This window comes from Micromonospora sp. 067-2, assembly GCF_046549295.1.
Taxonomy (GTDB): domain Bacteria; phylum Actinomycetota; class Actinomycetes; order Mycobacteriales; family Micromonosporaceae; genus Micromonospora.
The window spans coordinates 620,967-733,652 of the sequence record NZ_JAJPWB010000001.1 but is presented as its reverse complement, the minus strand read 5'-3'; the positions used below and the strand labels follow the sequence as shown (position 1 = coordinate 733,652).

Sequence of the window (112,686 nt, the reverse complement as noted above, 5' to 3'; positions counted from 1 at the left end):
CGTTGCGCGACGCGGGGTGGGACAGCGCCGCCCGGCTGGCCCGGTCCCTGCACGAGGATCGGGTTCGGGTGCTGCGCGACAGTGGCCAGCGCGGCGACGTGGAGGCGCTGGCCGACGTGCTCGGCGACCTTTCTCGCACGGTCGTCGAGTGGTACCGGGGTGATCTGCGGCGGTTGCGCGCGGTGGCGAAGCACGAGCCGGCCAGGGAGCGGGCGCTGCTCGCCGAACTGCCGGGGGTGGACGGACAGGTGGTCGACCTGTTCCTGCGCGAGGCGCAGGCGCTGTGGCGGGAGGTGGCCCCGGTGGCCGACCGGCGGGCGTTGGCGGCGGCGCGCCGGCTCGGGCTGGGCCGGTCCGCGGAGGATCTGGCCGGATTGGCCGGCGGTGGGGAGTCGGAGCGGCTGGCCTGGCTGGTGGGGGCGTTGGCGCGGGTGGACCTGGAGCACCGGTACGCGGAGTTGACGGGCAGACCCTGACGTGCGCTGGCCCACAGTTCGCCAAATTCTAACCGTACGGGGGATGTTCTGTCGTATGGTTGTACCCGGCAGTGCTGGCCGCTCGGTTCGAGCGGGCTCCACCGCCTGGTGATCGCACCCGGTTCGGGGGTGATTCACCGCCTGGGCAGGTTTGCGTGGCGCCCTCGGTCGCGGTTCGTGACTCCGGGGCGCCCGCCTGTCCCGGCGACCAGCCCGCCGCCCGTGTCGCTTCCGGGTCAGGTCGGGCGCTCAGCGGGCCAGACCGGCCAGCAGGTTCACCGTCACGGCGATGATGAACGCGCCGAACAGGTACGACACCATCGAGTGCCGCAGCGCCGTACGACGCATCTCGTTGCTGGTCAGGTTGGTGTCGGAGACCTGGAACGTCGTGCCGATGGTGAACGCCACGTACGCGAAGTCGGAGTAGCACGGCGGCTCGGGCTGGTTGAAGTTGATCCCGCCGTCCGGGCCGGTGTAGTAGATCCTGGCGTACCGGGCGGCGAACACGGTGTGCACCACCAGCCACGAGAGCAGCACGCTGACCACGCCCAGCCCACCATCCAGTTCACGGCGCGGCCCGGGCGGTGCGGCGTGTGCGCTGGCCAGCACGAGCCCGACCGCCAGCAGGCTGGCCAGGCAGGCGACCAGCAGCACCACGTCCCGGACGGCACGGTTGGGGTCCTGGTAGACGGCGACCCGGGCGGTCCGGATGGCGTCCAGCGGCCAGAGCTTGCGCCAGACCAGCCCCAGCCAACTCAGCGCGGCCGCGTCCCACCCGACCAGCGGAGCGAGCGAGGGCGACAGCAGCGCGGCGAAGACGCTGCCGACGACGACACCGACCACCGCCACCAGGACGATCTGGAAGGCGGCCGGGGTGTGCCCGTGCGGCGGTCGGGACAGCGGGCCGGTCCTGGTCATTCGCGCCGTGTCGGAGTCGGGGCCGCCACCGCCGGGTCAGATGCCGCGTAGGTGCTGCGAGACCCGGTTGTGTCTGGTGTCGCGGGCCTGCGCGGCCCGCTGGGCGGGGCCGACCTCGGGGGCCGCCTCGATGCCGGCGGACCGGGCCACCTCGGTGCCGTTGGCGTAGTCGACCGGCGGCAGGGCGCGCAGCGCCTTCAGCACGTCCGGCGGGGCGCCCTCCCGTTCGGCCTCGCGGACCACGTCTGCCTTCTCGGCCGGGTAGTCCAGGCTCGACAGGTACTGCAGGACCTCGGTGTAGCTCGCCATGGCAGGAGCTCCCTCGGGGCATCGATGCGGTCACGACCGGCGGCGGTTACCCGTACTCCGCCTGGTCACGCCCGCCGGGGCGCAGGAATCGCCGCCGTTTCCACCCCGCGCCCGCGGGTACCCGCAGGCGCCGAGGAGAGCACAGCCCGAGGGAGTACGCGATGAACTACGACACCTTCGTCGACCAGGTTTGCCAGCGGACCGGTGCCTCGTCCGAGCGGTCCGTCGAGCTGACCCGGGCCGTGTTGGAGACGCTCGCCGAGCGGTTGACCGGTGGCGAGGTGTTGGACCTGGCCGTGCAACTGCCCCAGCCGTTGCAGCTGGTGCTCAAACCGAGCCCGAGCATCGAGCAGGCGGAACGGATGGGGGCGGCGGAGTTCGTGGCCCGGGTCGCGCTGCGCGCCGGTGTGGACGAGCCGGCCGCGCGGGACGCTGTGCGGGCGGTCTTCACGACGCTGCGGGAGGCGATCACCGGAGGCGAGTTCGACGACGTGGCGACCCAGCTGCCGCGCGACTACCGGGGCCTGGTGGAGCAGTCGATGGCGCCGGGCGCGACGCTGCGTCGTGGTTGACGACGGCACTCGGTGCTGGGCCCGCACAGCGGTTGACCAGGGCAACCATCGATGTCCCGCTTGGCGCTCCGGCTGAGCCTGGCCTAACCTTGTCGTGCGAGGGGAGTACTTCCCACGAACCATTCCGGTCAGTACGGCGCGCCCGGCGCGCCTCGGGTGGTTGCCCACGTTGGTGGGTGAAGGAGACCTCGAACATGACACGGTGTTCGAGGAGGGCCCATGACCGAAGTGTCGTACCTGTCTGCCGCCGGTGACCTGTCGACGGTGGGGACGCCCACGCTGTGGGCGTTGACCATCGTCGGCGTGCTGCTGCTGTTGGTGTTGGACTTCCTGGTGACCCGCCGCCCGCACGAGGTGTCCATGCGGGAGGCGATCGGCTGGTCGGCGTTCTACATCGCCCTGCCGTTGGCGTTCGGTGGCTGGCTCTGGGCCCGCTACGGCTCCGAGTTGGGCGTGCAGTACCTCACCGGCTACCTGGTGGAGAAGTCGCTCTCCGTCGACAACCTCTTCGTCTTCATGTTGCTGCTGGCCGCGTTCGCGGTGCCGGCCGTGCTCGCCCAGCGGGTGCTGCTCTACGGCATCGCCGGCGCGCTGGTGCTGCGGGCGGTCTTCATCGCCCTCGGCGCGGCCGCGTTGCAGACCCTCGACTTCGCCTTCCTGCTCTTCGCGATCATCCTCATCGCCACCGCGGTGAAGCTGCTGCGGGACGCCCTCTCCGGGCATCAGCAGGAAGTCGACATCAACAAGATGCGCTCGGTGAAGGTGCTGCGCAGGTTCATGCCCGTGGTCGACGAGTACCACGGCACCCGGATGACCGTCCGGCAGGGTGCCAGGCGGGCGCTCACCCCGTTCGCCCTGGTGGTGGTCGCGGTGCTGGCCACCGACGTGGTCTTCGCCGTCGACTCGGTGCCGGCGGTCTACGGGATCACCGAGGACCCGTACCTCGTCTTCGCCACCAACGCGTTCGCCCTGCTCGGTCTGCGAGCGCTCTACTTCGTCCTGCACGCGGCGCTGAGCCGACTGGTGCACCTCAGCTACGGACTGGCCATCATTCTGGCGTTCATCGGTCTCAAGCTGGGTCTGCACTGGGCGCACGGCATCTGGGCCAGCGTGCCGCAGATCCCCACTCTGGCTTCCCTCGGCGTCATCATCGGGGTGCTGGTGGTGGTCACGCTGACCAGCCTGCGCGCCACCCGGGGCGACCAGCCCGGGGAGCGCGAGGTGGTCGCGGAGCGGCACTGACCACGCCGGGCCGGGGCGACGAGGGGGTACGCGGGAAAGCTCCCGCCTCAACCCGCGCGGGTGGTACGACTGTGCAATGGGAATCGTGTCACCGGGCTTTCAGGGTCGGCCCCGATCACAGGAGCCGGCCCTGCCGCCCGGGCAGTACCTGACCGAGGACTTCCCGGTGCTCTCGGCCGGCCCGACGCCCCGCGTGTCACTGGACACCTGGGAGTTCGTTCTCGCCGCCGAGAACGGCACCGAGCGCCGGTGGTCGTGGCAGGAGCTGATGGCACTGCCGCAGGAGACACCGACGGTGGACATCCACTGCGTCACCCGCTGGTCCAAGCTCGGCACCACCTGGCAGGGCGTCTCGCTGGACGTCCTGCTCGACGGTGTGGACACCGGCGCGCACTTCGCGCTCGCGCACTCCTACGGCGGGTACAGCACGAATCTGCCACTGGACGATCTGCGCGGCGGCCGGGCCTGGGTGGCGCACACCTTCGACGGCGCGCCTCTGCCCGCCGAGCACGGTGGGCCGGCGCGGCTGCTGGTGCCGCACCTGTATTTCTGGAAGTCCGCCAAGTGGGTGCGCGGCATCAAGCTCAAGACGATGGACGAGCCGGGGTTCTGGGAAACGGCCGGGTACCACGACTACGGCGATCCGTGGCGCGAACAGCGGTACCAGGGTGACTGAGCGCGCGGTGGCGACCGGAACCCCGGCACGCGCCCCGATCCGCTGGCAGGTGGGCCGGCTCGTGGACCGCCGGGTCGAGACACCGAGCGCGCACACCCTGGTGCTGGAGGTTCCGGACTGGCCGGGGCACCTGCCCGGGCAGCACGTCGACGTGCGGCTGACCGCGCCGGACGGCTACCAGGCGGCCCGGTCGTACTCGATCGCCGGGCCGGTCGTCGACGGCCCCGGCGGCCCGCGCATCGAGGTGACCGTGCAGCGGGTACCCGACGGCGAGGTGTCGCCGTACCTGATCGACGTCTACGGCGCGGGCGACCCGGTGGAGGTGCGCGGGCCGCTGGGCGGCTGGTTCATCTGGCGACCGGACGACACCGCGCCGGTGCAGCTGCTCGCCGGCGGCTCCGGCATCGTGCCGCTGATGGCGATGATCCGCTCCCGCCGGGCCGCCGGCAGCAGGGTGCCGTTCCGGCTGCTCTACTCCGTGCGGACCCCGGGCGACATCATCTACGCCGACGAGCTGCGCCGCCGGGGCCGCGACGACTTCGGGCTGGACGTGGCGTACGTCTACACCCGCGCGGCGCCCGACGGGTGGCGCGGCGAGCCGCACCGGGTCGGCCTCGCCGACGTGAACACCCACGGCTGGCCGCCGGACCTGGAACCCCTTACCTACGTCTGCGGCCCGACCGGGTTCGTGGAGGCCGTGGCCGACGTGCTGGTGGGACTGGGCCACCCGTCGCGGCGGGTCAAGACCGAACGCTTCGGCCCGACCGGCTGACCGTCCCGCCCCCGCAAGGTCGAGGAGATCTGATGACCGAGATGTCGTACCTGGACGGCAACATGCTCGACGGCCCGCTGCGCGAGGTGTTCGCCGTCGACCTGAGCACCGCGACGGGTCGCTGCGAGAACTGCGGGATGACCGGCTCGATGGCCAGTCTGCACGTCTTCTCGCACGGCCCGGGTCTGGTCGCGCGCTGCCCGTCCTGCGAGGGCGTGATGCTGCGGTTGGTCCGGGGACCGGACCGGGCGTGGCTGGACCTGCGCGGCACCACCTTCCTCCAGGTGCCGATGCCGATGGAGCAGACGTTCTCCGGCCCACTCTGACGAGGCCGACCTCCAGCGGTCAGCGAACCCGGTCGATCTCCTGCCGCAGCAGCGTCGCCTCGCTGTCCTGGTCGCAGAGCAGCAGCACCCGGAACGGGGGCTGGCCGAACGGGTTCACCCGGTGCCGGACGGCTTCGGTCAGGACCTCGAACAGCGTGTGCCGCTCCCCGGCGCTGCTCGACAGCAACGCGGACGGGTTCTCGACGACGATCAGGTACCCGTCCGCCGGTAGCCAGCTCAGATCGCGCAGACAGTCGGACAACGCGTTCCAGTTCCAGCCGAAGTAGCCGGGAAAGAGCAGCGCGTCGGAGAACTCGTAGAAGGTGTGGCCTGCATCCGTCATCCTCGTACCGTCGAGCCGGGCGACAACGAACCGGCCGCTTGCCGGCAGCATCGCCACCAGCTTCACCTGGTCATCTCGCGAGCAGACCACGAGTCGATCATTGCGACCCTGCCACCAGTTGTCTGTCATCCAGCCCACCCGATTCGACGAGGCCCTTCTCCACGCCTCTCCAGACGCGGAGCAGATCGTAGGTCAGCGCGAGATCATCCGCCCAGGCCGAATCGTGGTCGCGCTCGAACACGCGGCGCGTCGTGGCCGGTCGTGGCCGGTCGTGGCCCGTCGTGGCCGCGAGCTTCCATGATCGCCCTCGATCGAGGAAGTAGTGGCATCGCGCGCCGCCGGACGCCACTCGATCAGCGATCGAGCACGATCACGGCGCGGCGCCGTTGGACAACGCCCGGGTAGCTCGGCGAGAGTGGTCCGCCGTGAGATACCTGCGCGCCGGCGGTCCCGCTGCGATCCGGCGACCCCGACCCTCCGACTCCGACGAGTTCGTAGCCGCCGCTCGGCGCCGCCGGGAGTTGCACCGTCCGTGGCTGGTCGCCCCGGACGGTCCCGAGGAGTACGGCCGCTACCTGAGCCGGATCCGCCGCCGGGACAGCTCCGGCTACCTGATCTGCGACCGGGCCAGCGGGGCGATAGCCGGCTACGTGAACATCAGCGGGATCGTGTTGGGCGCGCTGCACGGCGGATACCTGGGGTATGCGGTGTTCGAGCCGTACAGCGGCACCGGGCACGCCTCGGCGGGCGTCGCCCTGGTCATCGACCATGCGTTCGGCGCAGTCGGGTTGCACCGGCTGGAGGCGAACATCCAGCCGGGCAACGAGCCGTCCCGGCGGCTGGCCCAGAAGTTGGGCTTCCGGTTGGAGGGCTTCTCCCCGGACTACCTGTTCATCGACGGCGCGTGGCGGGACCACGAGCGGTGGGCGATCACCGCGCCGGCGGCGACCTGACCGGCCGCGCCCCGCGGCCCGGCGCGGCCCGGCGCGGCCCGGCGCGGCCCGGCGCGGCCCGGCGCGGCCCGGCGCGGCCCGGCGCGGCCCGGCGCGGCCCGGCGCGGCCCGGCGCCGCCAGTGGCCCGGCGGAGCCGTCAGCTGCCCGGGCGGGGGAACGCCACCGGGCTACGCAGACCGTCTCGGCCCACCGCGCGGATGCCGAAGAAGACGTTGTCCTTGGACAGGTCGATGCTCACCTCGGTGACGTCGCCGACCGGGATAACCCGCTGCCACTCGGCGGCCGTGGTCTCCCGCCACAGCACCTCGTAGCCGGCCAGGTCCGGCTCGTCGCCGCGCTGCCAGCGCAGGGTCGTGTTGTTGGTCAGGTCGGTGGTCACGATGATCGCGCTCTTGGGCGTGCCGGGTGCCTGGGCCAGCGACCAGAGTGCCGCGCCGTTGACCCGGGCCACCCGGGCGATGTACGGGAAGTCGCAGAATTCAGGAAGGTCACCGAACTGCTGCCCGTCCTGCACCCGGACGTCCTGGTGCTGGTGGGCGAAGTCCTCGTTCGGCTCGGTAAACCGCGCCGCCGGCCAGCCCTCCCGCAGGAACGAGATGTGGTCGCTGCCGCGCAGGTAGCGGTCCCGTCGGTAGATCACCCGTACGCGCATGCCGGTTGCGTCGTTCTCGGCGACGTCCCGGACGAAACGGGCGAGCTGCCGCGAGGGCGAGTCGTTCTCGCCGCCGACGGACTGCCGGGTGGTCGCCTCCGCCGGTGTCTCCGCGGTCGGCACCCCCTCGGCGAAGAGTCGCACCGCGTACGGGTCGCGGGTGCCGTCGTCGGCGGTGCTGCTGCCCACGATGTCGTCACTGAACATGCCCTGCACATCCGCACCGGCCGCCTTGAGCTGCTGGGCCAGATAGGTCGAGCCGTACAGCCCCTGCTCCTCGGCGGCGACGGCGGCGAAGACGACGGTGGCGTCGGTGGGTCGGGTGGCCATCAGCCGGGCCAGTTCCAGCACCACGGCCACCCCGGAGGCGTCGTCGTCGGCGCCGGGCGCGTCGCTGACGGCGTCCAGCACGTCGGTGGCCCGGGAGTCGTAGTGGCCGGTCACCACGTAGGTGCGGTTCGGCGAGGTCTGGCCGCGCAGGGTCGCCACCACATTGGTGATCCGGGTCGCGGTGGGGATCCGCGACGCGGGCTGCTGGACGTACGACTGGAGTTCGACGGTCATCCGGCCGCCGGAGGTGGCCGCGTGCTCCTGGAGGCGGGCGAAGATCCAGTCCCGGGCGGCGCCGATGCCCCGCTGCGGGTCGTCCTGGCTGGAGAGGGTGTGTCGGGTGCCGAACGCGGCCAGTCGGCGCACGGTCGCCTCGATCCGCCGGGGGTCGACCTGGCGCAGCAGCGCGCGTAGCTCGCGGTCGGGCCGTTGCGGTCGGGCAGAGCGGCCGGGGCCGGCGGGCGGGGTGTCAGCGGCGGCCGGCGCGGCGAGCGCGGGCATCGCCACGGTGGCGGCCGTCGCCGCGGTCGCGGCAGCCGAGGCGGACAGGAAGGTGCGGCGGGTGGACCTCGTGGGTCGGTGGCCGGTGTCGTCAGATCCCATTCCGGCATCCTGCCCATCGATTGCGGTGTCTGTCCATATCGCCGGGCGTGGATGTTCTGTAGCTTTCACCCGGACCGGGTGATGACGAGCGGTATCTGCCGTTCCTACGGTGGGTGGCATGGCCGCCGTGCGCGCGACTCCCGCGAACCCCATGCCCGGAATCGTCGGCGCGACGTCATCGGAGAGCGGTGATCAACGATCCATGCCGCCGGAGTTGGGGCCCGACTCGCTCGCCGTCCTCAGTGGGCCCACCTTCATGTACTCCGATTCGCGGGGCGACGTGCCGCCGGGCGGCATCGGCGGTCTCGTGCACCTGGACACCAGGCTGATCAGTGGCTGGAAGTTGACCATCAATGGCGGCAAGCTGCTGGTGTTGCGGGCCGAGACCATCGAGCACTATTCCGCGCAGTACGTGCTCACCAATCCCGAGCTGCCCGGCCTGCCTCTGAACAGCCTGGGCATCCGGCGACTTCGGTACGTCGGTGACGGTTTCCACGAGCGTCTGGAGCTGGTGTCGTTCGGGTCCGAAGAGGTCCGTGTGGAGGTGCGGCTGGCCGTCGACGTCGACTTCGCCGACCTGTTCGAGGTCAAGTCCGTGGTCCGGGACCGGTCCAGGGAGATCACCCGCAACCATGCCGCCGACGGGAGCGAGCTGTGCTTCTCCTACCGGCACGAGGACTTCTTCGCCCAGACCCGGGTCTGCTGCCGTACTCCGGCGGACCGGATCGAGGGCGACGAGCTGGTCTGGGAGTTGGACCTGCACCCGCGCGAAGGGTGGAAGGTGGACCTGCACGTGCCGCTGCCGCCCGGAATGGGGGTGGTTGAGCCGGTTCGAGGGGACATCGCCGACGTCATCCACGGACGTGTCGACGACCCGCTGCGCCGGTGGACCGAGGATCGCGCGGTGCTGCGCAGCGACAACCAGCCGCTGGAGCGTACCTTCTTCCAGTCCCGTATCGACATCTCCGCGCTACGGCTCGACCTGGAGGTGAAGGGTCAGCGGATCATGCTGCCCGGGGCGGGGCTGCCCTGGTTCCTCACCGTTTTCGGCCGGGACACCCTGATCACCGCATACCAGACGCTGGTTGCCGGGCCGGCGCTGGCGAAGGGGGCGCTGCTCGGCCTTGCCAAGCTGCAGGGCGACCAGGTCGACGACTTCACCGACGAGGAGCCCGGCAAGATCCTGCACGAGGTGCGCGCCGGCGAGCTGACCCGGACCGGAGTCAAGCCGTACGGCCCGTACTACGGCACCGCCGACGCGACCCAGCTCTGGCTGATCCTGCTCTCCGAGTACTGGCGGTGGACCCACGACGACGAGACCGTCCGCCATCTCCGCGACAACGCCCTGGCGGCGCTGAACTGGATCGACGAGTACGGCGACCGGGACGGCGACGGCTACGTCGAGTACGCCACCCGCTCCCCGGAGGGGCTGGGCAACCAGTGCTGGCGGGACTCCCCGGACGGCGTCTGCTTCGCCGACGGCCGGATCCCCGTGCTCCCGCTGGCCACCTGCGACCTGCAGGGCTACACCTACGACGCCAAGCTGCGGATGGCCGAGTTGTTCGACGGGCCGTTGGACAACCCGGTCCTGGCGCAACGGCTGCGCGACGAGGCCGGCACCCTGCGCGAGCGGTTCAACCGGGACTTCTGGATCGAGGAGCGGGGCGGCTACTACGCGGTCGCCCTGGACGGCGACAAGAACCAGGTCGACTCCAAGACCTCCAACATGGGTCACCTGCTGTGGAGCGGCATCGTCCCGCCGGAGCGAGCCGACGCGGTGGTGCGCCAACTCATGTCACCGGACATGTTCTCCGGTTGGGGCATCCGCACGCTGTCCCGGGAGGAACGGCCCTACAACGCCCTCGGCTACCACCTCGGCACGGTCTGGCCGCACGACAACTCCATCGCGGTGCTCGGTCTGGCGCGCTACGGCTACCGGGCCGAGGCCAACCGGGTCAGCCTTGCGATGTTCGAGGCGGCCGAGCAGTTCGGTCACCGGCTGCCGGAGGCACTCAGCGGGTACGCGCGGGAACGGCTGATTTTCGCCGTGCCGTACCCGACCGCGTGCAGCCCGCAGGCGTGGGCGGCCGGCACGCCGCTGGCCCTGATCCGCGCCATGCTCGGCATCAACCCGGTCGACGGGCGGCTGGTCCTCGACCCGGACATCCCGGAGGAGCTGGGTCGGATCACCGCCGAGCGGGTGCGGGCGTTCGGCCACGAGTGGGAACTGGAGGCGGTGCGCACCACCGGGCACGTCCGGCTGCAGGCAAGCTGAGACCTGCGCTCCCGATGTGCCGCTTGTTCGACGTTTGTCCCGCGCTTCGGCGGGAAACGGGCCGCAATGACGAAACCTCGTGTGGTGATCGTGGGGGCCGGGTTTGCCGGTTACCACGCGGCGAAGGCGTTGAGCCGGATCGCCCGGGACCGGGCCGAGATCGTGGTGCTGAACTCCACCGACTACTTCCTGTATCTGCCGCTGCTGCCCGAGGTGGCGGCCGGGGTGGTCGAGCCGAAACGGATCGCGGTGCCGTTGACCGGGACGCTGAAGGGCGTACGGGTGGTGATCGGCGAGGCGGACCACGTCGACCTGCAGAACCGCTGGGTCGGTTTCACCCAGCCGGAGGGGGACAAGAACCGGCTGGCGTACGACCGGCTGGTGCTCGCCGTGGGCAGCGTCAACAAGTTGCTGCCGATCCCGGGGGTGACCGAGTACGCGCACGGCTTCCGCGGCCTGCCCGAGGCGGTCTACCTGCACGACCACGTGATCCGTCAGATCGAGCTGGCCGAGCAGGCCGAGGACCCGGCCGAGCAGCGGGCCCGGTCCACGTTCGTGGTGGTCGGCGCGGGCTACACCGGCACCGAGGTCGCGGCCCACGGGCAGTTGTTCACCGACCGACTGCACGCCCAGCGGCCCCGGCTCACCGTCCGCCCCCGCTGGATGCTGCTCGACGTCGCCCCCCGGGTGCTGCCGGAGATGAGCAAGCGGATGTCGGACACCTCGCACAAGGTGCTCAACCGGCGCGGTGTGGACGTCCGGATGGGCACGTCGGTGGCCGAGGCGACCTGCGACGGGGTGAAGCTCACCGACGGCGACTACGTGCCGACCTGCACGCTCGTGTGGTGTGTGGGGGTGCGCCCCGACCCGTTCGTCAACGAGTTGGGCCTGCGCACCGACCGGGGCCGGCTGGTCGTCGACGAGTTCCTCACCGTCCCCGGCTACCCGGAGGTGTACGCCTGCGGCGATGCCGCCGCGGTGCCCGACCTGGTCAATCCGGGACAGATCTGTGGGATGACGGCCCAGCACGCGCAGCGGCAGGGCAAGCGCGCGGCGCACAACATCGCCGCGTCGTACGGCTTCGGCCGGCGCAAGCCGTACAAGCACCACGACCTGGGCTGGGTCGTCGACCTGGGTGGCAGGGACGCGGCGGCGAACCCGTTGCAGGTCAACCTCGGCGGGCTGCCCGCCAAGGCGGTCACCCGGGCCTACCACCTGATGGCGATGCCGGGAAACCGCACGCGGGTCAGTGCCGACTGGGCGCTGGACGCCGCGCTGACCCGGTCGGCGGTCCAGCTGGGGCTGGTTCCGGCGAACGCCGTTCCGCTGGAGAGCACCACACCCGAGGTGGCGGCCCGGTCCCGCTGAGCGAGCCCCGCGCTGTTCCGGCCGGTTTCAGCCCTGCTGGGCGGGACCGGCCGGTCGCTGGTGGACCGGCGGGGTCGGCGGGGTGGCGCGCAGGCGGCTCGGGCCGTACTCGCGCAGCAGGGTCTGGACGATGCCGGCGGCGGGAATGGCCAGCAGAGCGCCCAGCAGGCCGGCCAGCTCCGCCGCGAGCAGCACGCTGACCAGCACGGTCAGCGGGTTGAGCCGGACGGCGCGGGACAGGATGAGCGGCTGCAGCAGATGGTTCTCCACCTGCTGGTAGACCACGAAGAAGACGAGCACTACCACGCCCGCGGTGGGGGAGTGCACGAAGCCGGCCCCGGCCGCGATCACCGCGCCGAGCGTCGCGCCGACCAGCGGAACCAGGTCGGCCACCGCCACGAGCAGGGCGATCACGGCCGCGAACGGCACCCCCGTGACGGTCAGCACCACGAAGGTCAACAGTCCGCAGATCACGCTGATCAGCAGGTTGCCGGTCAGGTAGCCGGTGACGCTGCGCGAGACCTCGCGGCCCACCCGACGCAGCCTCTCGGCCTGCCCGTCCCCGGCCGCCGCGAGCACGCCGCGGGTGATCCGCGGCGCCTCCAACACCATGAGGTACGCCAGCACGATGACCGTGACCAGCCCGGCGATCGTCTCCACGACACCCCGCAGCACGCCGACCGCGGGTTGTCGCAGCCGGTCGCCGAAGTCCCGCAGCTGGTCGGCGTGCTCGGAGACGTACCGCCGGGCATTGGTGCGTTCCAGCAGTTGCCCCACCGGGCCGCGACCGGCGCGCGCGTCGCGCAGCAGCTCCGGCGCCCGGTCGGCGAACCGCCCCAGCTCGCCGATCAGCGGCACCAGGATGACGGCGATCAGGATCGCCAGCGCCACGAACGCGGCGAGGAAGACGAGCAGCGTGGCCAGCGCCCGTCGACGCACGACGCGGCGTTGCAGCCGGTCCACCAGCGGCTTGAGCGCGACGGCGAAGAAGGCGGCCACCACGGCCCAGACCAGCACGCGGCGGGTGGCGTACACGAACGCCAACGCGAACACGGTCGCCAGCACCAGACCGATCACGGTCAGGGTGCGGCGGGCGGTCAACCGGGTGTCGGCGTCGCTCACCCGCCGCGCCTTCCCCGCGCCCACCTCCGGAAACCCGGGTCCCGCGCTCATCACCTCCGGCGGGCCGCCCGTCCTCGACGATCAGGCGGTCATCGCGGGTCGGCGTCGCTGTCCGGGTGCGCGCCGGCGACGAAGGCGTCGAGTGCGGCGGCGTGCAGCAGGCCGCCGGGCACCGGGTCGCGCAGGGCGGCCACCGCCAGCCGCCCGACGGGCAGCCCACCGGGCCGGGGCGTCGCGGCGAGCACGAGGTTGCCGTATCGCCGGCCGCGCAGCATCCGCCGGTCGCCGAGCACGCACACGTCGCCGAACACCGCCCGCAGTGTCGCCACCTGCACCCGGGTGCCGACCAGCGGCGGCAGGTCCGTGACGTTGACCAGGTACAGACCGTCCGGGCGCAGAATCCGGGCCACCTCGGCGACGAACTCCACGGTCCGCACGTGCCGGGGCATCCGGGCCGCCCGGTAGATGTCGGCGATCACCAGGTCGTACCGGCCGGCCGGGCTGGCGGCCACCGCGTCCCGTGCGTCGGCCACCTCCACCTGCACCTCGGGCGGCAACGGCGGCAGCTCCCGGGCCACCAGCTCGACCACCGCCGGGTCCCGTTCGACGACGCGCTGCGTGGAGCCGGGCCGGGTGGCGGCCAGCCAGCGGGGCAGCGTCAGCGCGCCGCCGCCCAGGTGCAACACACCCAGCGGGGCGTCTGCCGGTGCCGCCAGCCGCACCGCCGAGGCGATCCGCCGCACGTACTCGAATTGCAGGTGTCGGGGATCCTCGACGTCCACGTACGACTGCTCGACGCCGCCGGACAGCAGCATCCGTCCGGTCCGGCGGACCGGATCGACGGCCAGCTCCAGCCGCTCGGCGGCGCGGTTCATGACCGGCACGCTAGCCGAGCCGCCGGCCGGCGCCGATCGTGGCCCGTCCGGGCACGGCCGACGGGCCGGCGGAGCGCGGGAGACCCGCGTCCGCCGGCCCGCGTGGGCGGGTGCATCCGGTCAGCCGTTGGCCATCCCGGCGCCGACCTCGTCGATCGCGTCGTCGATCCGGTGCGCGAGATCCACGTCCAGCGCGGTCACCCCGTTGGCCTGGCCGGTCCGCACGCTCACCACGGCGGCCGTGTCCCCGGGGCGTCCGATGCTCGGGCCGCGCCCGGTCTCCTGGCTCAGCCGGTCGAGCCGGGCGAGCACCCGGTCCAGGTTGTCCGGCGGCAGTGCCACCACCCGGTGCAGGGCGTCAGCGTCGCCGGCCCAGTACGGCAGGTCGTCCAGGGCCGCCCGCAACTGGTCCGGGTCCAGGGTGGGCGTCGTGGTGGATGCGCCGACGATGCCGCCGCCGGCAGCCGGCGGGTTCAGCAACTCGCGCAATCCGTCGGGGACGTGCAGCGACTCGACCAGGTCGCCGTCGTGGTCGGCGAGCGCCGCGAGGGTTGCCTCCGCCTGGTAGCGGGCCTGCTCCGGCGTACGGCCGCTGATCCGCCCCACCTCGGCGAGGAAGCCGGGCAGGTCGCGGTGTCGCTCGATGCCGTCGACGGGCAGAACGTCGTGCAGCGAGTTCGGCACCGCGGTGAGCAGCCGCTGCCGCTCCGCCGAGTCCAGGGCGAACGCCAGGACCAGAACGGTCGCCTCGGCACCCACCTTGGCCGTCTTGAAGTCCACTCCGGCCCGGCGCCCGACCTCGTCGACGAGATCGTGGTAGCCCAGGCTGCTCATCCCGGCCACGCCGGGGGACGGGTACGGCCAGGGATTGTCGGCTGTTCCGACAGCCGGCGGTGCCGGCCCGCCACGAGTGCTGTCCGGCTTGTGTCGTCCGGCCGGCGCCGGCCCGTTCCGCCTGCCCTGGTCGAGGCTCGTGAGCTGCTTGGAGGCGCTCAGGCTGGCGCCGAACTCGCTGGGCTGACGGCCCTGTTCGCGGGCCTGTCGGGCGAGCGCCCGGCGCCGCTGGTTGTCGCCCTCCATCTGCTTGCGCATGGGAACACCCCTTCCGCTGGGGATCGTGCGTGCGCCCGTCGCCTTCCCGTCGTCCCGGTGGCCGAAACGGACGCCGCCGGGCCGCTCGGCCGGACCCCGGTGGGCTTCATCCGGCGAGGGTGAGGGGCGCTCACCCGTGCGGCCGGCAGGATCGGGTCAGGACCGTAGTTCTTCCGAGGTACGCGGAAGGAAGGTCGTCATGAAACGGATCGTCGAGATCGTCCCCGCCAGACCCGGCTGGTACGCCCGCTGGCAGCTCACGCCCGATGCCACCCGGTGCTACGCGGTGAGCCTGTGGGCGCTGCTGGAGGAGCCCGACGGGACCGGCCGCGAGGTGGTCGGCATGGACTGCATCGGCCAGTGGCCGGGCGCGGACGACAACGAGGTGGGTGGGGACTTCGTCCGCTATCTGTACCAGACGCCCGATTCAGGGACGCCCGAGGACATCGACACCGCGCCCACCGGCGAGCTGCGGAACAGCGGACCCCGGCTGCAGCCGATGACCGCACCCTAGACATTCCTCCGGCCCCCGACCCCAGGTCCCAGGGTCGGGGGCCACCCCGGCCCCGAGGTGGCCGCGCAACGTGGATCAGCCGGTGGCACGCACGTCGTCGGCGGGCTCCGCTGTCAGCACCTCGGTCAGCCCGGTGCGGTCCAGCATCTGCTGGAGCTGGCGGTTGACTCCGCTCAGCCGCATCGACCCCGCGACGCGGTGCAGGACCAGCAGCGCGCTGAGCCCCGAGGAGTCGCAGAGGCTCACGCCGGCCAGGTCGACCACCACCTGCTGGTGGCCGTCGCCGTGCAGCTCGCCGGCGGCCGCGACCAGCTCGGGGGCGGTGTCGTAGTCGAGGTCGCCGCTCAGGCGCAGCCGGACGCGACCGGCGTCGAGCCGGGTCATCTCGATGGTCAACAGCTGGGGCGGCATCGGTCCATGTTCCCAGTCCGCTGACCGAACGCAAACCCGGGGTCGCGGAAGACGCGCCGGAAGATCGTCGACGACGGCGTCCGCCGGACCCGAAGCCCGCCGTGAGGTGCCATGACCGGCGTACCGGCGTAGGGTGGTCCGACGAGTTCTGACCACAAACGCCGGTTCTGGCGCGGGTCCGGGTGGACGACAAGGAGTGAGGCTCAGCTGGTGACTGCTGCCGACGTCAGGGACTGGGACCCGGGCGACGGACGGATCTCCACGCCGAGTACCGCACGGGCTGCGGCGTGGTCCGCCGCCGAGGTGTCCCCGTCCACCGCCGCCCTGCCGCCGTTGGCTCCCGACGGCCTGGCCGCGTCCGACTACTGGCCCGAGGTCGTCGAGTACTTCCGCGAGGGCCTGGTGGTCTGCGACGCCGACGGCGTGGTGCGCCACGTCAGCCCGGTGGCCGCGCGGCTGCTGCCCGAGGTGGTGCCCGGGGTGCTGCTGAGCGCGACCGGCGTACCGGGACTGAGCGATGGCAGGCCGGGAGGCTTCAGGTGTCGGGGGCGCCGGCTCACCGCCCGCCAGGTGTCGCTCTCCGGCGGCCGCTGCGGCTGGTATGTCGAGGACGTCACCGAGAGGGTCAGCCGCGCCGACGCGTTGCTCGCCGAGCGGGCCCGCTCGGACTTCCTGGCCGCGGTGGGCGACAAGCTGGGCAACCCGCTGCACCCCAACCGGGCCGCCGCCGCGGCGGTGCGGCTGGCCGTGCCGACCCTGGCCGAGGTGGCCGTGCTGGTGCTCGCACCGCGGCTGGGACGTGCCCGCTGGTGGCGGGCGACCCGGGAGGACGACGCGGCGCCGCTGGTGGACAGTGGCGTCCTGGGCAGCGGCGACCTGCCGGCGGCTATCGCCGACGGGCTGACCGGGGCCGAGCCGCACGCCGTGGACTGGCTGGTGGAGCAGGCGGTCGACGCCGGCTGGCTGCCCAGCCTGACCGGTGCCGAGAGCGCGGCCCGGGTCGTCGCGCTGCCCGGCCGCGACGCCCCGGTCGGAGTCCTGCTGGTCGCCCGTCGTGCCACCCGGTGGTACGACGAGGACGACGTGGAGCTGATCCGTGGCTTCGCGGCCCGGGCCGGCGCGGCGCTGACCACCGCGCTGCTCTACTGGGAACAGGCGGAGGTGGTCGACACCCTCCAGGCCAGCCTGCTGCCGGTGGAACCGGCCGAGACGCCGGGTGTGCAGTGGGGCACCGCGTACCGACCCGCGCAGGCGGGGCTGCGGATCGGTGGAGACTTCTACGGTTCGCACACGCTCCCCGACGGTGGTTCGGTGTTCTTCCTCGGTGACGTGTCGGGCAAGGGCGTCGAGGCGGCCGTCTTCACCGGCCAGCTACGGCAGTGCCTGCAGGCGCTGCACCGGGTCGAGTCGCGTCCCGGCCCGCTGCTGCGGCTGCTCAACGACTCGCTGCTGGAGACGACCCTCGCGCACGGCCAGGGTCGGTTCGCCACCATGGTGCTCGGTGTGGCCCGCCCGCACCGCGATGGCGGTCTCACCCTCACCATGGCCGGCGGCGGGCACCTGCCACCGTTGGTCCTGCGCACCAACGGTGAGGTGGAGGTGGTGCCGCTGCGCGGCATGCTGATCGGCGTGGTGCCCGACCCACGCGTGGGCGAGGTGACCGTCCGGCTGGCGCCGGGCGAGACGTGCCTGCTGTACAGCGACGGGGTGACCGAGGCCCGCGGCGGTCGCCGCGGCGACGAGCAGTTCGGGCCGGACCGGCTGTTCGCCGCGGTGACCGGGTGTGCGCGCATGCCGGCGCCCGCGCTGGCCGAGCGTGTCGAGCAGGTCACCTGCGACTGGCTCGCACACGGCGACCACGACGACATCGCGGTGCTGGCGCTGCGCGCGGTCGGGCCGGGCGGACGACTGCCGCGGCACCTGCACGCGGTTCCCGCATCGGAGGGCACCGACCAACGGAGGGACTTCCCAGCGTGACCGCCCCGGCCACCGCGACCGACCCGGTCGACGCCTACCCCAGCTATCTGGGCTGCCTCGCCGACGCCGACGAGTACGCCGCGATCGACGTGGCGCTCGGCCTGCTCGACGCGGGCGTGCCGGCCGAGCGGGTGCTGCTCGACCTGGTCGCGCCGGCTCAGGCCGAGGTGGGCGAGCGGTGGGCGCGCAACGAGTGGAGCGTGGCGCAGGAGCACGCGGCCACCCACATCAGTGAGCAGGTGGTGGCGGCGGTGTCCCTGCACGCCAACCCGCGTCCGACCGGAGGACGTGTCGTGGTGGCCTGCATGGACGGCGAGTGGCACGCGTTGCCGCCCCGACTGGTCGCCGAGGTGCTGCGGCTGCGCGGCTGGCAGGTGACCTTCCTGGGCGCCAGCGTGCCGGCGGCGCACCTGGTGTCGTACCTGCACCGGCACGACGCGCACGCGGTCGCGCTGGCCTGCGCGCTGCCGATGCGGCTGCCGCACGCGCACCGGATGATCGAGGCCTGTCGCCGCTCGGACGTACCGGTGGTGGTCGGCGGGCGCGGGTTCGGCGTGGACGGCCGCTGGGCCCGTCGGCTCGGGGTGGCCTGGGCGCCGGACGCGCCGACGGCTGCGGGGCTGGTCGCCGACGAGCGGGCGCTGCGTCGGGTCCCGCCTGCGCAGTTGTCCCACCTGGCCGACGACGAGTACGCCAGCCTGGCCCGACGTCGGGGTGAGCTGATCGACAGCGCGTTGGCCGATCTGCGGGAGCGTGTGCCGGCCGTACGGGCCTATACGGCCGCCCAACTGGACTCGACCGTGAGCGACCTGAGCCACGTCGTGGATTTCCTGGCCGCCGCGCTCTTCGTCGACGACGCCTCGCTGTTCACGGAATTCGTGCAGTGGTTGACGGGGGTCCTGGCCAGTCGGCGGGTACCCGCTGCCGTGGTGGACCTTCCTCTGGCGCACTACGCCGCCGCGCTCCGTGACTTCCCCCGAGCGGTGCGCACGCTGACCCTGGGTCGGGCCGCGCTGACCGCCGCCGCGGGCCGCTGACCGTCCACCGGGCGGCTCTCCCGCGCGATCAACGCGCCGTTCGGTCGGTGGCGTGGTGCTGCTTATACTTGCCGCACTGCAAACGTCCCACCCATCGGTGGAGCGAGGGGGAGCACGGTGACGTTCAGCGTCAGGCCGGCCGGGCGCGACGACGGTGTCGCCTGCCTGCGACTCGCCGGTGAACTGGACCTCGGCACCGCCCCCGAGTTGGCCGCCGCGATCGACCGGCTCGCCGAGGCGGGTGAGCGTCACGTGCTGCTCGACCTCACCGACCTCACGTTCTGCGACTCCACGGGGATGTCGGTGTTCGTCCGGGGGGACAATCGCGCGTCGGCCGACGGGGGCTGGTTACGGCTCACCGGCGCTGTCGGCCGGGTCGAGCGGGTGTTGCGGGTCACCGGTCTGGCAGACGTGTTGCGCTACCAACCGGGCACGGCCGACCCGGCGCCCCAGAGCGCCTCCTGATGGGCTAGATTTCCCCGCCAACGCGGTGATCGTCAGGTCCCGTCTTCGTCAATCTGAGGCAGGTAGTGATGGGCGCAGAGAGCCCGCAGCCAGTACGCATCCTGGTGGTCGACGACGACCCGGGTGACGTGCTGATGATTGAGGAAGCATTGGCGGACTCGGACGTCGAGAAGGTCATCGACGTGGTCAGCGACGGCGAGGAGGCGATGGAGTTCCTCCGCGCCGAGGGCCGGCACCTGGAGGCCCGACGGCCCGACGTCATCCTGCTGGACCTGAACATGCCACGGATGGACGGGCGACAGGTGCTCAGCGAGGTGAAGCAGGACGAGGATCTGCGGACCATTCCGATTGTGGTCCTGACCACCTCCAACGCGGACACCGACATCGTGGGCAGCTACACGCTGCAGGCCAACGCGTACGTGACCAAGCCGATCGATCTGGACGACTTCAACGACGTGGTACGCCGGATCGACGAGTTCTTCGGCCGGGTGGTCGTCCTGCCCAAGCGCTCCTGACCCTCCCGGGCGCTGCCCGCATGCTGAACATTTTTCCCGAACGCCCTCGGTCGGTCCCGTCGCGGCCGAGGATCCAGGTGGGGAAGTAACAGCAGCTGCCTGGGGGGCGACAGTATGAGGTTCTCCGTCGTTGAGATCGGCTATGACCAGCGGCAGGTCGATTCGTGCCTGGACGAGCTGGGGGTCCGGTTGGCCCGGCTCGCGTCACGGGCGGAGGGCACCGCCGGGGCCGGCCGGGAGTGGGACGAGATCCGCGAGGAGGCGACCTGGCTCAGCGGGCTGCTCCAGCGGTTGGACCTGGGCGGCGCCGGGATCACCCGGCGGGCCGTGGACCCGGTGCGCCGGGAGGCCTCGGAGATCCTGGCCGAGGCCCGGTGCGAGCTGGACGCGGCCCGCGAGGAGGCTCGGCGGGTGCGGGAGCGGGCGTACGCCGACGCCCTGCAGGCCCGACGCGACTTCGAGGCGGCGCTGTGCGCCCGCCGGCGACGTGAGGCGCGGGTGGACGAGATCCTCAGCGATGTGACGGTCGAGCCGGTTGCCGCCGACACCCCGACCGCGGCGGCCGGTACGGGCGTCCCAGCGACCCGGGTGGCCGCCGGTGGCCCGGAGACGGGGGCGGAGCCGCCGACCGGGTGGGACGGAGCGCGGAGCCGCTGACGGCTCAGGCGGTGAGTGCCGCCGCGACGGTGGTCGCCCGCTCCTCGTGCTGGGCGTACGCGTCGGGGAAGGCGGAGATCTGGACGGCCTGGGCGGCGGCGGTGACGCTCATGTCCTGCCAGCCCGGGATCTCGTTGAGCGCGGTGTAGAACGCCTGCGCGGCGTACGAGGGGCGCATCAGGTCGGCCACGGTGCCCCAGCCGCTGCTGGGTCGCTGCTGGAACAGCCCGACCGAGTCGTGGTCGGAGCCGCTGCCCTGGTTCGGGTACTGCGCCGACTCCGGCAGCACGTCGCTGGCCAGGTTGTAGAGGTTGCTCTCCTGCATGGCGGTGGCCAGCGCCACCACCAGTGCGCGGCGGGGCATCTTCAGGTCCAGGCCGACGTCGACGATGATCTTGGCGTTGTCCATCTGCGCCTGGTCCAGCCCGGCGACCGGCACAGGGCGGCGTGGCTTGACCGGCTTCCTGGGCGCCTTGCGCACGGCCGTGGGCGTGGGCTTCGCCGTCGGGCTGGGGCTGGCGGTGGGGCTGGGGCTGACCCGCGGGGGAGCGACCTCGCGGTCCAGGGACCGGGAGGCGCGTTCGTCGACGATGGAGCGGTCGGCCACGGCCTCGGCCAGCGGCTCCGCGGAGGGGGTGCTGTCCTCGCTGCCCCGGGCGGTGGCGACCGCCGCCAGACCGAGGCAGCAGGTGATGCCGGTGGCCACGGCCACCCGCATCGATGTCGAGCCCAGGAGGGCACGGCGGGGCGGTTCGGAGGCCCGGTGACGGCCGATCGTCCGTTCGGTTGATGCGGCGTCGCCCGATCCGGTGGTCGGGGACGTGTCGGTCAGCTTCTGCTCGGCGGGGGCGTCGGGATGCACCCGCCGAGGCTAGATAGCTCGTGGCCCGTTGCGACAGGCCCGATCAGTGGCATGCGCCACAATTTGCCCGGATCTTGATCGCCATAAGGGAAAAAAGACCTGTAAGAACCCTCAACCTCGCTGATCGGGCCAGACGGTTATTCCCGATTCGACGGGAGCAGGCGGTCACACCGCCAGCCCACCGGCACGGTGCTGGCCGCCCGCCACCCATCCACCGTACGGCGGGCACCCGCTCGGCCGAACGGTGGAGGACCCGGCGCGCCCGTTCGGTGGACGGGCGGGCCGGGGCAGTGATCCGATCAGTGCCGGCCGTTCTCCGCTGGAGTCACGGTGAGCCGGTGCCGGCTGTTGTCACCGCTGGAGAACGGCCAGAGCCGGTCGGCGTGCTCGACCAGGTCGGCCAGTTGTTGCCGACTCAGGCCGGCGGACGAGATGGAGGCGTGCACGTCGGCCCGGTACCGGCCGTCGTCGTCGCGCTTCAACTTCGCCTCGGCCCGCACCTGGACGGTGTGCGCCTCATTGGTTATCTCTCCCGCCGCCTCCACCGCCGCGTGGTGCAGGCAGGACGCGAAGGCGGCGGCCAGCAACTGCTCCGGCCGCAACCCGGTGCAGTGCGCTGCCAGTGGCGAGGCCAGCGCGGTGGAGAGACCGCCGTCCTCGGTGCGTACGTGACCACCCTCGGCGGTCGCGGTGGCCTGATGAAGCCAGGAACTCGGGTCCGGCATCGCGTTCCTCCCGTCGCTCACCCGCGGCTACCCGGCCGTCGCCCGGCGAAACGCCGCAGGCGTCGCGGTCAGCGCCGGTCGGAGGAGCCCGGGATCACCGCCACCGCCTCGGTGACCTCCGTGGCGGCCTGGGCGGTCCACGGCGACGTCGGCGCCGCCTCACGTGCCGTGGGCAGGCCCATCGGCACGTACACCCGGGCGTCCACGGCCTCGGCCAGCACCAGCGCGGCGACCAGGCTGGTCGGGCGCTCCGCCGGATCCTCGGCCAGGCAGGACCGGCACAGCTCGGCCACCTCCGGCGGAAGACCCTCGATCTCGGGCAGCGGGGCCGGTGGCAGATGGCGGCGCGTCACCAGCAGCTCGGCGGTGCTGGCCGCCCGGTACGGTAGGCGGCCGGCGAGGCTGTAGTAGAGCAGGACGCCGAGGGCGTACATGTCGGCCGCCGCGGTGGCCTGCGCCCCGTCCAGTTGCTCCGGCGCCAGGTACGCCGGAGTGCCCAGCAGCAGCCCGTCCTGCGCCGGCTCCGGTGCGCCCTCCAGGGTGGCGATGCCGAAGTCGAGCACCTTCACGCCGGCGGGAGTGAGCATGACGTTGGCCGGCTTGACGTCGCGGTGCACGATGCCCTCCGCGTGCGCGGCGGCGAGCGCCGCACTGACCTCCGCGCAGACCCGCACCGAGATCCGCCAGTCCAGTGGACCGGCCCGCAGGTGCGCGGCGAGGGTCTCCCCCTCGGCCAGCTCCATGACGATGTAGGGCATCCGGCGGCCGGGCAGGGTCGAGGAGGTGCCGAAGTCGTGCACGCTGGCCACGTTCGGGTGCACCAGGCGGGCCGCCGAGCGCGCCTCCGCGCGGGTCCGTTCCACCGGGCCGGACTGACCCTCCCGGCCGGGCGAGATCAGCTTCACGGCGACCGGCCGGTCCAGCACCTGGTCATGGGCCCGCCACACCTCGGACATCCCACCGACGCCGATGCGCTCTTCGAGCTGGTACCGCCCGTCCAGCGTGCGCATCGACTGCTCCTCGTTCCCGTCCCACCACCGGCGGGTGCCTCGGGAGACCCGGTACCCGAGGGCCGAGCTGGGCAAACCGGTTGGGGCACCGTGCCCCGTCGCGCCCGCTCACGCTGCGGTGCGACGATGGGGTGCGGTAGCTTGCGAGCCAGGGCCGGTGTCACCGAAAGTGCCGGCATGGTCACCCGAGGGGGCGCCGCAATGAGCGAGGTCACCGTGCGCTTCGTCGGTGGGCCGGCCAACGGCCTGGTCCGGCGGTTGCCGGCCGGCCCGGACGGCGCGCCGCCACCACGCTGGATCATGCGGCACCCGGATGGCACCGGGCCGGTGCAGGCCGGCCCCGACCACCTCTACGAACGGGACCAGCCGGACGGCGCGGGCGGCTGGAGCATGCGGTTCGTGCGTACCGACCCGCTCGGGGTGTCCGAGTGACCCTCGGTCGGGACTGAGCGGTGGTGCCGCCAGTCCACCGTCGAGCCGGCCGCACAGCTGGCACACAGCCGACGCAGAGGCATGGCACAGACGTCGCGGCCACGATGGGGAGCATGGTCAACGACGGGCAGATCGCGCCGGGCCGGATCGAGTTGCGCCGCCCCGACGGCGAACCGGTCCGGGTGCTGGTGGTCGACGACGAGCCGACGCTCACCGATCTGCTGTCGATGGCGTTGCGCTACGAGGGCTGGCGGGTGCGCAGCGCCGGCAGTGGCATGGCGGCCCTGAGCACCGCGCGGCAGTTCCAGCCGGACGCGGTGGTGCTCGACGTGATGCTGCCCGACCTGGACGGCTTCCAGGTGCTGCGGCGGCTGCGTGAGCAGGCACCCACCGTGCCGGTGCTCTTCCTGACGGCCCGCGACGCGGTCGAGGAACGCATCGCCGGCCTGACCGTCGGCGGCGACGACTACGTCACCAAGCCGTTCAGCCTCGAGGAGGTGATCGCCCGGCTGCGCGCGCTGCTGCGCCGCTCCGGCTTCGCGATCGCCGCCCGGGAGGAGGCCGTGCTCACCGTCGGTGACCTCAGCCTGGACGAGGACAGCCACGAGGTACGCCGCGACGGCCAGCTGATCACGCTCACCGCCACCGAGTTCGAGCTGCTGCGCTTCCTGATGCGCAATCCACGTCGGGTGCTCAGCAAGGCGCAGATCCTCGACCGGGTGTGGAACTACGACTTCGGCGGCCAGGCCAACGTGGTCGAGCTGTACATCTCGTACCTGCGCAAGAAGATCGACGCCGGCCGGTCGCCGATGATCCACACGTTGCGTGGCGCGGGCTATGTCCTCAAGCCCGCCGAGTGACCCCGGCGACCGCCCGCGCCGCCACCCGGTGCGCGGCGCTCGCCGGTGGCTGGCCGGCCGGTCCCTGCGTACCCGACTGGTGTTCGCTCTCGTCGCGCTGCTCGCGCTGGTCAGCGTCGCCATCGGCGGGCTCACCACGGTGGCTCTGCGGCAGTTCCTGATCGACCGCCTGGACGCCCAGCTGGATCCCGCGATCGTCCTGCGCGGCGACCGCCCCGGTCGGCCGGCCTGGCCGCGCACCGGACCTGCGGTTCCGCCCGGCCTGCCCGACGGCACGGTGGTAGCCGACATCAGCGGCGGTCAGGTGACGGCCGCCTCCACCCTGACCCGCGGCCCGTCCAGCGACGAGCCCTTCCCCGACGAGGAGGCCGTCCCGGTCGACGAGGTCAGCGCGCTGGCCGACCTGCCGGTCGGCGCCCGGCCGCGCACCGTCGACCTCGGCGCGCGCGGGGACTACCGGGCCGTGGCCCAGCAGTTCCGCGACGGCCGGGTACGCGTCATCGCGCTGCCGCTGGCCGGTGTGCAGGAGACCGTCTGGTGGATGGTCGCCGCGCAGGCCGGGGTGGCCGCCGTCGGGCTGGTCCTCGCCGGCGGCGCCGGCGCGTTGATCGTCCGGGCCACCCTGCGGCCGCTGAACCGGGTGGCCGCCACCGCCACCCGGGTCACCGAACTACCCCTGGACCGCGGGGAGGTGGCGCTCGCCGTGCGGGTGCCCGCCGCGGACACCGATCCGCGGACCGAGGTCGGTCGGGTCGGCGCGGCGCTGAACCGGATGCTCGGCCACGTGGCCGACGCGCTCGCCGCCCGGCAGGCCAGCGAGACCCGGGTACGCCAGTTCGTCGCCGACGCCAGCCACGAGCTGCGCACCCCCCTCGCGGCGATCCGCGGGTACGCCGAGGTGGCCCGGCGGGGTCGCGACGAGGTCCCGGCCGACGTGGCGCACGCGCTGCGTCGGGTGGAGTCGGAGAGCACCCGGATGACCAGCCTCGTCGACGACCTGCTGCTGCTGGCCCGGCTGGACACCGGCCGTCCGCTCGCGGTCCAACCGGTCGACCTCACCGCCCTGGTGGTCGACGCGGTCAGCGACGCGCACGTGGCCGGCCCCGAGCAGCGCTGGCAGCTCGACCTGCCCGAGGTGGTGATCCGGGTTACCGGCGACGCCGCCCGGCTGCACCAGGTGCTGGCGAACCTGCTCGCCAACGCCCGGGTGCACACCCCGCCGGGAACCGTGGTGACCACCACCCTGGCCGTCGAGGGCAACGCCGTCGAGGGCAACGCCGCCGTGCTCACCGTCGCCGACGACGGGCCCGGGGTGCCGGCGGAGCTGCAACCGGAGATGTTCGAGCGGTTCGCGCGCGGCGACAGCTCCCGCTCCCGGGCGCACGGCAGCACCGGCCTCGGTCTGGCGATCGTGGCGGCGGTCGTGGAGGCCCACCACGGCACGGTCGCGGTGGACAGCCGGCCGGGCCGGACCGTGTTCACCGTCCGGTTGCCGAATCCCACAGCTGACGCATAGTCGGCGCACGGCGGCGGGCCAGGCCAGCCGCCGAGGCTTGCCGCATGGACAGAACCGAGACCCTGCCGACCGCGCCCGCCGATCCCGACCCGGACGCCCCGCCACCACCACCGGCCACGCGCCCGCACGACGAGCATCCGCCGCCGGCAGCGCGCGAGTCCCCGACCTGGGCCCGGCCCGCGCTGGTGGTCCTGTTACTGGCCACCGGCCTCCTCTACCTGTGGGGGCTCGGCGCCTCCGGCTGGGCCAACTCGTTCTACTCGGCGGCCGTGCAGGCCGGTTCGGTGAGTTGGAAGGCCTTCTTCTACGGCTCGTCGGACGCCGCCAACTCGATCACCGTCGACAAGACCCCCGCGTCGCTGTGGCTGATGGCCCTGTCCGTACGCGTCTTCGGCCTGAACAGCTGGGCGATGCTCATTCCACAGGCGCTCTGCGGGGTCGCCTCGGTCGGCGTGCTGCACGCCACCGTCAGGCGGTGGTACGGGCCGGCGGCCGGCCTGATCGCCGGTGCGGTGCTCGCCCTCACTCCGGTGGCGACGCTGATGTTCCGGTTCAACAACCCCGACGCGCTGCTGGTCCTGCTGCTGGTTGCCGGGGCGTACGCCACCGTCCGGGCCGTGGAGTCGGCCAGCACCCGGTGGATCGTGCTGGTCGGCGTGCTGGTCGGCTTCGGCTTCCTGACTAAGATGCTGCAGGCGTTCCTGCTGGTGCCGGTCTTCGCCGGGGTCTACCTGGTGGCCGCGCCGACCGGGCTGTGGCGGCGGATCCGGCAGCTGCTGCTGGCCGGCCTGGCCGTGGTGGTCTCCGCCGGCTGGTGGGTCGCGGTCGTCGAGCTGGTGCCCGCAGACGCACGCCCCTACATCGGCGGGTCGCAGGGAAACAGCATCCTGGAGCTCACCCTCGGCTACAACGGCCTCGGCCGGATCACCGGTGACGAGGTGGGCAGCGTCGGTGGTGGCGGCCGGATGGGCGGTGGTGGTGGCGGCCCGTTCGAGGGGCAGGCCGGTCTGCTGCGGATGTTCGGCGGCGATGCCGGCGCTCAGATCTCCTGGTTGCTGCCGGCCGCGCTGATCCTGCTCGTCGCCGGCCTGCTGGTGGCCGGGCGGGCGGCCCGCACCGACCGCACCCGGGCCGGGCTGCTCCTGTGGGGCGGCTGGCTGCTGGTCACCGGTCTGATCTTCAGTTTCATGTCCGGGATCTTCCACGCCTACTACACGGTGGCGCTCGCCCCGGCGGTCGGCGCGCTGGTCGGCATCGGTGCGACGCTGCTGTGGCGGGCCCGCACCGTGGAGCCCGGCACCGCGACCGACCGGGGAGGCACGCCGGGTCTGGCCCGGTGGCGGCCGCTGGCCGCCACGCTGACCCTGGCCGGTGCGTTGGTGGTCACCGTCTGGTGGTCCTGGGTGCTGCTCGGTCGCAGCGCCGACTGGTACCCCTGGCTCCGGACCGTCGTGCTGGTGGCCGGCCTGGTCGCCGCGGCGCTGATCGTGCTGGTCGGTCAACTGCCCCGCCGGTTGGCGGCGGTGGCGCTCGGCCTGGGTGCCGCGGCGGCGCTGGCCGGCCCGGCGGCCTACGCGGCGCAGACGGCGGGGACCCCGCACACCGGGTCGATCCCCAGCGCCGGCCCCACCGTGCAGGGCGCCTTCGGCGGTCGGGGCGGCTTCCCCGGTGGCCGCCTGCCCAACGGCATGGAGCTGCCGGCCAACGGCCAGTTCCCCGGCGGCGGCCAGTTCCCCCGGGGCGGCCAGTTTCCCGGCGGGCAACTGCCCGGCGGGGGCCGCGACGGCACCCCGAACGGACAGTTCCCCGGTTTCCCCGGCGCAGGGCAGAACGGTCAGCTTCCGCTGACGCCGGGCCGCGCCGGCGGCGGCATGGGCGGGCTGCTGGACACCCGCGAGCCCAGCGCCGCGCTGCGTGAGCTGCTGCAGCGCGACAGCGGCGACTACACCTGGGCAGCGGCCACCATCGGCTCCAACAACGCCTCCGGCTACCAGCTCGCCACCGGGCGGCCGGTCATGCCGATCGGCGGGTTCAACGGCAGCGACCCGTCACCGACCCTCGCGCAGTTCCAGCGTCACGTCGCCGACGGAGACATCCACTACTTCGTCGGTGGCGGCGGTTTCCGGGCCAACGGTGGCAGCTCCGCCTCGCAGGAGATCAGCGCCTGGGTCGCGGAGACCTTTCCGGCGCAGACCGTGGACGGGGTCACCGTCTACGACCTGAGCAGCGGCAAGGAAACACCATGAGCGCGGTAGGCGGCACCCGGGCCGCTGTCCGGGCCGTGCCCACGACGGCCGGCGCGGTGCTGGACGTGGTGATCCCGGTCTACAACGAGCAGACCGACCTGGAGCCGTGTGTACGACGGCTGCACGCGCACCTGAGCGAGCACTTTCCGTACCCGTTCCAGATCACCATCGCCGACAACGCCAGCGTCGACGACACCCTGAAGGTGGCCGACGGGCTCGCCGGTGAGCTGCCCGGCGTCGAGGTGCTGCACCTGGACGCCAAGGGGCGGGGGAGGGCACTGTCGGCCGCCTGGTCCGCGTCGTCCGCGCCGGTGCTGGCGTACATGGACGTGGACCTGTCCACCGACCTGGCGGCGTTGCTGCCGCTGGTCGCGCCGCTTCTCTCCGGGCACTCCGACCTGGCGATCGGCACCCGGCTGGCGCGTACCTCCCGGGTGGTGCGTGGTGCCCGGCGGGAGGTGATCTCGCGCGCCTACAACCTGCTGCTGCGCGGCGCGTTGGCGGCGCGGTTCTCCGACGCGCAGTGCGGGTTCAAGGCGATCCGCGCGGACGTGGCCGGGAGACTGCTCCCGCTGGTGCGCGACACCGGCTGGTTCTTCGACACCGAGTTGCTGGTGCTGGCCCAGCGGGCCGGGTTGCGCATCCACGAGGTGCCGGTGGACTGGGTCGACGACCCGGACAGCCGCGTCGACCTCGTCGCCACCGCGCTGGCCGACCTGCGCGGCGTGGGTCGGGTGGGTCGTGCGCTGCTGACCGGCGCGCTGCCGCTGGCCGAGTTGCGCGCGCAGGTGGGCCGGGCGCCGCTGGCCGCGCCGCCGGCACAGGTGCCGGTCGGGCTGCCCCGGCAGCTGGTCCGGTTCGCCGCGGTCGGGGTGGCCAGCACGCTGGCGTACCTGCTGATCTTCGTGGCGACCCGGGGCGCGCTGGGGCCGCAGCCGGCGAACCTGCTGGCGCTGCTGCTGACGGCGGTGGCGAACACGGCCGCGAACCGGCGGCTGACGTTCGGCATCAGCGGGCGCCGGCACGCCGGCCGTCACCACGTGCAGGGCCTGCTGGCGTTCGCGCTCGGCCTGGCGCTGACCAGCGGCGCGTTGGCCGCACTGCACGCGGTCGTCGGCGTGCCCACCCGACCGGTCGAGCTGGCCGTGCTGGTCGCCGCGAACCTGGCCGCCACCGTGCTGCGCTTCGTGCTGCTGCGCCTCGGCATGCACCACCGGCACGACTGAGCGCTCAGCCGGCCGCGCCCAGCACCTCCACGAGGACCTCGACGACGCGTCGCGTGAAACGCCCGTCGGGGTCCTCGTCGGCGTTCAGGTCGGTCACGCTCATCCCGAGCAGCCGGTCCGCGCGGGCCAGCGGGGTGACCAGCGCGACCAGGTCCGGCCAGCGCAGCCCGTCCGGCTCGGGATAGGTCACCGCCGGCAGGTCGCGGGGGTCCACCGCGTCCAGGTCGAGGTGCAGCCAGGCTGGCCCGTCCCCGCCGGCGGCCAGGCCGGCACCGACCGTTGCGGCGCCCCGGCGTAGCAGCTCCGCGGCGGGCACCTGGTGGATCGCGGGGTCGATCCGGGCCGTCTCGACCCGGCTGCTGTCGTCGGTCGGTGGGCGGTGCCCGAGCAGGTGGACCCGGGCGGGGTCGAGCAGCGCGCCGTCTCGCCCGAGGGCGGCGTCCGGGCCGTGCCCGGTGATCACCGAGAGGTCCGTGTCGGCGGCCTCACCGGTCGGCGAGGTCGCGCCGTCGGAGAAATCCGGGTGGCCGTCGACGAACCACAGCTCCGTCGCCGGGGGCAACGCCCGGCAGATGCCGGGCAGGATCGCACAGTCCCCGCCGAGCACCAGTGGTCGGCGACCGTCGGCGAGGAGGCTCGCGACCCGGTCGGCGATGGCGGCGCCGGCCCGGCGGAGACCGGGGGGGCCGATCAGGCCGCTCGCCTGGTCGCGGACCGGATCGCGCAACAGCGCCTCGTCGATCCGGCCGCCGTCGTCGGCGGCCAGGGCGTCCAGTAGGCCCGCACGGCGCAGGGCGGCCGGCGCCCGTTGCTCACCGCGCCCGGTGCCGGAGGAATCCAGCGGTACGTCCACCACGACCCAGCGCACGTCCGCAGCGTACCGGCGGGACCGGTACCTCGTCGGCTGTCCCGAGCACTCGCTCGCCGCCGGAGGCGGGTACCTGTGGCGTGCCTGGGAGTCCGCCGATGTGTCCGGTACGACCTGGGCGATCGGCGTACGGTGGCAGACAAGTCCGGCTTTCTGGGTCAAAAGCCTCACCGCTGTACGCCCGGGACGCCGCTGTCGAGACGGGCGAGGGGAAGGAGCGATCGGTGATCCATCTGGCCTACCTGGACGCGGGATCCGGCAGCCTGATCGTGCAGGCGGTGGTCGGCGGGGTGGCCGGTGCCGCGGTCGCCGCCAAGCTCTACTGGCGGCGTCTGGTCGACCGGTTCCGTCGGCAGCCCACCGACCAGCGGTGAGCGGTCACCGACGATGACGACCTCACCCCCGGAGGTACGGCCCGAGCCCGGGTCCTTCCGCGACCCGGCCAACCGGGTCTTCCACGTCGGCGACGACGTGCTGCGCGGGCTGGACGCGCGGGCCGCCGAGACCTGGCGGGCGTTGGGGGCCAGCACGTTCTTCCCGGCGCTGGTGACCGCCGGCAAGGTCTGCGCCACCGAGGACGCACCGGCGGCACTGGTACCCGCCTCGGCCGGCGCGCCGTGGGCGGCCGTGCTGCGCCACGAACGCATCCCGTTCGTCTCCCACCCGTACGAGTGGTCCTTCGGCATGCTGCGCGACGCCGCGCTGCTGCACCTGGAGATCCTGCGCGACGCGCTCGCCGACGGCTTCACCACCAAGGACGGCTCGGCCTACAACGTGCAGTGGCGGGGCGTCGAGGCGGTCTTCATCGATGTCGGCTCCTTCGAGCCGGTGCGCGACGGCGAGGCGTGGGCCGGCTACCGGCAGTTCTGCCAGACCGTGCTCTACCCGCTGCTGCTCACCGCCCACCTCGGCGTCGACTTCCAGCCGTGGCTGCGCGCGCAGGTCGACGGCATCGAGGCCGAGCAGCTCCGACCGCTGTTCGGCGGCGCCCGCCGGCTGCGCCCCGGCGTGCTCACCCACCTGCACCTGCACGGCGCCATGCAGCAGCGCAACGCCGCCGCCAGCACCACCGACGTACGCGCCCAGCTGCGGGCCGCCGGCTTCTCCCGGGAGCTGCTGCTGGCCACCGTGCGCGGCATCGAGAAACTCGTCTGCAAGCTGGATCGTCGCCCCTCGGTCAGCCACTGGTCGGACTACCAGCGCACCTGCGGCTACTCGGCGCAGGACCGGGCGGCCAAGGAACGCTTCGTGACCGCCGCCCTGACCGGCGGCGCCCGGCCCCGCCTCGTGCTCGACCTCGGCGCCAACGACGGCCGGTACGCCCGGCTGGCCGCCGAGCACGCCGACTACGTGGTCGCCGTCGAGCAGGCCCCGGCCGTGGTCGACGAGCTGTACCGGGCACTGCGGGCCGAGGGCCAGCGGAGGATCCTGCCGCTGGTGCTGGACCTGGCCGACCCGTCGCCCGGTGGTGGCTGGCGTGGCGTCGAGCGGGCCGGTTTCGCCGAGCGGGCGTCGGCCGACGCGGTGCTCGCCCTGGCCGTGGTGCACCACCTGGCCATCGGGCGCAACGTCCCGCTGCCAGAGGTGATCACCTGGCTGGTCGGGCTGGCCCTGCCCGGCGGGACGGTGGTGGTGGAGTTCGTCCACCCAGAGGACCCGATGGCCCGCCGGCTGCTGGCCAACAAGCCCGACGGACTCTTTCCGGACTACCGGCGCGACACCTTCGAGCGGTTGCTCGCGGCACGGAGCCGGATCACCGACCGGCTGGAGCTGCCCTCGGGCACCCGCACCCTGTACCGGGCGGTGGTGGGTGGCTGAACCGACGTCGGTGAACCCGGCGGCACCACCGCCGGCACCGGACGCCGCGGAACCGGACACCGACCGGTGGGACCGCGGTTGGCGCGGTGAGCTGGGCCGGCTGCTGGAGATCGTCGCGCTGGTCGGGTTGGTGGTCACCCAGCCGCTGCTGGACGTGCTCGGCCGCAGCCCCGACTTCTTCCTCTTCCACCGCGCCGACACCCGCCAGATCCTGCTGCTGGTCGCTCTCGTGGCGGTGGCGCCCACCACCGGAGTGGCGTTGTTCGGAGCGCTCAGCCGGCTGGCCGGCCGGACCGCCCGCGCGGTCACCCACACCGGGCTGGTCGGGCTGCTGCTGGCCGCGCTGGCCGTGCAGGTGGGCCGGCACGCGACGCCACTGCGGGGCGTACCGCTGCTGCTGGTCGCCGGGCTGGCCGGGGCCGCCGGTGCGGCCGCGCACCGACGGTGGCGGGCACCGGGCCGGGTGCTGCGACTGGCCGCCGCCGGGCCGGTGGCCTTCGTGGCGCTCTTCCTGCTCGTCTCACCCACCTCGGCGGTGGTGCTGCCGCGCGGCGAGGGCGGCGCGGCCGGCGCCGCGCAGGGCACGGGCGTGCACCCGCCGGTGGTCATGCTGATCCTCGACGAGCTGCCGCTGGTCAGCCTGCTCGGCGCCGACGGCCGGATCGACGCGGCCCGCTTCCCGAACTTCGCCGAGCTGGCCGGGGACTCGACCTGGTACCGCAACGCCACCGGCGTGAGCGGCTGGACCCCCAACGCGCTGCCAGCGATGCTCACCGGCCGCTACCCGGCGCGGCCGGTCGCGCCGCACTACTCGCAGTACCCGGACAACCTCTTCACCGCCTTCGGCGGCCTGTACGACATCCACGCCCAGGAGACCGTCACCCGGCTCTGCCCGCCCAGCCGCTGCGAGCAGCCGGTAGCCCCGGAACAGGGGCTCGGCGTGCTGGTCCGGGAGACCCGCACGCTCCTCGGCCAGGTCGCCGGGCCGACGCCGACCCGGGTCGATCCGGAGGACTCCTACCGGGAACAGACCCGCGCCGAGGCCGGCCTGGACGGCGCCGAACCGGTGCCGGCCGACCCGAAGTTCCGCTGGGACAGCCTGGACGACAACCAGCCGGCCCGGTTCACCAGCTTCCTGGCGGGGTTGAAGCCGGCGCCCCGGCCCGCCCTGCACTTCCTGCACCTGCTGATGCCGCACACGCCGTGGGTGTTCCTGCCGTCCGGTGCGCGCTACGACGCCCCCGAGGACCTGCCCAACGACGGAGCCGGTTGGGTCGAGCTGGCCCGGCAGCGCCACCTCGCCCAGCTCGGCTACACCGATCGGCTGATCGGGCAGACGCTGCGGACGCTGCGCGCGAGCGGTCTCTACGACCAGGCCCTGTTCGTGGTCACCGCCGACCACGGGGTCAGCTTCCACCCGGGCGCCCAGGGCCGGGGCCTGGACTCGATCAGGGCCGCCGCCGGGGAGGTGGCGTGGGTGCCGATGTTCGTCAAGGAGCCCCGGCAGCAGACCGGCCGGGTGGACGACCGCAACTGGGAGCACGTCGACCTGCTGCCGACCGTGGCCGACGAGGCCGGCATCCGGCTGCCCTGGCGGGTGGACGGCCGCTCCGCCCGGCAGGCACCCCGCACCGACGGTACGAAGCACTTCTACGACCGTCCCGGCGAACCGATCACCTTTCCCGGCGGGGTGCCCACGCCGCCGCCGCTGCCCCGGCCACATCCACTGGTGGGCACCGAGGTCCGCGACGGCCCGGCCGTAGGCAGCGCCACGGTCGCCGACCTCGCCGCGTTCCGGGCCCTGGATCCGGACACCGGCACCATTCCGGCGCTGGTCTGGGGTGACGTGCCGGACCAGATACCGGACGGCACGCTGCTGGCGGTGGCGGTCAACGGTCGGGTCGGCGCGGTGGTCCCGGTGGTCCCGGCCGATCCTGGTGGACGCCGTTTCGCCGCGCTGCTGTCCGACGACCGGCTGTTTCGGGCCGGCACCAACCAGCTCGACGTCTACCAGGTCGCGTCGGACGGTACGCTGCGACGCCTTGCCCTGTCGTGAAAGCTGTTGCGGCCCTGCTCCCAGACAGCGGGACGCCGGGTTTCCCGTCTGCCCGGTTGGGAATCGGGTGACGCATACCTCACCGTCGAGCCACGGCGGGCGGTGTCCCCCGAGCCGCAATTACGGTAGAAGCGAAGGCAATTCAACGTAGATCTGCCGGCGAAGCGAGGAACCACATGACGGAAGTCAAGCTCGATCACCCCGGTGGGCAGCTGTCGATGCCGGTGCACCCCGCGGTCGAGGGCCCCGCCGGTATCGGGGTGAGCAAGCTGCTGAAGGAAACCGGGATGACGACGTACGACCCCGGTTTCGTCAACACCGCGGCTGCCTCATCCGCGATCACCTACATCGACGGCGACGCGGGGATCCTGCGTTACCGGGGATACCCGATCGAGCAGCTGGCCGGGAAGTCCTCCTTCCTGGAGGTTTCCTACCTGCTCATCTACGGCGAGCTGCCGACCGAGCAGCAGCTGACCGAGTTCACCGAGTGGATCCGGCGGCACTCGCTGCTGCACGAGGAGATGCGCCGCTTCTTCGACGGCTTCCCCCGGGACGCCCACCCGATGGCCGTGCTCTCCTCGGCGGTGAGCGCCCTCTCCACCTTCTACCAGGACAGCCTGGACCCGTTCGACTCCGAGCACGTGGAGATCTCCACGGTGCGGTTGATGGCGAAGGTCCCCACCATCGCCTCGTACGCGTACAAGAAGTCGATCGGGCAGCCGCTGCTCTACCCGGACAACTCCCTCGGGTACGTCGACAACCTGCTGCGGATGACCTTCGGTGTGCCGGCGGAGCAGTACGAGGTCGACCCGGTGATGTCGAAGGTGCTGGACATGCTCTTCGTCCTGCACGCCGACCACGAGCAGAACTGCTCCACCTCGACCGTCCGGCTGGTCGGCTCCAGCAACGCCAACCTGTTCGCCTCGGTCTCGGCCGGTGTGAACGCGCTGTTCGGCCCGTTGCACGGCGGCGCCAACCAGGCCGTGCTGGAGATGCTCCAGAAGATCAAGGCCGATGGTGGTGACGTCCGGTCCTTCGTCCGCAAGGTCAAGGACAAGGAGGACGGCGTCAAGCTGATGGGCTTCGGCCACCGGGTCTACAAGAACTACGACCCGCGGGCGGCGATCGTCAAGAAGGCCGCGCAGGACGTGCTGGGCCGGATGGCCAAGCCGGACCCGCTGCTGGACATCGCCATGGAGCTGGAGGAGATCGCCCTCGCCGACGACTTCTTCGTCTCCCGCCGGCTCTACCCGAACGTGGATTTCTACACCGGCCTGATCTACAAGGCCATGGGCTTCCCGACGAAAATGTTCACGGTGCTCTTCGCCCTCGGCCGGCTGCCCGGCTGGATCGCCCAGTGGCGCGAGATGATCTCCGACCCGGAGACCAAGATCGGCCGCCCGCGGCAGGTCTACGTCGGTGCCCCGGAACGGGACTACGTCCCCTTCAACGAGCGCTGACCCCCGCACCGCACCACCGACAGGCCTCGACCCATCAGGGTCGGCGGCCTGCCGGCTTCTGTTATCGAGTGGAGGGACTGGGCAGGCGGCCGAAGGTCAGAAGGCGGTGATGTCCCGCGCCCGCTCGCTGCGGCTCAGCGCGCTGATCAGCGCAGACTGGCCGTGGCGGCGCACGGCCAGCCGGACCAGCAGGTCGCGCACGGGGTCGAAGACCTCCGTCGGGAACACCGGCATCGGCACGCCCACGCTCGCCGCGAGGTCGTCGGAGTGCACGACGATCTCCAGCTGACGCGTGAGCAGGAAGTCACCGCGCCGCAGGGACCAGCCCTGCCACGGGATCGGCACGACGTCGCGGGCGGCCCCTCGGGAGAGGAGGTCGTCGACCTCCTGCAACGCGAGGGCGGAGCGGGCGTGCAGGTCCTCCGCCCCCCGTACCGCGTCGGCCTCATCCGGGCCGGCGGCGACCGAGGCCTCGTCCGGGGTTCCCTCGGTGACCCAGGCAGCCCGCTCGTAGTGCCCGTCCGCCGATTCGAGCGTGGGCAGGTCGGTCGGCATCGGCAGCAGCTCCGCCACCCGCACGGCCTGACGTCCCAGGTGGCAGGCCAGGCCCCCCACGGACAGGTGCGGCAGCGCGCTCGGGCTCGACCACCGCGCGGACACCTCGGGGCGTCGGATCAGCTCCAGTGCGATCGAGGCGGCAATCGGGAAGGCGGCATCCAGGGCGTCGACAGGGCGAGGCATCCGCACATTCTGACAGGGTGGGCGGGCAGTCGCTGATCAGCGCAGGCCGGCGGCGGCGAGCAGGTTGCCCTCCGGCAGCGCCGGAAGAGCGCGGCCGTGTGACATGCGCTGCTCGGCCCGCTGGGCGGTGAACGCGGCGTCGGCCGCGATGGCGGCGGCGTAGCTGGCGGCGGTGCGCTGGGCGATGGCCGACCAGCCGTACTGCTCGTGCACCGTCCGTCGGGCGCGGCGGGCCAGGGCGCGGGCCCGCTCCCGGTCCGACAGCAGCGCGTCGACGGCGTCGGCCAGCCCGTCGGGGTCGTGCGGTGCGAAGGTCATGCCCGTCACGCCCGGCTCGACGATCTCGGCGAGGCCACCGGTGGCGGCCACCGCCAGCGGTGCGCCGGCAGCGGCGCCCTCCAGGGCCACCATCCCGAACGGCTCGTAGATGCTCGGCACCGCGAAGCAGTCCGAGGCGGCCAGCAGCGCCGGCAGGTCCGTGCCGCCCAGGAAGCCCGGCATCGTGACCATGTCGCCCAGACCGTGGCGGTGCACCTCGGCCTCCAGCTCCGCGCGGTACGGGCCGTCGCCGGCGATCACCGCCCGCAGCCCGGGGTGCCGCTCGCGCAGCCGGGGCAGGGCGGCGATCAGGTGCTGCACACCCTTCTCGTAGACCAGTCGTCCGGCGAAGGTGACCAGCGGGCCGTCCCCGGCGAACCGGGCCCGGGCGGCGGTCACCGCGCGCGCCGGCACCTGCCAGCGGTGCGGCTCCACGCCGTTGGCCACCACGTCGACACGGCCGGCCGGCACCCCGAACAGCGCGGTCACCTCGTCGCGCATGTAGCCGGAGCAGACGATCACCCGGCCGGATTCGGTGCTCAGCCACTGTTCCACGCCGTGGATGGTCCGGTTCATCTCCTCGGGCAGCCAGCCCTGGTGCCGGCCGGCCTCGGTGGCGTGGATGGTGCTGACCAGTGGGATGTCCAGGTGGTCGCGCAGGGTCATGGCGGTGTGCGCGACGAGCCAGTCGTGGGCGTGGATGACGTCGTACGAGCCGGACTCGGTGGCCCGCAGCGCCGCCCGGGTGAGCGTGTGGTTGAACGCCATCGTCCACGCCAGCAGCGAGCCGGTGGCCAGCGGGAAGGTGACCGGGTCCTCGGCGGCGCGGACGATGCGGACGCCGTCGGCGTACTCCTCGAGGGGTGCGCCCTCGGCGTGCCGGGTGATGACGGTGACCTCGTGGCCGGCGGCGGCCAGCGCCACGGACAGCGCGTGGACGTGGCGGCCGAGGCCGCCGACGAGCACCGGCGGGTACTCCCAGGAGAGCATCAGGATGCGGCGGGTCTGCGGCGGGACCCCCGGGCCGGACTGTGCCGGGAGCTGGGGCCGGGAGGTCAGGGTGGGTCGGCGCACCCGGTCCGCGGCGGTGGCGGGCTGCTCGGCGACCTGCAGGGTCGTCACATCGATCTCCGTCCAGGCATGGGGAAACGCGCCGGCAGCGGTGACGGCGAAGTGGGAGGTGGTGGGGTGGCCGAGGGCCGAGGGGGTACGCGTGGGCGCGTCCGCGAAAAAGCAAACGGGAACGTCCCCGAACAAGCAAAGGCCATCGGGCGCTCTGGCGCATCCTCAAAGAGGCCAAGGTGACGGAAGACACCCGAAGGTTTGGCACGCATCAGACAGGTGGATTCCGGGCATCGCCTGGAAGGATGGATTGGCGCATCGGGGCGTGGGGCAATACCGGCGGGCGCGCGGGCGACCCCTGCCGGCGCGCTCGTGGCGCAGTGCGCACATGACCATGGCTTGAAGGAGCGACATGCAGGTCTGGCCGGGCGAGCGGTACCCCCTGGGCGCCACCTACGACGGGATGGGCACCAACTTCGCCATCTTCTCCGAGGTGGCCGAGCGGGTCGAGCTGTGCCTCTTCGACGAGTGGGACACCGGCACCGAACGGCGGGTCGAGCTACGTGAGGTGGACGCCTACGTCTGGCACGCGTACCTGCCGGGCATCGAGCCGGGGCAGCGCTACGGCTACCGGGTGCACGGCCCGTACGACCAGGGGAACGGGCTGCGCTGCAACCCGCACAAGCTGCTGCTCGACCCGTACGCCAAGGCGGTCGACGGTGACGTGGAGTGGGACCCGGCGGTCTACGACTACGACCTGGAGCACCCGGAGCGGATGAGCGAGACCGACTCGGCGCCGTTCATGCCGAAGTCGGTGGTGGTCAACCCGTACTTCGACTGGGGCAACGACAAGCCGCCGCGCACCCCGTACCACCACTCGGTGATCTACGAGGCGCACGTACGCGGGCTGACCATGCGGCACCCGGACATTCCGGAGGAGCTGCGCGGCACGTACGCGGGCATCGCCTCCCCGCCGATGATCGAGCACCTGACCCGGCTCGGGGTGACCGCGATCGAGCTGATGCCGGTGCACCAGTTCATCCACGACAACCGGCTGGTCGACCTGGGGTTGCGCAACTACTGGGGCTACAACACGATCGGGTTCTTCGCCCCGCACCACGGCTACTCGGCGCTGGGCCGCCTCGGCCAGCAGGTGCAGGAGTTCCGGGGCATGGTCAAGGCGCTGCACAAGGCCGGCATCGAGGTCATCCTCGACGTGGTCTACAACCACACCGCCGAGGGCAACCACCTCGGGCCGACGCTGAGCTTCAAGGGCGTGGACGCGCCCAGCTACTACCGGCTCAGCGAGGAGGACCGTCGTTACTTCGTCGACTACACCGGCACCGGCAACAGCCTCAACGTCCGCAGCCCGCACTCGCTGCAACTGATCATGGATTCGCTGCGCTACTGGGTGACCGAGATGCACGTCGACGGGTTCCGCTTCGACCTGGCCGCCACCCTGGCCCGGGAGTTCTACGAGGTCGACCGGCTGTCCACCTTCTTCGAGGTCGTCCAGCAGGACCCGGTGGTCAGCCAGGTCAAGCTGATCGCCGAGCCGTGGGACGTCGGCCCCGGCGGCTACCAGGTGGGCAACTTTCCGCCGTTGTGGACCGAGTGGAACGGCAAGTACCGCGACACCGTGCGGGACTTCTGGCGCGGCGAGCCGGCCACCCTGGCCGAGTTCGCGTCGCGGATCACCGGCTCCGCCGACCTCTACCAGGACGACGGCCGTCGACCGTTCCACAGCATCAACTTCGTCACCGTCCACGACGGGTTCACGCTCAACGACCTGGTGTCGTACAACGACAAGCACAACGAGGCCAACGGCGAGGAGAACCGGGACGGGGAGAGCCACAACCGGTCCTGGAACTGCGGCGTCGAGGGTGACACCGACGACGAGGCGGTGCTCGCGCTGCGCGCCAAGCAGCGGCGCAACTTCCTGGCCACGCTGGTGCTGTCCCAGGGCGTGCCGATGATCGGCCACGGCGACGAGCTGGGCCGCACGCAGCGCGGCAACAACAACGTCTACTGCCAGGACAGCGAGCTGGCCTGGGTCGACTGGGACAACGTCGACACCCACCTGTTGGAGTTCGTCCGGACGCTCATCGCGTTCCGGACCAGGCACCAGGTGTTCCAACGGCGTCGGTTCTTCACCGGCCTTCCGGTCGGCGGCCGGGGGATCGACGAGCCGCTGGCCGACCTGGCCTGGTACACGCCGGACGGTCGGGAGATGACCGGCGACGACTGGGGCAACGACTTCGGCCGCTCGGTGGCGCTCTTCGTCAACGGCGAGGGCATCCCGGAGCGCGGCCAGTACGGTCAGCGCCACCACGACGCCTCGTTCCTGCTCTGCTTCAACGCCCACGACGCGCCGCTGGACTTCACCCTGCCCGGCAGTGAGTACGGCCAGAAGTGGGAACGGGTCATCAGCACCGCCGAACCCGAACCGGACGACGTCACGGTGGTCAGCGCGGGCGGCACCATCCGGGTGTCGGACCGCTCCCTGGTGGTGCTGGAGAGGACGATCTGACATGGCGGTGCCCCCTCACCCCGACCGGAAGCTGACATCCACCTACCGCGTCCAGGTCCGCCCCGGCTTCGACCTGGACGCCACCGCCGCCCTCACCGACTACCTGGCCGGCCTGGGCGTCAGCCACCTCTACACCGCCCCGCTGCTGACCGCCACGCCCGGCTCCGCGCACGGCTACGACGTGGTCGACCACCGGGCGGTCAACCCGGAGCTGGGCGGCGAGGCGGGCCGGCAGCGGCTGCTGCGCGCGTTGCGCGACACGAAGCTCGGCCTGGTCGTCGACATCGTCCCCAACCACGCCGGGGTGGCGGTGCCGCCGGCCAACCCCGCCTGGTGGGACGTGCTGCGCCGGGGCCGCGCCTCGTCGTACGCCGACTGGTTCGACATCGACTGGGACCGGGGCCGGTTGCTGCTGCCGGTGCTGGCCGACGACCCGGCCGCCGTGGACGACCTCAAGGTGGTCGACGGTGAGCTGCGCTACCACGAGCACCGCTTCCCGGTCGCCGACGGCACCGGCGACGGCAGCGCCCGCGAGGTGCACGACCGGCAGCACTACGAGCTGGTGTCCTGGCGGCGCGGCGACGCGGAGCTGACGTACCGCCGGTTCTTCGCCATCGCGGGCCTGGCCGGTCTGCGCGTGGAGGACCCGGCGGTGTTCGCCGCCACCCACGAGCTGATCCTGGCCTGGGCCGCCGCCGGGGAGGTCGACGGCATCCGCGTCGACCACCCGGACGGCCTGCGCGACCCCGGCGGCTACCTGGCCCGGCTGCGCGAGGCCGCGCCGGCCGCCTGGCTCGTGGTGGAGAAGATCCTGGAGTACGGCGAGGAGCTGCCGGACTGGCCGGTCGACGGCACCACCGGCTACGAGGCCCTCGCCGCGGTCAACGGGCTCTTCGTCGACCCCGACACCGAGGGCGACTTCACCGCGCTGGACACCCGACTGGTCGGGCAGCACACGAGCTGGGAGAACCTCACCCACGACACCAAGCTGGCCGCCGCGACCCGGCTGCTCGCGGCCGAGCTGACCCGGCTGGCCGCGCTCGCCCCCGAGGTGCCGGGCGAGCAGGCGCGCGCCGCCCTGGCCGAGCTGGCCGCCGCGTTCGCCGTCTACCGGGGCTACCCGCCGCACGGCGCCCGGCACCTCGCCGCCGCCCGCTCCGAGGCGGGCCGGCGCCGTCCCGACCTGGTCACGGCCCTGGACGGGATCACCCGCCGGCTACGCGACGCCGACGACGAGCTGGCGCAGCGCTTTCCGCAGCTCAGCGGCGCGGTGATGGCCAAGGGCGTGGAGGACACCGCGTTCTACCGGTGGACCCGTTTCGTGGGGCTCAACGAGGTCGGCGGCAGCCCCGCGCACTTCGGGGTGCCGCCGGCGGAGTTCCACCGCTTCGCCACCGCCCTCCAGGTGCGCTGGCCGGCCAGCATGACCACCGTCTCCACCCACGACACGAAGCGCGGTGAGGACGTCCGCGCCCGGCTCGCCGTGCTCAGCGAGCTGCCGCGACGCTGGGGCGAGCAGGTCACCGCCTGGATGGGGTACGCCCCGCTGCCCGACCCAGCGTTCGCGCACCTGCTGTGGCAGACCGCCGTCGGCGTTTGGCCCATCGAGCGGGAGCGACTGCACGCGTACGTGGAGAAGGCCGCCCGGGAGGCCGGGGCCTCGACCAGCTGGGGTGACCCCGACGCGGCCTTCGAGCAGGCGCTGCACGGCGTGGTCGACACGATGTACGACGACCCGCGGCTGCACGCCGAGCTGACCGAGTTCGCCGCGGCGCTCACCCCGGCGGGCTGGTGCAACTCGCTGGGCCAGAAACTGGTGCAGCTCGCCATGCCCGGCATTCCGGACACCTACCAGGGCACCGAGCTGTGGGACAACTCGCTCGTCGACCCCGACAACCGCCGCCCGGTCGACTTCGACGTACGCCGAGAGGTGCTGGCGCGTCTCGACGGCGGCTGGCGTCCCCCGGTCGACGACAGCGGCGCCGCGAAGCTGCTGGTGGTGTCGCGGACCCTGCGGCTGCGACGGGCGCACCCGGAGCTGTTCTCCGGCTACCGGCCGGTGCCGGCGCACGGGCCGGCGGGCCGGCACGTCGTGGCGTTCGACCGGGGCGGCGCGATCGCCGTGGCGACCCGGCTGCCGCTGGGCCTGGCCCGCGCCGGTGGTTGGCGTGACACAGTCCTGTCGCTTGGTGTTAACGAGGTGAAGGACCTGTTCACCGGCCGGGTCTACAGTGGCGGAGAGACCTCTCTGGCCGACCTGCTGGCCGACTATCCCGTCGCACTGCTGGCTCCTCCCACCGCTTCCGTGGAGGCCGCTTCATGACCGAGTTCTCCGTGTGGGCGCCGGACGCCACCCGGGTCCGGCTGCACCTGCCCGATGCCGCCGACCACGAGATGCGCGCCGCCGCCGACGGCTGGTGGCGGGTCGAGGTGCCCGACGCCGGCCCCGACTACTCCTTTCTGCTGAACGACGACGAAACTCCACTGCCCGACCCCCGGTCACCGTGGCAGCCTGCGGGAGTGCACGGGCCCAGCCGACGCTACGACCACGCCGCCTTCGAGTGGTCCGACAGCTCGTGGACCGGCCGGCAACTGCCCGGCAGCATCCTCTACGAGCTGCACATCGGCACCTTCACCCCGGAGGGCACCTTCGACGCGGCCATCGACCGCCTCGACCACCTGGTGTCGTTGGGCGTCGACCTGGTCGAGCTGCTCCCCGTCAACGCCTTCAACGGCGAACACAACTGGGGGTACGACGGTGTCTGCTGGTTTGCCCCGCACCAGCCCTACGGAGGCCCGGACGGCCTGAAACGGTTCGTCGACGCCGCCCACGCTCGCGGGTTGGGGGTGATCCTCGACGTCGTCTACAACCATTTCGGGCCCTCCGGGGCCTACGCGCCACGGTTCGGGCCCTACCTGGCCGAGCAGTCGAACAGTTGGGGGCGTTCGGTCAACCTGGACGGCCCGCACTCCGACGAGGTCCGCCGCTTCATTCTCGACAGCGTGACGATGTGGCTGCGGGACTATCACGTCGACGGGCTGCGGCTAGACGCCGTGCACGCGCTGCCGGACTCGCGGGCTGTTCCGATTTTGGAAGAGCTGGCCGTTTCCGTGGAGTCCCTGTCGACGCACCTGGGTCGGCCTTTGTCGCTGATCGCCGAGTCTGACCTCAACGATCCACGGCTGATCACGCCGCGCGAAGCTGGTGGCTTTGGGCTGCACGCGCAGTGGAACGACGACGCGCACCACGCGCTGCACACGTTGCTGACGGGGGAGCGGCAGGGGTACTACGGGGACTTTGGCTCGCTGGAGACGCTGTCGGACGTGTTGACCGGCGGGTTCTTCCACGCCGGGACGTGGTCGAGCTTCCGGAACCGGCACCATGGGCGGGCTCTGGATCCGCGCGTCCCTGGGCATCGGTTGGTGGCCTATCTGCAGAACCACGACCAGATCGGGAACCGGGCTACCGGGGACCGGATCTCGGCTTCGCTGTCGCCTTCGCTGCTCCGGGTTGGGGCTACGTTGCTGCTGACCGCGCCGTTTACTCCCATGCTGTTCATGGGGGAGGAGTGGGCGGCCTCGACGCCGTGGCAGTTCTTCACCTCGCACCCGGAGCCGGAGTTGGCTGCTGCGGTGGCGCGTGGGCGGCGGCGGGAGTTCGCCTCGCACGGGTGGGCTGAGGGGGACGTGCCTGATCCGCAGGATCCGCAGACGTTCGTGCGGTCGCGGTTGGACTGGGCTGAGCTGGACAAGCCCGAGCATCGGGAGATGTTGGGGTTCTACCAGCGGTTGATCGCCCTGCGTCGGTCTCTTCCGGATCTGTCTGATCCCCGGTTGAACGCCGTCAGCGTCCAGCATGGGGACCAGTTCTTGCTGATGCGGCGGGGGGAGACGCTTGTGGTGGCGAACTTGGCTGGGCGGGGGCAGGGGATTTCGTTGCCCGGGGTGGTGCGGCGGGTGCTGCTGGCCTCGGGGGAGGGCGTCACGGTGATGCGGGACCGGATCCAGTTGCCCGCGGAGACTGCGGCGATCGTGGCACTCTAAGTACTACTTCGCCATCTTGTGCTGGGACGGTTGATCGAGGGCGACATTGATGTCTCGATAGTCGGCACGCTCCGTGAAATGGCTGGCTAGTTCTTTAGCCGCATAAAAGTTAGTTCAGCGAAGTCGGCTGCCGATCGCCTCGGAGGCAGTACCCATACGTTTGCAGGTTCAACGAAGAATTGAAGTGTAAACATCGTAGCTCCCCGCAGGCGTGTAGCGTCGTTCCGCTGGTGTCCGGGGTAGATAGAGGGTAGGGTGTAGGCCCCGACACAGGAGCAACGATGGCAGACGCGCGCTGGGAATCAGCCGAGGAGCTACTGAAGACTTGGCTTCGGCGGGGGCGCGAAGGGCAGCACTCGCATCATGAGGCGGGGAAGGTGTTGAAACGGGCGAATTACGCCTTGGCAATCCCCGTTATTGTGATTACTGCCGGTCTAGGGACTGCCGCATTCGCGACGATTACTACTCGACTCGCCAGCGGATGGAAGGTGACATTCGGGGTGCTTAGTATCGCAGCCGCAGTTCTGTCTACTCTGCAAACGCATATGCGATATGCAGAGCGAGCAGAGAAGCATAAGACGCTGGGTGCGCAATATGGAAATATAAGGCGACGCATCGAATCTGTGCTGGCGACGCCACTCATAGAGCGGGAAGACCCTCGCTCTGTACTAGATGAGATTCGTGCGAAGTTCGACGCCCTGAGTAGTGAGGGTGATGTGGTGACTCGGCGGATCTTCGCAAAGACGCTCAGACGACTCGATGAGCGGGACCGCGATAGAGCTCAGGGGCGCTTGAAAAGCCCTTAAGCAACTCTCTGCAATTCTTCCAACAAGCCTTCCGGTAGACGTGCCTGCCAAGCGTGCTCCAGCAGCATCGAATGACCGGTGAGTCGTTCGAATATCGCGATGCTTTCCGGCTGCCCGAGGAGCACGAACAAGCCATTCTTGTAGGCTTCTGATGTAGATCCGTATCGGTCGTAAATTTCGCTAAGGCGGTACCGTTCCCGCTTCGCAAATTCCTCAAGCATCTCGGGATATCGAGCTTGCTGGTCGACGTTCATAGTCGACAGTACAACCGCTACAGATTCTCTTGTGAGCTCGCTGTTGTACGCATTAGTGCAGAAAGTGTAGTATATTCGCTCGCACTGATCGATGACAGTGTTGAGAAAGTGGTCAGACGACTCCCCGATGATGTCCATCGCCCGCTGCACCTCCCGGTCGTATACTTCGACCAATGCAAGGAGACCGTACAACGACCGTCTGACATCCTTCGGCAGACCTGAAGATGGCTTGTATAACAACTTATGGGACATGCTAGCCCAAAGGTCACTTGCGGCTGTGCGAAGTTGGACCTCGCAGTCGTACCCTTTGTGAGGTTGAGTCGGGTCTGGGTTGGTCGGCTGATAAAGTTTGATTTGGAAGTGAATTCGAGGATAGCGCAGCCTATCCTCGTCGTCTTCTTTCGGAGATTCATCGAGCGACGACCACAGGACTTGAAAATTCTCTCGGATAAGCGTTTCAGCCGTCGCCAAATCACCAGAATGACGCACAACGATTCTGACGCCAGCCTTGTCGTATATCTCGTTCCAGGGATCAGTTAGTCCACGGATGACTGCCTTCTTAACAAAACTTCCGACATCCTTGGCCCTGTGAGTTACCGTACAATCGAGCCTAGCGTCGATTGATAGCACCCGTATGCGCTGGGCGATTTCCTGTGCGAGTTGAACGAATACATGACGATCCTCCGAGAATCGGAGCCTGGCCTCCTCGCGCGGCTCAGTCATAGACTACTCAGCTTCGCCACTGTCCCCTGACGCGGGACCGTCGTCGTCGGCTGAGGTAGAGCGGCCGCCAGGAACTCCTCGGCCTTTGAAGTCGCCCATGATGTCCTGGATCACAACTCGGCTTAGCGGGCCGTCCAACCGCTCAATTTTAACTACCTCATCGAATGCGGCTCGCGGGGCGGTCACAACTACGCCACTCATGAATGCGATGCTGAACTGCTTTAGCCGAGACTCTATGAGGGATAGTTCTTTGTCGAAGGTTGTGGTCGGCACTCCATGGCGTGACAAATAGTCAAGAAATTCGTCGCGGTGAGCTGGTTGCAGGTTGCTTCCTGCGAATCCACGAGGTGATACCGTACCCCGCTCGCTGAGCAACTCAGACGCAATCGCCATTGCGTAGCGAGCCCTGACGTCGGGGTTGTGAACGCACTTATTGGTCCAATCTTGTGCGTGTTGATGGAACATTTTTGTGAGTTGCTTCGGGTCATCTAGGAGTTGACAACCTAGGTACTTGCGTAGGAAGAACGCCGCAACTTCATTGCCGGACATTTGGACGTCAGCCGCCCAGCCATGGAGTGTGTCGCTGTCGAGGTCGGCCGAATTGAAAAGCGCAACCTTGTAGACCTTGGACTTGCTGGTCAGGAAAAGATCACGGAGATATCGAACATCCTGCGCCCCTGCCTGCTCTGCCGACTCTTCGGCAAGCATGCCGCTCTCCCGTTCAATCTTGACGAGCATGATCGCGGGGGAGTTACTGACCACGCACTGTGCGACGAAAAGCATTCCAGCTGAGTTTCTTGCTGTTTGAATTTCGAGAAGGATCTGCGCAAGCTCTTTCGATTTGCCAATAAAGTCGGCATCCTCGACCGCAAGTAGGTCTTTGATTACCGCGGGAGTCTTGGATTCAACAGCCGAACTTTCGACGATCTGCCTACCATTACGTCGAAGCACCTTGCGCAGGCGCGTCTCAATCTCAGCCCGAGCTTCGGGTTCCATGTTGCAGACATCTTCCCTAGCATCTAGCGCGGCTACGTCAGCACCGTTCGCGCGGGTACGTGTCGGAATGCCATGGAATATTGATCTTACGATTTCGATCTGGCCGATTGAGGACTTCACCTGCAACCCATCCTTTCGTTACCGACAGTCACCGAGGGGGTCCACGCTGCATCGAGCTATCCCTCGATGCAGCTCCTGGCCACCGGCGGCACCATCGAACGTTAGCTGAGTGTCTACAGAAGGTGAAGAGGGTGGGCCAGAGATGGACGGTTGAGATTTGCGGGATGCTCAGGTTGGAGTCCGATAACTGACAATAGTGCCCAGAGCAGAGCAAGCATCGGTCACCAGAGCGGCCAAGTTTCGACCGCAGCAGGCCATGACCGTAGATGTAGGCGGTCGAGATGAAGTCGGGCGAGCGGATAGTCGAAAATCAGCCTTCAGTCTGGACCCGATCCGACATCTGCCGACCCACATTTAGTCCCGGCCGAACCTCGAAGCAGGCAGCCTTCCATGATTACTCAAGGCATGAGTGCGGTGATGTTGGCGAGGCAGACGCCTTAGAGGCGAACGGCACCTTGGCGGCAATAGTTTTTGCCCGATGGCGGCCCGCCTGAAGTACACGACGGCGGGTGCTCGCCGAGTGGATCGCGCCGCGACAAACGCGCTTGCCGCCCTGCTTGCTGGGTACCGCCGCCTGGAGGATGCCATCGGGTCCGGCCCCATCACGGCACCAGTTCGTGCCCACCTCGACACCATGATGGGCTTGCTGCGGGATGCTCCGCTCGACGTGCGGCCCCGCATGGTCGACGAAGCTGGGCAGTGGGCGCAATTTGCGGGCTAGCTGAGCATCGCGCGGGGTGAGTAGCGCGCTGCCACACCTTGGAACGCGAGGACTTTGCAGCGGGCAACTGAGGCCGGCAATACGGATCTGATCGCCACCGTGCTGACCTTCAGGGGCACCAGGCAGAGTTGCGACACGACCTACCGACCATGATCGAGCTGTCGCGGGAGTTGGTCGGGTCGCGACCGGCGCGCAGCACCGGGCGTGGACGGAGCGGGGCCGGATGTTGGCTCAGAAGCTGTCAGAGGAAACCGGTGCGGAAGTCGTCTACCAGGGGGATCGTGTCGAAGCCGATCTCGACTGCCCGACCTGCGGTCACAACGGCTAGCCGCCGTGGCTGTCGCTAGCGGAGGACAGGTCAAGGTATGCCAGCAGCCGCAGGAGCCCGCTGACGTGTTGCGCGTCGTGCCACAGCGACGCGACGTCATCCGGGCTCCGCTGTAGGAAGCCAGCCAGCTCTGCGAGCTCGTCGCTGCTCTGCCCGCTGTCGATCGTTAGTTCCGGTCGCTGAGCCAACTCGAAGGCCGCACGAAGGTCGATGTTCCAGTAGTAGTCAACGCCGTGCTCCGACAGCTGGACCTGCGGGCCGAACCGCCTCTCCGCCGCGTCCAACAACATTGCACACGCTCGACGCAGATCCGCGATCCTCAGCACCGCTTCAGCTTCAGCCACGTCTCATGATCCCTCGAAGCGACCTGCACGAACAGATCAATTCGATCTCGGCAAAGTCGAAGAGGTGGCCGTATCGGTAGGACGCCCTACAGGTGCAGTCAGTCCGTGCTGCTGGCGGTGTTCGGTTTCACCAGCGTGGCACTCTGCCGGTGTACCGTTTAACCGTGCGGGGATAGAGGTCGCTAGCCGCTATCCCAGTCCCCTACTTGGGAGTGGGCGAAGGCATGGTGAAGAAGCCGGACACCATCGGTGCCAGGATCCGGTATTGGCGTATGCGCCGTGGCGGAATGACTCAGGCCGTCCTCGCTGGGCTAGCTGGCGTCACCCAGTCGTACGTGTCGCAGCTCGAGTCGGGCCGGAAGACCATCGACCGTCGCTCCACTCTGGTCGCTCTTGCTGCCGCCCTCCAAGTCACGGTGGCCGACCTCCTTGGCCAGGGCACGGAGTCCGGCGATCCGGCCCGCGAGAGCGCCGCCGAGTGCGTACCGGCGATCTGGTCGGCCCTGATCGAGATCGAGGACGGCGAGCGCCGACCGTCAACCTATGCAAAGGATCGCCTGACGGCCGAGATCGCTCGCGCCGATGAGCTTCGGAACTCGTGCAACTACCCAGCGATGGCTCGCCTGCTCCCCGCCCTCCTGCTCGAAGCCGCAGCCGTAGGCGGTGCTCCTCTCGCCCAGGTGGCCTATCAAGCCTCCACCTGTCTCCGGCACCTCGGATACCGGCACCTGGCGCTCAGCGCCGCACGGGTTGCCGTATCAGTGGCCGAGCAGACCGAAGACCCAGCGTGGATCGGCGCGTCCCGGTTCGCCTATGCGCAGAGCCTGCCGATCGAATCCGCGGCACTTGCTGCCCGAGCTGCCGACCGTTCGCTGGCCGAGCTACAAGCCGATGCCGCCGACGAGCGGGTACGGCAGATGCTCGGACAACTCCACCTCTCGGCAGCGTTGACCTCGACTGTCAGCGGTCGCCTGGACGTTGCTCGCGACCATCTCGCCGAGGCGGCGCGCGAGGCGGCAACCCTCGGGGATCCGTCTGACGGGGCAGGGTTCAACGGTTGTGGGTTCGGGCCGACCAACGTGGGGCTCTGGGAGATGTCCATCGCAGCGGAGCAAGGCGAGTCCGGCCGTGTCATCGAGCTGTCCCGGACGGTACGTCCACAGGTTCTCGCCGCGTCGATCCGCCAACAGTCCTACTGGCTCGACGTCGGTCGCGCCCTGGCCGACGGCGGTCGTCGGGACGCCGAGGCGCTGGCGGCCTTCGTGCAGGCCGAGCAGGCAGGCCCGGTGCCGTTCGCTCTCAACCCGCTCGCCCGCGATGCCGTGGTGGCGCTGGCCCAGCGAGCACAGCGCCGGGCGATCCCCGACGAGCTGCGACTGCTTGCTGGTCGCATCGGCATCAACCTGGCTGCATAACCGCCAGTAATCTAACCATCACTGATCCGCCCTAATGTCCGCTTCGGGATGCAACGCGTCCCGTTGGCCTGGTGTGATGGTGGTCGGCTCTCGAGCATCACCGCTGGGCCTCTGCCGGAGGAGGCGGGGATTGAGCGGTCAGCGCGACAGCGAGTCGGACGACAAGGCCGAGCAGTCGGAGGCGGCCGAGCGGGAGGCTGCCAAACAGCGCCTCCTGGCTCAGGCCGAGGCGGAGCGCGTACCTGTGGAGGACACGACCCGTGCGGTCCCAGACCGGCGGTGGCGGCGTGACCAGCGATGACCTTCCGATCGGCCGGCGGGTGGCGCGGTGGCGGGTGCGGCGGTCGATGACGCAGCAGATGCTCGCCGATCGGGTGCGTAGGTCGAAGAGCTGGGTGGACAAGGTGGAGCGGGGAGTGCGCACTCTGGACCGGTACTCGGTGATCCAGGAGCTGGCCCACGTGCTGCGCGTCGACCCGGAGGTGCTGCTCGGCCAGCAGCGCAGCACTCCGGAGGGCACGCCGGTCGGGGTGGACGACATCCGGGCCGCTCTCGCCCGCTACGACACCCCGCAGGCCCCGGCCCGAACAACGGACGAGGTACGAAGGCAGGTCGGGTACGCCTGGTTGACCTACCAGCACGCGCACTACGGGCAGTTGGTGCGGGTGTTGCCGGGTCTGCTCGACGCCGCCCAGGCCGCACAGGCACGAGAGTTGTTGGTGCAGGCGTACCGGATCTGCTCGTCGCTTCTGGTGAAGCTCGGTGAGGCCGACCTCGGCTGGCTGGCCGCCGACCGGGCGATGGCCGCCGCCGGCGACGCCCCGGTCCTCGCGGCGACGGCGGCGCTCTCGGTCGCCCAGGCGTTGCGCGCGTCGAACCGCGACCGCCTGGCCCTGACCGCGACGCTCGCCGCCGCGCACCGCGTCACGTCCGTGCCGCAGCGGCCGGCGGGGGAGTGGGCCGTGGGTGGGACGCTGCTGGTTCAGGCCGCCCTGGCCGCCGCCGGCTGCGGCGACACCCGGCGCGCCGACGAGCTGACCGAGCGGGCCGCGGGGATCGCCGCCAACCTTCGGGGGTACGACGACCAGCACCGCACCAGCTTCGGGCCGATCACTGTCGAGATGGCGCGGGTGCTGGTGGCGGCCTCGCGGTGTGACATCGACGAGGCGATGCGCCAACACGTGATCCTGATTCGGCGGGAGGCGTGGCGGCGGTTGCCGGCCGAGTATCGGGGCGCGTATCTGGTCGACGCCGCGCGGGCGTACCTCCAGGTTGGTGACCTGCGCGGCGCCGCACGCGCGCTGGTCGACGCGGACAGCATCGCGCCGGCCGAGGTTCGGTGTCGGCCGTTGGCGCGTACCGTGATCGCCGAGATCGCCCGCGCGCACCCGGCGCCGTCCGGCGTGGCGCGACTGGCGACGCTGGTCGGCCTCACCCGCTGACCAGCCCTGGGCCGAAACCCCGATCCGGCCGGGAACGACCGAGACTCCCCGGGGCAGTGACCACGACGGGCACATTGATCGGCTCCTACCCGACGGCCTCGTTTGGGACTGGCCGAGCGCTGGTGCCTCCCGATGGGCGTACCCGTGATCGCCGATGGTGCCCGCCCGCAGCCGGCGTCGGCAGAGCCGCTGTGGTGAACGGCGTCCGTCCCTTGCAGAATTGATCATCTCTCGTTCATCGTTTAGCGTGCGCGTCCGTGAATCTCTCTCGAATCGTCTCCGCCCTGTTGGTCCTTGCCGCTACGACCGCTCTCACCGCCTGCGGTGACGGAGATGGGGCGACGACCGCCGGATCTACGCCGTCTACCACCACGTCCACCGCCGCAGCCTCGGCGGCCGCCTCCCCAACCGCCGTGCCGACGGCGTCAGCCGCGACGGTCACCACGAGCGACAAGGAACTCTGCACGTCGGTGAAGAAGGCCAGCGACGGGATGAAGGCGGAACTGGTGAAGATTGCGATGGCTGGTGAGCCGTCGGCGGCGGATTTCAAGAAGGCTCTGACGGAGTTGGAGCAGAAGGTCAGTGCGTTGGCCTCGGCCGGCGGTGACAGCAAGGTGGCTGGTGCGCTTCGGCCGTTCGGTGCCGAGGCGGCCAAGGCCGCAGCGGCGGCTGACCCGGGGAGCGCTGCCGACAACCCGGCCTTCTTGAAGGCCGGCAAGGACGTCACCGCCGCGTGTAAGGCGGCCGGAGTCAGTGTGATCCTCTGATCACGAAGGTCCCAACCTCCGTGCCCACCACCCAACCATCGGTGTGCCCTCTGTGAGGGAGATGCCGAGCAGCCTGGCGGCCAGGCCGAGCCGCTCGTGACGGACGTCGGTCAGTGGCGGCAGCAGCAGCGTCGTCAGGCCGACGTCCAGGGCGGCGCCGTCGTACTCGTGCCGATCGCCGACCATCAGCGTCTCCTCCGGCAGCGCGCCGAGCTGGTCGAGGGCGTTCTCGGTGTTCTGTGGCGTGCTGGCACGTATATCTGCTGGAGGATGGTCTCGGGCCTGATCGGCCTGGTCCGGGACTACGGTTGCGCCATGAACGACACCACCCGCGGCGTTCGTATCAGACGCGGCGGCCCGGCCGACGCAGCCGCCGTCCTGAGCATGCTCGACTCCGCGGTGATCTGGATGATCGATCGAGGCAACACCGAGCAGTGGGGCACGACACTGTTCTCCGAGAAGCCCGGAGGGGCCGAGCGGGTCGATCGGTACATGACCGAGAACGTCCCGTACATCGCGGAGCTGGACGGAACACCCGCCGCAGCCCTGGTATTGGACTCCGGGCCCAGTCCGCAGGCGCCGATCGCGCGTGCGGAAGAACCCGAGCGGTACGTCCGCCTCCTGGTCTCCGACCGACGATTCGCCGGCCACAACCTCGGCTCGGCACTGTTGGCACACGCCGCCGAGGAGACCCGGCGAGCCGGTGTGCGGTTGCTACGGGTCGACTGCTGGGCGGGCGGCGGCGGCGAGTTGGTGGCGTTCTACGAGCGCCACGGGTTCACGTCCACCGAAACGTTCCTGGCTGGATCCTGGCCGGGGCAGGTGCTCGCCCAGCGGGTCGGTTGAGCGACACGTCGCCTGATCCCCGACGCCCCGGGGCGCCGGTGGGAAACTGGACGCCCACCGGTCCCGCCTGGTCACACCAATCAGCCGTACGGAAGGAGAACGAGATGACCGCCACCTACACGTTCGACGTCTTTTCGAGCCTGGACGGCTACGGCGGCGCCGGCGCCGACTGGACCGGCTATTGGGGTAAGCAGGGCCCCGAACTGCTCGACCACCGCCTCGCCCTGTACGACGCGAAGCAGCGGATGGTCTTCGGGGCCAACACCTATCGGTTGTTCGTCGACATGCTGGCCGGGAGCACCGAGGAATCCGAGGTGCGCGACCCGTGGGTCACTCGGATGTGGAACTCGCCGGCAACGGTGGTGTCGACGACGCTGGAGGAACCGCTCGACTGGCCCAACGCGACAGTCGAGCGAGGTGACGCCGTCGACGTCGTCGCCCGGCTCAAGGAGCAGTCTGAGGTGCCGTTGCGCTCCCACGGCAGCCTGTCGATGAACCGGGCGTTGATGGCCGCCGGCCTCGTCGACCGCGTGCAAGTGACGCTCTTCCCGGTCGTCACCGGTCAGAGCGGGCTGGACCCGATCTTCCAGGGTGCAGCCGACTTCGACCTGGAGCTGCTCGAGAACAGGACTCTCGACGGTGACATCCAAGAGCTGGTCTACCGGCCCACCCTGCATCGTTAGCCGTCCGGCGAGGACGGCGCGGAGCACCACGAGCACCGCCATCCGATCACCACCACGTGGGCCGTTGCCGTGCAGGCGACCCTGCACTGTCTGACCGGATGCGCCATCGGCGAGGTCCTGGGCATGGTCATCGGCACCGCACTCGTCCTGCACAACGCCGCCAGCGTCGCCCTGTCCATCGTGCTGGCGTTCGTCTTTGGCTACACCCTCACCATGCGAGGAGTTCTGCGCGCCGGCGTCGCGCTGCGCACCGCGCTGAAGGTCGCACTCGCCGCGGACACCGTGTCGATCGCCGTCATGGAGATCCTCGACAACACCGTCGTGCTCACCGTGCCCGGCGCCATGGACGCAGGTCTGACGAGCATGCTGTTCTGGGCCGCGCTCGCGGCCTCCCTGCTCGTCGCGTTCCTGCTCACCACGCCGGTCAACCGATGGATGATCTCGCGTGGTAAGGGTCACGCGGTCGTCCACGAATACCACCGTTCACACTGAACGGCTCAACCCTCCGCCATGACCCGCGACCGTCATGCCGCTCACCCACGCCGGGGTGAACGGGCTGACTGGCGTTCCACACACGTCATCGTCGGTGGCTTCCCGTCAGTGGTCACGACCGGCCGCGATCATGGCATCACGCATGTCGGCCGTGTGTTCGTCGGCGAGATCAGGTCGGCCGTGGTACTGCGCCGGCGTGTTCTGGAACGACGCGACACGCCACGTGCCATCCTGCTGCACCGCGACCAGCGTCTGTACGGCATTGACTGCCGGGTTCAGATCCGTTTGGTTCGGTGGGATCATCCCGACCCGTGCTCGCAGCAGGACAACCGCGCTGCCGAGCGGGCGTACCTCCTGCACTCTCCACACGTAGGCGGCAGTCGGGTGGTCCGTGAAAATCGGCGCCAGGTGTCCCTGCACCTCCGACGCGCTGACCTGGCTGCCATCGAAGCCAATCAACGAACCGCCGTCGGCGAACAAGGCGGCGTAGCGGCTCGCATCGCGGTCGTTCCAGGCGGTCAGCAACTCCTCGTAGAGCCGCTGTGCCGCGGCACTCTCCTCAGCCATGGCGCCCATCCTGCCACCGCGCGCCGCGGCAGCTCTTCAACCCGAGCCGGACGACATCGCCCAGTGAGTGTCGCCTACACCGCCGCGCTGTCCGTGCCACGTGCGAGGTGCCGGAGCCGACGGCGGCGCGCTGGGCGCGGGTCACGTCAGTCGTCGTGCCCGACGCCGCGATCGGGTGCGGCCATGTCGCCCGTGCCGGGCGTGCCGTCGGCGAGCCCGTAGCGCAGGTAGACGGTGCCCTTCGGGCTGGCCGCCGGTGGTTCGAGGAGTGTGAGGTTCGTGGGCACCGCGTCACCGTCGAACACCTTCTTGCCGGCGCCGAGCACGAGCGGGTGCACCCAGAGGTCGAGACGGTCGAAGAGCTTCTCGCGCAGGAGTGTCTGCACCAGGTTCAGGCTCCCGACAACCTTCACGTGCTCGTGCCGGTCACGGACCTCGCGTACCGCGTCGGCCAGATCTGGGCCGAGCTGCGTGGACCCGGCCCACGAGAGGTCGGGCCCGCCGCGGGAGGCCACGTACTTCGGGACGCGGTTGAAGAGCGTGGCGATCGCGTCGTCCTCGCCGCCCTCCTGGTGGGGCCAGTAGGCGGCGAACATGTCGTAGGTCCGGCGGCCGAGCAGAAGGGCGTCCGTGCCCTCGTACGCGGCAAGAACCTGCGCCCCGGAGACCTCATCCAGCAGGGGCGCCTGCCATCCGCCGAATGAGAACCCCGCCGGATCCTCGTCGGGGCCGCCGGGCGACTGCGCGACAAGGTCGAGGGTGGCGAACAGCTCGATGTGGATGAGGCCCATGCCCTACTCCCTGTGAGGTGGTTGTCCCGGTCCCGAGAGTAGACCTCTGGGCGCCGGCAAACTCGTCACCGCGACGACTGATGCACAAGTTCGCGCGTCCATGGTGGTGCGACGGCAGGCGTGGTGGCAGCCGCGTACGGTGATCGCCGAGGTTCCCCGCGCGCGGCCCGGCGTCGGCCGGCGTGGCGCGCCTGGCGACACTGGTCGGCCTCACCCGACGCGCCCGGCCTGACTGACGAAACGCCTCAGGTCGGGTCGGTGGACCGGAAACCCAGCTTGGCGGCGATCCGGACGAGGGCTCGCCGGTCCTCGGGGGAGAGCGGGTCCAGGACGAGGCGACGCACCGCCCGGACGTGGGTGGGGGCGGCGGCGACGACCACCTGGTAGCCGGCGTCGGTGAGGGCGGCCAGCGTGTAGCGGCCGTCGTCCGGGTCGGGTGAACGCCGCACCCAGCCCCGTTGCTCGAACCGTTTGACGACGTTGGACAGGCGGGACAGGGAGCCGTTGGCCAGGTAGGCCAGCTCGCTCATCCGCAGCCGGCGCTCCGGAGCCTCGGAGATGTGGCTGAGGGTCAGGTACTCGAAGAGGGTCAGGCCGGCCGCCCGGTGCAGTGGCGCCTCCAACTGCCCCGGCAGGAGTAGGACCAGCGAGACCAGCCCGCTCCACGCTTCCTTCTCGTCGGCGTCCAGCCAGGGTGTCTCGTCGTGGGTGTCCGCGTCGGAATCCGGCTTCGCGGTGCTGACCATGGCGGCAGCCTACCGAGCAACCGTCACTTGAAGCTTGAAGTCAAGCGAGATACGTTTACTTCATGCATGAAGTCAAGGGAAACGAGACGATCATGAACAAGCCAGAATTCTTCGCCACGCCGGGCTACGGCGACTCCATGCGAGCCAACCTGCACTACTCGCAGGCGCTCCGGATCGGAGACCGGGTCGAGATCTCGGGCCAGGGCGGGTGGGACGACGACATCACCTTCCCCGAGTCCCTCGAAGCCGAGATCATCCGGGCTTTCGACAACGTCGAACGGACCCTCGCCACGGCCGGCGCCACCTGGCGCGACGTCGTCTCGGTGCACTCGTACCACATCCCCGAGTCCGCCGAGCAGATCGGCCAGGCACAGACCCGGGTGATGGTGGAGCAGTTCCGCAAGCGGATGGGCGACCGCGCGCCGATCTGGACCCAGATCGGAGTCTCGGCCCTGGGGGCACCGAAGATGCGGATCGAGATCCGGGTCACCGCCATTGTCGGCTCGGACGCCTGACCCACCACCGCACGGCCGTGGCCGCCCGTTGTCATCGCCGAGGGCGGCCACGGTCCTTCCGTAGGTGATCATGGGTCATGGCCGAGTCATCGCCGCGACGGCTCGGGCAGATTCTGGTGCGCCCACTCTTCGAGGGACGTGAGGGGAATGCCGAGGGCTTGCGCGTACTCCGGGCGGGCAGGTTGCCCGGTCACGTTCATCTTCTCGTGGGAGACGCCGGCCCACTGCGGCATTCCTGCGGCGACCGCCTCCTCCTCGGTCATGTCCGGCGCGGTCAGCTCGGTGCCCAGGGCGTCGGAGAGGACCTTGGCGATCTCCGTCAACGTCCGGTAGTCGCTCGCCAGCTCCAGCTCGACACCGTCGAATCGATCGGGCTCGGCGATGGCCGCGGCGGCTGCCCGGCCGATGTCGTCCACCGCGACGAGGGAGAGCGACGTCTGGGGCTTCAGGACGGTCGCCAGGCCGCCCGCGACGCCGCGGGGGAACAGGTATGCCGCGGAGGGCAGGAGGTTGTCCATGAAGAAGCCCGGCTTGAGGATCGTCCAGTGCGCGAAGCCCGCATCGCGGACCCGGTCCTGGATACCGGCCTTGGTGGCGTAGTAGGGCTCGAGGGTCGCCCAGCGACCTTCCGCCCAGCTGGCGGTTTCGGTGTGCTGTCCGGCGCCGCTGACCGACGTGTGCACGAACTGCGGCACCTCTGCGGCCAGTGCGCCGTCGATCAGGTTGACCGCCTGGGCCAGCTCGCCGTCGAAGTCGATCGTGTTTCCGTTCATCGGGGGCATCTGCACCGAGAAGACGGCTCGTGCTCCTCGCGCGGCCCTGACCACCGAGTCGCGATCCGTGAGGTCGCCGGTGACCAGATCGGCGCCGAGGGCCTCGATCGTCCTCGCGCGCTCGGTCGCGGGGTCGCGGACCAGCGCCCGGACGGGAACGCCGGCCGTGAGCAGGGCGCGAGCGGTGGCACCGCCCTGCTTCCCGGTGGCGCCGGTGACCAGGACGGGTGCGGAATCAGTGGCCATGAGCTGTCTCCTGTCGCGGGACGACATTAAACGGCGGGGTCCGCCGTTTATCCTCAGCTAAGATACGGCGGACCCCGCCGTTTAGCAACCTTGGAGGTGACGCCCATGCCGGCTCAGCGAGCCGACGCCCGGCGCAACTACGCGCGGCTGCTTGCCGTGGCCGAGCAGGAGATCGCCGCGCACGGCGCCGACGCGTCCCTGGAGCAGATCGGGCGCATCGCCGGAGTCGGCTCGGCCACCGTGCGCCGGCACTTCCCCAGCCGCCACGCGCTACTCGACGCGGTCTTTCGCGGACTGATCGAGACCCTGTGCGACCAGGCCCGCGCCCTGCGGGACGCAGCAGACGCGCGGGCCGCGCTGCTGGAGTGGCTGAACTCCGTCAACGGGTACGCCGCCACGATGAGGGGACTGGCCATGACGCTCACCGGCGACTGCCCTTCTGAACCTACCGAGGCTCACGGACATTGCGCCTCCACGCAGCTCACCCATGCGGGTGAACCACTCGTACGTCGCGCCGTGACGGACGGCGCGGTGGCACCGGACGTGACCATCGACGATCTGCTCGGGCTGATCACTGGCATCGCCTTGGCCATGGAGCACCACCCGGACCCCGCCGCCGACGCGAAACGACTACTCGACCTGGCACTAGCGGGAATCAGCCCCGCACCGAGGAGGACCGTCTCCACGGGATGAGCGACCGACCACCGCGGGCCGCTGGGAAGACCAAGCTAGACGGGTACCTTGATGGCGGCGACGGTCAGAACGATGGGGAACTCCTTGTCCATCTGACCGAGCAGCAGCACGACGATCCGCCCACCGTGCCTCCACGCCGGGAACTGCTCGCCACCGGTGAACATGGCGAGGTCGTAGTCGAGCCGGGAAACCTCGTCACCGGCGATCACCCGCTCGTACTCTGCCCGGAACGAGTACGGCTCCGCCGGACCCCATCTCGCCGTCAGCGCGGCGACCGCATCCCGCCGATGCCGCTCGAAACCGCTGTAAGCCTCTTCCCACAGTCGCCATGCCGTTCCGTCATAGTCGGCAGGCGTCTCGTGCAGACTCTCGAAGACCGCGATCGGCACGAACAGGGCTCTTGCCCCACTCTGTGCAGCCCCCTCCAGCCAGTCACTGGTGTCGGCCGATGCCCCGATGAACGGCCGTTCGACCAGTTCCTCAGCCGACGCTACAACGGTGGCGATGTTCACGGCCGGATCATACTGATCAGGGCCGTCAACCCTCCCGGTCTACCCGGGGGTGACCGCCTTGGCTGCGTCAGCGTGTCAGTGCTGGCAGGTCGGCTGATCGCGCTCGCCGGCCATTGACCGACGCTGGTCGGCCCCAACCGATGAGCGGCAGAGACCGGATCCAGAGGCCGGCGGTGATCCTGACTCTGTCGCGTCAGCGCAGCCCGCTTTCAGCTCAATCGCCAGAGCGCGACCGCGAAGGTCAGGGTGGGAAGGTCGTCTGACTGCCCAGGCTTCACGCTCTTGAGCCCGAGCCAGACGACGTTGCCGTCGCTCGTTTGCAGGCAGAGGCCGATTCCGGGCCGAAGGGCGCGAGGCGCGACCACTTTACCGTTGACCGCGTGGGTTTTCGCCGCAAGCAGGCAGTCTTCGCCGGTGGCCGGCTGTGACCCGCCAGCCGTTCCAAAATAGGCTATGTCGGCCCCGCGCAGTCCACGAGCGTCACCGTAACCGCCATACATCAGCTCCGCGTCCTTCTCGCCGCACTGGTTGACCCGCGCCTCAGGGTCGTCGTCCAGGGAAACCCTCGTGTACCCGCAGAAGGGGTCGGACGGCGCGGCGACGACGAAGCGCGACAGTTGCTGCGGGGCGCCGTAGCGGCTGCTGAAGCTTGGTGGTGCTGTGCCCGTGCTGCCCGTGACGGTGGTGACTGGCAGCTGTGGGGACGGCCGAGGTGCTCCCTCCGACGAACGGAGGAAATCACTCCAGTCTGGGACCGAGGCGCAGATGGCGATCACGAGCCCGAGCAACCCGAACACGATGGTCACGGCCACGGACAAGGTGTGTGAGGACCGTGAGTCACTGGTTCGTGGGTGATCGAGCTTCTTCTGCGGATCCATGATGGTCATCGTATGGCGGATCGACATCGTCCGGAGATGCCGCTGCCTGCACTCGACGAGCGACCTGCGACATCGCTGACAGCGTGCCGACGTGACTGATCGGAGCCGTGCCGCGACACGCGATCAGGGAGGCGACTTCAGGAAGGCGTACGGGTCTGGCTGCACCGTCATGGAGCTGAGGAGATCGCGCATCCGGGGGCACTCGGTACGGCTACCTGCGTCACGTCAGCGAACGACGTGCCCTGCTTGGCTGAGGCGGTGACGTGCGGGCCGCGCTACGAAGCAAAGATGTTGGCCACGGCGACTCGCACCGGGTCGGGTCGGCCCAACTCCAGTTGGGGTGGGCGCCGTTGGTCAGGAGCACCAGGACCATCTTGCGGTCGGGGTTGACCAGCACGGAAGGGTCAGCTCCGCCGTCAGGCGCAGTTCGTGACCGGACGGTGTGGCCGTGCCGGCAGCGCCCATGGCCGCGGTGCCCCCGGCGGGCGTCGATGCCGCTGCTGCCCTTGGCGACGTGGTCGCCGCCGTCCGGACGTCGGGCGCCGCGCCAGGAGCGGTTGCCGCGGCAGGCAAGGTGGCCTGATCGCGGCAACCGGTGAGGACGGTGGCGGCGGCGAGGCCTGCGCCGAGCAGGGTGCGGCGGTGCAGGGCGTGGCGGCGCAGGAACATGCGCGAAATGATGGCAGGTGACGAGGGGCCGGATCCAGCGCTGTACGGATGGGGTGGAAGCTGTCGCGATGGGTTCCGAAAAATTCTGGGCGAGTACAGCTGTCCTCGGCGATGAGGTCACCCCCGGCGCATGCGGCCATCTTGTTGGGCTGCGAGCCGCGGCCGGGGAGGCGGAGATCGAGCAGTTCACTGACGATCCGGCGGCTGCACTGCGTTCCCCGGACACCCCCCAACACGCGGTGGCAACGATGTGGGATGTCTCAGAGCCAGGCGACTCTCATCCGATCCCCATGTCTGACGACGTCCTCCTGCACACCAGATTCGCCGTTGTCGCTGCGGGATTGGAGACCTGGCAGCGGGTGATGGCCGACCCCTGTACCTCGCCCGGGAGTTGGCAGGTGGCAAATGCTGAGGAACTTCCGGGGGTTCCGTCTCGGGCTGTGCGAAGCGCCACCGGACTGCGGTGGGATCACGAGTCCGCGCGATCATGGTGAAGTTCGGCCGCCGGAAAGCGGCGTCGCAGGTCGTCGAGAGTCATCTCCGCCGGTTTCTCGGCAAACCTTTCAGCACCCTTGATGAGGCTCTCCCTGATGGGGCTGTGATTCGTCTCCACGGATTCGCCGAGGTGCCGAATGACGGGCAGCTGACCATGGTCACGGATGGGCTGGCCAGCCTCGCCCGTCGGCGTGGCTGGGCACGCCGGGACGGTTACGCCCAGGAGTTGCTGTTCGTGTTGGACGGCCAGTTCATGGGCCCAGATATGGTGGACTTTGTGATGTCCTGCGCGGTGCGTTACGCGCAGCAGGGGCGACTCCTTTCGTGGGACGAGCCGGTTCGCCTGGATGTCGACGTGCCGCCCAACTCCGGGATGAGATTCCTGCTCCCTACCCCGGTGGCCCTCTTCGGGGAGGATTTCCAGTTCGTCGCTGGTCCTACGGGTGAAACCAACTTCTGCCTGTTGGTACCCGCCTACGAGGTGGAAGCCGACCTTCTGGCGTCCCGGGGACCCGAGCATCTTTACGATGTCCTTGAGGAGCAGGACGTCGACATTTCCGACCTTCGACGGTCAGCACTGCGCACACGTGGGCACGGTCGAGCGGACCAGCAACCAGCCGATGATGCGGGTGGCACACCCGAGCACGGCCTCACGTAAGAAGTTGCGGCCCGTTCATTCGTTCATCTGCAGGTGCCGACCCATCCCGAGCGGACACTGTTCGACCTCGTGCAACACGTCGCCATGGGCCGCCGCATAATCAGCCGCCATCGTCGCCGCAGGGCGGTGCGGTGGATGTCGGTACGCGTCCCGCGCCTGCCCCGAATGCCCGTCAGCGGTCAGACCGGTGCGTCCTCGTGACGTCGGAGCATCAGCCCGGCGATGCCGCCGGCCGGGATGATGAGCCAGCAGGAGAGCATCCGGTAGACGAGAACGGCGGCGGCCGCGCTGATCGCACTCGCGCCGGCGGCGGTGAGCCCGGCAGCGAGGGCAGTCTCGATGACGCCGATGCCTCCCGGGGTGAGGGGCACCTGTCGGACGATCTGGACACTGAGATAGATGCCGGCAAGCGTAATCAGATCGATCGGCTGGTCGAGCGCTCGAACGGCAGCGGTCAGGCACATGAGGTCCGTCAGCCACTTGGCGGTGGCGAATGCGAGGGCAGCCGCCCAGTCGCGGGCACGCAGTTCCGCGCCTGCCCGCCATCCGTCCCGGGCCGAATTCAGCACCGCTCGTAGCCAGCTGGTTGCTCGGCTCCCTGCGACGATGTCGCGCCCACCCCGGCCGCGCTCCTCTGCGTGCCGGCGGGAAAACCGACGCCCGACCACCACGGCTGCGGTGGTGAGGGCGGCCAGCCCGACGACGACGACCAACGGCTGCCAGTTCAGGAACGCCCTCGGGCTGCGGGCGACGATCACCCCGCCTCCGCCGACGTAGAGCAGGGCGAGCCCGCCAATGGAAGCCAGCCCGGACACGATCGCGGTGGCGGCGGCCACCTCGCGCGTGGCGCCCGCCTGCTGATATTTCCGGATGGTGAACGCGGTGGCGACCGCAGCCCCGGCAGGCATGGTGATGGAGAGCGCCGTGCCGGCCAGGGTGACCGCGAAGGCGTGGGAGCGTCGCAGCCGCACACCCATCCTCTGCAGCAGACGCCGCTGCTGGAACGCGAAGGCGCCAATCGAGGCGATCTGCAGCAGCGCGGCGAGGAGGACCCAGCCGTAACTGGCCTTGGCGAGCGCGTCGACGACACCCCGGGGAGCCGGGAGACGTCCGCGAAGCCCGATCACGGCAAGGCCGACCACCACGGTGACGACGAGCAGACGCACCGAGGGCCTGCGCCAGATCGAAGCTGCCCGCCTCGGGCCATCTCTGGAGTTCGTCTCCGACAGGACAGGGGGACCTGCGGTGCCCACCCCCTGTGGCCACGCCGCCGACGTCGGCGGTTGAGGCTGATGATCGAGCATGCGTCGATCCTCGCAAACGGTTCGGCGCAGCGGGGTCAGCGGTTCGTCGCGTAGAGGGTCAGCGCGGCCAGCGGGTCCACGCGTATGACCCAGTCGTGCTGAACCGTGCGGCCCGTCGCCGGAGCGTACAGCTGGGCGCGGGCACGTATCGTCTCTCGGGTCGTCGGGTCGGAAGCGTGTCACGGGGAGGTCGGATGCTCGGGTGGTTGCGACGGCGATGGGCCGTCGTCGGGTCGGTCGGGCTGGTCGTGCTGATCGGCGTGAGCCTGGTGCTGCTCTGGCCCGAGCGGACGGCGCCGCCGAGAGAGCGCGAGTACGGAGCGTTCACGGCCTGTCTGCTCACCGATGACCGTGGTCTGGCCGGTGAGGGGGCGAAGGCGGCCTGGGACGGGATGCAGAAGGCGTCGCTGTCCACCCTGGCGAAAACTCAGTACCTAGCCGTCAACGGGCCGCAGACCCCGGCGAACGCCGCCGCGTACTTCAACGCGCTCGGCCTGCAGAAATGCCAGATGATCATCGCGGTCGGCGCAGGGCCGGTCGGTGCCACCGCCGCAGGGCGGAGTCGCTTCCCGGAGGCCCGCTACCTGGTGGTCGGCGAGTCGTCGGACAGCGGGCTGCCGGGGGTGTCCGACGTTTCCGCCGCGACCATCACGTCTGCCGTGGAGAAGGAAATGACCGCCGCAGTGGACCGTCGCGACGGCTCCTGATCTCATACTTTTAGATGTCTTGTGCTTTCAGAAAACGTCCAGAAAGCTTAGCCCCGGCTTGATCACGCTACGGGGAGGGCTGCCATGGGCGGTCGGTGGATCAATGGTGCTCGCACGACGGTGAACGGGCGGCGGGCATCGCCGCGCGGTCCCGGCAGCCGACGCGTTGCCGTGGTTCTTGTCGTGGTGCTGGCGCTGTCGGTGGGAGCGCCCCGTGAGCCGCTGCCGCATCAGGGAGGCACCGGATTTCCGTTGAGCTGGCTCTGGTCCGCTCTGTCCACGCGGGTTTCCTGGGGAGCGGAACCGGCCACGCCGAAGCAGCAGACCGGCGATTCAGCCCCGAAGGGCCACTACGTCAAGGCTCCGCTCACCAGTTACCGGAGCAAGTCGGCTCCGGCCAAGGGTGAGCTGCGCCAGCACCAGGCGCACCGCCCGTCGACCGGGGTGCGCACCACGGGACCGATCCAGCACGGCTTCGCCAAGGCCACCAGCAAGCGGGTCGCGTCGGCGGCCAGTGAGAAGGCCGATGTCTATCAGAACGCGGATGGCTCGTTCACCCGCCGCGTCCACCAGCGCCCCGTCAACTATCGGGACAGCGCCGGCATCTGGCGCCCGATCGACAGCACCCTCGTCAGGAACCCCGCCGGGCGCATCACCGTCAAGGCCAACGCGCTGGGGGTGAGCTTCGCCGGTTCGCCGACGGCTGGGCAGCCCCTGGTCGACCTGTCACTCGGTGCCGGCCGCGGGCTGAGTTACGGACTTGCCGGTGCCGACCTCGACGAGCCCACCGTTGACCGTGAGATGGTCACCTACGACCAGATCTTCCCGAACGTGGACCTGACGCTGGGCGTCACAGGCACCGAGGTCAAGGAGAGCCTCATTCTCCGCTCGGCCCAGGTGCCGACCGAGTACGTCTATCCGCTCACCCTTACCGGGCTCACCGCCGACATCGACGACACCGGGGCAGCCGTCTTCCGGGCGGCGGACGGCTCGCTCGCCGCCCGGATGCCCGTCGGCTACCTCGAGGACGCGAAGATCGACAAGACCGGCGCCGGTGCCATGTCGCACGCGGTCCGGTACGAGATCGTGCCGCACCTGGCAGGTAAGGCCCTGAAGGTGACGATCGACGGCGGGTGGCTTCGTGATCCGGCCCGGAAGTTCCCCGTGGTCCTGGATCCGACGACCGGCACACTGGCGACCACGAACAGCGACACCTACGTGCAGTCCGGCGCCAACGACCCCGACCGGTCCAGCGAGACCAGCGTCGCGGCGGGTACGTTCAACAATGGCGCCGCCGACAGCAAGGCTCGGGCGCTGCTGCCGTTCCCGACGTTCGGCACCACCTACGCCGGTAAGAAACTCAGCGCCGCCGATCTCAACCTGTTCATGACCTACCAGGGCATCGGCACCGGGTGCGAGGCCAAGCGCTTCGACGTCTACCGCGTGACGGCCGCGTGGTCGTCCACCGTCAAGTACGGCACCTTCCCGGCGCTGTCCCCGACGATCGGCAACGCGTCTCCGACCAACACGGCGGCCTGCGGCAACACGGCGGGCACCCGGAACGTGGGCACGTGGGTGTCGGTGCCCATGAACGTCGCCCAGATCAACGAGTGGGTGACCGGCGGCGGCAACTACGGCCTCGCGCTGACCACCAGTGAGACCGACAGCAAGGCGTGGAAGCGATTCACCTCGGCGAACCCGAACCTGACCTGCACGAACAGCGTCTACGGCGCGATCCAGTGTGACCCCTTCATCGACGTCACCTACACCGACAACGTCGCACCGCAGGTAAACGTCCGCTACCCCGAGAACAACTTCGCCGTCAACACCCTGACTCCTGAGTTGGCGGCGTCGGGAAGTGATCCCGACTCCTGGCCCAACAAAGGCCTGCGGTACAACTTCTTCGTCTACAACGACGCCGGCAGCCAGATCAGCACCTCCAACTGGATCACCGGTGGCGTGTGGAAGGTGCCCGCGGGAGTGCTCGCCTGGGGCAAGTCGTACTACTACGGCGTCCAGGTCAACGACTGGTCCTCGACAGCGCCGTCCACCCCGGTGCGGTATCTGTTCAGCACCCAGGTGCCGCAGCAGATGATCACATCGGATCTGGCCCAGAACGGTGGCAAGGGCTTCGAGGCGAGTTCCGGCAACTACACCACCTCGGACACGGACGCACAGGTGGCCGTGGCCGGCCCGGCCCTTTCGATCACCAGGGACTACAACAGTCTCGACACCCGCACCGACGGTGCCTTCGCGCAGGGCTGGTCGTCCCTGCTGGACATGCGCGCGCAGGAGTTGACAGACGCCGGGGGCGCCCTACAGACGGTCGCGGTCCGGTATCCCAGCGGCGAGGATGTCTCCTTCGGCCGAAACCCCGACGGGACGTGGGCGCCGCCGCTGGGCCGGTACTCGGTGTTCAAGCCGGTCACCGGCGGGTATTCGCTGACCGACAAGGACACCACCACCTATGAGTTCACCCGCGCCCTCGGCGCCGGGGCGTACAGCGTGACGAAGGTCACCGACGCGTCCGGCCGGTCGATGACTCTGCGGTACGACGGCAGTGGCCGGGTCGACCAGCTGCGATCAGTCGCGTCGAATCGCAGCCTGGCGGTGGCCTGGTCGCTGCCACCGAACTCCACCAGGTGGCACGTCGCCACCATCACCACCGATCCGGTGGTCGCCGGCGACGCCGCCACGGCGCTGACCTGGAGTTACCGCTACGACAGCGACAGGTTGACCGAGGTGTGCCCGCCAGCTGCGGGCGCCAACTGCACGCGGTACGAGCACACGTCCTCGTCGCAGCACGCGAGCACGGTGTTGAACACCGGCCCGTACTCGTTCTGGCGGCTCAACGAGGCGACGGGAGCCACGGTCGCCGGCAGTTCGGTGCTGTCCAACGACGGGAACGACGCGGCCACGTACAGCAACGTCAGCCTCGGTGGCGGAGGGCCGCTCGCCGGTTCCGCATCGACGTCGACAGCCTTCAACGGCACGTCGTCGTCGGTGAAGCTGCCGGCGAAGCTGGTGACAGAGGCGTCGTACCAGTCGATCAGTATGTGGTTCCGGACCGGCAGCCCGAACGGGGTGCTCTTCAGCTACCAGCAGGACCCTGTCGCGGCAGGTGCCACCAGCACCAAGAGCTTCACCCCGGTGCTCTACGTCGACTCCGACGGCAAGCTGCGCGGCCAGTTCTGGATGGGTGCTGCCGCTTCCACCATGGCCTCTCCGGCACCGGTCACCGACAACCAGTGGCACCACGTCACCCTCGCCGGACGCGGCGGTAACCAGGCCCTGTACCTGGACGGCAACGAGGTGGCCACCCTCGCCGGCACGATCAATCTGAACCTCGGCATGACCAACGCCTACATCGGAGCCGGTTTCCTGGGCAGCGGCTGGCCCAACCAGCCGTACACCACCCCCACCGCGACCTTCTTCAACGGATCCATCGCCGACGTCGCCTTCCACAACCAAGCCGTCACGGCCACCGCGGTGACTGCCATGTACGCGAGCGGTCGAGCGGCCACGCCGCTGCTGTCGAAGGTGACCTCTCCGGGCGGACGAGTCCAGGCGACGGTCCAGTACGACCAGGTCAGCGGCCGTGTCAAGCAGGTCACCGACGAGCTCGGCGGGGCATGGAAGATCGGTGCCCCGACCGCTGGCGGCTCCAGCCAGGTGTACGTGTCCTCCGTACTCGGGTCCCGTCCGGTGCACTACTGGCGGCTTGCCGACATCAGCGCCCCCTACCAGGCCACCGACGAGGTGCGCGGCGAGTCGCAGGCGATCGACTACAACAACGTCACCTTCGACACCACCCAACCGAACACGACGAGCCCGTTCAGCGACTCGTTCGGCGGAGTCTTCAACGGCACCGACTCGTACATCCACTCCGACATCTACACCGGCATCGGCGCGGACGAGGGAGACATCTTCGCCCCGAACTCGGTCGAGCTCTGGTTCAAGACCCCGGCCAACCACGCGAAGAGCGGCGTCCTGCTGGGGTACACCGGCTATCCGAACGGCAGCGGGCCGGATGCGACGGCCCCGAACTGGACGCCCGCTCTCTACGTCGGCGCGGACGGCCTGCTGCGCGCCGAATTCTGGGCGGACACCGGTCCGCAGATCACGTCGCGAGCCAAGGTCAACGACGGCAAATGGCACCATGTCGTGCTGACCGCGACACCCACCCTGCAGAGCGTCTACCTCGACGGGGCCGAGGAGGCCAGCCGGCTCGGCAGCTTCACCTACCCGAACATCCACAACACCTACATCGGCGCAGGGGTAACCAAGAACTGGCCGAGCTCCTCCTCGGATGTGTCCTACTTCAAGGGCAACATCGCCGAGGTCTCCACCTACGATCACCCGCTGAGCGCCGCCGAGGTGGACGCCCACTATAAGGCGTCCAAGAGCGCGGTCCAGCCGGGTGCGGGCACCACCGGCTCCACCCTCACCCCGGTGTCCACCACCACGGTCACCGATCCCGACAACAAGACGTCCACGCAGATGTTCGACCTGGTCAACGGCAACCGGCTGATCGCGCAGACCGACGTGCTGGGCAACACCACCACCTACGGGTACGACATCGGCGGTTACACCTCCGTCGTCTACGATCCGCTGCACAACAAGACCGAGACCGGCCGGGACGTTCGCGGCAACACGATCCGCACGATGACCTGCCTGAGTTCCGTCCAGTGCCGCTCGGCCTACTTCACCTACTGGCCCGACGCGACGACGAAGGTCCTGACACCGGACCCGCGCAACGACCAGCTGATCGAGCACCGCAGCGCGAACTCCATCGACAAGGCGGACAACACCTACCTGACGAAGTTCGGCTACGACACCGCCGGCAACCGCACCAGCACCACGTCGCCACCTGTCGCGGGCCACCCGGCCGGCCGCACCACGACCATGACGTACACGACCGCCACGACGCCGGCCGTCGGCGGTGGCACCACGCCCGCGGGTCTCCCGCTCACCACGGTCTCGGCTGGCGGAAAGACCCAGACGAACGACTACAACGCGGCCGGTGATCCCGTGCGGGTCACCGATGCCGCCGGTCTGGTGACCGAGTTCAGCTACGACGGTCTGGGGCGGACGAGCACCCAGACCGTCAAGACCGGCGGCCCGCTGGGTGACCTGGTCACCGCCTACACCTACGACGCCGACGGCCAGGTGCTCACCCAGACCGACCCGCCGACGCTCAACCAGGTGACCGGTGCGACGCACACCGCGAAGACCAGCACCGCCTACGACGCCGACGGCAATGTCACGACCCGGACGGTGCAGGACCTGACCGGCGGCGACGCCGCCCGGACGGCGAGCACCGACTACGACGGTCACGGCCAGGCTGTCCGCTCCGTCGACCCGGCCGGCGGCGTCACCCTGATGGAGTACGACAGCTACGGCAACACCACCAGGATCGTCACCTGCGACAGCAGTCCCGCAGCGGGTGCGCCCTGCCCGTCCGGGGACACCGTGCGGGTGGTGGCGAAGACCTACGACGGTGAGAGCAACGAACTCACCACCTCCATCACCGGCGCCGACGGCACCACCACCCGGGTCAGCTCGAAGGCGTACTACCCCGACGGCGCGCTCGCCTCCGACACCGACGCAATGGACTGGGTGACGAACTACGCCTACAACGGCGACGGCACGCTGAAGCGGGTCACCCGCAGCGGCGGGGGCTTCATCTACCTCGTCGAGGAGAACAGCTACGACTTCGACGGCAGGCTGGATTATCAGCGCACCGACAACGGCGTGACGGTCACCAATTATGGCCACGATCCCGCGGACCGGGTCACCAGCGTCACCAGGGAAGGTTGGGATTCCCCCGACGGAAACTCGCCCGCCGACGTGTCCACGTTCACCTACGACGCCGACGACCATGTCCTGACGACCCAGCGCAAGAGCGACTACCGGCTCCAGACGGTACTGCAGACCGAGGAGAACACCTACGACCCGATGGGCAGGGTCACCTCGTCGAGCATCCGCGCGGACGCTGGCGGCCTGCCCAGCGGGTGGTGGAAGTTCGACGAGTCTGGCCCGGGAGACGCGGTCGACAGCTCACTGTCGCGCCGTGACATGTCCGACAGCAGCGGGGGACTGATTGCCCGCAGCGACGGCGCAGCCGTCCTCAACCGCAAGGGGGTGTTCCAGACCTATCACGAGGTGCTGGACACTGCCCAGTCGTACTCCGTGTCCGCATGGGTGAAACTGAACAACTTCTCCGACTACCAGACCGCGGTCGGTCAGGGCGGCTACAACCAGGGTGCCTTCTACCTGCAGTACAACAAGGGTCTGAACAAGTGGGTCTTCCTGTCCGCTGCCGAGGACAGCCCGACGTCCGCCCAGTACTCGGCCACGTCATCGGCCGCGCTCACCGCCAACACCTGGGTGAACCTGGTCGGCGTCTTCGACTCGGACACGAAAAAGATGTCGCTCTACGTCAACGGCGTGCCCGGCACCAGCGGCACCAATCCGACGCCGTTCGCGTCCGACGAGGCGTTGACGGTCGGTGGCATTGAGCTGGGCAGTGGCACGGGCCCGACGAACCTTCTCGACGGATCCGTCGACAACGTGCAGGTCTACCAGCGCGCGCTGTCCGCGTCCGAGGCTTCGACCCTCTTCACCGGTGGGCGTACCGGCAGCTCCATCAGCACCAACAAGATCACCACGACCTACACCGTCGACAATCTGGGCCAGACCGTCGCCGAGCGGGATCCGCGCGGCAACACCACCACCTACGAGTACGACGCCGCCGGCAACCTGGTGAAGGTCGTCGCGCCGTCGGTCTCCACGGAGGCATTCGGTGGCTCGGGCCCGATGCCGGCCGTGCCAGTCTCCCGCGTCGGATACAACACCTTCGGCGAGCAGGTGGAGACCCAGGACCCGCTGACGAACGTCATCAAGACCCAGGTCGATGCCCTCGGACGGCCGGTCAGGACGATCCTGCCCGACTACACACCGCCAGGCGGCACCCCGATCGTCGGCGCCAGCACCACCACGGCCTACGACAAGCTCGACCAGGTCGTGTCCACCACCGATCCGATGGATCGAACCACCACCTTCGGTTACGACGGGATGGGGAACCGGACCAGGGTCACCGACCCGGCCGGGAAGTCCTCCACCGCCGCCTACGACAAGGTCGGCAACCTGCTTGAGACGGTCGACCCGACCGGCGCGAAACAGACCTCGACGTACGACATGGTGGGCCGGGTCCTCACCTCGACGCAGGTGGTGCGGCAGACGGGCGACGCACACACCACCACCTACAACTACGGGTACAACGACCAGGGCGAAGCTCCCTGGCCGCACTGGATCCGCACCCCCGACGGCGTGAAGACCTCCTACCAGTACGACTACAACGGCGCGCCGATGAAGCAGACCGACGCGGCCGGCAACGTGACCAAGTTCGCCTACGATGGCATGGGCCGCCAGGTGCGTGTGACCAACCCGGACTACACCGCGCAGACCACCGCGTACGACGGCGCCAGCCGGGTGGTGCAGGTACGCGACCTCGATTCTGCCGGCGCAAGCCTGCGAAGCCGTTCGATGGGGTACGACGACGCCGGCAACCTGACCACGGCGAGGGACGCCAGGAACACCACCACCAGCTTCACCTACGACGCACTCGGTCGGCTGACCGGCGAGACCCAGCCGACGACCGCCACCACCGCCATCTCGACCTCGTTCGGGTACGACGCGGCGGGCAACCGCACCCGGTTCACCAACGGTCGGGGCAGCGAGTTCTGGACCACGTACAACGCATGGGGGCTGCCGGAATCGCAGATCGAGCCGGTCACGCCCACGTACCCGAATCTGGCCGACCGGACCTTCACCGTCTCCTACGACGCGGCAGGCAGGGTCAGCGACCAGCTCGCCCCCGGCGGCGTCAAGGTCACGAATGCCTACGACACCCGCGGTCGGTTGACCGGGCAGAGCGGCACGGGCGCCGAGGCGGCGACCGCCGCCCGCACCTTCGGCTACGACGACGCCGGCCGGATGACGTCCCTGTCCGTGCCCTCGGGCACCAACACCATCTCCTACGACGACCGCGGTCTGCCGTTGACCATCAGCGGACCGACCGACAACGTGTCCTACACGTACACGAAGGACGGTCGGGTGGCCTCGCGCGGTGACGCCGCGGGAACGACGTCTTTCACCTACGACGTCGCCGGTCGGTTCCGCACGGCGGTGAACCCGACCACCGGTGTCAACGTGTTGGCCGCCTACAACTCCATGTCCCAGGTCTCGTCGATCGCCTACGGCTCCGGCAATGTCCGAAGCCTCACCTACGACCCGTTGCAGCGGCTCAAGACCGACACCCTGAAGAACGCCGCAGGAACGACCACGCTCGGGTCGATCACCTACGGCTACGACAACAACGACAACGAGACGTCGAAGGCCACGACCGGCTTCGCCGGGTCGAAGTCCAACACCCACACCTACGATCTGGCCGACCGGCTCACCTCGTGGAACAACGGCACCACCACCATCGGGTACGCCTATGACGACGCCGGCAACCGCACCCAGGCCGGGTCGAAGACCTTCACCTACGACGCCCGCAACCAACTCTCCACGCAGAACGACGGCTCGTCGTACCTCTACACCGCGCGCGGCACCCTGAAGCAGACCAACTCCGGGGCAGGTATCCACACCACCACCGCGGACGCCTTCAACCAGGTGATCTCCCAGCAGAACGTGGGCGGCACCAGCACATACACCTACGACGCGCTGGGACGCGCCATCCGGCCGGGCTTCAAGTACAGCGGTCTCGGCAACGACCTGGCCCAGGACGTCTCCGCCATCTACACCCGGGGTCCCGGCGGGGAACTACTCGCCGAGGGCGCAGGCTCCGGAGCCGGATCGGTCTACGCCTGGACCGACCAACACGACGACGTCGTCGGCCAGTTCACCGCCACCGGTACGACGCTGAGCGGCTCGGTCACCTACGATCCGCTCGGCAGCGTGCTCAACACGTCCGGCATGGTGGGGAACCTCGGTTACCAGTCGGAGTGGACCGACTCGGTGACCGGCCGGGTCAACATGTTGGCCCGGTGGTACAACCCCCAGACCGGGCAGTTCGACACCCGGGACACCATGACGAACAACCCGGTGCCCGACTCGGTCGACGCCAACCGCTTCCAGTACGGCGACGCCAACCCGCTGACCACGACCGACCCGACCGGCCACTTCGGGTTGAGCAGCTTCAAGAGAGCGTTCAAGAGCACGGTCTCCGTGGTGACGAACCCGGTCGCCGCCATCCAGACCACCTATCGAGCGGCCACCACCGTCTACCACAAGGCCACCAGCGTGGCCAAGAAGACCTACAACTACGTCGCCTCCGGCAAGGCCTGGAAAGATGTCAAGAAGACCGCCCGCTCGGTCAAACACAAGGCCAAGAAGGCGCTTCATACCATCAAGGACACCACCGTACGGTGGGCCAAGAAAAAGATAAACAAAGTCGTCGACGCATATCACGCCACCAAGAACTGCCTGTCCAGCGGTGTGAAGAAATGCGTCAAGGAAACCGCGAAGAAAGCCGTCAAGAAAGCTGTACAGAGCGTCAAGTCCACTGTCGAGGCCATCAAGAAGGACCCGTGGAAGTTCGCCGCCACGGTAGCTGTCGGGATCGCGGCGACCCTGGCCGTCGGGGCGCTCTGCGCCACCGGGGTCGGTTGCCTGATCCTCGCCGGCGCTGCTGCCGGAGCGATGTCGGCCGGGGCCGGCTACATGGTCGACGTGTCCCGTGGTGACGAGGACTTCTCGTGGAACGGCCTGGCCAGCACCATGATCGAGGGCGGCCTGGACGGCGGTCTCTCCGCCGGCCTCAGCAGGTTGACCGGAGGCGCCACGAAGCTTGTCGGTGGTGGGGCCGCGAGCCGGATGCCCGGCCTCGGCTCCCGGGCGTCGAGCAGCAGGAGCGCGGGCGCGGGTGGGCCTGAGCGGCCGAGCGGCTACCAGGGCCGGCACCGTGCATCCGGGTGTTCGCCCCTGCACAGCTTCGATCGGGCTACGCGGGTACTGATGGCCGATGGTGGTACCAAGGCGATCAAGGACATCGCCCTGGGGGACAAGGTCGCCGCGACCGATCCGGAGGCGGGTGAGACTGCTCCCAAGCCCGTCACCGCGCTACATGTCAACCGGGACCGTGACCTGACCGACGTCACCGTCCGGGACGGGGACTCCGGCATCACGACCGTGCTGAAAACCACTCAGCACCACCCGTTCTGGGACGCCACTGACCGCAAGTGGGTGGACGCCGCGAGGTTGACCGTGGGTCACCGGCTGCTGGTGCATGACGACAAGCGGCTGGAAGGCGACGGCACCGGCGCCGGAATGGGGGGCGGCGGACCTGGAGAGCAGGTCACCGTCACCAAGGTCGACAACCGTGCCGGCGACGAGGAGATGCACGACCTCACGGTCGCCGACACTCACACCTACTATGTGGTGGCCGGCGACGAACCGGTCCTGGTCCACAACAACAACCAGGAGTGCCGCAGGGCAGCCAATGGGCGGTTCGAGGCAGATCCGAATAGGCGCCAAGCGGGGGAGCCCGACGGCGATGGGATGCTACGCGGAACAAACGAACCTGGCTACGTGACCAGCAGGCCAACCCTGAGAACAAGCGTTGAGAGAAGAGTCTGGGCAGCGGCTGAGGTCGGACCTCACGGTGGGCGAATCTGTCGTCGGAGTGGACCGAACTGTGTCGGAGAAGTTATGGTGCCACCCGGTTCGCCTCAACAGCGGGATTGGGACTACGGGCATGACCAGGGCGACGCCTGGAGCAATACACAGTTTCCTCCCGATGTTACGCGCGAAGGTGTAATTGATCGGTACCACCAAGGCGGTGGAGTAGAATGCATTCCCTGTAACCGTGGTGCTGGCGCAGACTGATTGGTGATACATGTCGTTACTTGTCGCTCACCTAGAGAGTCGACTTGGCAAGATTCAGGCGGGTTGGACTCGGGATCCAGAGGGCGTGGAACTGCCTTTTCAGGTCGCCGAGTTCAGGGGAGGGGGACAGCTTGTGGGCTCTACGTCGTACTCGACGCTGGGTCTAAGTCGTCATAGCCTTCCCTCTCCGTCGGGCGACCGAGAAATGTCGCTGGAGTTCGTCATGTCGACGCATTCTGCACTAGCCCCGGCTCGGTTCCCCCAATCACTGCAGTTTCTAGCCCAAGATCTACTGCGGCGACATGTTGCAATCCTCCGAGGCCAAACATTCACACTGCCATGGCCAGTGGCGGATGGAAGCGCCATGTCGAACATCTACGCAGCTGTTCCGGGCTACTTTGACGAGGACTTTGACTCCGTCGAACTCGAGGATGGTCGCGGCGTCGCCGTCATCTGGATGATCCCCATATCTGATGCGGAGAACACATTTGTCACGGACTGCGGGTGGGATGCGTTCGAGCGTGAGCTCGTCGAGCGGGATCCGGATCTGCTGGACCTCAATCGCCGGAGTGTCTTCTAATTGATCTTCGGAGAGAACTCACACCACTCTCTCGGCATGATCGAGCGCACCCTGATCGGCTGGAACGTGCACGAAATCGGGTCGATGAGGCGCGTCCACCGTCCGGCTACCGGCGTCCCGCGGTCTTGACGGTCAGTGTCTGGGTGCGGGCGCGCAACCCCGCCTGGGGCGAGCAGCCGAATCAGCGGCTCAATGCGTAGAGGGTCAGCGCGGCCAGCGACGGCGCGTCGACGATGTCACCTGCCAGCACCATGGCACGGATCTGCGTGTCGGTGAACGGCCGGTGCACCATGTCCTGCTCGGTCGTCTCCCGGTCCGGCTCTCCCTCGGTCAGTCCGGTGGCCAGGTAGACGTCGAAACCCTGGGTGGAGAAGCCGTACGCCTCGTACAGGTATCCCAGATGGGTCAACGCCTTCGCGCGCAGCCCGGTCTCCTCGGCCAGTTCCTGACGGGCCAGGGCGGCGGCACCGCCTCCGACCCCGTGTCCCCAACTGCCCTGCGGGAACTCCCAGGCGCGCCGGCCGACCGGGTAGCGGAACTGCTCGACGAGCCAGAAGCCCTCCGCCCAACGCGGCAGGACCAGCGCGGAATCCGGCTTCTCCACCACGCCGTAGACGCCTATCGAGCCGTCCGCATGACGAATGCGGTCCTCCCGGACTGTCATCCAGGCGTTGGTGTAGACGGTCCGGCTGTTCAAGCGCTCCATCGCACGATGCTCGCAGATCATCGCAGTCGGTCGGAAGGTCGTCGTGCGAGTAAGACAAGACCCACCCCTGCGCCCATCGAAACGATCAGTCTCCAACGAAATGAAGCTGAGGACTCCCACGCTAGGGATGCTAGCTCTCTCGGTCTGGCAACCACGATTGGTGTTCTGACCTGGCGAGATGCTGCTCTATACTCATGGCCCTGGAGGCCACCGACATTTCGGTGGAGTGTCAGAAGGAGGCGGCATCGACGGCCACGCCAACGTCGCCTGACGTCGACCGTTGCTTGCGGGCCGTCAGCTACCCGGCCTCGTGCGGGCCACGCGCTTCGAGATGCTTCTCGATCCCTCTGATCATCCGCGTGAACTCCGCAGCCAGGTCAACGCCGTACCGGTCAGCAAGAACCAGTACCGACCAGAGGCAGTCGGCCAGCTCGTGCCCGAGCCGCTCACGAGCGTCAGTGATCTCACGGCGCCCGTCGACAGCCATCACGAGCTTCGCGAGGTCTCCGACGTCACCGACGAACCCCAACGTCAGGTCGCTGGTGCTCCAAGCCCCACGACCGGCGGCGACGTTGTGACGGTCATACAGCTCAGCGATCGACACGGCTCGCATCCGCAAGCTCTCGAGATCCATGACCGAAACGTACTCGGTTCCGGCCCCCGTTCCGTTGATTCGTGCCTACCTGGACCGTCGAGTCCGTACACCCGTGTTTTTCTGGGAGGACGGCGTCCGGGCACGGTACTGCGAATGGCGGCCCCGGACGTGGTCGCCGGTCACCGAGCAGCCGTCGGAACTGTCGGACCGCCGATGAGTGGCTGAGGAGCCCAATGCTTGCAGAAGAGGATTTCTGGCGCCTGGTGGCGGTGGTGGGTGGTCAGCCCGAGGTCCAGGACGACCGGCCGTACGAGCAGTTGACCTCCGATCTGTCGGAGGGTCCGGTGGAGCGGATCATCGAGTTCGCCGAGACGCTTGCCTTCAAGCTCTGGCAACTGGACCGCCGGGAACTCGCTGTGGCTGTCCCACCGGGCGCCGATCAATTGTCTGATGACGGCTTCCTGTATGCGCGCTGCGCGGTCGTGGTGGCCGGCCCAGCGGCCTTTGATGCGGTCCTGGCCGATTCCTCGGCGTTCGAGCGGTTCACCAGTGTGGAGGCTGCCCACGCGGATTCGATCCTGGACGTCGCTTCCAACGCCTACCGGAAGGTGACCGGGAAGGAGTGGGACCACGTCGAGGAGTACGACTACGAAACGGGATCGAACGAGCGGTAGGCCTTCTCCAACCTCGGATGGGTTGCGGAGTCGTCAATCGGTCCGGGTGCGGAGGCCGCGCGCCAGGGTGGGGATCATCACGGTCGCCGGTACGAGGTGTAGCCCCAGGAGGGCGGCGGTGGTGGCGGTGTCCGCCCCGGAGAGCAGGGGCGGGACCAACGAGATCGCGGTCAGCGACACCGCCGTCCACACGAAACGCTGGGCGGGGCGGGCGCTCCACCGGAGAAGAGCGACGGCGATGACGATGCCCACGGCCGAGAAGAAGCCGGTCACCACGGCGAACCCGGGCAACGGGATCGCCTCGCCACCATCGGGGACGTCGAAGTCGACACCGACGGCCTGGGCGAGCGCAGCCGTGAGGGTGGTGGCCACCATCGTCGCGAGCGTGGCAATCAGGCCGGCGCCGACGAGCCCGCGCAGTCTGTGGGTGCTGGTCTGGCCCGGGGCCGCGACGACCCCGGTGTCATTTCTGCTGTTCATGTCGTTCCCCCTCATCGTCTGCGACTACTCCGAGCCGTCCGCAGGCAGGCGCTCGGGCAACCCGAGTCGCGGGAACTGGTCGTCGTGGAAGATGACGATCTCGGTGATCGCCCCGCCGGTGACGCGCAGGACGTCGATCGTCAGCGGCAGGTACGCGCCCTCCCGCTCGCGCCAGAGGTAGAAGGCGACGGCGGGCTGCCGGTTCACCGAGGTGGGGACCGCACGCAGGCCCTTCATGCCCTCGAATCCATCCTCGACCCAGCTGTTGACCACCGCGTCCCGGCCAACCTGCAGGCCCGGTGTGGGCGGCATCGAGCAGCGGACGTCGTCGCGCAGCATGGCGGCGAGCACCTCGATGTCCGTGGCCACGCTGGCGTCGGTGAATCGGCGTACCAGCTCCCGCGTTCCGGCGTCGTCCTCACCGCCGGTCCAGTCCTGCCGCTCGGCGGGCAGGTGCTCCCGCATGCCGGCGCGGGCCCGCTGCAGCGCGCTGTTCACCGAGTTGACGGAGTCTCCGAGGAGTTCCGCGACGTCCTTCGCCGGCCAGCCGAGCACGTCCCGCAGGATCAGCACCGCCCGCGGGCGCGGCGCGAGGTGCTGAACCGCGATGAGGTACGCCAGCTCGATCGTCTCCCGCGCGACGGCAACGGCCTCCGGCTCGTCCGCCTCGCCTGCCGGCAACTCGTCGAGCAGCCGGTCCGGGTAGGGCTGTAGCCACAGCACCTCGCCGCCGGTCGCGGGCTCCGGGCGGCGCTTGGTGAGCAGATCCAGGCAGGCGTTGGTGGCGATCCGGTACAGCCAGGCCCGGAACGTCGACCGCCCCTCGAAGGTCTCCCGTCGCCGCCAGGCACGCAGAAACGTCTCCTGCACGGTGTCCTCGGCGTCCTCGAACGACCCGAGCATCCGGTAGCAGTGCACGTGCAGCTCCCGCCGGTGCCGCTGCGCCAGCCCCGAGAAGGCCGGCTCGTCGACCTCGCCCAGGCTGCTTACGCCCACACCGCTCACGCTCAGCTCCTCCGGCCGCGTGTCCGCACTCATCACGTCATCCTTCCGTCCCGTCGTGTCCTGTCACAGGTGTGACGGGTGCGGGCGTGACAACTCATCACTCCGCGGCGGCCCGACTGCGGGCTCTCGGCGCCACCGCGGTTGCCTCCTCGCCCCGGGCTGACCCGAACCACGCGCCCGCATCCGCAGAGAGGGCATCCGCCTGGGCGAGGCCTGCTCGCCACCGCAGCCTGAATGTGAGACCGGGTCCTGTCGACGGGATTCTGTGTCTCTTAAGCCCTAGTCAACCTACCGAATTGGTAGGTATCTTGGGCGACGTCTACAGCAGTAGCCAGTTCGCGGACGAAGGGGCGACCATGACCGTCACCGATGATCTACTGGCCAACGCCGAGCGTTACGCGGCCACCTTCGAACTCGGTCACCTGCCGCTGCCACCGGCCCGCCAGGTCGCGGTGCTCGCCTGCATGGACGCCCGCCTCAACCCGTACGGCCTGCTCGGTCTTCGCGAGGGTGACGCCCACGTCATCCGCAACGCCGGCGGGGTCGTCACCGCCGACGAGTTGCGCAGTCTGGCGATCAGCCAGCGCCTGCTCGGCACGACCGAGATCATTTTGATCCACCACACCGACTGCGGGATGCTCACCTTCACCGACGACGACTTCAAGAACAGCATCGAGGACGAGGTCGGCCTCAGGCCGCCGTGGGCCGCCGAGGCGTTCAGCGACCTCGACGCGGACGTCCGCCAGTCGGTCCGCAGGATCATCGAGGACCCGTTCATTCCCGTCAAGGACTCTGTCCGGGGTTTCGTCTATGAGGTGGAAAGTGGAAAGCTCCGCGAGGTCAACTGAGCGATCGGCGGTGCGGGGGCTCTTCAGCTTCCCCAACCCGGTCGACGAGGTCTCGGCCCGACTCGTCGCCGGTGGCGTGGTCATCCTGTGCGCCGCCGCGATCATCCTGGACCAGCCGTGGCTGACGCTCGTCATCGCGTACGGCTTCGTGGCCAGGGTGCTCAGCGGGCCGACGCTCAGCCCGCTCGGTCAACTGGTCACCCGGGGGATCAGGCCACTGCTGCGGGTCGCGGCGAAGCCCGTCCCCGGGCCACCGAAACGGTTCGCGCAGGGCATCGGTGCCGTCCTGTCGGTGGTGGCGGCGGTGCTGGTGTTCGGGTTCGGGTTGCGCCTGGCCGGCTACACGGTGCTGGCCGTCCTCGCCGTCGCCGCCACCCTGGAGTCGGTCTTCGCGCTGTGCCTGGGTTGCGTCATGTTCGGCTGGTTGATGCGCGCGGGGCTCATCCCGGAGCCGATCTGCCAGGAGTGCAACGACATCTGGAACCGGAACCGGGGGTCCGCGGCGCGAGCCGGGTGATCGCAGACGTCGACCACCGTTGCTCACCGGGCGAGCGTGAGGCGCGTCCAGGTGGTCGCGTCCGTGGTGAGGACGATGTGGTCCGGCTCGCCGGTCGACCCGTCACTTCTGCCGAAGAGCCAGGCGGACCCGGGTGCGATGCTGACCGAGCCGACGATCAACCCGTACTCCCGGGCGAGCGTGAAGTGCCGCCCGTCGTCCCGGCTGACCAGGATTCGCGCGGAGCGGTCGGAACCCGTGCCGGTACCGACGCTGCTGGCCAGCAGGGATCCGTCGGAACCGACCGTGAGGTCCCAGTACGAATCCTTCGGCAGATCGGTGCCGGTGTCCGTCCAGGTCTTCGCACCGTCCGTGGTCCTGAACAGTCGCAAGCCGCCCGCTGCCGACTGCTCGGTCAGCAGGTAAGCCTCCCGGTCGTCGAGCCCGACAAGCGCCATCGCGCTCGCGCCGACCACCTCCCAGGTGTTCCAGGTCGCCCCCCGGTCGATGCTGCGGGCGACGGTCGCGGCCGAGGAGCCCAGCCTCATCTGGTACGACGCCCAGAGCGTGCCGTCCCGGCTGGGGTAGAGGCCGAAGAGTGGACGCCAGGACGGTGCCCTGCCGGCGAGCCGGTAGACGGCCCCGGACGACGGGTCCACCGCCAGCGGCTCCCGCAGCGCTCCGCAGCCGAACACGCCGAACACGCAGAAGGCCGGCCGAGCCGTCGCCGGGAACGAGGGAACAGGTGTGATCGCCTGCTCACCGTCCTGCCAGGTGCGGCCGTAGTCGGTGGAGAGACGGAGCAGTCCCGCATCGTTGACCAGGTAGGACCGGTCGCTGAGGACGGAGAATGTCAGGTTGGCCGTCGCCGGGTCGGAGCTGGCCTGGCAGCGGGTGGCCTGGATCCGGACCGCGTTCCCGTCCGACCAGCTCCGGCCGCCGTCGTCGGTGAGGAAGAAGCGCAGGAGGCAGCCTTCCCTGTGCACGTCGACTCCGGAGCCAGGACCGGTCGACGTGAAGTCGTCGTAGTGTTCGGGACGGGGCGACGGCCCGCCCGGCGGTGCCGGGTTGGCTCGCTCCGGCCCGTTCACGAGTGGTACGAGCGCCACGCCGGCCACTGCCACCACCGCTGTCACCGCCACCGCCACCAGTCGACGCCGACGGGACCTGGCAGCGGACCGCAGATCATCGAACGGTGGTTGTCGGACGGCCTCGGTGAGGCTGGCGACGTCGAATCCAGCGAACTCACGACCGGACATCGATCCCCCCGGATTCCGTAGAGGCGGTGGTCTCGGAGTCGGCGAGCAGCGCCGCCAGGGCGTGCCGGCCGCGGGAGAGCCGCGACTTCACCGTCCCGGGCGAGACGCCCAACGTGGCGGCGATCTCGTCCACCGGCAGGTCGACGAGGTAGTGCAGGGCCAGGGCCTGCCGCTGCCCCTCGGGCAGCCCGCGCAGCGCGGCGAGCAGGGCAAGGTGCTCCGGCGAGTGGTCCGCGACGGCCGGCGGCGGGCCGATCCGACGCAGCAACCCATCGAGTACGCGCCGACGTCGGTATCGGCTGCGCGCCTCGTTCACCGCGACCCGGCGCAGCCACGCCTCCGGGTTCTCCAGCTCAGCGAAGCGCCGAGGCGCCATCAGTGCCTTGGTGAACGCCTCCTGGACCGCTTCCTGCGCCTCGTTCACGTCGCCCGTCATCGCGTACAGCTGGACCACCAGACGTCGGTAACAGCCGGCGTAGAGCTCGGAGATCAGATCACCGTCGGACACCGCCACCCCCCTTCTCCATGATTCACACCGATGGGGCGGGGAGAAGGTTCCGTCGAGCGTCTGGATGTCGCGCCGGGCGACGTCCACAGTGTGGAACATGGTCGATGGCATGGGCGCGCGGCAGCGCGATCCGGCGCGGGTACTCCCGGAGGCGTCGAGGATGGTGCAATAGGGCCATCGTGGTGGCGCATCGCTGATGGAGGATCGAGTGGACGGTGCGGAGTTGCTTCTCGCAGCCCTGACGGTGGGTGCCACGACGGGGGTCACCGACGCGACCAGCGCCCTCGTCCGGGATGGCGCCCTCAACCTTCGGAATCTGGTGCGGCACAGGCTGACCGGTCGCGGTCAGGAGGCGCTGCGGTCGCTGGAGGCCGACGGGGGCGGTTCGGCCATCTGGCAGGTCCGCCTCGCCGAGGATCTCATCCGCGCCGGCGTCGACCGGGACGAGCAGGTCCTCGGCGTCGCGCGGGACCTGTTGGCGCGGGCCGAGGCCGCCGGCGGGCGGACCGAGATCGGGCAGGTCGACGCGCGGGGGGCGCAGGGCCTTCAGCTCGGCAGCGGCAACACCCAGCACAACACCTTCAACTGAGGCGGGTGGACAGATGGGCGGCAGCGGCCAGCCGGAGGACAGCCGGTCGCGAGGTGTCGACGCCCACGACGCCCGGGGCGTGCAGATCGGCGACAACAACGTCCAGCACAACACGTACGGCCCGGTGGTGCGCTCGGCGTACCTGGCGGAGGTCCGCCGGAAGGCCCCGGCCCGGCTGCTGGGCCGGGAGGCCGACCTGGCGCGGCTCGCAGCCTTCTGCGCGGGCGACGGGCTGGACGCCTACCTGCGGTGGGAGGCCGACCCCGGGTCCGGAATGACGGCACTGCTGTCCTGGTTCGTGCTGCATCCACCGCCGGGCGTACGGGTGGTGTCGTACCTCGTCGTCGCGGGCCGCAGCGAACGGGAGAACCGCGACGCGTACGTCGACGTGGTGCTGGAGCAGCTGGTCGAGCTGACCGACGCCTCGATGCCGGGCTACCTGACCGGGTCGACCCGCGAGGCGCACCTGTTGGGTCGGTACGCGGAGGCGGCCCAGGCGTGCGCACGGCGTGGCGAACGGTTGGTGCTGGTCGTCGACGGGCTGGATCAACGGCGGAACGCGTCCGGCATCGCGACGCTGTTACCGGACCACCTGGTCGGCGGGTTGCGGGTGGTGCTCGCCACCGACACCGGCTGGCGGACCCCCGCCGATCTGCCACCGCGTCACCCGCTCCGTGAGCCGAGCCGTGCCCGACTCCTGTCGCCGTTCGTCGGACCGGCGGAGGAGGCCCGGCGCAGGGCGGACCAGGCCCGGCGGGACGACGAGCGCGGCCGCTGGGAGTCCGAGCGGCACAGCGCCGCGGACGAACGCCGGAACGCGCAGCAGCGGGTGGACCAGTGGCGGTCGGCCGAGGCGGCGCGGACCACCCCAGCGGCCCGTGCGGCGGCCGTGCGGCGGGCACTGGTGTTCGTCGGCGGATGGACGAGCGCACTCGTGTTACTCGCCTGCCTGGCGAGCGCCTGGTACGACCTGCGGGTCGCGGGCATTCTGAGTGCCCAGATCGTGGCGGGCGGGATAGGTGCCACGCTCGGGCTCGCGCCGGCCGCGTTCCGGCTCGGTGCGGCGTACGCGCCGGCGCCGCGGTCGCCCGCCGCCTGGTGTGCGTCGCCCCGGGCCATGGTGATCCGCGGCGGTGCCGCGCTGGCCGCCGGCTGGTTGGCAGGGGCGGGTGCGGCCGACTACCTCGACGCCCGCGATGACAGGCTGCTGGAACGGGCCCTGGGCCTGGGCGGGGCCGTGCCCAGCTTCGAGGAGGCAGTGGCGGTCATCTTCCTGGTGCTGGTCGCGCTTGGCTGTGGGGCGGCCGGTCTGCACATCGCCAGGACGGCCATCGGTCCATGGCTCGATCGGCACCGGGCGGGGGAGCACGAGTACCGGGCAGCCACCGACGCGGTGACGGCCGCCGCCGAGTACGAAGCCCAGGCGGCGATGGCCGCCGACGCGATGTCCGCGAAACCAGCGGACCGGGCTCGGGCGTACCAGGAAGTGCTGGCCCGGCTGGCGGGCCAGGGCCGCCGCCAACCGCCGCGGTGAGGCCGGACCATCAGCACGCCTCGACCGTTGGCCAGGCGGCAGGCGGGTGGGGTGCCCTGCATGAGCTCGGCGGCGGTTGGCAGGTACATGCCTGCGGTCGTGACGCTCGGCGACCTCACCGCGATGATGGCAGCGGACGAGCACCACCGGTACGAGATCGGCCCCGAGGGAGTCGTCTCGATCATGCCGCCGCCGGCATCCCGCAGTACCCGGCAGAACACGACCTCGGCTGACTCACCGTAAACCCGTCCGCAGCCACTGCTGTCGTCAGCCACCGGCACCACCGCCCTCCGGGCAGCGCCGGAGGGCGGCAACGGAGGGCGGCAACGGAGGCACCGGTTCCCCGTGCCCTGCCCACGAGTTCTTCGGCCTGCGTTCCTCGTGCTCGGTTGCGGAGCTCACGTCCTGTCCATGTCCGGTCGAGCGCCCGTCGTGACCGGTCCAACGCGGACGTGGCTGTTCCCCGGGTACGGGGAAGCACCTCCCTCGGTGCAGGGATCTCCTCGGCATGCCGTTCGGGCAGGGTGATCCCGGGATGAGCCGATGCTCGCCACCGAGACGGAGATGCCACCATGACTCACCGAATCGCCGTCGACGCGGCGCCCCGTACGCCACCGGCACCGCCCTGGGCACGCAGAGCCGGGCACGTCGCGTGGATCGCCCCCGTACTGGGGTTCATACCGTTGCACGTTCCGTGGATTCTCGGTGTACCGATGTTCGCCAATCGCGGTCCCTTCCGCGAGTGGTACCACGGTCGCGGGCCTGGTGCCGGTGATCACCCGGTCAACGGTTTCCTGGGCATGCCGGCCGGCGCTTTCTATCTGGGACTCCTGTGCGTCCTCGCCGGGCTCGGCGGTGTCCTGGCGCTGGGACTCATCAAGGACTGGGGACTGGTCTTCCCCCGGTGGGTGCCGTGGCTACGCGGGCGCCGGGTGCCTCCGTGTCTGCCGTTGACGCCGACGGTGGCGGGATCCGCCGTGCTGATCGGCTATTCGGCGACCCTGCCCTGGCAGTTCGCGGCCGACCTGCCCCGGGCCAGCTCGCAGGACATCTTCACCCCGACCGGTGTCCTGATCGGTCTGCCGCTCCTTCTGGCATGGACGGTTGCGCTGCCCCTGGCGGGTTGGTCCTACTACCGCCGCACCCGTCCTGGCGCCACCGCGAGCCCTCGCCGACGAGAACCTCGGGCTGGATCAGCAACCGAAGCGGCACGCGCACCGAGTTGAGCGCAAGCCGGGTTCAACTGGAATCATCTGTGCGACGCCGTGGATGGGAGGAGCCCGATGGGGCAGTCAGAAGGTTCCGCTGTTCCGGCCGGGCAGGGCGGCGGTTCCCGCTGGACGCCGGTCGCTTCGATCCTCATCGCGCTGGCGGGGTTGGTCGTCTCGATCGTCGGTGCCGTCCTCCTACGCCGCGGCGATGAGCTGGGCCGGCTCGCCGGTCCGCCGCTGCTCATCGTCGGTCAGCTCGGTCTGGCGTTCGCCATGCAGAGGGCCACGACGGCCAGAGCCGAGCATTTCGCTGCAGCGGGTGTCCCGACGGAATGGACCCGCCCCGCTGTTCGCGGCGTCACCGCCGTCGATCTTCGTCGGTGGGACAACACGATCCGCGACCTGCGGGAGCCGTGGCCGGGCGACAGCAAGCTGTCGACCGCAGCCCGCGCCCGGGCCGAGGGGCTGCCCTTCATCGTGTTCCCGGCCGTCCTGTCGCTGGTCGTCGCCGTCGTCGGCGTCGCGCTCGGCAGTGCAGAGCCGACGTCCGTATCGACGGTCGCCGGGTTCCCCAACATCGCCATCGGGCTACTACTCTGTGTGGCGGCTATCCGCTATGTGGTTGACGGACGCCGCGCCCGCGCCTACCTGGCCCGGTTCCCGGCGCCCACCTCCTAGCGCCAGGTCACGTTGGCCGACCGACGCCGCAGCCACTGATCCTTCGGGCCGACCGACGCCGCAGCCACTGATCCTTCGGGCCGGGAAACTAGAGTCGGTGGCATGCGGATCCGGATCGAGGGCAGCGATCTTCCGGGGCGGCGCGTCGGTGCCGAATCCGACGCGCTGCGCCTCGGCAACGTGCACGTCGGGATCCAGCGCAAGGCCGAGGTGGTCGATCGGGTACCGGCCGACGCGGCGACGGCGACGTGGCGCTTCGACGTGTCCAGTCGGGAGATCGACGGGGTGCTGGATGTCGGCGGACCGTGGGTGCACGGGCGCCCCGGAGCGCGTTTCCTGTATCTGAGCTGGGGCGCGGTGACCGACGACAGCTTCGCGATGTTCAGACGGGCGAAGCTGATGTTCACCGACATCCCGACCGCGCTGCTTCGTGCCGCACACGACGACCGGGGGATCCTGGTCGGCCGCCTCGGGTTGACTGACACCACCGGCGGCCCGCTCTGCGCCCGGGTCCACCCTCCCGCCATCGCATGGACGCTCGGGACCGCCGGCGAGTGAGCGACGCCGATCGGCCTCCGGGGAGGCCCCGGTACGGCAGCGCCGACGTCCACTCGCAGGCGTGCCGCTACAGCAGTCGGTCGAGCTGGCGGGCCGTCGCCGACCCGATCGCCTCCGCCGTCATCGCGTCGAAGTCCGGCGAGAAGATCTCCAGACCGACGTTGTTGAGCCCGCCCGTCTGACGCAGAATGCCCACGATCTCCTCGACCGGGAAGTCGCCCTCGCCCGGCACGCGCCGGTTGTTGAGCCCGTCCTCGATCATCGACTTGTCCGGCGGCAGCTCCGCGGTGGCGTCGCAGAGCTGAACCCCGGTGATCTTCGCCCCGGGAATCGTCCGCAGCAGGTCGTCGTCGGGCCGGCCGCGCAGATAGTGCCACAGATCGAGGACGATGCCGCTGTTGGTCGCACCGGCGCCCTCCACGATCGCCCATGCCGTGCGCAGGTCCGGGATCCCGAAGACCGCGATGAACTCCAGGTCGCAGCGCAGCCCCTCGGTCGCCGCCCGCTCGCAGAGCTGGCCGAAGGCGTCGACCAGCTGCGGTACGCCGTAGCGGCCGGCAGGGAAGCCCGCCCACGCGGTGAACGACTCCACCCCGAGCGCGCCCGCCATGCGAAAGAAGTCGTCCTGGTCGAACGAGATCGTCTCGAGAGGGAAGGCGGCAAGCGCCGGCTTCCACTCATCGACCCAACGGACCAGCGGGTCGAGGTGGGTGATGCGAACCCCCGCGTCGGACGCCATGGTGAGCATGTCGCGCGTGGTGATCCCGCTTCCCAGCCACCCGACGTAGTCGAACGGGGTGACGGCCAGAGCGTCGCAGCGTGCTCGTGCCGCGGCGGCGAGTTGCTCCGAGAGCGGTAGCGCGCGCACCGTGCCGTTCCACATCATCCTGCGGCCGTTGCTCACCCCGGACCTCCTCGGATCGCGACGGTGGTGCCATTCCCGCTGGTGGGCGTGGCATAACGCGGGTGCCCGCCGTGCGGAGGAAGAGCCCGTTCGTGCACCGATGAGCCAGCGAGCCCGATTCCCGGCGGCGGCTTCCGCCGGCCGGATGCGAGGCTGTGACCATGACTTCTCTAGCTCGCCGCGTCCACGACGCCTGCCATCTGAGCTGACGGGGCTGCCGGCGGTGCTCGTGCGACAGCAGGCAGAGGAGTACGGGAGATGGGGGCGCCTTCCGGTCAGCCTGGCCGCCCACACTCTCGGAGGCGGCCAGGGTGACCGGGTCGACCGTCAGGCCACCAGCGAGATCCGCCCGTCGTCCAGGTCGTAGCGGGCGCCCACGACCCGCAGGGTGCCCTCGTGCACCTTCTCCGCGATGATCGTGCTGCGGGCGGAGAGCGCCGCGACCTGGGCCGCGATGTTGGCCCGGACCCCGTTCTCCACCGGATCGCCGGGCTGGTCGAGCACCGGCTCGACGATCGGGCGCAGGCTGTCCACGATGGTGCCGATGTGACCGGGTGCCGTACCGCCGCTGCGAATGGCGTTGATGGTGGCGGTGATCGCGCCGCAGCGCTCGTGGCCGAGGACGACGATCAGCAGGCTGCCGAACTCCTCCACCGCGAACTCGATGCTGCCCAGCAGCAGGTCGTCGACGATGTTGCCGGCCACGCGGTTGTCGAACAGGTCACCCAGCCCCTGGTCGAACAGCACCTCGGGGGCCACCCGGGAGTCCGCGCAGCCGACGGTGATGGCGAAGGGGTGCTGACCGGCGGCGAGCCGGTGCAGGTCGGCCAGGCCCTGGTGCGGGTGCCGACCGTGGCCGGTGGTGAATCGCCGGTTGCCGGCGCGCAGCCGGTGCAACGCCTCGGCCGGCGTACCGACCGGATTGTCGGCCGGAGCGGCGGCGGCCGCGGACGGGCTGGCCGCGGCGGCGCCGATCGCGACGGCGGCGGCGCCACCGGCTGTCAACAGTGCACGGCGGGACAGGGGGGAACGTGCCACGATGATCTCCCGGAAGGTGAGGCGACTGCGTCCTTCCTACCAGGCGTCCATCCACAATGGTGATCAGTCATGGCCGATCTCACGTCATTCCTGATCGGGGCGCCGGCGGGCGAAGGCGTCGAGCCTGCCCCAGCGGCCGGGGATGTCCAGCAGCGCGATCCGTGCGAAGGCGGACGGCAGCGCCGGGTTCACGGCCAGGTGGTCCTCGTGCGGATCGAGGCCGAGCATGGTCCGCAGGAGCAGCATGGACGCCCCACTCGACCACGCCTGCGGGCTGCCGGCGGTCGGGTAGCGGACCGGGTATCGGGTGGTGTGGCGGTCGAACCCGCCGAAGGCCTCGGGAAGCCGACCCTGGAAGTAGGTGGCCGCTCCGAGGATGCCCTCGGCGATGCGGCCCGCCTCGCTGACGAACCCGTACCGACGCAGGCCCCAGGCGATGAACGAGTTGTCGAACGGCCAGACCGTGCCGTTGTGGTAGCCGAGGGGGTTGTAGCGGCCCTGCCCCTCGGCGAGGGTGCGCACGCCCCAGCCGGAGAAGAGGGCCGGACCCATCAGGTGCTCGACGACCCGCGCGGCCCGCTCCTGCGGCACGATGCCGCTCCACAGCAGGTGCCCGATGTTCGAGGACAGGCTGTCGACCGGGGTGCCGTCGCCGTCGAGCGCGAGGGCGTAGTAGCCACGGTCGTCGAGCCAGAAGTCCCGGTTGAAGCGGTCGTACAACGCCGCCGCCTCGCGTTCCAGCCGGTCGGCGTAGTCGGGGTCGCCCCAGACGGTACGGGCCAGCCGCGCCCCCCGGATCTTGGCGTCGTAGGCGTACCCCTGCACCTCGCAGGTGGCCCTCGGGAAGCCCGGCAGCCGTCCGTCGGCGTAGGAGATGCTGTCCCAGGAGTCCTTCCAGCACTGGTTGTCCAAACCGGTGGCGCGATTGCGTCTCTGGTACGAGACGTAGCCGGTGGAGGTCAGGTCGGCGTACTCGTCGATCCACGCCAGGGCCGCGCGAGCCTCCTGCTCCAGCTCGGTCACCAGCGCCGTGTCGCCACTCCACCGTTCGTACTCGTCGAGCAGCACCACGAACAGCGGGGAGGCGTCGACCGTGCCGTAGTAGGGGGAGTGCGGTTGCTCCTCGAACGCGGCCGACTCGCCGTAGCGCAGCTCGTGCAGGATCCGACCGGGGTCCTCCTCCAGCACGTCGTCGCTGCGGGCGCCCTGCAGCGAGGCGAGGATCCGCAGCGTCGGCGGCGTCAGCGACGGTGTGACGGGCAGGGTCTGCAGGCAGGTCAGCAGGCTGTCCCGGCCGAACAGGGTCATGAACCAGGGCAGCCCGGCCGCCGGCACGCTCGCGCCGCCGAGCGAGAGCGGGGCGAAGCGCAGCGCCGCCAGGTCGACCAGGCTGCGGCGGTACAGCTGCTGCAGCGTGGCGCTCTCGGTGTCCAGTTTCGGAGCCGCCGCGACCCACGCCTGCACGCTCTCCGGCAGGGTGGAGTCGTCCGGTCGTAGCGCCCTCAGGGTGGACCGGAAGTCGAAGCCGTCCGGCCGCAGCGCCCGCATGACCACCTGCAGCTGCGTGGACCACTGCTCCCCGGGCCGCAGCCGCGCCGCGAACCGAAGCCCGTGCGGCTCGAAGGTGGCCGGCTCGCTGGCCGTGACGGCAACCTCGCGGCGGTACGTGCCGCGCCGATAACCCAGCCGCAGCTCGTTGCCGTCGACGTGGCTGTAGTGACTGCCGACCTTGTCCTGGATGTCGAACTTGATCTCGAAGATGTCGGCGAAGTCGGCCGCCACCTCGAGTCGCACGTCGAGGTCGACGTCCTGCTGGCCATAGTTGAAGATCGTCAGCGACTCGGTCAGGTCCGGGCCGATCCGTCGCCGCCGGATCGCCGACACGTCCGCCTGCACATAGTCGACCGCCCCGCCGGGCACCACGAAGAACGTCGCCGCGTAGTACTCGCTGTCGTCCACCGACAGCGCGTTCAACCGTTCGCCGTTGAGGGTGAGCACCCAGCGGGACAGATAACGGGTGTCCGCGGCGAACAGCCCGACCGGTGTGGCCGGCGACGACTCCACGTCGCCACTGGCATCGGAGACGATGAAGGTGTTGCCGTCGAGGCACTGCACGGTCCCCGGAATGTCCCTCATCGGCTACGTCCCGCCGTCGGAATCGGCCTGCTCCGACACCCGCGGAAAGAGTCGCCCGATTCGCAGCGCCATCGCGAGGTCACCGTCGACCAGGATCTCGCCGCGGGTGATCGCGGCCAGGCCGTTCACCTCACCCCGCGCCATCGCCTCCGCGACGTCGGCGGACACCCGGATGACGGTTCCGGCCGGATCAGCGCTCTGCGTCACCCGCATCCGACCGTGGTCGATGTTGAGGAGCCACTGTTCGATCCGGTCCCCGTCCCCGATGTCGAATCGCACACTTCCCGACACGTTGCTGAACCGTGGGTCCTGGCCAGCAGCCGTCAACCGCTCGAAGAAGGCACTGGTCGCCGTCATCCGACCCTCCCCGGGCGCTGGTAGGAGCGCGCTCCGGCTACCCGCTGCGGGTGGCGGTTAACGTCGTTTGCGCCCAGGGAGCACGGGAACTCGCCACGTTCGTCCGCCGGCAGGCCCGACGGCCGGTCGGAAAGACGGAAGGAGCGGGTCATGGAGTACGAGCAGTTGATCGCCACGGTACGACAGCGCGCGGGACTCGGCGAGAACGAAACCGTGCGGACCGTGCAGGCCGTCCTCTCGGTGCTCGGCGAACGGCTCGCCGGACGGGAGGCCGACCACCTGGCGGCACAGCTACCGGAACAGCTGGGCTCGTCCGTCACCCGTAATCCCGAGGGTCGCCGCTGGGACGTCGGCGAGTTCCTGAAGAACGTCGGTGACCGGGAGCAGTGCGCGGACGCGGACCGGGTGCGTCAACACGCCCAGGCGGTGTTGCGTACCGTCGCGGAGGCGCTCGACGACGACGAGCGCCACGACCTGTTCGCCCAGCTCCCCGGCGGCATCACCGATCTCTTCGGTGTGCCCACCCCGCGCGGCTGAGCAACCGCCCCGGCCTTCGAGCCGCCGCTGGCGCCCGAACGGTAATGCACTGTCGATCATGGTGGTCGGCCGCTGAGAATGACCGCCATGGCGAAGGATCATGTGCTGGCGAGGGTCGAGGCCGACCTGCGGCGCGGGCACGTCCACCCGGCGATGCAGCGGCTGGCGAGCCTGAACGCGGCGTACCCGGACGACCTTGAGCTGCGCCTCCGGCGTGCCGCGCTGTACCGGCAGGTCGGCAACCCGGCCGAGGCGGGGCGCTGGGGGTTCCTCGGCGAGGATGTCGACGCCGCCGAGATCGGGGCGTTCGAGCGGTGCCGTCCGGACGCCTGGAGGCGCCTGCTCGCGCTCAAGGTGCGGCTTGATCCCACCGCCCAGCTCGGGCCGGCGGCACGGGCGCGCTTCACTCGGCTTGTCGAGCAGGCCGGGCAGGATCGTCAGGCCCGCCTCGACTGGACCGAGGCCGGACCGCGGTTCCAGCCTCCCGGCTCCTGGCGGGACGACCTGCCCGCAGTACTGGCGGGGCTCATTGGCCTGACCTTCGTGGCGATGGCCATCCTCGGGATCGTCACCGTGATCCGGTGGGCGCTGTAGCGGCGCCCTCGGCACGCGTCGGACGGCCTCAGGGGATGGGCCACTCGTGCACCGGCCGGTTGCTGTGCATCAGCGTCACGTAGTGCCGGACCACCTCCCGCAGGGCCGCCGGCCGGTCCAGGTGGTCGGCGGACTCCAGCCGGTGCAGGGTCTCCACCTGCCAGCTCGCGCCGTTGCGACCGGTCAGACAGCGCTGCTCGATGACGCCGAGCAGCCGGTCGCGCTCGCCCGGATCGAGTCCCCAGCGGTCCAGGCCGTGGTGCGCCATCGGCAGCAACCGGCGCAGCACCAGCTCGGTGACCGGCAGATAGCCGAGGCCCGGCCAGAAGACCTGCGCGTCGATGCCGTGCCGCGCGCAGCTGGTGAAGTTCTCCTCGGCGGCGCTGAACGACATCTGCGACCACAGTGGCCGGTCAGATTCGGCCAGGGCCCGGACCAGCCCGAAGTAGAAGGCGCCGTTGGCGATCGTGTCCAGCACGGTGGGCCCGGCCGGCAGCACCCTGTTCTCCACCCGCAGGTGCGGACGGCCGCGCGACACGTCGTACACGGGTCGGTTCCACCGGTAGACCGTGCCGTTGTGCAGGCGCAGCTCGGCGAGAGTGGGCACCTCGCCGGCCGCGAGGGCCTGCGCCGGGTCCTCCGGGGCGCAGACCGGCAGCAGCGCCGGGAAGTAACGGACGTTCTCCTCGAACAGGTCGAACACGCTGGTGATCCAGCGTTCGCCGAACCACACCCGAGGGCGTACCCCCTGGGCCTTGATCTCTTCCGACCGGGTGTCGGTGGCCTGCTGAAACAGCGGGATGCGGGTCTCGCGCCACAGCTCCCGGCCGAAGAACAGCGGCGAGTTCGCGCCGAGCGCGACCTGGATGCCGGCGACCGCCTGGGCGGCGTTCCAGTAGTCGGCGAACTGCGCGGGGCTGACCTGCAGGTGGAACTGCGTGCTGGTGCAGGCCGCCTCGGGGGTGATCGTGTCGGCGGTGACCGCCAGGCGTTCCACCCCGCTGATGGCGATCGGCAGGTCCTCACCGCGGGCGGCGAAGATCTGCTCGTTGAGCAGCTTGTAACGGGGGTTCGCCGAGAGCGTCTCGGCGGTCAGGTGCTCCGGGCGCAGCGTCGGCAGGATGCCGATCATCACCATGTGCGCGCCGAGTGTCCGGGCTTTCTCCTCCGCGGCGTTGAGGCTGGCCCGGACCGACTCCTCGAAGTCCGCGGTGCCGGTGCCGGTCAACCGCCGTGGCGGCACGTTGATCTCGACGTTGAACTGGCCCAGCTCGGTCTGGAAACTCGGATCGGCGATGGCCGCCAACACATCCGCGTTGCGCATCGCCGGATTGGACTCCTGGTCGACCAGGTTGAGCTCGATCTCCAACCCGGTCATCGGCCGGTCGATGTCGAACCGCGACTCGCGCAGCATCTCGGCGAAGACGTCCAGGCAATTGCGGACCTTCTCGCGGTAGCGGGCCCGATCCTCACGACTGAAGGTGCGTACGCCGACATCCTCGCCCATGGTCACCACCCTGTCACCGCTGGTCCCCCCAACCTCGCACGTTGTCGGCGGGTGGGGAAAGACCTGATGGTCTATTCCTACCCAACCGCGAGCCCGGTGATCCCTGTCGCTGCCGCGTGGTCTGCTCGGGCACGGCCGGCCCGCACCGATACCATGGCGGCCCGAGAGGTGGTGGCGTGGGAATGCGGGAAAAGGTGACCGGGCTCTTCGTCGCGGCGGCGATCGCCGAGGCGTGCTCCTGGCTGGCTCTGCTGGTCGGCATGCTGGTGAAGTACGGCCCGCCCGGCAACGAGTTGGGCGTGAAGATCTTCGGCCCGATCCACGGCGGCCTGTTCGTCGCGTACGTCCTGCTGGTGCTCGCGGTGGCCCGGCTGCACCGGTGGAGCCCGATCGCCACGGTGGTGGCGCTGGCCTGCGCCGTCCCGCCGTTCGCGACCCTGGCCTACGAGCGCTGGGCCCGCCGCCGGGGGATGCTCGGCGCCGACCGTCAGGTGGAGCGCGAGCCCGCCCCGGTCGGCTGACCCGGCCGATCAGGTCAGCGCGGAGCAGGCCGCGACGCCGGCGAGCAGCAGTGCCCCCAGCATCGCCTGCAGCAGCAGCGGCGGGCCGAGGTGCGACCAGAGAGTCGCCGTACGCGGAGTGAGCAACTGCCCGGTGGTGAGGTTGACGATCCGCTCGATGCGGGGCGGCAGCTCCGGGTCGCGCTGCGGACGCAGGGTGAGTTGCAGGTGGTCCGCCGGGTGCAGGGCGCTCTGCGGCAGGTGACCATGCAGCTCCACCTCGCAGAGCTGACCGGCGGTGTCGCGCAGCCGCACCGGGGTGACCAGATATTCCGGGCCCTGCTTCAGCTCCTTCCAGCGCCGCCGGGTGCCACCACCGCCCGCCGAGAAGAGCGAGCGCAGCAGCAGGGCGGGCAGCCGGGCGAACGCCGCCGCGGCGAGCACCGCCACCAGCACCGGTTGGCCGACGCGCACCTCGCGGGTGTAGCCGTCGAGCAGGCGGGTCAACCGCCCGGTGACGATCCGCTCCGTCGGGTGCACGATCCGTCGGGTATCGAGTCCGCTGTCCATGTATCCACCACCGAGAGTCCGCAATCGTGCACTGATCGTAGCGACGTCCTCGGTTGAACGACGTGAATGAAACCTGGTCACGGGCTCACGGCCGCGAGGTGACATCCCGTCCGACCCGGGTAAGCGGGGGGCCGAGCTGGAAAGGGGTCGAGCATGCAGCTGTCCTTCCTGCGCCCGCTCTACGACCGTCCCGGGCCGTGGTGCTCGGTGTATCTGGACGCCTCCGCCGACACGGAGGACGCCCACCAGGCGCTGGCACTGCGCTGGCGCGCACTGGCGCGCCAACTGACCGACCAGGGCGCCGACGAGGCGAGCGTCGCCGCCCTGGACCGGGTGATCCGTGGACACGACCCGATGGTCGGGGACTACGGGCTGGCGGTCTTCGCCACGCGTGGCCGGGTGGTGCTCTCCGAGTACCTGTCCGCGCCGCCGCTGAGCGACCTGGCCAGTTACGCGCCGCTACCGCACGTGATGCCACTGCTCGCGGCCCGCGGCGAGCAGGTGGCCTGGGTGCGGGTGCTGGCCGACCGTACCGGCGCGGACGCGATCGCGATCAGCGCCGGCGGAGTGCCCCGGCGGGCACAGATCGTCGGCCGGGAGACCTTCCCGTTGCGCCGCGTGCAACCCGGAGGCTGGTCCCAGTCGCACCACCAGAAGGCCGCCATGGAGGCGTGGCACCACAACGCCGGTGACGTCACGGCGGCGACCGTGCAGCTGGCCGAGAGGGTCGGGGCGGAGGTGCTGGTCATCGCCGGCGACGTACGGGCCACCGGGGTGATCGCCGCGCAGATGCCCGAGCGCTGGCAGGACCTGATGGTGCGTACCGACGCCGGCTCGCGGGCCGGCGGCGCCGACCAGACGCTGCTGGACGACCTCACCGTGCAGACCATCGCGGAGGTCGCCGACCAGCGGATCACCGCCATGCTGGACAAGTTCGGCGTGCAGGAGGACGTGGGGGCCGGCCTCGACGCGGTCGTCGGGGCGCTGCAACGCAACCAGGTGGACACCATGCTGATCGTCGACGACCCGTCGGCCAACGGTGAGCTGTGGATCGGCCCCGAGCCGACCGAGATCGCCGTCGACCCGGGGCAGTTGGCCGCGATGTCGGTAGCCGACCCGCAGCGGGTCCGCGCCGACGCGGCGCTGGTCCGCGCCCTGGTCGGCACCGACGCGGCGCTGACCGTGCTGGGCCCCGACGAGGCGCCGGAGCTCACCGAGGGCGTCGGCGCGGTGCTGCGGTACGTCGACGCCGGCACACCCGGGCGGGGCAATGGCTGAGCGAAGCGTCGCCGACCTGGTGGTGGAACGGCTCCTGGCCTGGCGGGTGCCACGCGCCTTCGGGTTCCCCGGTGCGGCGATCGCCCCGCTGGTCGAGGCGCTCGACCGTACGGGCGGCGACCCGGCGTTCATCCCGGCCCGGCACGAGGAGACGGCCTCGTTCATGGCCACCGGGCACGCGAAGTTCACCGGCGGCATCGGGGTCTGCCTGGCCACCCAGGGACCCAGCGCGGTGCAGCTGCTCAACGGCCTCTACGACGCCAAGCTGGACAGCACACCGGTGGTGGCGATCGTCGGCGAGGACATCTCCGGGCCGCTCGGCGGCGCGCACCAGGCGATCGGGTTGAGCCGGCTCTTCGCCGACGTGTGCAACCAGTTCGTCCAGTACGCCCGCAGCCCCGAGCAGGTGCCGGCGCTGCTGGACCAGGCATTCCGTACGGCGGCGGCGACCCGCAACCCGACCTGCGTCGTGCTGCCCCGACACCTGCAGGAGGCCACGGTCTCCGACCTGGAGCGCAACGCGGCCGGTGTGACCGCCACGAATCCGGGCGCGTCGTTGGCCCGGGTGCTGCCGCACGAGGTCGACCTCGACGCCGCCGCCCAGCTGCTCGCCGGCGGCCGCCGCACCGCCATCCTGGTCGGGCAGGGCGGCCGGGGGGCAGCCCAGGAGATCATCGCGTTGGCCGACCGGATCGGCGCAGGTGTGGCCACCTCACTGCTGGGCAAGCCGGTGCTCGACGAGCGGCTGCCCTTCCACACCGGGGTGCTCGGTGAGGTCGGCACCACGGCGGCGGCCGAGCTGATGGGCGGCTGCGACACGCTGCTGATGATCGGCACCAACGACCCCTGGACCGACTACTTCCCGATGCCCGACCAGGCCAGGTCGGTGCAGATCGACATCGACGGCCGGCGGATCGGCACCCGGTATCCGGCCGACGTGCCGCTGGTCGGCGACGCCGCGGAGACACTGCGGGCGCTGCTGGCCCGGGTGCCCGAGCGGCCGCACGACGACTGGCGTGCCACGGTGGAGAGGTCGGTGGACCGGTGGCGGGCCACCGCGGCCGACCGTGCCGCCGCGCCGGCCGAACCGGTCAACCCGCAACTCGTGCTCCAGGAGTTGTCGACCCGCGCGCCGCGCGTCGGCGCCGTCGCGGTCGACGTCGGCTCGGTCCTCTACTGGTACGCCCGGCACCTGGTCCTGCCGCCCGGGGTGAACGCGCAGCTGTGCGGCACCCTCGGGTCGATGGGCTGCGCCCTGCCGTACGCGATGGCCGCCAAGCTCGCCGCCCCCGACCAGCCGGTCATCGCGCTGGTCGGCGACGGCGCCATGCAGCTCAACGGGCTCGCCGAGCTGATCACCGTCGCGCAGCACTGGCAGGAGTGGCGGGATCCGCGGCTGGTGGTGCTGGTGCTCAACAACCGCGACCAGTCCGGCATGGGCGGTGGGCGGCCGACGTCCTCCGATCCGGCCCGGCGCCGCCCCGACGTGCCGTACGCCGGCTGGGCCCGACTGCTCGGGCTGCACGGCGTACGGGTGGACCGTCCGGAGCTGGTGGGCGCGGCCTGGGACGAAGCGCTCGCCGCGGACCGTCCGTGCGTCCTGGAGGCCGTGGTCGATGCCGCGGTGCCGCTGTCGCCGCCGGAGCCGGCGTTCGCCGACCTGCGAGGCCTGTACGCCAACGGGGATGCCGCCCGGAAGGTCCGGGAGCAGGTGGAACTCACCGTCAACGCGGAGGGCCTCGTTTAGGCGCACCCGGTCCGGGCATCAGTAGCCGCCCGACGACGCTGGAGGTCACATGCCGGAGCACACCGACCGCCGATACGGTCCTGCCGCGCTTCCGCAACCGCGTGGCCCGCTGTCCGCGGCGGTGGTTGGCGCCCTCCGCCGCCCGCCGCACGACCTTCCAGCGGACCTGGGCAGCGACCTCGACGCGGCGGATCCACTCACCGACGAGGATCTGCAACTCACGCTGTTCCTCTGCTACGAACTGCACTACCGGGGCTGGCGTGGGGTGGACGACGGCTGGGAGTGGCAGCCGACGTTGCTGGCCCTGCGGGCCCGAGCCGAGCGGCCCTTCGAGGCGGCCCTGCGTCGGCTGGTCGGCGCCCCCGCGGTGCCGCCCGGCGGCGTGGCGGCCGGGCTTGCGGAGCTGGTCGCCGCCGACGAGGGTCCGTCGCTGGCCGCCACCCTGCAACGGCGCGCCGACCTCGCCCAGTTCCGCGAGTTCGTCGCCCACCGCTCGGTCTACCACCTGCGGGAGGCGGACCCGCACAGCTGGGCGCTGCCGCGCATCGGGGGGCCGGCCAAGGCCGCCCTCGTGGAGATCCAGACCGACGAGTACGGCAACGGCCAGCTGGACCGGATGCACTCCGAGCTGTTCCGGCGCACGCTCGACCGGCTGGGCATGGACACCGACTACGGCGCCCACCTCGACTCGGCTCCCGCCGTGACGCTGGCGACCAACAACCTGATGTCGCTGTTCGGGCTGCACCGGCGGCTGCGCGGCGCGCTGCTCGGGCACCTGGCCGCCTTCGAGATGACCTCGTCGCTGCCGAACCGTCGGTACGGCAACGGGCTGCGGAGGCTCGGTCTGGACGAGGTGGCCACCCGCTTCTACGACGAGCACGTGGAGGCCGACGCGGTCCACGAGCAGATCGCCGCGCACGACCTCTGCGGCGGCTTCGTGCGCGCCGAGCCGGCCCTGGCCCCCGATGTGCTCTTCGGCGCGGCCGCCGGGCTCGCCGTGGACCGGCTGTTCGCCGCGCACCTGCTGGACAGTTGGGCCGTCGGTCGAAGCTCCCTGCGGGCACCCGCCCCCAGGACCATCTCGGTGCCCGCGACCGCGTTGCCGGCCACCGCCGGGGGGCCGCTGGCAGGAGTGGCGTAACGCTCAGCCCTCCCGGGAGGTGCCCGCCCGGAAGTTGACCACCTTGTGGGTGCCGTCGCAGAACGGCTTGAGCGCCGAGCGGCCGCACCGGCACAGCGCCACCGTGCCCCGACGGGCGTCGATGCGCTCGCCGTCCGGGGTGACCAGGGCGAAGTCACCGCGGACCAGTAGCGGTCCGTCCTGGTACGGCGTGATCGTGGCGGCGGCGTGCTCGCTGCTGTCCTCGGTGTGCATGGCCCCGGAAGTGCCCGCCCCGGCCCCCGCGAAACCCCGGCTCGCCGTTGTGGGATCGCCGGATCCGATCGCCCGCGTCGAGCCGCTCCCGCCATGCGAAGCCGATCGTCGCCGAACGTCGGTGATGACCGGCGCACACCGTGGACCTGCGGAATCATGCCGCCGGGTGGGTGATGCCCCGTTTGAACCCCATCGGGACGGGAAGCCGGGCCGCGTGGTGAGCGAACGAGGCAAGGTGGGGCCGGTGCACAAGGTGCACGAGGGGCTCACGGCCGCCGGTGCCGGTCTGTCCGGTGACCGGGTCGTGGCCGAGGGCAGCGCCGCCCGGGTGCTGGTCGCCGCCACCGCCCGGGCGCTGCGCGGCGTGGACTGCGCCGACCTCGGGCAGGTCGGGCCGGTGTCGCGGTTTCCCGGCGCCCCGGAGCTGGTCCGCCGCGCCTCGGCCAGCCGGGCCGCCGGTCGGGTCGCGCTCACCGTGGCCCAGGTCGGCGAGGTGGACTCCGCCCGGGTGGCGCGCTGGTTCGTCGACCAGTACCCCCGCCGCCGCTACCCTGGCGTGCTGCTCGGCTCGCCGCACGGCGCGGCGGCGCACCTCGCGGTGGCCCTCGGCGTGCCGTGGCTGCCGTCGGGCTTCGAGATGTCCGTGCACTGGACCGGTGGCGCGGCGGACCGCCCCGCCGCGGCCCTGGAGCACGGCACCGCGCTCGCCGCCCGAATGCTCGCCGGCAACCCCGACCTGCATCTGCGCCAGGTGCACTGCCCGGCCAGCCGCGGCTCGCTGACCGGGGCGACCGTGTCGTTGGCCGCCCGCTGGCGGGCGCTCCCGGCGGCGTACCGGCAGTTCCTGACCGACCGGCTGCCCCCGGGTGCCCCGGTGCTGCTGGTGCGCGACGCACGGACGTGGCCGGTGCTGGAGCACAGCCCCGGGCACAGCTTCCAGGTCGGCTGTCCGGCCAGCGGCCTGGACCCGGTGGACTTCCACCCGGACAGCCACGCCCTGCGGCAGGTGCTCCGCTCGGTCGGCGGGGACGCCACCCGTTGGGACCCGCCGCAGGTGTCCGCCCCGTCGGGCTACGCCGAACACGGCACGGACTCGGGCTTCGAGCTGACCGCCCGGGACTGGGCGGCCCGCCGGCAGCACCCGCTGCACCGGGTGCTGGTGCCGAGGCCGGGCGCGCTGAGCGCCGCCGTGGCCGACCTGTACCGACGGTGGCTGCGCCGTGCCGGCAAGACCGGCGACCGGTTGGTGGTGGAGTGCGGCCGGTTGCTCGATCCGTGGCAGGTGGTGCGGGCGGGGCTGGTGCCGTACTGGTGTGAGAACGCCACCCGGCGCAGCGTCGACGAGGCCGAGTGGTGGCTGGCCGGCAGCGAGGCGTTCAGCTCGGTGGACGTGCTGCCCGAGCCGCCCGGAATGCGCTCGCCCGCCCTGGCCGGGCTGCCGCAGTGGCTGGCGGTGGCCGGGTTCGGGCGGCGGCGGCGAGCGCTGGACCGGACCACCGCGCGGGGCTACCCGGTCACCTCGGTGCCCACCCGCCGAGCCACCGAGGTGCTGCGCGCCCAGCCGTACGACCTGCCCGTGCCGCCCCCTCTGGAGGCCGCCGAGGCGTTGTCCGTGCTCCGCGACAGCGGCGGCCAGCAGGGGCTTCTGGTCTCCTGAGGCGGAGCACGCCGAAACTTCCTCGCGAACCCGGGGTCCCGTGATTGAGTACCTACGGAGCGGGAACATCGCTGGCTGCGACGGCCTGAATGCGCTGCGTAGAAGCGTTGTCGCCCGCTGGCATCCCAGTCACTGACCCACTTTCCGGCCCGGTGCGTGGCTCGACCACGCGCACGACCGGTTTCCCGATCCGGGCGGGGGACCTTCCTGAGGGAGGCGCGGATGTTCGGACAGACCAGCACGACCACCACCACCACACCACCACCTACCGATCGTGGTCTGGAGGACCTCGACGCGGCAGCGCTGGCGTACGCGGCCCGGATCGAGGGGCTGCCAACCGAGCGGCGGCAGGAGGCGCGCGACGACCTGGTCCGCTTCGCGCTGCCGTTCGCCGGCCGGCTGGCCCGCCGGTACCGGGGCCGTGGGGAGCCGCTGGAGGATTTGGAGCAGGTGGCCCGTCTGGGTCTGGTCAACGCCGTCGACCGCTATGACCCGGAACGGGGGTCGTTCACCGCGTACGCCGCGATCACCATCGTCGGTGAGATCAAACGCCACTTCCGCGACCGCACCTGGGGCGTGCACGTGCCCCGCCGGCTGCGCGACCTGATCCTGGAGGTCGGCCAGGCCACCGCGTCGCTGACCAGCGAGCTGTCCCGGGCACCCACCGTCGCGGAGCTGTCCAAACGGTTGGAGACCCCGGAGGAGGAGATCCTCGCGGCGCTGGAGTCGGCGGCGGGCTACAGCCCGGCCTCGCTGAACGCGCCGGTGGGCGGTGAGAGCTCCGCCGAGTTCGGTGACCTGGTCGGCGAGTCGGACAACGCGTTGGAATCGGTCGACGACCGGGTGACCGTCAGCGGCCTGCTGCACCGGTTGCCCTGGCGGGAGCGGCGGATCCTCGCCATGCGGTTCTACGGCAACCAGACCCAGGCCGAGATCGCCGCCCGGTTCGGCATCTCCCAGATGCACGTCTCCCGCCTGCTGTCGCGGGCGCTCACCTGGCTGCGTCAGGCGATGCTCGCCGACGCGCCGCCGCCCTGGCAGAACGGCGTCGCCGAGCCGGACCCGGGAAAGACCCGGATCTCGGTCAAGCAGAACGGTGACCGGGTGGTGGTCGAGGTCGGTGGCGAGGTCGACCGGGACGGCGCCGACCAGTTGCGTCGCGCGATGCTGGAGGCCGTGACCGGTCAGCCGAGCGAGGTGGTCGTCGACCTGGTCGGCGCCGGTGGCTTCGACGCGGGGGGGATCGCGGCACTGATGGCCGGGCGGGACGCGGCGGCCCGGACCGGGGTGCCGCTGCGGCTGACCCGGGTCCAGCCCGCGGTACGCCGCTCGCTCACCGCCGCCGGTCTGGCACCCCGGGACTGAGACGACGACGCAACCCACCGTACGCGGCGAGGGCCGGCACCCGGGGGTGCCGGCCCTCCGTGTCGCGTACCCCGGTCAGTGCTCTTCGGGGTTCTGGTCGCTGTGGGGGTGCCGCCAACGCTCGTGCGGCTTCGGTGCGTCGGTGCTGTCCTGCGGCGCGTCGCTCTCCTCGAAACTGGGCCGGCGTACGCCCTCGGGCTCCGGCACGTCCACCGGGCGGGCGCCGGACCGCGCCGCCGGCTGGTACTCGGTCGCGTCGCGGGCGCCGTGCGCGCCCTCGGCCGCCGGAGACTCCGGTGCGTGGTGCTCCATGCGTAGCTCCTCGGTGAAGTGCTGCGGCGGCTTCGTGGTGCGCTGCGGCAGGTCCCGGCCGAGGTCGGCGACGAGCGGGCCGTACTTCAGGTCAAAGGCCGGACGTTCGGAGCGGATCCGGGGCATCCGGTCGAAGTTGCGCAGCGGCGGGGGACAGGAGGTCGCCCACTCCAGTGAGTTGCCGAAGCCCCACGGGTCGTCCACCGTGACCATCGCCCCGTACCGCCAGGACTTCCAGGCGTTGTAGATGAAGAACAGCGTGGACAGGCCGAGGACGAAGGCGAAGATGCTGGAGATGGTGTTCAGGGTGGTGAAGCCGTCGCTGGGCAGGTAGTCGGCATACCGGCGGGGCATCCCCTCGGCGCCCAGCCAGTGGTGCACCAGAAAGGTGCCGTGGAAACCGACGAACAGGGTCCAGAAGTGCACCTTGCCGAGCCGCTCGTCGAGCAGCCGCCCGGTCATCTTCGGCCACCAGAAGTAGAAGCCGCCGAAGAGCGCGAAGACCACCGTGCCGAACACCACGTAGTGGAAGTGCGCCACCACGAAGTAGGTGTCGGTGACGTGGAAGTCCACCGGCGGGCTGGCCAGCAGCACGCCGGTGAGCCCGCCGAGCAGGAAGGTGACCAGGAAGCCGATGGCGAACAACATCGCCGTCTCGAAGGTGATCTGCCCCTTCCACATGGTGCCGATCCAGTTGAAGAACTTCACACCGGTGGGCACCGCGATCAGGTAGCTGAGGATGCTGAAGAACGGCAGCAGCACCTGACCGGTGGCGAACATGTGGTGCGCCCAGACCGTCATGGACAGCACGGTGATCGCGATGGTGGCCAGCACGATTCCGGTGTAGCCGAACAGCGGCTTGCGGGAGAAGACCGGAATGATCTCGGTGATGATGCCGAAGAACGGCAGCGCGATGATGTAGACCTCGGGGTGGCCGAAGAACCAGAAGAGGTGCTGCCAGAGCATCGGGCCACCGGTGGCCGCGTCGAACACGTGCGCGTTGAGCAGCCGGTCGGCCGAGAGTGCCAGCAGCGCCGCGGCCAGCAGCGGGAAGACGAGAATCACCAGCACGCTGGTGAACAGCATGTTCCACGTGAAGATCGGCATCCGGAACATGGTCATCCCGGGCGCTCGCAGGGTCAGGATCGTGGTGATCAGGTTGACCGCGCCGAGGATGGTGCCCAGTCCCGAGATGACCAGGCCGACGACCCACATGTTCGTACCCACACCGGGGGTGTTCTCGACGCTGCTGAGCGGGTTGTACGCCGTCCAGCCGAAGTCCGCCGAACCTCCCGGCGTGAGGAAGCCGCCGATCACCATGAGGCCGCCGAACAGGTACAGCCAGTAGGCCAGCGCGTTGAGGCGGGGGAACGACACATCCGGCGCGCCGATCTGGATCGGCACGATGAAGTTGCCGAATCCGAAGGCTGCGGGCGTGGCGAACAGCAGCAGCATCGCCGCGCCGTGCGAGGTGAAGAGCTGGTTGTACTGCTCGGAGGAGAGGAACTGCAGGCCGGGGCGGGCCAACTCGGCGCGCATCAGCATCGCCTGCAGCCCGGCGATCAGGAAGAAGCCGAAGGAGGTCAGCAGGTACAGCACACCGATCTGCTTGTGGTCGGTGGTGGCGAGAAACTTGATCAGCGAGTTGCCGGGGACCGGCGCCCGCAGTGGTCCGGGGAAGCCCCCGAAGCGGGCCGGTGCCAGGATCGCCGGGCCTCGATCTCGACCGGGTTCCGTGGTTACCCGCTTGCGCATGGCTGTTCACCCCGTCGTCACGACAGAAAAGGACGGGCGTGCCTACCCCACCCTCCACCCATAAAACCAGGCGGGAGCGGTAATTTCGGTCAGATCGCCGGGACCGGGAAAACCATCGCGAATGCTCAGGACGCGGGCAGCATCGCCCAGACGGCCTTGCCCTGACCGGCCGGCACGGAGCCCCATCGCTGCGTCAGCTCCCGGACCAGCAGCAGCCCGCGGCCACCCTCGGCGCGCAGATCCGTTCCGGACGGCCGGGCCGCCGCCTGACTGCCGTCGACCACGGCCAGGTGCAGGTACGGTCGGCGCAGGGTCACCGTCACCTGCATCGGGGTGCCCGCGTGCCGGACCACGTTGCCGACCAGTTCGCTGAGCACCAGCGCGGCCGGGCCGGCCGCCTCCGGCAGGTTCCACCGCGTACAGGCGTCGGCGACAATCTCCCGGGCCCGCCGGCAGGCTCCGGCCACCGGCTCCAGCCGGACGCGCAGCCGGGGCGCGGTGTTGGCGCCCGCCATCCGGGTCGCCTCAGCGCAGTCGGGGGATACCGGGACCACCCGGCAGGTGGACGTCTCGGACAGCCAGCGGGCGGCGGTCGGCGGCGGGGAGCAGAGCACCACCGGCACGGTCGGCCACTCCTCGGCCCGCCGGGCCGTCGCGGCGAAGACCGACAGCGCCAGCCGATCCCGGACGGTGACCTCGGCAAGGTCGACCACCAGCGCGTCCGGCTGGGCGGCCAGCGCGGACGACAGGGCCTCGTGCACCACCCGCATGGTCCCCAGATCCAGCGAGCCGGCGAGCCGAACCACCGTCACCGGCGCCTCGTCTTGCACCTCGCAGGTGATCCGGCTGGACATGGGGCCCTCGATCCGCTCGTGTGTGTCGGGATCTGCCAACTACCCGAGGGGCACCGGGGCCAAACCGGACCGACGGGCCGGGCGAGGTAGGTCACGGACGACGTGGCTGGTCAGGGGCCTGCCCGTCCGGTCAGGGGCGTGCCCGTCCGGTCAGCACGCCGAGTGCGATCATGCCGACGCCGAGGCCGAGGTGCAGCCAGCCGTCGGCGTTGTTGACGGGCAGCACGTTCGCCCCGGTGTCGTGGTCCACCGCCAACCCGTAGAGCCAGAGCACCAGGTAGACGGCGCCGCCGCCGATCAGGTACGTCCGGGCACCGGCGACCGTCCGGGCCAGGGCCAGGCCGGCCACCCCGAACAGCAGGTGCACCAGGTTGTGCAGCACCGACACCTGGAACGCGCCGAACAGGAACGCGCCCGAGCCGTGGCCGGCGAACCGCAGGCCGGCCGTGCCGCTGGTGATCCCCGGCACGAAACCGAGGACGCCGACCAGCAGAAACAGCACCGCCACCGTTCCCGCGGCGCGGCGTACCGGCGGCCTGCCGTCGGCCGGGTTGGGGCGGGCGCGGGAGTGCGCCATCGGTCCGACCAATGTCCCGGCTCCTCGCTGGGCGGCGGATGTGCGGGTGCCGGCTACCCCCCTGCGCGGGCGGCAAACGTCGGCGCCGCAGGTCAGACCGTCTGCAGTCGCGGCGCCGTGGCCAGGTCACGGACCCGCTGATACAGCTCGACGTAACGCTGGGCCATCACCACCGGGGTGAACCGCTGCGCGGCAACCCGCCGGCACTCGTCGGGGTCGAGCCCTCCGGCGGCCAGCACCAGATCGTCCAGCTCCTCCTCGTCGGCGGTGAGCAGCCCGGTGCGGCCGTGCTCGATCAGTTCCGGCAGGCAGCCCCGGGCGGTCGCCACCACCGGCGTGCCCAGAGCGAGGGACTCGACCACCGCCGTACCGCCCGGCTCCTCCCACCGCAGCGGGAACAGCGACGCGCGGGCGGTGGCGAGCAGGTCGTCGCGCTCCTGACCGGCCACCGTGCCGACCCAACGGACCAGGTCGCCGTCGACGTGCGGCGCCACCTCGTCGAGGAAGAACCGCACGTCCGGGTTCTGCCGGGCCTCGTCGCCGGCCGCGGCCAGCTCGGCCGGGCGATGGTACGGGCCGACCGGCCCGGCCAACACCAGCGGAACACCGACCCGGTGGGCCAGCCGGGCACCCACGTCCTGCCCCTTGCCCGGGTTGATCCGACCGAGGATGAGCAGGTGCCCGCCCTTCTCCGGCCGTGCTCGACGGTCGGCGTCCACCGCCAGGGGGGTGGACAGGTGCACGTGACCCACCGAGTGCTCCCGCAGGGCGCGGGGGGCGCGGGCCAGCTGCGAGGCGGAGACCCCATTGACCCGTACGCGGGCACCGCCGTCCAGGCCGCCGTAGAGCGCGGGGTGCTTGGCGAGGTCCCAGTGCAGGGTGTGCAGGGTCGGCGGCCCGGACGGCCCCATCGCGGCGAGGGTGGCCAGGCCGACGGCCTCCACGTGGTCGTGCACAAGGTCGATGTCGTCGCGGGCGTGCAGCTCGCGGACCACTCCGGCCAGGTGCGCCTGGGCTATCCCGCAGACCTGGTTGTACGGCCGTTGCAACGCGGCGAACTGCCCGTCGGAGAAGACCGACACCCGCTCGTCCACCGGCAGGGTGCTGGTCTCCACCGAGGCGAGCACCACCCGTACGCCGAGTCGCCGCAGCTCCGGCACCAGCGTGGCGATCACGTTCTCGATGCCGCCGTAGCCGGGCGGTGGCACGGACAACCACGGGCCGGCGTTCATCAACACGGTGAGGCTCACGCCGCGGACACCCGTCGACGGGGCACCCGGTGGCGCAGCTCGGCCAGCGGCGGACGCTCCTCGATGGACACGTCGCTGACCACGATCTCGCGGTCGAGGTTCGGCAGCGCGTCCGAGCCGCCGCGACGGAACTGGGTCAGCAGTGGCTCCGGGAACATGTCGGGGCTCGCCCAGCCACGTCGTTGCAGCCGCGACCACGCGGTCAACATGATCTGGGCGGACATCCGGCCGAGGGCCGCCGTGTCCTGATGGCGGTGCTTGCGCTCGCCGAGGTCGACCTGCGCCAACGCGTCCAGGCCGACAAGGTCGAGCAGGTCGATCAGCATGGCCGTCTCCACCCCGTAGCCGGAGACGAACGGCACCCGGGACAGCACCTCGCGCCGGGCGGCGTACTCGCCGGCGAGCGGCTGCACGAAGCCGGCCAACTCGGGCCAGAAGAGATTGAGCAGCGGTCGGGCCATCAGCTCGGTCACCCGGCCGCCGCCGTCCTGTTCGACACTGGCGGTGCCGATCAGGGGCCGGTGGTAGAAACCCTTGACGAAGTCGACTGACGGGTCGGTCAGCAGCGGGCCGAGCAGCCCGCTCACGAAGTGCGGCCGGAACTCCCGCAGGTCGGCGTCGATGAACGCCACCACGTCGCCCTCGGCCGCGGCCAGGCCCGCCCAGAGCGCGTCGCCCTTGCCGGTCAGCCGGGGCAACCCGCGGGTCATCGCGTCCTGGCTGACCACCTCCGCGCCGGCGGCCCGGGCCACCTGCGCGGTGCGGTCGGTCGACCGCGAGTCCACCACGATCAGCTCGTCGACCAGGGCGACCCGATCCATCAGGTGCTCCCGGATGGTCGACACGATCGCGCCGACCGTGGCCTCCTCGTTGTGAGCCGGCAGCACGACGCTGACCCGGCTGTCCCCCTTGGCACGCAGCAGCCGACGCGTCGGCCAGTCCGCGGCCGAGGTCGTCCGGTACGTGGCCCAGGCCTCCACCACCGGTGACACGCTCGATGTCGTATCCCGCACGGGCACCCCTCCCCGATCCGTGGGCGGAAAAAACCACAGTGGTTGTTCCCCCTGCCCACCATGCGCTAACCGCTTCCGGAGCAACAGCTTGATCACAGGGAGTGCGACGTCACGTTCCCAGGGGATGAACGTTTGATTGCGCACACCCGGGGGGACTGCTCCCATCGAAGCGGAAGAGTTCTCGGAAGGGCTGTCGGATGCGGAGATGCCGGGTGGGCCTGATCGGCGCCGGGGGAGTGGCACAGCGTCATGCGCGGGTGTTGGCCGCGTTCGACGACGTCGAGCTGGTCGGCGTGACCGACGTGGTGCCGGAGGCGGCCGAGGCGCTGACCGCCCGGCACGGTGGCCGGGCCCACGCCGACGTCGCCGAGCTGCTGGCCGCCGGCGTGGACGCGGCGTACATCTGCGTGCCCCCGTTCGCCCACGGCCCGGCGGAGGAGGCGGTCGTCGACGCCGGCCTGCCGATGTTCGTGGAGAAGCCCGTCGCGGTCGACCTGGCCACCGCCGAGCGGATCGCCGACCTGGTGGCCCGTCGCGGGCTGCGGACCGCCGTCGGGCACCACTGGCGCTACCTGAGCTTCCTCGAGCAGGCCCGCGAGCTGCTGGCGGACCGTCCGGTGCGGATGGTCAGCGGCGCCTGGCTGGACAAGGTCCCCCCGGTGGCCTGGTGGTCGCGGCGGGATCGCTCGGGTGGCCCCGTGGTCGAACAGGCAGCGCACGTGCTGGATCTGATCCGGACGTTGGCCGGCGAGGTGACCGAGGTCACCGCGTACGGCAACGGCAGCCCACCGCCGGTGGACGGCGCCGACATCGACTCGGTGACGACCGCCACACTGCGCTTCGCCAGCGGTGCCGTCGGCACGCTCAGCGCCGCCTGTGTGCTGGGCTGGAAGCACCGGGCCGGGCTGGAGATCCTCGCCGACGGGCTGGCGTTGTCGATCGCCGAGGACGGCCTGCTGATCCGCGACTCCGACGGTGAGCGGCACGTGCCCGCCGACCCGGAGGCCGCCCGGGTGGCGGTCGACCGCTCCTTCATCGACGCGGTACGGGGCATCGGCGACGACGTGCGCGTCCCGTACGCCGAGGCGCTGGGCACGCAGCGGTTGGCCCTCGCGGTGGCCGACTCGGCCCGCACCGGCGACACCGTCCGGCTGTCGCACCCGGCCGCGCCCCCGGTGCTCCTCAGCGGGGTGACGGTCGATGCGTGACAGGGTCGTCGTGGTCGCCGCCCCGGGCCGGGTGGAGCTGGTCGAGCAGGCCGCGGCGCCGCTGCGCCCCGGCACGTTCCGGGTCGAGACGCTGTTCAGCGGCGTCTCCGCCGGCACCGAGTTGAGCTACGTCAAGGGCACCAACCCCTATCTGAACGCCAGGTGGAACGCCGACCTCGGGCTGTTCGAGCCGGGCGAGGCGAGCACCCCGTACCCGGTGACCCGGTTGGGGTACATGCAGGTCGGCCGAGTGGTGGAGAGCGCCACCCGGGCGGTCGCGGTGGGCACGGTGGGCGCGATGACGTACGGGCACCGCACCGGTTGGCTGGCCGACCCGGTCGCCGAGCGTTTCGTTGCGCTCCCCGACGACCTGGACCCGCTGCTCGGCGTCTACGTGGCGCACATGGGCCCGATCTGCGCCAACGGCCTGCTGCACGCCGCCGCCGACCTGCACGGCGCCGACGTCCGCTCGCTGGGTGACGGCGTGCGCGGCCGACGCGTCGCGGTGGTCGGCGCCGGTGTGGTGGCGCTGCTGACGGCTCTGCTCGCCCGGCGACACGGCGCGGCCTCGGTGGTGGTGCTCGACCCCACCCCGCAGCGTCGTGAGGTCGCCGAGGCGCTCGGCCTGGAGACTCTCGACCCGGACGCGGACGACCCGGCGGTGGTGCTGAAGACCCGCTGGGCGCACACCGCCGGCGACCGGGGCGCCGACGTGGTGTTCCAGTGCCGGGGGCAGGCCTGGGCGTTGCAGCTCGCGCTGCGGCTCCTGCGCCCGCAGGGCACCGTCATCGACCTCGCCTTCTACCAGGGCGGCGCGGACGCCGTCCGGCTCGGCGAGGAGTTCCACCACAACGGTCTGTCGCTGCGCTGCGCGCAGATCGGCCGGGTGCCGCGGGGGCTCGCGCCCAGCTGGGACCGGGAGCGGCTCTCCGCCGAGACCATCGACGTGCTCCGGGCGTACTCCGACGTGCTCCGCAAGCACCTGGTGTCGGCGGTGGTGCCGTTCGACGAGGCGCCCACCCTGCTCACCGACCTGGCGCAGCGGCGGCGCCACGAGCTTCAGGTGGTGCTGGCCGCCTGACTCGCGCCGGAGCGGTCCCGCGCGGCGGCGGTGCGGGCTACCGTTCCGGCCATGAGTGTCCGCGAGGATCGGCCCGTCGGCCTGACCGCCCTGCTGCCGTACCTGCGTGAGCACCGCGGCACCCTGGCCGTCGTGGGCGCGCTGTCGCTGGCCGGGGCGGCGGCGTCACTGGCCCAGCCACTGCTCACCCGGTCGGTGCTCGACCGGGTGAGCGACGGCCTGGGGGTGTCCCGGCTCGTGATGGTGCTGGTGGTGCTCGTGGTGCTCGGCGCGGGGATCGGCGGCCTGCGCGACTACCTGCTGCAGCGCACGGCCGAGGGCCTGGTGCTGGGCACCCGACGACGGCTGGCCGGGCACCTGCTGCGGCTGCCCATCGCCGAGTACGACCGCCGGCGCACCGGTGACCTGCTCTCCCGGGTGGGTTCGGACACCACCCTGCTGCGCGCGGTGGTCACCTCCGGACTGTTCGAGACGGTCACCGGTGCGGTGATGGTGCTCGGCGCCGGCACGGCCATGGTGCTGCTCGATCCGCTGCTGTTCGGTGTCACCCTGCTCGGGGTGGGGCTGGGGCTGGGATTCGCGGCCACGTTCGCCCGGCGGGTCCGGGCGCTGGCCCGCGCCGCACAGGAGCGGATCGGTGAGATGACCTCGGCGGTGGAGCGGGCCATCTCAGCGGCCCGGACCATCCGGGCCAGCCGGGCCGAGGCCCGGGAGACGGAGACCGTCACCGGCAGTGCCCGGGGGGCGTACTCCGCGGGGCTGCGGGTGGCCCGAGTGCAGGCGGTGGTCGGCCCGATCGGCTCGGTCACCGTGCAGGGCGCCTTCCTGCTGGTGCTCGGCATCGGCGGGGCGCGGGTGGCCGCCGGGGCGATCACCGTCGGCGACCTCGTGGCGTTCGTGATGTACCTGTTCTTCCTGGCCCTGCCGTTGGCCCAGGTGTTGCGCGCGTACACCCAGTTGCAGACCGGGCTGGGCGCGTTGCAGCGGATCGAGGAGATCCTGGCAGTGCCGGCCGAGGGTGCGGCGGACCGTCCGGTTGCCACCGCGACCCCGCGTGGCCCGGCACCGATGATCGAGTTCGACCGGGTGGGGTTCGGTTATCCGGGCGGTGAACCGGTGCTGCACGAGGTCAGCTTCGCGGTGCCGGCGGGCACCCGTACCGCCCTGGTCGGTCCCTCCGGTGCCGGCAAGTCGACCCTGCTGGCCCTGGTCGAGCGCTTCTACGAGGTGAGCGCCGGCGCGGTACGCCTGGACGGCAGCGACGTCCGCGAGCTGCCCCGCGACGCGCTGCGGTCCCGGCTCGGCTACGTCGAGCAGGAGGCGCCGGTGCTGGCCGGCACGCTGCGGGAGAACCTGTTGATCACCACCCCGGACGCTGGCGACGACCGACTGCACGAGGTCCTCGACAAGGTCAACCTCGGTCATCTGGCGCACCGCACCCCGCAGGGCCTGGACGTCCAGGTGGGTGAGGGCGGGGTGCTGCTCTCCGGGGGCGAGCGGCAACGGCTGGCCATCGCCCGGGCGCTGCTGGCCGGCCCGCCGGTGTTGCTGCTCGACGAGCCGACCAGCAACCTCGACGCGCGCAACGAGGCGGCACTGCGCCGCGCCATCGACGCGGTGGCCGTCCGCCGGACGCTGTTGATCGTGGCGCACCGGCTCGCCACCGTGGTCGACGCCGACCAGATCGTCGTCCTCGACGCCGGTCGGGTGGTGGCCGTGGGCACGCACACCGAGCTGACCGCCACCGATCCTCTCTACCGGGAGCTGGCCACCCACCAGCTGCTGGTGGCCTGACCCGCCGGCGTCCCGGCCTGTCCGGCCGGCCGGGCCGCGCAAGCCGGCCGGAATCGCGTACCGTTGCCGCTCATGGGTGTGTCGCAACGGTTCAAGAGCAAGTTCCGGCGGTTCCTCGAGCGTCCGGGCACGACCGTGGATCTTGCTCCTCTGGAGAAGCTGCTGACGGCGATCGAGGCGCGCGAGGATGACCTCGCCGCGCTGGACGACGCCGAGTTGACCGAGGCCGCCGGCAACGCGGTCGGCTACGAGGAGATCTGCGCGGTCGGCCGGGAGGCCGCCCGCCGCGGCCTCGACCAGCGGCCGTACGACGTGCAGCTGCTCGGCGCGATGGCGCTGCTCTCCGGCAAGGTCGCCGAGATGGCCACCGGTGAGGGCAAGACCCTGACCGCCGCGATCGCCGCGTACGGGCACGTCCGGGTCGGCAACGGGCCGGTGCACGTGCTCACCGTCAACGACTACCTGGCCCGCCGCGACGCCCAGTGGATGGAGCCGGTCTACACCCTGCTCGGCCTGACCGTCGGCTGGGTCAACGAGGCGTCCACCCCGCAGGAGCGGCGCGACGCCTACGCCTGTGACGTCACCTACGTCTCGGTCAGCGAGGCCGGCTTCGACTACCTGCGCGACCAGCTGGTCACCGACGTTGCCGACCGGGTGCAGCCGGCGCTGAGCACCGCGATCGTGGACGAGGCCGACTCGATCATGATCGACGAGGCCCGGGTGCCGATGGTCCTCGCCGGTTCGGTGCCCGGCGAGCAGGACCCGGTGCACACCGCCGCCGCGCTGGTGCGCGGGCTGCGCAAGGACCGGCACTACACGGTCCCCGAGGACGGCCGCAGCGTGGCGTTCACCGCCGCCGGCCTGGCCGCCGTCGAGGCCAAGCTCGGCATCGACCTGTACGACACCGAGCACGTCGC

General features: G+C 70.5%; 106 protein-coding genes (2 of these 106 running past the window's edge). 62 read left to right on the top strand and 44 right to left on the bottom strand.

Annotation, left to right across the window (positions count from 1 at the left end; genetic code table 11):
* Nucleotides 1-476, top strand: partial view of a hypothetical protein gene (locus ACLJN9_RS03525; RefSeq protein ID WP_410809542.1) — the 3' portion only. It extends 184 nt beyond the left edge of the window; the window shows 476 of its 660 coding nt (coding positions 185-660); the start codon falls outside the window, past its left edge; it ends in the stop codon at nt 474-476.
* A gap of 249 nt (nt 477-725) precedes the next feature.
* Here the strand turns inward: ACLJN9_RS03525 and ACLJN9_RS03520 are convergent, their stop codons facing one another.
* On the bottom strand, nt 726-1,394 hold the full coding sequence (locus ACLJN9_RS03520) for a DUF1345 domain-containing protein (protein WP_410809501.1): 669 nt from the start codon (nt 1,392-1,394) through the stop codon (nt 726-728).
* Between the two features lie 36 nt (nt 1,395-1,430).
* Nucleotides 1,431-1,703 (bottom strand): DUF2795 domain-containing protein, encoded by a 273-nt coding sequence (locus tag ACLJN9_RS03515; RefSeq protein WP_410809499.1) that lies wholly within the window; start codon nt 1,701-1,703, stop codon nt 1,431-1,433.
* Between the two features lie 161 nt (nt 1,704-1,864).
* Here ACLJN9_RS03515 and ACLJN9_RS03510 point away from each other — a divergent pair, with 161 nt between their 5' ends.
* The 5 genes from ACLJN9_RS03510 to ACLJN9_RS03490 all read left to right on the top strand — a co-directional run bounded on the left by ACLJN9_RS03510 (nt 1,865) and on the right by ACLJN9_RS03490 (nt 5,291).
* A complete protein-coding gene (locus ACLJN9_RS03510; protein ID WP_410809498.1) occupies nt 1,865-2,275 on the top strand; it encodes a DUF2267 domain-containing protein in 411 nt (136 codons plus the stop codon).
* Nucleotides 2,276-2,494: 219 nt separating this feature from the next.
* Nucleotides 2,495-3,517 carry a TerC/Alx family metal homeostasis membrane protein gene (locus ACLJN9_RS03505; RefSeq protein ID WP_410809497.1) on the top strand — a complete coding sequence of 341 codons (1,023 nt, stop codon included), beginning with the start codon at nt 2,495-2,497 and terminating at the stop codon, nt 3,515-3,517.
* Nucleotides 3,518-3,593: 76 nt separating this feature from the next.
* On the top strand, nt 3,594-4,193 hold the full coding sequence (locus ACLJN9_RS03500; RefSeq protein ID WP_410809495.1) for a sulfite oxidase-like oxidoreductase: 600 nt from the start codon (nt 3,594-3,596) through the stop codon (nt 4,191-4,193).
* 7 nt (nt 4,194-4,200) lie between these two features.
* Nucleotides 4,201-4,965 carry a ferredoxin reductase gene (locus ACLJN9_RS03495; protein WP_410809541.1) on the top strand — a complete coding sequence of 255 codons (765 nt, stop codon included), beginning with the start codon at nt 4,201-4,203 and terminating at the stop codon, nt 4,963-4,965.
* Nucleotides 4,966-4,997: 32 nt separating this feature from the next.
* The gene (locus ACLJN9_RS03490; RefSeq protein WP_410809494.1) at nt 4,998-5,291 is read left to right on the top strand and encodes a DUF6510 family protein; all 294 of its coding nucleotides are present in this window, start codon (nt 4,998-5,000) and stop codon (nt 5,289-5,291) included.
* 19 nt (nt 5,292-5,310) lie between these two features.
* On the opposite strand, the gene ACLJN9_RS03485 is transcribed toward ACLJN9_RS03490, so the two are convergent.
* Together ACLJN9_RS03485 and ACLJN9_RS03480 are read right to left on the bottom strand one after the other, a co-directional pair.
* The gene (locus tag ACLJN9_RS03485; RefSeq protein ID WP_410809540.1) at nt 5,311-5,685 is read right to left on the bottom strand and encodes a barstar family protein; all 375 of its coding nucleotides are present in this window, start codon (nt 5,683-5,685) and stop codon (nt 5,311-5,313) included.
* A 46-nt stretch (nt 5,686-5,731) separates the two neighbouring features.
* Nucleotides 5,732-5,875, bottom strand: a complete 144-nt coding sequence (locus ACLJN9_RS03480) for a hypothetical protein (protein ID WP_410809493.1) — start codon at nt 5,873-5,875, stop codon at nt 5,732-5,734.
* A gap of 184 nt (nt 5,876-6,059) precedes the next feature.
* Here ACLJN9_RS03480 and ACLJN9_RS03475 point away from each other — a divergent pair, with 184 nt between their 5' ends.
* A complete protein-coding gene (locus tag ACLJN9_RS03475; protein WP_410809492.1) occupies nt 6,060-6,587 on the top strand; it encodes a GNAT family N-acetyltransferase in 528 nt (175 codons plus the stop codon).
* Between the two features lie 137 nt (nt 6,588-6,724).
* On the opposite strand, the gene ACLJN9_RS03470 is transcribed toward ACLJN9_RS03475, so the two are convergent.
* Nucleotides 6,725-8,173, bottom strand: coding sequence for a M20/M25/M40 family metallo-hydrolase (locus ACLJN9_RS03470; protein WP_410809491.1), 1,449 nt, complete (start codon nt 8,171-8,173; stop codon nt 6,725-6,727).
* Nucleotides 8,174-8,291: 118 nt separating this feature from the next.
* Between ACLJN9_RS03470 and ACLJN9_RS03465 the strand changes: the two genes are divergently transcribed.
* Both ACLJN9_RS03465 and ACLJN9_RS03460 read left to right on the top strand, forming a co-directional pair.
* Complete coding sequence (locus tag ACLJN9_RS03465) at nt 8,292-10,448, top strand: glycogen debranching N-terminal domain-containing protein (RefSeq protein ID WP_410809490.1); 2,157 nt, start codon at nt 8,292-8,294, stop codon at nt 10,446-10,448.
* 66 nt (nt 10,449-10,514) lie between these two features.
* Nucleotides 10,515-11,816, top strand: a complete 1,302-nt coding sequence (locus ACLJN9_RS03460; RefSeq protein WP_410809489.1) for an NAD(P)/FAD-dependent oxidoreductase — start codon at nt 10,515-10,517, stop codon at nt 11,814-11,816.
* Between the two features lie 27 nt (nt 11,817-11,843).
* On the opposite strand, the gene ACLJN9_RS03455 is transcribed toward ACLJN9_RS03460, so the two are convergent.
* The 3 genes from ACLJN9_RS03455 to ACLJN9_RS03445 form a co-directional block, all read right to left on the bottom strand.
* Nucleotides 11,844-12,938 carry an AI-2E family transporter gene (locus ACLJN9_RS03455; RefSeq protein WP_410809488.1) on the bottom strand — a complete coding sequence of 365 codons (1,095 nt, stop codon included), beginning with the start codon at nt 12,936-12,938 and terminating at the stop codon, nt 11,844-11,846.
* An 89-nt stretch (nt 12,939-13,027) separates the two neighbouring features.
* Nucleotides 13,028-13,813, bottom strand: coding sequence for a spermidine synthase (locus ACLJN9_RS03450; RefSeq protein ID WP_410809487.1), 786 nt, complete (start codon nt 13,811-13,813; stop codon nt 13,028-13,030).
* A gap of 120 nt (nt 13,814-13,933) precedes the next feature.
* On the bottom strand, nt 13,934-14,905 hold the full coding sequence (locus tag ACLJN9_RS03445; protein ID WP_410809486.1) for a DUF2267 domain-containing protein: 972 nt from the start codon (nt 14,903-14,905) through the stop codon (nt 13,934-13,936).
* 199 nt (nt 14,906-15,104) lie between these two features.
* Between ACLJN9_RS03445 and ACLJN9_RS03440 the strand changes: the two genes are divergently transcribed.
* Entirely contained in the window at nt 15,105-15,419 is a 315-nt protein-coding gene (locus tag ACLJN9_RS03440; RefSeq protein ID WP_410809485.1) for a hypothetical protein, read from the top strand.
* Between the two features lie 75 nt (nt 15,420-15,494).
* Here the strand turns inward: ACLJN9_RS03440 and ACLJN9_RS03435 are convergent, their stop codons facing one another.
* Nucleotides 15,495-15,830, bottom strand: a complete 336-nt coding sequence (locus tag ACLJN9_RS03435) for an STAS domain-containing protein (RefSeq protein ID WP_410809484.1) — start codon at nt 15,828-15,830, stop codon at nt 15,495-15,497.
* 210 nt (nt 15,831-16,040) lie between these two features.
* Between ACLJN9_RS03435 and ACLJN9_RS03430 the strand changes: the two genes are divergently transcribed.
* From ACLJN9_RS03430 to ACLJN9_RS03410, 5 genes are all read left to right on the top strand, one after another.
* Nucleotides 16,041-17,807: a SpoIIE family protein phosphatase gene (locus ACLJN9_RS03430; RefSeq protein ID WP_410809483.1), complete on the top strand. Its 1,767-nt coding sequence runs from the start codon at nt 16,041-16,043 to the stop codon at nt 17,805-17,807.
* Nucleotides 17,804-18,844: a B12-binding domain-containing protein gene (locus ACLJN9_RS03425; RefSeq protein ID WP_410809482.1), complete on the top strand. Its 1,041-nt coding sequence runs from the start codon at nt 17,804-17,806 to the stop codon at nt 18,842-18,844. Before ACLJN9_RS03430 ends, ACLJN9_RS03425 begins: the two co-directional genes overlap by 4 nt.
* Nucleotides 18,845-18,961: 117 nt before the next feature.
* The gene (locus ACLJN9_RS03420) at nt 18,962-19,309 is read left to right on the top strand and encodes an STAS domain-containing protein (RefSeq protein ID WP_410809481.1); all 348 of its coding nucleotides are present in this window, start codon (nt 18,962-18,964) and stop codon (nt 19,307-19,309) included.
* A gap of 68 nt (nt 19,310-19,377) precedes the next feature.
* Nucleotides 19,378-19,824, top strand: coding sequence for a response regulator (locus tag ACLJN9_RS03415; protein ID WP_410809480.1), 447 nt, complete (start codon nt 19,378-19,380; stop codon nt 19,822-19,824).
* 114 nt (nt 19,825-19,938) lie between these two features.
* Entirely contained in the window at nt 19,939-20,481 is a 543-nt protein-coding gene (locus ACLJN9_RS03410; protein ID WP_410809479.1) for an ATPase, read from the top strand.
* A gap of 4 nt (nt 20,482-20,485) precedes the next feature.
* On the opposite strand, the gene ACLJN9_RS03405 is transcribed toward ACLJN9_RS03410, so the two are convergent.
* The 3 genes from ACLJN9_RS03405 to ACLJN9_RS03395 form a co-directional block, all read right to left on the bottom strand.
* Nucleotides 20,486-21,343 (bottom strand): hypothetical protein, encoded by an 858-nt coding sequence (locus tag ACLJN9_RS03405; protein ID WP_410809478.1) that lies wholly within the window; start codon nt 21,341-21,343, stop codon nt 20,486-20,488.
* Between the two features lie 299 nt (nt 21,344-21,642).
* Complete coding sequence (locus ACLJN9_RS03400) at nt 21,643-22,068, bottom strand: OsmC family protein (protein WP_410809477.1); 426 nt, start codon at nt 22,066-22,068, stop codon at nt 21,643-21,645.
* A gap of 68 nt (nt 22,069-22,136) precedes the next feature.
* Nucleotides 22,137-23,078 carry a serine/threonine-protein kinase gene (locus tag ACLJN9_RS03395; RefSeq protein ID WP_410809476.1) on the bottom strand — a complete coding sequence of 314 codons (942 nt, stop codon included), beginning with the start codon at nt 23,076-23,078 and terminating at the stop codon, nt 22,137-22,139.
* Nucleotides 23,079-23,279: 201 nt separating this feature from the next.
* On the opposite strand from ACLJN9_RS03395, the gene ACLJN9_RS03390 reads away from it, so the two are divergent.
* The 5 genes from ACLJN9_RS03390 (at nt 23,280) to ACLJN9_RS03370 (ending at nt 29,358) form a co-directional block, all read left to right on the top strand.
* The gene (locus ACLJN9_RS03390; RefSeq protein ID WP_410809475.1) at nt 23,280-23,510 is read left to right on the top strand and encodes a hypothetical protein; all 231 of its coding nucleotides are present in this window, start codon (nt 23,280-23,282) and stop codon (nt 23,508-23,510) included.
* A gap of 113 nt (nt 23,511-23,623) precedes the next feature.
* Nucleotides 23,624-24,370 carry a response regulator transcription factor gene (locus tag ACLJN9_RS03385; RefSeq protein ID WP_410809474.1) on the top strand — a complete coding sequence of 249 codons (747 nt, stop codon included), beginning with the start codon at nt 23,624-23,626 and terminating at the stop codon, nt 24,368-24,370.
* A 49-nt stretch (nt 24,371-24,419) separates the two neighbouring features.
* The gene (locus ACLJN9_RS03380) at nt 24,420-25,886 is read left to right on the top strand and encodes a sensor histidine kinase (RefSeq protein WP_410809539.1); all 1,467 of its coding nucleotides are present in this window, start codon (nt 24,420-24,422) and stop codon (nt 25,884-25,886) included.
* A gap of 44 nt (nt 25,887-25,930) precedes the next feature.
* Nucleotides 25,931-28,132 carry a glycosyltransferase family 39 protein gene (locus tag ACLJN9_RS03375; RefSeq protein ID WP_410809473.1) on the top strand — a complete coding sequence of 734 codons (2,202 nt, stop codon included), beginning with the start codon at nt 25,931-25,933 and terminating at the stop codon, nt 28,130-28,132.
* Nucleotides 28,129-29,358, top strand: coding sequence for a glycosyltransferase (locus ACLJN9_RS03370; protein ID WP_410809472.1), 1,230 nt, complete (start codon nt 28,129-28,131; stop codon nt 29,356-29,358). Before ACLJN9_RS03375 ends, ACLJN9_RS03370 begins: the two co-directional genes overlap by 4 nt.
* Nucleotides 29,359-29,362: 4 nt before the next feature.
* Here the strand turns inward: ACLJN9_RS03370 and ACLJN9_RS03365 are convergent, their stop codons facing one another.
* Nucleotides 29,363-30,226, bottom strand: a complete 864-nt coding sequence (locus ACLJN9_RS03365) for an arginase family protein (RefSeq protein WP_410809471.1) — start codon at nt 30,224-30,226, stop codon at nt 29,363-29,365.
* Nucleotides 30,227-30,450: 224 nt separating this feature from the next.
* Here ACLJN9_RS03365 and ACLJN9_RS03360 point away from each other — a divergent pair, with 224 nt between their 5' ends.
* The 4 genes from ACLJN9_RS03360 (at nt 30,451) to ACLJN9_RS03345 (ending at nt 35,560) form a co-directional block, all read left to right on the top strand.
* Nucleotides 30,451-30,600: a hypothetical protein gene (locus ACLJN9_RS03360; protein WP_007459587.1), complete on the top strand. Its 150-nt coding sequence runs from the start codon at nt 30,451-30,453 to the stop codon at nt 30,598-30,600.
* 13 nt (nt 30,601-30,613) lie between these two features.
* A complete protein-coding gene (locus tag ACLJN9_RS03355) occupies nt 30,614-32,044 on the top strand; it encodes a class I SAM-dependent methyltransferase (protein WP_410809470.1) in 1,431 nt (476 codons plus the stop codon).
* The gene (locus ACLJN9_RS03350; RefSeq protein WP_410809469.1) at nt 32,037-34,100 is read left to right on the top strand and encodes a sulfatase-like hydrolase/transferase; all 2,064 of its coding nucleotides are present in this window, start codon (nt 32,037-32,039) and stop codon (nt 34,098-34,100) included. Before ACLJN9_RS03355 ends, ACLJN9_RS03350 begins: the two co-directional genes overlap by 8 nt.
* Before the next feature lie 176 nt (nt 34,101-34,276).
* Nucleotides 34,277-35,560 (top strand): citrate synthase, encoded by a 1,284-nt coding sequence (locus ACLJN9_RS03345; RefSeq protein ID WP_410809468.1) that lies wholly within the window; start codon nt 34,277-34,279, stop codon nt 35,558-35,560.
* Between the two features lie 96 nt (nt 35,561-35,656).
* Here ACLJN9_RS03345 and ACLJN9_RS03340 read toward each other — a convergent pair whose 3' ends face one another.
* Both ACLJN9_RS03340 and ACLJN9_RS03335 read right to left on the bottom strand, forming a co-directional pair.
* Entirely contained in the window at nt 35,657-36,301 is a 645-nt protein-coding gene (locus ACLJN9_RS03340) for a maleylpyruvate isomerase N-terminal domain-containing protein (protein ID WP_410809467.1), read from the bottom strand.
* A gap of 36 nt (nt 36,302-36,337) precedes the next feature.
* Nucleotides 36,338-37,741 (bottom strand): glycosyltransferase family 4 protein, encoded by a 1,404-nt coding sequence (locus ACLJN9_RS03335; protein WP_410809466.1) that lies wholly within the window; start codon nt 37,739-37,741, stop codon nt 36,338-36,340.
* Between the two features lie 352 nt (nt 37,742-38,093).
* Here ACLJN9_RS03335 and glgX point away from each other — a divergent pair, with 352 nt between their 5' ends.
* From glgX to ACLJN9_RS03315, 4 genes are all read left to right on the top strand, one after another.
* Nucleotides 38,094-40,211: a glycogen debranching protein GlgX gene (gene glgX / locus ACLJN9_RS03330; protein WP_410809465.1), complete on the top strand. Its 2,118-nt coding sequence runs from the start codon at nt 38,094-38,096 to the stop codon at nt 40,209-40,211.
* A 1-nt stretch (nt 40,212) separates the two neighbouring features.
* Nucleotides 40,213-42,534, top strand: coding sequence for a malto-oligosyltrehalose synthase (gene treY / locus ACLJN9_RS03325; protein ID WP_410809464.1), 2,322 nt, complete (start codon nt 40,213-40,215; stop codon nt 42,532-42,534).
* Entirely contained in the window at nt 42,531-44,255 is a 1,725-nt protein-coding gene (treZ, locus tag ACLJN9_RS03320; protein WP_410809463.1) for a malto-oligosyltrehalose trehalohydrolase, read from the top strand. Before treY ends, treZ begins: the two co-directional genes overlap by 4 nt.
* 281 nt (nt 44,256-44,536) lie before the next feature.
* Nucleotides 44,537-45,061, top strand: coding sequence for an SLATT domain-containing protein (locus ACLJN9_RS03315; RefSeq protein WP_410809462.1), 525 nt, complete (start codon nt 44,537-44,539; stop codon nt 45,059-45,061).
* Here ACLJN9_RS03315 and ACLJN9_RS03310 read toward each other — a convergent pair.
* Nucleotides 45,058-46,038 carry a GTP pyrophosphokinase family protein gene (locus ACLJN9_RS03310; RefSeq protein WP_410809461.1) on the bottom strand — a complete coding sequence of 327 codons (981 nt, stop codon included), beginning with the start codon at nt 46,036-46,038 and terminating at the stop codon, nt 45,058-45,060. The genes ACLJN9_RS03315 and ACLJN9_RS03310 overlap by 4 nt on opposite strands.
* Before the next feature lie 3 nt (nt 46,039-46,041).
* Entirely contained in the window at nt 46,042-47,154 is a 1,113-nt protein-coding gene (locus ACLJN9_RS03305) for a nucleoid-associated protein (RefSeq protein WP_410809460.1), read from the bottom strand.
* A gap of 478 nt (nt 47,155-47,632) precedes the next feature.
* Here ACLJN9_RS03305 and ACLJN9_RS03300 point away from each other — a divergent pair, with 478 nt between their 5' ends.
* Complete coding sequence (locus ACLJN9_RS03300) at nt 47,633-47,875, top strand: hypothetical protein (RefSeq protein ID WP_410809459.1); 243 nt, start codon at nt 47,633-47,635, stop codon at nt 47,873-47,875.
* 324 nt (nt 47,876-48,199) lie between these two features.
* Here the strand turns inward: ACLJN9_RS03300 and ACLJN9_RS03295 are convergent, their stop codons facing one another.
* On the bottom strand, nt 48,200-48,547 hold the full coding sequence (locus tag ACLJN9_RS03295) for a hypothetical protein (protein WP_410809457.1): 348 nt from the start codon (nt 48,545-48,547) through the stop codon (nt 48,200-48,202).
* A gap of 224 nt (nt 48,548-48,771) precedes the next feature.
* Between ACLJN9_RS03295 and ACLJN9_RS03290 the strand changes: the two genes are divergently transcribed.
* The 3 genes from ACLJN9_RS03290 to ACLJN9_RS03280 all read left to right on the top strand — a co-directional run bounded on the left by ACLJN9_RS03290 (nt 48,772) and on the right by ACLJN9_RS03280 (nt 52,171).
* On the top strand, nt 48,772-49,962 hold the full coding sequence (locus ACLJN9_RS03290; RefSeq protein ID WP_410809538.1) for a helix-turn-helix domain-containing protein: 1,191 nt from the start codon (nt 48,772-48,774) through the stop codon (nt 49,960-49,962).
* 260 nt (nt 49,963-50,222) lie between these two features.
* Nucleotides 50,223-51,404, top strand: a complete 1,182-nt coding sequence (locus ACLJN9_RS03285) for a helix-turn-helix domain-containing protein (RefSeq protein WP_410809456.1) — start codon at nt 50,223-50,225, stop codon at nt 51,402-51,404.
* A 470-nt stretch (nt 51,405-51,874) separates the two neighbouring features.
* Nucleotides 51,875-52,171 (top strand): hypothetical protein, encoded by a 297-nt coding sequence (locus tag ACLJN9_RS03280; RefSeq protein WP_410809455.1) that lies wholly within the window; start codon nt 51,875-51,877, stop codon nt 52,169-52,171.
* Here the strand turns inward: ACLJN9_RS03280 and ACLJN9_RS03275 are convergent, their stop codons facing one another.
* Nucleotides 52,172-52,357, bottom strand: a complete 186-nt coding sequence (locus ACLJN9_RS03275; RefSeq protein ID WP_410809454.1) for a hypothetical protein — start codon at nt 52,355-52,357, stop codon at nt 52,172-52,174.
* Between the two features lie 129 nt (nt 52,358-52,486).
* Between ACLJN9_RS03275 and ACLJN9_RS03270 the strand changes: the two genes are divergently transcribed.
* From ACLJN9_RS03270 to ACLJN9_RS03260, 3 genes are all read left to right on the top strand, one after another.
* Nucleotides 52,487-53,017, top strand: coding sequence for a GNAT family N-acetyltransferase (locus ACLJN9_RS03270; RefSeq protein ID WP_410809453.1), 531 nt, complete (start codon nt 52,487-52,489; stop codon nt 53,015-53,017).
* Between the two features lie 104 nt (nt 53,018-53,121).
* A complete protein-coding gene (locus ACLJN9_RS03265; protein WP_410809452.1) occupies nt 53,122-53,700 on the top strand; it encodes a dihydrofolate reductase family protein in 579 nt (192 codons plus the stop codon).
* Nucleotides 53,701-53,745: 45 nt separating this feature from the next.
* Nucleotides 53,746-54,192: a DUF4396 domain-containing protein gene (locus tag ACLJN9_RS03260; protein WP_410809537.1), complete on the top strand. Its 447-nt coding sequence runs from the start codon at nt 53,746-53,748 to the stop codon at nt 54,190-54,192.
* A gap of 105 nt (nt 54,193-54,297) precedes the next feature.
* Here ACLJN9_RS03260 and ACLJN9_RS03255 read toward each other — a convergent pair whose 3' ends face one another.
* From ACLJN9_RS03255 to ACLJN9_RS03245, 3 genes are all read right to left on the bottom strand, one after another.
* Complete coding sequence (locus ACLJN9_RS03255) at nt 54,298-54,759, bottom strand: SgcJ/EcaC family oxidoreductase (protein ID WP_410809451.1); 462 nt, start codon at nt 54,757-54,759, stop codon at nt 54,298-54,300.
* Nucleotides 54,760-54,905: 146 nt separating this feature from the next.
* A complete protein-coding gene (locus tag ACLJN9_RS03250) occupies nt 54,906-55,550 on the bottom strand; it encodes a dihydrofolate reductase family protein (RefSeq protein WP_410809450.1) in 645 nt (214 codons plus the stop codon).
* 245 nt (nt 55,551-55,795) lie between these two features.
* Entirely contained in the window at nt 55,796-56,296 is a 501-nt protein-coding gene (locus tag ACLJN9_RS03245; RefSeq protein WP_410809449.1) for a MarR family winged helix-turn-helix transcriptional regulator, read from the bottom strand.
* A gap of 92 nt (nt 56,297-56,388) precedes the next feature.
* On the opposite strand from ACLJN9_RS03245, the gene ACLJN9_RS03240 reads away from it, so the two are divergent.
* A complete protein-coding gene (locus ACLJN9_RS03240) occupies nt 56,389-56,811 on the top strand; it encodes a RidA family protein (protein ID WP_410809448.1) in 423 nt (140 codons plus the stop codon).
* An 86-nt stretch (nt 56,812-56,897) separates the two neighbouring features.
* Here ACLJN9_RS03240 and ACLJN9_RS03235 read toward each other — a convergent pair whose 3' ends face one another.
* Entirely contained in the window at nt 56,898-57,830 is a 933-nt protein-coding gene (locus tag ACLJN9_RS03235) for an NmrA family NAD(P)-binding protein (protein ID WP_410809447.1), read from the bottom strand.
* Nucleotides 57,831-57,935: 105 nt separating this feature from the next.
* Here ACLJN9_RS03235 and ACLJN9_RS03230 point away from each other — a divergent pair, with 105 nt between their 5' ends.
* Complete coding sequence (locus tag ACLJN9_RS03230) at nt 57,936-58,523, top strand: TetR/AcrR family transcriptional regulator (protein ID WP_410809446.1); 588 nt, start codon at nt 57,936-57,938, stop codon at nt 58,521-58,523.
* A gap of 35 nt (nt 58,524-58,558) precedes the next feature.
* Here the strand turns inward: ACLJN9_RS03230 and ACLJN9_RS03225 are convergent, their stop codons facing one another.
* Together ACLJN9_RS03225 and ACLJN9_RS03220 are read right to left on the bottom strand one after the other, a co-directional pair.
* The gene (locus ACLJN9_RS03225) at nt 58,559-59,035 is read right to left on the bottom strand and encodes a hypothetical protein (protein ID WP_410809445.1); all 477 of its coding nucleotides are present in this window, start codon (nt 59,033-59,035) and stop codon (nt 58,559-58,561) included.
* Nucleotides 59,036-59,244: 209 nt separating this feature from the next.
* Nucleotides 59,245-59,913: a hypothetical protein gene (locus ACLJN9_RS03220; protein ID WP_410809444.1), complete on the bottom strand. Its 669-nt coding sequence runs from the start codon at nt 59,911-59,913 to the stop codon at nt 59,245-59,247.
* A gap of 1,156 nt (nt 59,914-61,069) precedes the next feature.
* Between ACLJN9_RS03220 and ACLJN9_RS03215 the strand changes: the two genes are divergently transcribed.
* Nucleotides 61,070-61,735: a suppressor of fused domain protein gene (locus tag ACLJN9_RS03215; RefSeq protein WP_410809443.1), complete on the top strand. Its 666-nt coding sequence runs from the start codon at nt 61,070-61,072 to the stop codon at nt 61,733-61,735.
* Between the two features lie 179 nt (nt 61,736-61,914).
* Here ACLJN9_RS03215 and ACLJN9_RS03210 read toward each other — a convergent pair whose 3' ends face one another.
* Entirely contained in the window at nt 61,915-62,901 is a 987-nt protein-coding gene (locus ACLJN9_RS03210; RefSeq protein ID WP_410809442.1) for a lysylphosphatidylglycerol synthase transmembrane domain-containing protein, read from the bottom strand.
* A gap of 332 nt (nt 62,902-63,233) precedes the next feature.
* On the opposite strand from ACLJN9_RS03210, the gene ACLJN9_RS03205 reads away from it, so the two are divergent.
* The 3 genes from ACLJN9_RS03205 (at nt 63,234) to ACLJN9_RS03195 (ending at nt 75,219) form a co-directional block, all read left to right on the top strand.
* Nucleotides 63,234-63,746, top strand: a complete 513-nt coding sequence (locus tag ACLJN9_RS03205; RefSeq protein ID WP_410809441.1) for a hypothetical protein — start codon at nt 63,234-63,236, stop codon at nt 63,744-63,746.
* Nucleotides 63,747-63,917: 171 nt separating this feature from the next.
* Nucleotides 63,918-74,639: a LamG-like jellyroll fold domain-containing protein gene (locus ACLJN9_RS03200; protein WP_410809440.1), complete on the top strand. Its 10,722-nt coding sequence runs from the start codon at nt 63,918-63,920 to the stop codon at nt 74,637-74,639.
* A 10-nt stretch (nt 74,640-74,649) separates the two neighbouring features.
* A complete protein-coding gene (locus ACLJN9_RS03195) occupies nt 74,650-75,219 on the top strand; it encodes a suppressor of fused domain protein (RefSeq protein WP_410809439.1) in 570 nt (189 codons plus the stop codon).
* Between the two features lie 181 nt (nt 75,220-75,400).
* Here the strand turns inward: ACLJN9_RS03195 and ACLJN9_RS03190 are convergent, their stop codons facing one another.
* Together ACLJN9_RS03190 and ACLJN9_RS03185 are read right to left on the bottom strand one after the other, a co-directional pair.
* Entirely contained in the window at nt 75,401-75,925 is a 525-nt protein-coding gene (locus tag ACLJN9_RS03190) for an NUDIX domain-containing protein (protein ID WP_410809438.1), read from the bottom strand.
* A gap of 298 nt (nt 75,926-76,223) precedes the next feature.
* A complete protein-coding gene (locus tag ACLJN9_RS03185; protein WP_410809437.1) occupies nt 76,224-76,559 on the bottom strand; it encodes a nucleotide pyrophosphohydrolase in 336 nt (111 codons plus the stop codon).
* A gap of 194 nt (nt 76,560-76,753) precedes the next feature.
* Here ACLJN9_RS03185 and ACLJN9_RS03180 point away from each other — a divergent pair, with 194 nt between their 5' ends.
* Complete coding sequence (locus tag ACLJN9_RS03180) at nt 76,754-77,194, top strand: DUF4240 domain-containing protein (RefSeq protein ID WP_410809436.1); 441 nt, start codon at nt 76,754-76,756, stop codon at nt 77,192-77,194.
* 33 nt (nt 77,195-77,227) lie between these two features.
* On the opposite strand, the gene ACLJN9_RS03175 is transcribed toward ACLJN9_RS03180, so the two are convergent.
* Nucleotides 77,228-77,674: a DUF6069 family protein gene (locus ACLJN9_RS03175; RefSeq protein ID WP_410809435.1), complete on the bottom strand. Its 447-nt coding sequence runs from the start codon at nt 77,672-77,674 to the stop codon at nt 77,228-77,230.
* Nucleotides 77,675-77,698: 24 nt separating this feature from the next.
* A complete protein-coding gene (locus ACLJN9_RS03170) occupies nt 77,699-78,715 on the bottom strand; it encodes an RNA polymerase subunit sigma-70 (RefSeq protein ID WP_410809434.1) in 1,017 nt (338 codons plus the stop codon).
* Between the two features lie 320 nt (nt 78,716-79,035).
* Here ACLJN9_RS03170 and ACLJN9_RS03165 point away from each other — a divergent pair, with 320 nt between their 5' ends.
* On the top strand, nt 79,036-79,527 hold the full coding sequence (locus ACLJN9_RS03165) for a beta-class carbonic anhydrase (protein WP_410809433.1): 492 nt from the start codon (nt 79,036-79,038) through the stop codon (nt 79,525-79,527).
* Between the two features lie 10 nt (nt 79,528-79,537).
* Nucleotides 79,538-80,044 carry a DUF4395 domain-containing protein gene (locus ACLJN9_RS03160; protein WP_410809432.1) on the top strand — a complete coding sequence of 169 codons (507 nt, stop codon included), beginning with the start codon at nt 79,538-79,540 and terminating at the stop codon, nt 80,042-80,044.
* Nucleotides 80,045-80,067: 23 nt separating this feature from the next.
* Here the strand turns inward: ACLJN9_RS03160 and ACLJN9_RS03155 are convergent, their stop codons facing one another.
* Nucleotides 80,068-81,282, bottom strand: coding sequence for a WD40/YVTN/BNR-like repeat-containing protein (locus ACLJN9_RS03155; protein ID WP_410809431.1), 1,215 nt, complete (start codon nt 81,280-81,282; stop codon nt 80,068-80,070).
* Complete coding sequence (locus tag ACLJN9_RS03150) at nt 81,269-81,790, bottom strand: RNA polymerase sigma factor (RefSeq protein WP_410809430.1); 522 nt, start codon at nt 81,788-81,790, stop codon at nt 81,269-81,271. Before ACLJN9_RS03150 ends, ACLJN9_RS03155 begins: the two co-directional genes overlap by 14 nt.
* Before the next feature lie 196 nt (nt 81,791-81,986).
* Between ACLJN9_RS03150 and ACLJN9_RS03145 the strand changes: the two genes are divergently transcribed.
* The 6 genes from ACLJN9_RS03145 (at nt 81,987) to ACLJN9_RS03120 (ending at nt 86,360) form a co-directional block, all read left to right on the top strand.
* Nucleotides 81,987-82,379, top strand: a complete 393-nt coding sequence (locus tag ACLJN9_RS03145) for a hypothetical protein (protein ID WP_410809429.1) — start codon at nt 81,987-81,989, stop codon at nt 82,377-82,379.
* Nucleotides 82,380-82,392: 13 nt separating this feature from the next.
* A complete protein-coding gene (locus tag ACLJN9_RS03140; RefSeq protein ID WP_410809428.1) occupies nt 82,393-83,913 on the top strand; it encodes a hypothetical protein in 1,521 nt (506 codons plus the stop codon).
* Nucleotides 83,914-84,000: 87 nt separating this feature from the next.
* Complete coding sequence (locus ACLJN9_RS03135; RefSeq protein WP_410809426.1) at nt 84,001-84,156, top strand: hypothetical protein; 156 nt, start codon at nt 84,001-84,003, stop codon at nt 84,154-84,156.
* 557 nt (nt 84,157-84,713) lie between these two features.
* Nucleotides 84,714-85,139 carry a hypothetical protein gene (locus tag ACLJN9_RS03130; RefSeq protein WP_410809425.1) on the top strand — a complete coding sequence of 142 codons (426 nt, stop codon included), beginning with the start codon at nt 84,714-84,716 and terminating at the stop codon, nt 85,137-85,139.
* 57 nt (nt 85,140-85,196) lie between these two features.
* Nucleotides 85,197-85,802, top strand: coding sequence for a hypothetical protein (locus ACLJN9_RS03125; protein WP_410809424.1), 606 nt, complete (start codon nt 85,197-85,199; stop codon nt 85,800-85,802).
* Between the two features lie 102 nt (nt 85,803-85,904).
* Entirely contained in the window at nt 85,905-86,360 is a 456-nt protein-coding gene (locus tag ACLJN9_RS03120) for a DUF5990 family protein (protein WP_410809423.1), read from the top strand.
* A 67-nt stretch (nt 86,361-86,427) separates the two neighbouring features.
* Here ACLJN9_RS03120 and ACLJN9_RS03115 read toward each other — a convergent pair whose 3' ends face one another.
* From ACLJN9_RS03115 to ACLJN9_RS03100, 4 genes are all read right to left on the bottom strand, one after another.
* Nucleotides 86,428-87,264, bottom strand: coding sequence for a sugar phosphate isomerase/epimerase family protein (locus ACLJN9_RS03115; RefSeq protein ID WP_410809422.1), 837 nt, complete (start codon nt 87,262-87,264; stop codon nt 86,428-86,430).
* Nucleotides 87,265-87,591: 327 nt separating this feature from the next.
* Nucleotides 87,592-88,302 (bottom strand): carbonic anhydrase, encoded by a 711-nt coding sequence (locus tag ACLJN9_RS03110; RefSeq protein ID WP_410809421.1) that lies wholly within the window; start codon nt 88,300-88,302, stop codon nt 87,592-87,594.
* A gap of 84 nt (nt 88,303-88,386) precedes the next feature.
* A complete protein-coding gene (locus ACLJN9_RS03105; protein ID WP_410809536.1) occupies nt 88,387-90,429 on the bottom strand; it encodes a glycogen debranching N-terminal domain-containing protein in 2,043 nt (680 codons plus the stop codon).
* A 12-nt stretch (nt 90,430-90,441) separates the two neighbouring features.
* Nucleotides 90,442-90,795 carry an SCP2 sterol-binding domain-containing protein gene (locus ACLJN9_RS03100; RefSeq protein ID WP_410809420.1) on the bottom strand — a complete coding sequence of 118 codons (354 nt, stop codon included), beginning with the start codon at nt 90,793-90,795 and terminating at the stop codon, nt 90,442-90,444.
* Nucleotides 90,796-90,945: 150 nt separating this feature from the next.
* Here ACLJN9_RS03100 and ACLJN9_RS03095 point away from each other — a divergent pair, with 150 nt between their 5' ends.
* Together ACLJN9_RS03095 and ACLJN9_RS03090 are read left to right on the top strand one after the other, a co-directional pair.
* Nucleotides 90,946-91,332, top strand: a complete 387-nt coding sequence (locus ACLJN9_RS03095) for a DUF2267 domain-containing protein (RefSeq protein WP_410809419.1) — start codon at nt 90,946-90,948, stop codon at nt 91,330-91,332.
* Nucleotides 91,333-91,419: 87 nt separating this feature from the next.
* Nucleotides 91,420-91,926 (top strand): DUF6584 family protein, encoded by a 507-nt coding sequence (locus ACLJN9_RS03090; RefSeq protein WP_410809418.1) that lies wholly within the window; start codon nt 91,420-91,422, stop codon nt 91,924-91,926.
* A gap of 28 nt (nt 91,927-91,954) precedes the next feature.
* Here ACLJN9_RS03090 and ACLJN9_RS03085 read toward each other — a convergent pair whose 3' ends face one another.
* Entirely contained in the window at nt 91,955-93,433 is a 1,479-nt protein-coding gene (locus tag ACLJN9_RS03085; RefSeq protein ID WP_410809417.1) for a glutamate--cysteine ligase, read from the bottom strand.
* Between the two features lie 182 nt (nt 93,434-93,615).
* On the opposite strand from ACLJN9_RS03085, the gene ACLJN9_RS03080 reads away from it, so the two are divergent.
* On the top strand, nt 93,616-93,954 hold the full coding sequence (locus ACLJN9_RS03080) for a DUF3817 domain-containing protein (RefSeq protein ID WP_410809535.1): 339 nt from the start codon (nt 93,616-93,618) through the stop codon (nt 93,952-93,954).
* 9 nt (nt 93,955-93,963) lie between these two features.
* Here ACLJN9_RS03080 and ACLJN9_RS03075 read toward each other — a convergent pair whose 3' ends face one another.
* Entirely contained in the window at nt 93,964-94,503 is a 540-nt protein-coding gene (locus tag ACLJN9_RS03075) for a hypothetical protein (RefSeq protein ID WP_410809416.1), read from the bottom strand.
* A gap of 153 nt (nt 94,504-94,656) precedes the next feature.
* On the opposite strand from ACLJN9_RS03075, the gene ACLJN9_RS03070 reads away from it, so the two are divergent.
* From ACLJN9_RS03070 to ACLJN9_RS03060, 3 genes are read left to right on the top strand one after another with little or no spacing between them, the layout of a single operon-like run.
* Nucleotides 94,657-95,781: a Vms1/Ankzf1 family peptidyl-tRNA hydrolase gene (locus tag ACLJN9_RS03070; RefSeq protein WP_410809415.1), complete on the top strand. Its 1,125-nt coding sequence runs from the start codon at nt 94,657-94,659 to the stop codon at nt 95,779-95,781.
* The gene (locus ACLJN9_RS03065; protein WP_410809414.1) at nt 95,774-97,528 is read left to right on the top strand and encodes a thiamine pyrophosphate-binding protein; all 1,755 of its coding nucleotides are present in this window, start codon (nt 95,774-95,776) and stop codon (nt 97,526-97,528) included. Before ACLJN9_RS03070 ends, ACLJN9_RS03065 begins: the two co-directional genes overlap by 8 nt.
* A 49-nt stretch (nt 97,529-97,577) precedes the next feature.
* A complete protein-coding gene (locus ACLJN9_RS03060) occupies nt 97,578-98,669 on the top strand; it encodes an iron-containing redox enzyme family protein (protein ID WP_410809413.1) in 1,092 nt (363 codons plus the stop codon).
* 3 nt (nt 98,670-98,672) lie between these two features.
* Here the strand turns inward: ACLJN9_RS03060 and ACLJN9_RS03055 are convergent, their stop codons facing one another.
* Nucleotides 98,673-98,903 carry a CDGSH iron-sulfur domain-containing protein gene (locus tag ACLJN9_RS03055; protein WP_410809412.1) on the bottom strand — a complete coding sequence of 77 codons (231 nt, stop codon included), beginning with the start codon at nt 98,901-98,903 and terminating at the stop codon, nt 98,673-98,675.
* 253 nt (nt 98,904-99,156) lie between these two features.
* Here ACLJN9_RS03055 and ACLJN9_RS03050 point away from each other — a divergent pair, with 253 nt between their 5' ends.
* Both ACLJN9_RS03050 and ACLJN9_RS03045 read left to right on the top strand, forming a co-directional pair.
* Entirely contained in the window at nt 99,157-100,560 is a 1,404-nt protein-coding gene (locus tag ACLJN9_RS03050) for a hypothetical protein (RefSeq protein WP_410809534.1), read from the top strand.
* Between the two features lie 222 nt (nt 100,561-100,782).
* On the top strand, nt 100,783-101,925 hold the full coding sequence (locus ACLJN9_RS03045; RefSeq protein WP_410809411.1) for a SigB/SigF/SigG family RNA polymerase sigma factor: 1,143 nt from the start codon (nt 100,783-100,785) through the stop codon (nt 101,923-101,925).
* Nucleotides 101,926-102,000: 75 nt separating this feature from the next.
* Here the strand turns inward: ACLJN9_RS03045 and ctaD are convergent, their stop codons facing one another.
* The 5 genes from ctaD to ACLJN9_RS03020 form a co-directional block, all read right to left on the bottom strand.
* Nucleotides 102,001-103,992: a cytochrome c oxidase subunit I gene (gene ctaD, locus ACLJN9_RS03040; protein ID WP_410809410.1), complete on the bottom strand. Its 1,992-nt coding sequence runs from the start codon at nt 103,990-103,992 to the stop codon at nt 102,001-102,003.
* 125 nt (nt 103,993-104,117) lie between these two features.
* Complete coding sequence (locus ACLJN9_RS03035; protein ID WP_410809409.1) at nt 104,118-104,846, bottom strand: ATP-binding protein; 729 nt, start codon at nt 104,844-104,846, stop codon at nt 104,118-104,120.
* Between the two features lie 130 nt (nt 104,847-104,976).
* Nucleotides 104,977-105,423, bottom strand: a complete 447-nt coding sequence (locus tag ACLJN9_RS03030; protein WP_410809533.1) for a DUF4383 domain-containing protein — start codon at nt 105,421-105,423, stop codon at nt 104,977-104,979.
* Between the two features lie 92 nt (nt 105,424-105,515).
* A complete protein-coding gene (locus ACLJN9_RS03025) occupies nt 105,516-106,673 on the bottom strand; it encodes a glycosyltransferase (RefSeq protein WP_410809408.1) in 1,158 nt (385 codons plus the stop codon).
* A complete protein-coding gene (locus ACLJN9_RS03020) occupies nt 106,670-107,653 on the bottom strand; it encodes a glucosyl-3-phosphoglycerate synthase (RefSeq protein WP_410809532.1) in 984 nt (327 codons plus the stop codon). The genes ACLJN9_RS03025 and ACLJN9_RS03020 overlap by 4 nt, the downstream gene beginning before the upstream one ends.
* A 230-nt stretch (nt 107,654-107,883) precedes the next feature.
* Here ACLJN9_RS03020 and ACLJN9_RS03015 point away from each other — a divergent pair, with 230 nt between their 5' ends.
* The 4 genes from ACLJN9_RS03015 to secA2 all read left to right on the top strand — a co-directional run.
* Nucleotides 107,884-108,894: a Gfo/Idh/MocA family protein gene (locus tag ACLJN9_RS03015; RefSeq protein WP_410809407.1), complete on the top strand. Its 1,011-nt coding sequence runs from the start codon at nt 107,884-107,886 to the stop codon at nt 108,892-108,894.
* Entirely contained in the window at nt 108,887-109,975 is a 1,089-nt protein-coding gene (locus ACLJN9_RS03010; RefSeq protein WP_410809406.1) for a zinc-dependent alcohol dehydrogenase, read from the top strand. The genes ACLJN9_RS03015 and ACLJN9_RS03010 overlap by 8 nt, the downstream gene beginning before the upstream one ends.
* A 51-nt stretch (nt 109,976-110,026) precedes the next feature.
* Nucleotides 110,027-111,769: an ABC transporter ATP-binding protein gene (locus ACLJN9_RS03005; RefSeq protein WP_410809405.1), complete on the top strand. Its 1,743-nt coding sequence runs from the start codon at nt 110,027-110,029 to the stop codon at nt 111,767-111,769.
* Nucleotides 111,770-111,841: 72 nt separating this feature from the next.
* Nucleotides 111,842-112,686: the start of an accessory Sec system translocase SecA2 gene (secA2, locus tag ACLJN9_RS03000; RefSeq protein ID WP_410809404.1), read on the top strand. Its footprint extends 1,447 nt past the window's final position; 845 of the gene's 2,292 nt are visible here — the first part of the coding sequence; it begins with the start codon at nt 111,842-111,844; the stop codon falls past the right edge of the window.

Coding starts and splice junctions, on each gene's coding strand:
- ACLJN9_RS03520 (WP_410809501.1), bottom strand. CDS start 1,394: ATGACCAGGACCGGCCCGCTGTCCCGACCGCCGCACGGGCACACCCCG.
- ACLJN9_RS03515 (WP_410809499.1), bottom strand. CDS start 1,703: ATGGCGAGCTACACCGAGGTCCTGCAGTACCTGTCGAGCCTGGACTAC.
- ACLJN9_RS03510 (WP_410809498.1), top strand. CDS start 1,865: ATGAACTACGACACCTTCGTCGACCAGGTTTGCCAGCGGACCGGTGCC.
- ACLJN9_RS03505 (WP_410809497.1), top strand. CDS start 2,495: ATGACCGAAGTGTCGTACCTGTCTGCCGCCGGTGACCTGTCGACGGTG.
- ACLJN9_RS03500 (WP_410809495.1), top strand. CDS start 3,594: ATGGGAATCGTGTCACCGGGCTTTCAGGGTCGGCCCCGATCACAGGAG.
- ACLJN9_RS03490 (WP_410809494.1), top strand. CDS start 4,998: ATGACCGAGATGTCGTACCTGGACGGCAACATGCTCGACGGCCCGCTG.
- ACLJN9_RS03485 (WP_410809540.1), bottom strand. CDS start 5,685: ATGCTGCCGGCAAGCGGCCGGTTCGTTGTCGCCCGGCTCGACGGTACG.
- ACLJN9_RS03470 (WP_410809491.1), bottom strand. CDS start 8,173: ATGGGATCTGACGACACCGGCCACCGACCCACGAGGTCCACCCGCCGC.
- ACLJN9_RS03465 (WP_410809490.1), top strand. CDS start 8,292: ATGGCCGCCGTGCGCGCGACTCCCGCGAACCCCATGCCCGGAATCGTC.
- ACLJN9_RS03460 (WP_410809489.1), top strand. CDS start 10,515: ATGACGAAACCTCGTGTGGTGATCGTGGGGGCCGGGTTTGCCGGTTAC.
- ACLJN9_RS03450 (WP_410809487.1), bottom strand. CDS start 13,813: ATGAACCGCGCCGCCGAGCGGCTGGAGCTGGCCGTCGATCCGGTCCGC.
- ACLJN9_RS03445 (WP_410809486.1), bottom strand. CDS start 14,905: ATGCGCAAGCAGATGGAGGGCGACAACCAGCGGCGCCGGGCGCTCGCC.
- ACLJN9_RS03440 (WP_410809485.1), top strand. CDS start 15,105: ATGAAACGGATCGTCGAGATCGTCCCCGCCAGACCCGGCTGGTACGCC.
- ACLJN9_RS03435 (WP_410809484.1), bottom strand. CDS start 15,830: ATGCCGCCCCAGCTGTTGACCATCGAGATGACCCGGCTCGACGCCGGT.
- ACLJN9_RS03415 (WP_410809480.1), top strand. CDS start 19,378: ATGGGCGCAGAGAGCCCGCAGCCAGTACGCATCCTGGTGGTCGACGAC.
- ACLJN9_RS03410 (WP_410809479.1), top strand. CDS start 19,939: ATGAGGTTCTCCGTCGTTGAGATCGGCTATGACCAGCGGCAGGTCGAT.
- ACLJN9_RS03400 (WP_410809477.1), bottom strand. CDS start 22,068: ATGCCGGACCCGAGTTCCTGGCTTCATCAGGCCACCGCGACCGCCGAG.
- ACLJN9_RS03395 (WP_410809476.1), bottom strand. CDS start 23,078: ATGCGCACGCTGGACGGGCGGTACCAGCTCGAAGAGCGCATCGGCGTC.
- ACLJN9_RS03390 (WP_410809475.1), top strand. CDS start 23,280: ATGAGCGAGGTCACCGTGCGCTTCGTCGGTGGGCCGGCCAACGGCCTG.
- ACLJN9_RS03385 (WP_410809474.1), top strand. CDS start 23,624: ATGGTCAACGACGGGCAGATCGCGCCGGGCCGGATCGAGTTGCGCCGC.
- ACLJN9_RS03375 (WP_410809473.1), top strand. CDS start 25,931: ATGGACAGAACCGAGACCCTGCCGACCGCGCCCGCCGATCCCGACCCG.
- ACLJN9_RS03370 (WP_410809472.1), top strand. CDS start 28,129: ATGAGCGCGGTAGGCGGCACCCGGGCCGCTGTCCGGGCCGTGCCCACG.
- ACLJN9_RS03355 (WP_410809470.1), top strand. CDS start 30,614: ATGACGACCTCACCCCCGGAGGTACGGCCCGAGCCCGGGTCCTTCCGC.
- ACLJN9_RS03345 (WP_410809468.1), top strand. CDS start 34,277: ATGACGGAAGTCAAGCTCGATCACCCCGGTGGGCAGCTGTCGATGCCG.
- ACLJN9_RS03340 (WP_410809467.1), bottom strand. CDS start 36,301: ATGCCTCGCCCTGTCGACGCCCTGGATGCCGCCTTCCCGATTGCCGCC.
- glgX (WP_410809465.1), top strand. CDS start 38,094: ATGCAGGTCTGGCCGGGCGAGCGGTACCCCCTGGGCGCCACCTACGAC.
- treY (WP_410809464.1), top strand. CDS start 40,213: ATGGCGGTGCCCCCTCACCCCGACCGGAAGCTGACATCCACCTACCGC.
- treZ (WP_410809463.1), top strand. CDS start 42,531: ATGACCGAGTTCTCCGTGTGGGCGCCGGACGCCACCCGGGTCCGGCTG.
- ACLJN9_RS03315 (WP_410809462.1), top strand. CDS start 44,537: ATGGCAGACGCGCGCTGGGAATCAGCCGAGGAGCTACTGAAGACTTGG.
- ACLJN9_RS03310 (WP_410809461.1), bottom strand. CDS start 46,038: ATGACTGAGCCGCGCGAGGAGGCCAGGCTCCGATTCTCGGAGGATCGT.
- ACLJN9_RS03300 (WP_410809459.1), top strand. CDS start 47,633: ATGGCGGCCCGCCTGAAGTACACGACGGCGGGTGCTCGCCGAGTGGAT.
- ACLJN9_RS03290 (WP_410809538.1), top strand. CDS start 48,772: ATGGTGAAGAAGCCGGACACCATCGGTGCCAGGATCCGGTATTGGCGT.
- ACLJN9_RS03275 (WP_410809454.1), bottom strand. CDS start 52,357: ATGGTCGGCGATCGGCACGAGTACGACGGCGCCGCCCTGGACGTCGGC.
- ACLJN9_RS03270 (WP_410809453.1), top strand. CDS start 52,487: ATGAACGACACCACCCGCGGCGTTCGTATCAGACGCGGCGGCCCGGCC.
- ACLJN9_RS03265 (WP_410809452.1), top strand. CDS start 53,122: ATGACCGCCACCTACACGTTCGACGTCTTTTCGAGCCTGGACGGCTAC.
- ACLJN9_RS03255 (WP_410809451.1), bottom strand. CDS start 54,759: ATGGCTGAGGAGAGTGCCGCGGCACAGCGGCTCTACGAGGAGTTGCTG.
- ACLJN9_RS03250 (WP_410809450.1), bottom strand. CDS start 55,550: ATGGGCCTCATCCACATCGAGCTGTTCGCCACCCTCGACCTTGTCGCG.
- ACLJN9_RS03245 (WP_410809449.1), bottom strand. CDS start 56,296: ATGGTCAGCACCGCGAAGCCGGATTCCGACGCGGACACCCACGACGAG.
- ACLJN9_RS03240 (WP_410809448.1), top strand. CDS start 56,389: ATGAACAAGCCAGAATTCTTCGCCACGCCGGGCTACGGCGACTCCATG.
- ACLJN9_RS03235 (WP_410809447.1), bottom strand. CDS start 57,830: ATGGCCACTGATTCCGCACCCGTCCTGGTCACCGGCGCCACCGGGAAG.
- ACLJN9_RS03230 (WP_410809446.1), top strand. CDS start 57,936: ATGCCGGCTCAGCGAGCCGACGCCCGGCGCAACTACGCGCGGCTGCTT.
- ACLJN9_RS03220 (WP_410809444.1), bottom strand. CDS start 59,913: ATGGATCCGCAGAAGAAGCTCGATCACCCACGAACCAGTGACTCACGG.
- ACLJN9_RS03215 (WP_410809443.1), top strand. CDS start 61,070: ATGGTGAAGTTCGGCCGCCGGAAAGCGGCGTCGCAGGTCGTCGAGAGT.
- ACLJN9_RS03205 (WP_410809441.1), top strand. CDS start 63,234: ATGCTCGGGTGGTTGCGACGGCGATGGGCCGTCGTCGGGTCGGTCGGG.
- ACLJN9_RS03195 (WP_410809439.1), top strand. CDS start 74,650: ATGTCGTTACTTGTCGCTCACCTAGAGAGTCGACTTGGCAAGATTCAG.
- ACLJN9_RS03190 (WP_410809438.1), bottom strand. CDS start 75,925: ATGGAGCGCTTGAACAGCCGGACCGTCTACACCAACGCCTGGATGACA.
- ACLJN9_RS03185 (WP_410809437.1), bottom strand. CDS start 76,559: ATGGATCTCGAGAGCTTGCGGATGCGAGCCGTGTCGATCGCTGAGCTG.
- ACLJN9_RS03180 (WP_410809436.1), top strand. CDS start 76,754: ATGCTTGCAGAAGAGGATTTCTGGCGCCTGGTGGCGGTGGTGGGTGGT.
- ACLJN9_RS03175 (WP_410809435.1), bottom strand. CDS start 77,674: ATGAACAGCAGAAATGACACCGGGGTCGTCGCGGCCCCGGGCCAGACC.
- ACLJN9_RS03165 (WP_410809433.1), top strand. CDS start 79,036: ATGACCGTCACCGATGATCTACTGGCCAACGCCGAGCGTTACGCGGCC.
- ACLJN9_RS03155 (WP_410809431.1), bottom strand. CDS start 81,282: ATGTCCGGTCGTGAGTTCGCTGGATTCGACGTCGCCAGCCTCACCGAG.
- ACLJN9_RS03145 (WP_410809429.1), top strand. CDS start 81,987: ATGGAGGATCGAGTGGACGGTGCGGAGTTGCTTCTCGCAGCCCTGACG.
- ACLJN9_RS03140 (WP_410809428.1), top strand. CDS start 82,393: ATGGGCGGCAGCGGCCAGCCGGAGGACAGCCGGTCGCGAGGTGTCGAC.
- ACLJN9_RS03135 (WP_410809426.1), top strand. CDS start 84,001: ATGCCTGCGGTCGTGACGCTCGGCGACCTCACCGCGATGATGGCAGCG.
- ACLJN9_RS03130 (WP_410809425.1), top strand. CDS start 84,714: ATGCCGGCCGGCGCTTTCTATCTGGGACTCCTGTGCGTCCTCGCCGGG.
- ACLJN9_RS03125 (WP_410809424.1), top strand. CDS start 85,197: ATGGGGCAGTCAGAAGGTTCCGCTGTTCCGGCCGGGCAGGGCGGCGGT.
- ACLJN9_RS03120 (WP_410809423.1), top strand. CDS start 85,905: ATGCGGATCCGGATCGAGGGCAGCGATCTTCCGGGGCGGCGCGTCGGT.
- ACLJN9_RS03100 (WP_410809420.1), bottom strand. CDS start 90,795: ATGACGGCGACCAGTGCCTTCTTCGAGCGGTTGACGGCTGCTGGCCAG.
- ACLJN9_RS03095 (WP_410809419.1), top strand. CDS start 90,946: ATGGAGTACGAGCAGTTGATCGCCACGGTACGACAGCGCGCGGGACTC.
- ACLJN9_RS03090 (WP_410809418.1), top strand. CDS start 91,420: ATGGCGAAGGATCATGTGCTGGCGAGGGTCGAGGCCGACCTGCGGCGC.
- ACLJN9_RS03085 (WP_410809417.1), bottom strand. CDS start 93,433: ATGGGCGAGGATGTCGGCGTACGCACCTTCAGTCGTGAGGATCGGGCC.
- ACLJN9_RS03080 (WP_410809535.1), top strand. CDS start 93,616: ATGCGGGAAAAGGTGACCGGGCTCTTCGTCGCGGCGGCGATCGCCGAG.
- ACLJN9_RS03075 (WP_410809416.1), bottom strand. CDS start 94,503: ATGGACAGCGGACTCGATACCCGACGGATCGTGCACCCGACGGAGCGG.
- ACLJN9_RS03070 (WP_410809415.1), top strand. CDS start 94,657: ATGCAGCTGTCCTTCCTGCGCCCGCTCTACGACCGTCCCGGGCCGTGG.
- ACLJN9_RS03065 (WP_410809414.1), top strand. CDS start 95,774: ATGGCTGAGCGAAGCGTCGCCGACCTGGTGGTGGAACGGCTCCTGGCC.
- ACLJN9_RS03060 (WP_410809413.1), top strand. CDS start 97,578: ATGCCGGAGCACACCGACCGCCGATACGGTCCTGCCGCGCTTCCGCAA.
- ACLJN9_RS03055 (WP_410809412.1), bottom strand. CDS start 98,903: ATGCACACCGAGGACAGCAGCGAGCACGCCGCCGCCACGATCACGCCG.
- ACLJN9_RS03045 (WP_410809411.1), top strand. CDS start 100,783: ATGTTCGGACAGACCAGCACGACCACCACCACCACACCACCACCTACC.
- ctaD (WP_410809410.1), bottom strand. CDS start 103,992: ATGCGCAAGCGGGTAACCACGGAACCCGGTCGAGATCGAGGCCCGGCG.
- ACLJN9_RS03035 (WP_410809409.1), bottom strand. CDS start 104,846: ATGTCCAGCCGGATCACCTGCGAGGTGCAAGACGAGGCGCCGGTGACG.
- ACLJN9_RS03030 (WP_410809533.1), bottom strand. CDS start 105,423: ATGGCGCACTCCCGCGCCCGCCCCAACCCGGCCGACGGCAGGCCGCCG.
- ACLJN9_RS03015 (WP_410809407.1), top strand. CDS start 107,884: ATGCGGAGATGCCGGGTGGGCCTGATCGGCGCCGGGGGAGTGGCACAG.
- ACLJN9_RS03010 (WP_410809406.1), top strand. CDS start 108,887: ATGCGTGACAGGGTCGTCGTGGTCGCCGCCCCGGGCCGGGTGGAGCTG.
- ACLJN9_RS03005 (WP_410809405.1), top strand. CDS start 110,027: ATGAGTGTCCGCGAGGATCGGCCCGTCGGCCTGACCGCCCTGCTGCCG.